Genomic DNA, 111,515 nt, shown 5'->3' with positions numbered 1-111,515 from the left:
GCCGCCCACGCCGACCACGTCGGTCGGCCAGTTCCAGTTCACCGTGCCGAACACCGACGGCTCGGCGACGCCGCAGAGCCTCACGCTCGACCTGACCGGCACGACGCAGTACGGCGGCAAGGACGGCGTGAACAACCTCGCGCAGGACGGCTACGCGAGCGGCACGCTGACGACCTACACGATCGGCGCCGACGGCAAGCTGACCGGCAACTACTCGAACGGCCAGACCGCCGTGCTCGGCCAGATCGCGCTCGCGAACTTCAACAACCCGAACGGGCTGGTGAATCTCGGCGGCAACCAGTATGCGGAAAGTTCCGCGTCGGGCGTGCCGCAGATCTCGGCGCCGGGCAGCACGAACCACGGCACGTTGCAGGGCAGCGCGCTGGAAAACTCGAACGTCGACCTCACGTCGCAGCTCGTCAACCTGATCACCGCGCAGCGCAACTACCAGGCGAACGCGCAGACGATCAAGACGCAGCAGACCGTCGACCAGACGCTCATCAACCTGTAAGCGCGGATAACGGGCAGCCATGGACCGACTGATCTACACGGCGATGACGGGTGCGTCGCAGTCGCTCGACCAGCAGGCGATCGTCGCGAACAACCTCGCGAACGCGTCGACGACGGGCTTTCGCGCGCAACTCGCGACCTATCGCGCGGTGCCGATGAATTTCGGCGACGGCAGCACGATCGACCCGACGACGACGCGCACCTACGTGCTCGCATCGACGCCCGGCGCCGACTACGCGCCGGGTCCGATCACGCGCACCGGCAACCCGCTCGACGTCGCCGTGCAGGGCGCCGGCTGGCTGGCTGTGCAGGCGGCCGACGGCAGCGAGGCGTACACGCGCGCCGGCAACCTGCACGTCGACCAGAACGGCCAGCTCGTCAACGCGAGCAACCTGCCGGTGGTCGGCAACGGCGGCCCGATCTCGGTGCCGCCGAACGCGGAAGTGACGATCGGCAAGGACGGCACGATTTCCGCGCTGATGCCGGGCGACCCGCCGACGGCGGTCGCGATCGTCGACCAGATGAAGCTCGTCAATCCCGATCCGACCACGCTCTCGCGCGGCAACGACGGGTTGTTCCGCACCGCCGACGGCAATCCGGCCGACGCCGACCCGAACGTGGTCGTCACGCCGAATTCGCTCGAAGGCAGCAACGTCAACCCGGTGAGCGCGATGGTCGCGATGATCGACAACGCGCGCGCGTTCCAGCTTCAGTCGAAGCTGATCCAGACGGCCGACCAGAACGAGCAGTCGGCGAACCAGCTGCTCAATTTCAGCTGAGCGCCCGCGCCAGCCCACGCAGGAGACCTTACAAGTGAACCGTTCGCTCTACATTGCCGCCACCGGCATGAATGCGCAGCAGGCGCAGATGGACGTGATTTCGAACAACCTCGCGAACACCAGCACGAACGGCTTCAAGGCGTCGCGCGCGGTGTTCGAGGATCTGCTGTACCAGACCATCCGCCAGCCCGGCGCGAACTCGACGCAGCAGACCGAGCTGCCGTCGGGCCTGCAGCTCGGCACCGGCGTACAGCAGGTCGCGACCGAGCGCCTGTACACGCAGGGCGGCCTCACGCAGACCGGCAACTCGAAGGACGTCGCGATCAACGGCGCGGGCTTCTTCCAGGTGGTGATGCCGGACGGCACGAACGCGTACACGCGCGACGGCTCGTTCCAGACCAACGCGCAGGGCCAGCTCGTCACGTCGAGCGGCTACCAGATCCTGCCGGCGATCACGATCCCGCAGAACGCGACGTCGCTGACGATCGGCAAGGACGGCGTCGTGACGATCACGCAGGCGGGCTCGACCAATTCGGTGCAGATCGGCTCGCTGCAGGTCGCGACCTTCATCAACCCGGCCGGTCTTGAAGCGCGCGGCGAGAACCTGTTCTCCGAGACGACGTCGTCGGGTGCGCCGAACGTGTCGCAGCCGGGCCTGAACGGCGCGGGCACGCTCAGCCAGAACTATGTCGAAGCGTCGAACGTGAACGTCGTGCAGGAGCTCGTCAACATGATCCAGACGCAGCGTGCCTACGAGATCAACAGCAAGGCCGTGACGACGTCCGACCAGATGCTGCAGACCGTCACGCAGATGAAGAGCTAACCGGAACACCCGTCGTCGCCATGAAGCAGGTTCGCCTCCTCCCGTCAGCCACCGTCCGCGCCGCATGCGCGGTCGCGGTGGCGGCGCTCGCCGCCGGTTGCGCGCAGATTCCGCGCGATCCGATCATCCAGCAGCCGATGACGGCGCAGCCGCCGGCGCCGATGTCGATGCAGGCGCCCGGCTCGATCTACAACCCCGGCTATGCGGGGCGGCCGCTCTTCGAGGATCAGCGGCCGCGCAACGTCGGCGACATCCTGACGATCATGATCGCGGAGAACATCAACGCGACCAAGTCGTCGGGCGCGAACACGAACCGGCAGGGCAACACCGACTTCAACGTGCCGACGGCCGGCTTCCTCGGCGGGCTGTTCGCGAAGGCGAACCTGTCGGCGACCGGCAACAACAAGTTCGCGGCGACCGGCGGCGCGAGCGCGGCGAACACGTTCAACGGCACGATCACGGTGACCGTCACCGGCGTGCTGCCGAACGGCAACCTCGTGGTCAGCGGCGAGAAGCAGATGCTGATCAACCAGGGCAACGAATTCGTGCGCTTCTCGGGCGTCGTCAACCCGAACACGATCTCGGGCGCGAACTCCGTCTACTCGACGCAAGTTGCCGACGCGAAGATCGAATACTCGGCGAAGGGCTACATCAACGAAGCCGAGACGATGGGCTGGCTGCAGCGCTTCTTCCTCAACATCGCGCCGTGGTGATGACGATGCAGAAGACGCTTCTCGACCATCTGTCGGCCCGTGCGCATGCCGCCGTGCGGCTCGCCGTCGCGTTCGCGGCGGTGGCTTGCATGTTCGGTGCGGCTCCGGCGCACGCGGAACGGCTGAAGGATCTCGTGCAGATCCAGGGCGTGCGCGACAACCCGCTGATCGGCTATGGCCTCGTCGTCGGCCTCGACGGCACGGGCGACCAGACGATGCAGACCCCGTTCACGACGCAGACGCTCGCGAACATGCTCGCGAACCTCGGCATCTCGATCAACAACGGGTCGGCCAACGGCGGCGCGTCGCAGCTGAGCAACATGCAGCTGAAGAACGTCGCGGCCGTGATGGTGACCGGCACGCTGCCGCCGTTCGCGCGGCCGGGCGAGGCGCTCGACGTCACCGTGTCGTCGCTCGGCAACGCGAAGAGCCTGCGCGGCGGCACGCTGCTGCTGACGCCGCTGAAAGGCGCGGACGGCCAGGTCTATGCGCTCGCGCAGGGCAACATGGCGGTCGGCGGTGCCGGCGCCAGCGCGAACGGCAGCCGCGTGCAGGTGAACCAGCTCTCGGCCGGCCGGATCGTCGGCGGCGCGATCGTCGAGCGCGGCGTGCCGAACGCGATCGCGCAGATGAACGGCGTGCTGCAACTGCAACTGAACGACATGGACTACGGCACCGCGCAGCGGATCGTGTCCGCGGTCAACTCGAGCTTCGGCCCGGGCACCGCGACGGCGCTCGACGGCCGCACGATCCAGCTCGCCGCGCCGGCCGACTCGGCGCAGCAGGTCGCGTTCATGGCGCGGCTGCAGAACCTCGACGTCAGCCCGGACAAGGCCGCGGCGAAGGTGATCCTGAACGCGCGCACCGGCTCGATCGTGATGAACCAGATGGTCACGCTGCAGAGCTGCGCGGTCGCGCACGGCAACCTGTCGGTCGTCGTCAACACGCAGCCGGTCGTGTCGCAGCCGGGGCCGTTCTCGAACGGGCAGACGGTGGTGGCGCAGCAGTCGCAGATCCAGCTCAAGCAGGACAACGGCGCGCTGAAGATGGTGACGGCCGGCGCGAATCTCGCCGACGTCGTGAAGGCGCTGAACACGCTCGGCGCAACGCCCGCGGACCTGATGTCGATCCTGCAGGCGATGAAGGCCGCCGGCGCGCTGCGCGCCGACCTGGAGATCATCTAAATGGCAGCCAGTCTCCCGAACGCGAACGACCTCACGCAGCGCTTTGCGCTCGACGTGCAGGGTTTCGACGCCTTGCGCGCGCAGGCGAAGCAGTCGCCGCAGGCCGGCGCGAAGGCGGTCGCCGGCCAGTTCGACGCGATGTTCACGCAGATGATGCTCAAGAGCATGCGCGACGCATCGCCCGACGGCGGGCTGTTCGATTCGCATACGTCGAAGATGTACACGTCGATGCTCGACCAGCAGCTCGCACAGCAGATGTCGACGCGCGGGATCGGCGTGGCCGACGCGCTGATGAAGCAGCTGCTGCGCAATGCGGGGCAGGGCGCGGGCAGCGAAACGGCGGCCGACGTCGGCGCGGCCGGCCTGGGCGCGGACGGCTTTGGCGCGTCCGGTAACGAAGGCGGTCTCGCCGCGATGAACGCGATGGCGAAGGCCTACGCGAACTCGGCCAACAACGGCGGGCTCGCCGGCACGCGCGGCTACTCGGCCGGCAGCGCGCTGACGCCGCCGGTGAAGGGCGCGAGCGGCGTGCAGGACGCCGACGCGTTCGTCGACCGGCTCGCGGGCCCCGCGCAGGCGGCCAGCGCGTCGACCGGCATCCCGGCGCGCTTCATCGTCGGCCAGGCCGCGCTCGAATCGGGCTGGGGCAAGCGCGAGATCCGCGCGACCGACGGCTCGACGAGCTACAACGTGTTCGGCATCAAGGCGACCAAGGGCTGGACCGGCCGCACGGTGTCGGCGCTGACGACGGAATACGTGAACGGCACGCCGCGCCGCGTGGTCGCGAAATTCCGCGCGTACGATTCGTACGAGCACGCGATGACCGATTACGCGAACCTGCTGAAGAACAATCCGCGCTACTCGGGCGTGCTGAGCGCGAGCCGCAGTGTCGAAGGGTTCGCGCACGGGATGCAGAAGGCCGGCTACGCGACCGACCCGAATTACGCGAAAAAGCTGATCTCGATCATGCAGCAGATCGGCTGACGGCCCCGTCGGCTACCGCTGTCGACTCCCCTCTGGACCGCGCCCGGCAGCCCGCCGCGCGCGGTTTCAACGTTTGCGCGAAAAAAATCCCCAATTCGATCTAAACTTTCGGTCAGCACTGCCGCTAAGTGTGAGAGACCTGCGACCGGGCCCCCGTTCTGGCCCGGTTTTATTGCGCACCGGTTGCCCGGGCGCCCATGACAAGAAAGACCGGCTAGCCATGAATATCGAAACGTCGACGGACCCCAGCCTGGATGCAGGCCACTCCGGGCCCGACTATGCCCGCCGCAATCCGCTGGAAATCGGTGTGCAGCTGCGCAACCTCGTCAATCGCGGCGATTTCCTGACCGTCCAGTATCCGGGCGGCCAGCTCGTCACGCGCCTGCTCGAGGTGGATGTCGGTGCGCGGACGTTTACGTTCGATTGGGGTGCGCTGTCGGAGCAGAACGCCAGCATCCTCGGCGCGTCGCACTGCACGTTCGCGGCCGCGCCGGAGGGCGTGCGCGTCGAATTCTCCACGGGCACGCCGCGCGAGTCGCGCTTCGAGGGGCTGCCCGCGTTCGTCGCCGATTTCCCCGACGTGCTGATGTGCATCCAGCGCCGCGAATATTTCCGCGTCGATGCGCCGATCGTCGATCCGTTCCTGTGCCGCGGCAAGCTGCCGGACGGCGAGAGCTTCCTGTTCGAGGTGCACAACCTGTCGCTCGGCGGCGTGGGGCTGCGCACGGCCGACGAACGCGTCGAGGCGCTCGAGGTCGGCACGCTGCTGCCCGACGTCGAACTCGAGCTGACCGGCCACGGCAAGCTGTCGCTCGACCTGCAGCTCGTGTCGCAGCGTTCGACGCAGATGCCGAACGGGTCGCGGCGCTACCAGCTCGGCTTCCGCTACATGTCGCTGCCGGGCAGCGCGGAGAACACGCTGCAGCGGCTGATCACGCAGCTCGAAATGAAGCGCCGCTCGCTCGCGCGGGCCTGACGCGCAACCGGCGGTCGGCCCCGCCCGGGGCGGCCCGCGGGGCGTTTGCGGCACCATCGGCCGCACGCCTGAACCGGCGACGCGCGAGTGCGCGTCGCGCGTGCATTTTTTCCTCAATTTTCTGAATTCGCGGCCGTTATACCGGGAGTCACGCAACCCGGCGGCCGCAGCGCGGCCGGCTCATCAGGATCGCGCATGTCCAACACACTCATGAACCTCGGCGTCAGCGGCCTGAATGCCGCGCTCTGGGGCCTCACGACGACCGGCCAGAACATCAGCAACGCGGCAACGCCCGGCTATTCGGTCGAACGCCCCGTCTATGCCGAGGCGAGCGGCCAGTACACGAGCAGCGGCTACATGCCGCAGGGCGTGAACACCGTCACCGTGCAGCGGCAGTACAGCCAGTACCTGAGCGACCAGCTGAACGGCGCGCAGACGCAGAGCGGCGCGCTGTCGACGTGGTATTCGCTCGTCACGCAGCTGAACAACTACGTCGGCAACCCGACGTCCGGCATCTCGACCGCGATCACGAACTACTTCACCGGGATGCAGAGCGTCGCGAACAGCGCGTCCGACTCGTCGGTGCGGCAGACCGCGATGAGCAACGCGCAGACGCTCGCGAACCAGATCACGGCGGCCGGCCAGCAGTACGACGCGCTGCGCCAGAGCGTGAACACGCAGCTGACGAACACCGTCACGCAGATCAACTCGTACACCGCGCAGATCGCGCAGCTGAACCAGCAGATCGCGTCCGCGAGCAGCCAGGGGCAGCCGCCGAACCAGCTGATGGACCAGCGCGACCTCGCGGTGTCGAACCTGTCGAACCTCGCCGGCGTGCAGGTCGTGCGCAACAGCGACGGCTACAGCGTGTTTCTCGCGGGCGGCACGCCGCTCGTCGTCGCGAACAAGAGCTACCAGCTCGGGACCGTCGCGTCGCCGTCCGATCCGAGCGAGCTGACCGTCGTGTCGCAGGGCATCGCCGGTGCGAACCCGCAGGGGCCGAACCAGGCGCTGTCCGACGCGTCGCTGTCGGGCGGCACGCTCGGCGGCCTGCTCGCGTTCCGCAGCCAGACGCTCGACCCGGCCCAGGCCCAGCTCGGCGCGATCGCGACCAGCTTCGCCGCGCAGGTCAACGCGCAGAACGCGCTCGGCATCGACCTGTCGGGCAACGTCGGCGGCAACCTGTTCACGACCGGCACCCCGATCACCTACGCGAATCAGGGCAATACCGGCAACGCGGCGCTGTCCGTGTCGTTCGCGAACCCGTCGCAGCCGACCGCGAGCGACTACACGCTGTCGTACGACGGTGCCAAGTACTCGCTGACCGACCGCGCGAGCGGCGCGGTGGTCGGCACGTCGACCTCGATGCCGGCGTCGATCGGCGGGCTGAACTTCTCGTTCTCGTCCGGCTCGATGAACGCCGGCGACAAGTTCACCGTGCAGCCGACGCGTGGCGCGCTGAACGGCTTCGGCCTCGCGACGTCGAACGGCTCGGCGATCGCGGCGGCGGCGCCGTACGTGCCGTCGGCCACCAAGACGAACACGGGCACCGGCACGATCGGCGGGCTGACGGTCACCAGCGCGACGGCCGCGGCCAACCCGCACAACTACACGATCACGATGGGCGGCACGACCGCCAGCCCGACCTACACGGTCACCGACAACACGGCCGTGCCGCCGACGACCACCGCCGCGCAGGCGTACCAGGCCGGCACGCCGATCACGCTGACGGCTGGCGTCACGGTCACGGTGTCGGGCACGCCGACGGCCGGCGACACGTTCACGGTCGCGCCGAACACGGGCGGCACGAACGACGGCAGCAACGCGCTCGCGCTGTCGAAGCTCGTCAGCGCGAAATCGTTCGGCAACGGCACGACCACGCTGACGGGTGCATATGCGAACTACGTGAACAACATCGGCAACACGACGAGCCAGCTGAAATCGTCGAGCGCCGCGCAGACCTCGCTGATCGGTCAGATCACCGAAGCGCAGCAGTCGGTGTCGGGCGTGAACCAGAACGAGGAAGCGGCCAACCTGATGCAGTACCAGCAGCTCTACCAGGCGAACGCGAAGGTCATCCAGACCGCTTCGACGCTGTTCCAGACCGTGCTCGGCCTGTTCAACTGATTTCGGGGATCAAAGCGATGCGGATTTCCACCACGCAGTTCTACCAGATGAACGTCGCTCAGATGAACGATCAGCAGGCGCAGCTCTCGCAGCTGTACCAGCAGATCTCGAGCGGCGTGAGCCTGTCGACGCCGGCCGACAACCCGCTCGGCGCGGCGCAGGCCGTGCAGCTGTCGATGACGTCGGCGACGCTGTCGCAGTATTCGGCGAACCAGAACACCGCGCTGTCGTCGCTGCAGGCGGAAGACCAGTCGCTCATCAGCGTCAACAACCTGCTGAACAGCATTCATACGGTCGTGATCAGCGCCGGCGACGGCTCGCTGTCCGACAGCGATCGCTCGGCACGGGCGACGCAGCTGCAGGGCTATCGCGACCAGCTGCTGACGCTCGCGAACTCGACGGACGGCGCGGGTAACTACCTGTTCGCGGGCTTCAAGACGGCCACGGCGCCGTTCTCGAACGCACCGGGCGGCGGCGTGACCTACAGCGGCGACGCGGGCTCGCGGCAAGTGCAGATCGCCGACACGCGCTCGATCGCGCAGGGCGACAACGGCGCGAGCGTGTTCCTGTCGGTGCCGATGCTCGGCAGCCAGCCGGTGCCGCTTGCCGGCGCGAGCAACACGGGCACGGGCACGATCGGCTCGGTGTCGATCACGAGCCCGTCGGCCGCGACCAACACGCACCAGTTCACGATCAACTTCGGCGGCACCGCGGCCGCGCCGACCTATACGGTGACCGACAATTCCCTTCCGCCGCCGGGCAACGTGACCGCCGCGCAGCCGTATTCGGCCGGCGCCGGGATCACGCTCGGCAACGGCCTGTCGGTGCCCGTGTCGGGCAGCCCGGCACCCGGCGATTCGTTCACGGTCACGCCGGCGCCTCAGGCCGGCACCGACGTGTTCGCGGCGCTCGACTCGATGATCGCCGCGCTGAAGGTGCCGGTCAGCAGCAACACGACCGCCGCCGCCGCGCTCCAGAACGCGATGACCACCGGCACGACGAAGCTGAACAACATGATGACGAACGTCCTCACCGTTCAGGCGTCGGTCGGCGGCCGCGAGCAGGAAATCAAGGCGATGCAGACGGTGAACCAGACCAATACGCTGCAGGTCACCAGCAACCTGTCCGACCTGACGAGCACCAACATGGTGTCGACGATCAGCCAGTTCCTGCAGATGCAGAACGCGCTGACGGGCTCGCAGAAGGCTTATGCGCAGCTGCAGAACCTGTCGCTGTTCCAGTACATCAATCCCTGATGCATGACGCGCCGGCTGCGATGTGAGCGCACGCTTACGTCGCGGCCGGCGTCAACCGCCGCCCGTGTCTTTCCATGCGCGGACGGTCGCCTCACCGGGCAGCGCGATCGTGCCCCGGTTCACGCCACGGCAAGCCGCGCGTCTCGCTTGCCGGCCCCGCTCGCCGGCCCGCGCATCAGTCCGCTTGCCAGCCCCATTTCCGCTCCGTAAACTCGCGCCAGATTCCAGACCGGCGCATCTTCCGCAGCCGGCGACCGACAGGAGCCCCTTTTCCCCATGTCCGATTCCTACTTCCCGCGCTGGCGGGTGCAATCGACCGGCGCGGCATCGCGCGTGGTCGGCCCCGACGAGCGCCTGGCGTGGCCGCAGATGGTCGCGATGGGCGTGCAGCACGTCGTCGCGATGTTCGGCTCGACCGTGCTCGCGCCGCTGCTGATGGGCTTCGACCCGAACCTGTGCATCTTCATGTCGGGTATCGGCACGCTGCTGTTCTTCGTGCTGGTCGGCGGCCGCGTGCCGAGCTACCTCGGCTCGAGCTTCGCGTTCATCGGCCTCGTGATCGCGGTGACCGGCTACGGCGGCAGCGGCCCGAACCCGAACATCCCGGTCGCGCTCGGCGGGATCGTTGCGTGCGGCGTCGTGTACGTCGCGCTTGGCGCGCTGGTGCAGGCGATCGGCACGCGCTGGATCGAGACGCTGATGCCGCCCGTCGTGACCGGCGCGGTGGTCGCGGTGATCGGGCTGAACCTGGCGCCGATCGCGGTCAAGGGCGTGTCCGGGTCGACCTTCGAATCGGTGATGGCGCTCGTCACGGTGCTGTGCGTCGGCGGCGTCGCGGTGTTCTCGCGCGGCATGGTGCAGCGCCTGCTGATCCTGGTCGGGCTGGTGATCGCCTATGCGATCTACGCGGTCGCGACCAACGGGATGGGGCTCGGCAAGCCGGTCGATTTCTCGATCGTCGGGCATGCGGCCTGGTTCGGCGTGCCGAGCTTCCGCGCGCCGGTGTTCGATCCGCACGCGATGCTGATGCTGGCGCCGATCGCGGTGATCCTGGTCGCCGAGAACCTCGGCCACATCAAGGCGGTCAGCGCGATGACGGGCACCAGCCTCGATCGCTACGTGGGCCGCGCGTTCATCGGCGACGGGCTCGCGACGATCGTGTCGGGCAGCGTCGGCGGCACGGGCGTGACGACCTACGCGGAGAACATCGGCGTGATGGCCGTCACGCGGATCTACTCGACGCTGGTGTTCGCGGTCGCCGCGCTGATCGCGATCGTGCTCGGCTTCTCGCCGAAGTTCGGTGCGGTGATCCAGACGATTCCGGGCCCGGTGCTCGGCGGCGTGTCGATCGTCGTGTTCGGGCTGATCGCGGTGACGGGCGCGCGGATCTGGGTCGTCAACAAGGTCGACTTCTCCGACAACCGCAACCTGATCGTCGCGGCCGTCACGCTGGTGCTCGGCGCCGGCGACTTCTCGCTGAAGATCGGCGGCTTCGGGCTCGGCGGGATCGGTACCGCGACGTTCGGCGCGATCATCCTGTACGCGATCCTGCGCAAGGAAAAGGAACCGGGCCCGGTGGTCTGAACCGCCGGCGGGCGGTGCCTTGCCGCCCGCGTCATCTTCCGCGTCGAACGTCGATGCGCTACGCGCCGACATTCGACTGCGTTTGCAGCCACGCGCAGAACTGCGCGACGAGCGGATCGTCCGCCGGCGCGCGCGGCGCGATCCACCAGTAGCTGCGCGTCGCGATGCGCGGCCCCTCCAGCGGCATCACCAGCCGGCCGCTCGCGAGCTCGTCGTCGATCAGCGGCAACGGGCCGAGCGCGACGCCAAGGCCGTCGACGGCCGCCTGCAGCGCCAGGTAGAAGTGGTCGAACGACTGCCGCTTGCGCCCCTTCATCGTCACGCCGGCCGCCGCGAACCAGTCGCGCCAGCCTTCCGGCCGCGTATCCGAATGCAGCAGCACGTGGCGCGCGAGATCGTCCGCGCGGGCGATCGGCGCGCGCTTGAGCAGCGCGGGGCTGCAGACCGGAATCACGCTTTCGTCGAGGAAGTGGCCGCTCGTGCAGTTCGGCCAGTGGCCGGGGCCGCGGCGGATCGCGACATCGAAGCCGTCGAGCGCGTCGAGCGGCGCGTTCGACGTCGACAGCTTCAGCTCGACGTTCGGCACGTCGCGCTGGAACCGCGACAGGCGCGGCAGCAGCCATTTCATCGCGAAGGTCGGCAGCGCATTGATGCGCAGCACGCGTGCCGCGCCCGTGTTGCGCAGCTGCTCGGTCGCGAGCGCGATGCTGTCGAACGCCGCGCGCACGGTGTCCAGGTAGCGGCGGCCTTCGTCGGTGAGCTTCACGCGCTTGCCGTAGCGGTGGAACACCGGCTTGCCGAGCCAGGCCTCGAACCCGGCGATTTGCCGGCTGATGGCACCGTGAGTCACATGCAGCTCGTCGCCTGCGGCGCTGAAGCTTTCATGTCGTGCCGCGGCTTCAAAGGCCCGAAGCGCGGAAAAGGGCGGGAGATCGCGTGCCATGCTTGTGATTCTAGATCACAAGGGCGCGCCGATAAAATCGTTTTGCCGGCATTCCGAACGGCGGTAACCTCGGGTCACCGTTTGATAAGGAACCCCATGCAATCCGCTTCTCCGCCTGCCGCCACGCCGCCGGCCGCGTCACCCCGCAGCGTCGGCCTTGCCGAGCTGTTCACCGGTTTCCTGTCGCTTGGCCTCATGTCGTTCGGCGGCGCGCTGCCGTTCGCGCGGCGCACCATCGTCGAAGAGCGCAAGTGGCTCTCCGCCGACGAATTCACCGATCTGCTCGGGCTGTGCCAGTTCCTGCCGGGCGGTAACGTGATCAACCTGTCGGTGGCCGTCGGCATGCGCTTTCGCGGCGTCGCCGGCGCGTTCGCCGGCATTCTCGGGCTGATTGCCGGCCCGACGCTCGTCGTCGTCGCGCTCGGCGTGCTGTACGCGAAGACGCAGAACGATCCGCACGTGCAGCACCTGTTCGCGGGGCTCGCCGCGGCGGCGGCCGGGCTGCTCGTCGCGATGGCCGTGAAAGTCGCGAAGCCGCTGCGGCACGCGCGCGCGGCGGCCGGCATCGCGGCGCTCGCGTTCGTCGCGATCGCGGTGCTGCGCATCCCGCTGCTGACCGCGATGCTCGTGCTGACGCCCGTCAGCATCTGGCTCGCGTCGCGCCGCCGCGACGCGGACACGCCGCAACCAGTGCCGGCCGCGGCGCGCGATACGCAGCAAGGAGGCCGGCCATGAACGACACGCTGATCGCCATCGCGACGATCTTCAGCCAGTTGTCGCTGCTCGCATTCGGCGGCGGCAACACGATCCTGCCGGAGATGCAGCGGCAGGTCGTCGATGTCCATCACTGGATGAGCGCGCACGAGTTCACCGCGCTGTTCGCGCTGGCCCAGGCGGCGCCCGGGCCGAACATGATGATCGTGTCGCTGGTCGGCTGGCACGTGGCCGGCTGGAGCGGGCTGCTGGTCGCATCGCTCGCGAAGTTCGGGCCGTCGTCGATCGTCACCGTGCTCGCGCTGCACGCGTGGGAGCGCTTTCGCGACCGGCCGTGGCGCCGCTACGTGCAGCAGGGGATGATGCCCGTCACGGCCGGGCTCGTTGCGGCGAGCGCGGTGCTGATCTCCGAGGCGTCGAACCGCACGGCGATCCAGTGGGGCATCACGGCCGCGTGCGCGGTGCTCGCGTGGCGCACGCGCATCCATCCGCTGTGGCTGCTCGCGGGCGGCGCGCTGATCGGGCTCACGGGCGTCGGGCAGTGAGCTGTCCGTCACGCCGCCGGCCGTTGCCGGTGGCGGTCGCCCGCTACTGCGACGCCGGCCGGTCGCTGTTCACGATCCCGAGCAGCCGGCCGCGCTCGCTGCCGACGTCGTCCGTCGTAGCCGGCCAGTCGACCACATAACCGGCCTCGAGCGCATCGCGCATGATCGTGCCGTAGTCGGCCTTCGCGACCCTGCCGCCGCGCAACGCGTCGGCCACCTCGTGCTTCAGCTTCGGCGTGAACGACGGATAGGCGGCCACCAGCGCCGCGTACTGGCGCGCGTCGATCTCGCCCGATTCGCGGTTGAACGCCCAGACGGCCACCAGCACGATCGCGGCGAACGGGATCACGGTGAAGCGCAGGAAGAACTTCGCGAGGGTCATTCGAAGGCTCGGTGAGGAGGCGCGGGGCGGCGGCCGGGGTGCAACCGGGTTCAGGCTGCCCGGTATACTCGGCCGGTCCCGCGGCGGCGAAACCTGCGCTGCGGGCACGTTCCGGCCGGCGGCGATACGCGGCGGGAATCCGCACCCCGACGGCGATCATTATATTGGCGCGCGGCACACGGCGATGCCCGGCCGCGCAGCGCCGGCGGCGTTCGCGCCGGCCGGCAGGACTGAATTTCGCACCGCCCGCCGCGCGCGGCCGGGCGGCGCGCACCACGGGAGGCTCGATGGATCTCGACGGCGCCAGCCGCAATCTCACTGTCGCCGCGTTGCTGACGCTGTCCGGCGGCTACCTCGACGCGTACACGTATGTCGGCCACGGCCACGTGTTCGCGAACACGATGACCGGCAACGTCGCGCTGCTCGGCATCAACCTGTCGGCCGGCGAATGGGCCGCGGCGCTGCATCACGTGCCGCCGCTCGTCGGCTTCGTGATCGCGGTGTTCGTCGCGCACCTGCTCGGCCTCGCCGCGCAGCGCGGCTGGATGAAGCACACGGCGTTCACGAGCCTGCTCGTCGAGATCGCCTTTCTCGCCGTCGCGGCGAGCGGCCTCGTCGGCGCGTCGAGCGCATGGCTGATTCCGGGCATTTCGTTCGTCGCGACGCTGCAGACGCTGTCGTTCACCCACCTCGAGGAGCTGTCGTACACGTCGGTGATGACCACCGGCAACCTGCGCCGCGCCGCGCAGAAGCTGTTCGTCGGGCTGATCCCGCGCTACGACGCGGGCGCGCTGCACGACTCGGCGCTGCTCGCGACGATCAGCTTCTGCTTCCTGGCCGGCGCGGTGGTCGGCGGCCTCGTCACGCGGCTCGTGCCGGAGGTCGCGCTGTGGGGCGCCGTGCTGCTGCTCGTCGGCGCGTTCGCGGAAATCGTGCGGCGTGCGTGGCGCCGACACACGGCCGACGGCGGGCCGGCGGCGGCGTGACCGCGCATCCCGCGGGCGCACCCCTGCGTGTGCCCCGAGCGTGCGTCCTTTCCGCGGCATCTGCCGCGCGATCCTTACAGACCTGACGTACCGCAAGCCGCGCGAGCGGCCGCTGCCGTGCGGCGTCCGCCGCCCGCCGGGCAAGCCTTGCGCGCGCGGCGTTGTGCGCGGGCGACAGTTCCGCCGTTACCGCGCATTTCAATTTCTTTCAGCGATGGCACTCGTCATATGATTCAGCCCACATCGCGCGCGCCAAGAACGTGAGCGATCGCCACCCGGCTGCGCACGCGGCCGGCCATGAATGGAGACACCTACAAATAGGAAAGCTCATGAAGCAGACCACCCGACTCGCAGCCATCGCAGGGGGCGCCGCACTCGCATTTGCCAGCCAGTACGCGGCAGCACAAAGCTCGGTCACGCTCTGGGGCGTCGCCGACGCCAGCATCCGCTACCTGACCAACGCCAACGCCAAGAACGACGGCCTGCTGTCGATGGCCAACGGCGCGATCACGAACAGCCGCTTCGGCATCTACGGCACGGAAGACCTCGGCGGCGGCCTGAAGGCCGTGTTCAACCTCGAGAGCGGCGTGAACCTGCAGAACGGCGGATTCGCCGACAGCGGCCGCCTGTTCAACCGCGCGGCGTACGTCGGCCTGCAGAGCCCGTACGGCACGGTGACCCTCGGCCGCCAGAAGACGCCGCTGTTCGACCTGCTGTCGGACACCTACGATCCGCTGACGGTCGGTAACTACCTCGAAAACGCATGGCTGCCGGTCGCACTCGGCGGCGGCCTGTATGCGGACAACCAGATCAAGTACACGGGCAAGTTCGACGGGCTGACCGCGAAGGCGATGTACTCGACCGGTACCAACTACGAATCGACCGGCGCCGGCGGCTTCTCGGGCCAGATCCCGGGTTCGCTCGGCAAGGGCAATGCGTGGGGCGTGTCGCTGTCGTACGTGATGGGTCCGCTCAGCATCGCGGCCGGCGCGCAGCAGAACAGCGACAACTCGGCACGCAAGCAGACGATCTATCACGCGAACGTCGTGTACGCGTTCAGCAAGGCGAAGATCTACGCGGGCTACCTGCGCTCGAAGGACGACACCGGCTTCGTCGACAGCCTGCTCGCGCAGCAGTCGATTCCGGTCGCGAAGGGTACGGGCCGGATCGACGACGGTCCGTTCGCGGGCGTGAGCTGGCAGGTCAGCGCGCCGCTGACGCTGACGGGCGCGTTCTACTACGACCACATGCGCAATGCGATGACCACGAACGGCACGCTCGCGAGCGGCAACCGCTATGCGATCGTCGGCATCGCCGAGTACGCGCTCAGCAAGCGCACGGAAGTCTACGGCACCGTCGACTTCAACAAGACGAACGGCGCGGCGAACGTCGAGCTGCCGGGCCGCAGCAACCAGACCGGCATCGCGATCGGCCTGCGCAATATCTTCTGACGAACGTCGGAACGCATGTGCCGGCAGTCGTCCGGCATGCATCGAAGGGGCGCCGCGAGGCGCCTCTTTTTTTTCGTCACGCGACCTTCATACGCGCGCACGACTATTCGGCAAATGCTTCATCACGAGACCCCCGCGCCGTAAGGGATCCGTCGGCAATCCAGAACATACTTTTACAGTGCGCGCGAAGGCTTTCCGCTACGCTGCGTGCATCGCCCGTTGCGTGCCGCCAGGCGCGCGCGTGCGTCGTTCCGGTCGCGCTCGGCGAGTGCGGCCGGCCAGGTGCGTAACTTGTGTATCCGGTGATGACAATCGCGGTCCGCCGGTTTTTTTCGTGGGACGATGCGCTCACGATTTTCTTGAAAGGGGATGACGATGGGTATCCTGAACACCGTGGGTGAAATCGCTGGCGCAGTCGCAGCTGTCGAAGGCGCGGAAAAGCTGGATCCGGATGCGGGCCTGCTGACCAAGGCGGCCGCCGCCGTCGCCGGCTTCAAGGGTGCGGAGGCGATCGAAGGCTTGCTCGAGAAGAAGGAAGAGCAGCCGCAGCAGGCAGACGACACGCAGGCGACGGACGGCAGCGACACGTCGCAGGCATGAGCATGGCGGCTGGTCCGGCCGTGGGCGCGCCCTTCGCGCGCCCGGGCGGACCGGTGCCGCGCAGCCGGCAGGTCGGGCATGCGGTCGATCGGTGACGCATGGCACACCCGGTAGCCGGTTTGACCGGCGAGAGGCAATGTCTCTCGCCGTTTTTTATTGGGCGCGCGCATGGCTGCACCGTGCGCCGCAAGAATTCCGGAATCTTGCTATCGTGCCTTCATCCGAACTGCGATGAGGGAATGCGATGGATTTCGACTACGACCTGTTCGTCATCGGGGCCGGCTCGGGCGGCGTGCGGCTCGCGCGCATGTCCGCGTCATACGGCGCGCGTGTCGGCATAGCGGAAGAAGAGCAGATCGGCGGCACCTGCGTGCTGCGCGGCTGCATTCCGAAGAAGCTGCTCGTCTACGCATCGCACTACCCGCACGAAGCTGAGGACGCGAAGGGTTTCGGCTGGACCTTCGGCGCCGGCACGCTCGACTGGCCCGCGCTGATCGCCGCGAAGGATCGCGAGATCAACCGGCTGAGTGACATCTACATCAACCTGCTGCGGCAATCGGGCGTCGAGATGCACGCGGGGCGCGCGACGTTCGTCGATGCGCACACGGTCGCGATCGGCGATCGCACGATCCGCGCACGCCACATCGCGATCGCGACCGGCTCGCGCCCGTCGCTGCCGGCGCGGCCCGGCATCGAGCATGCGATCTCGTCGCGCGAGGCGCTGTCGCTTGCCGCGCTGCCCAAACGCATCGCGGTGGTCGGCGGCGGCTATATCGCGGTCGAGTTCGCAGGCATCTTCAACGGCTTCGGCAGCCACGTCGACCTGTTCTATCGCGGCGAGAAGATCCTGCGCGGCTTCGACGACGACGTGCGTCAGTTCCTGACCGACGAGATGACGAAGCAGGGTGTCGCGATCCACGCGCGCTCGGTGGTCGAGTCGATCGAGCGCGCGGACGACGGCACGTTGACCGTGCGCGTCGGCGATGCGCGGCACGGGCCGTACGACGAAGTGCTTTATGCGACCGGCCGCGTGCCGAACGTCGACGGGCTCGGGCTCGAACAGGCCGGCGTGATGCTCGACGCGCGCGGCGCGATCGCCGTCGATGCGTATTCGGCGACGTCGGTGCCGTCGATCCATGCGATCGGCGACGTCACGTCGCGGCCGCAGCTCACGCCGGTGGCGACGCGCGACGGCGGGCTGCTCGCCCGCACGCTGTTTGGCGGATCGCGCGTCGCGGCCGATCACGAATGGGTGCCGTCGGCGGTGTTCAGCCAGCCCGAAGTCGCGACGGTCGGCCTCACCGAGTCGACCGCGCGCGACCTGTACGACGGTGACGTCGACATCTACCGCACGTCGTTCAAGGCGCTGCGTCATACGCTGTCGGGCCGCGACGAGCGTACGCTGATGAAGCTGGTCGTCGCGCGCGACAGCCAGCGCGTGGTCGGCGCGCACATGGTCGGCCGCGATGCGGGCGAGATCATCCAGGGCATCGCGATCGCGATTCGCGCGGGTGCGACGAAGGCGCAGTTCGACGACACGATCGGCATCCATCCGACTGCTGCCGAGGAGTTCGTGACGATGCGGCAGAAGGTGGCCGACTAGCGGGAGCTGGCACGCGCGTGCCTGCGCGCGCGTGCGTCGAATGTGCGCCGGATTGCCGGATCGGGAATGGGCCGACGAGCGATTTGTCGGCGTAGCAAAGCCCGATTATTTCCGATGATTGTTTTCAATATATTGGCAATGCGGGGAGATGCCGAAAGCGATATATCTCAATATTGTCGGGCCAGCGATCGATGCGCCGCCGCAAAAAAAGATAATCAAGGTGCTCGGTTCAGATGCTGGAGAATCATTGCCCGGCAAGGGTTTGGGGCGGATTCGACGGCGCCGTTCACATCAGCAAGAAAATCGTCAATTTTTATCAAGACACCTCGTCTCGATAAACAGGCTTGATATGATCGCGAAAAATCATATTCGGGGCCGATCATGCGCGATCAACAGCGCAGTTACCAGAATCAACAAGTAACGCACGCACGCGAGCCCGTCGCGTATCGCGTTGCCCATCCGCATCGACTTCGTGTTGCAACACGTCCGTTGCACGCACCCGCCCATTACCTACCGCGATCGCCTGCCTGGCGATGAATGCGTACGCGTGCATCGCACCGATGCTTGCACGCATGTTCGTACCGTAGCCGATTCGACTGCCGGTTCGTCCGCGAGCCGGCGTGCCCGCACCGGGCCATCTTTCCATGCAAGGAGACCAGCAGTGAACATTCAGACACGACGTACCGTCCTCATGGCGGCTGCGGTCGTCGCAGCGCTGTCCGGCTGCGCGACCGAATCGTCGCGCACGCTTGACGTGCCGGCCGTCAGCAGCGCGCAGAAGCCGTATGCGGGCAAGCCCGTCGCGATCGCGGTCGGCAAGTTCGACAACCGCTCGAGCTACATGCGCGGCATCTTCTCGGACGGCATCGACCGCCTCGGCGGGCAGGCGAAGACGATCCTCGTCACGCGCCTTCAACAGAGCCGCCGCTTCAACGTGCTCGATCGCGAGAACCTCGACGAGATCAAGCAGGAAGCGGGCTTCATGAAGAAGGCGCAGGCCGTGAAGGGCGCGAACTACGTGGTCACGGGCGACGTGACCGAGTTCGGCCGCAAGGACGTCGGCGATCACCAACTGTTCGGCATTCTCGGCCGTGGCAAGACGCAGGTCGCGTACGCGAAGGTCAACCTGAACATCGTCGACACGACGACGTCGGAAGTCGTCGCATCGAGCCAGGGCGCGGGCGAGTTCAGCCTGTCGAACCGCGAAGTGATCGGCTTCGGCGGCACCGCCGGCTACGACTCGACGCTGAACGGCAAGGTGCTCGATCTCGCGATCCAGGAAGCCGTGAACCATCTCACCGAGCAGGTTGACGCCGGCGCACTGAAGACCGCGCCGTAAACGCCGCGCGCGCCGGGGCCGGCGCCGCAGGCGATCGAATCACCATGACATCAAAAGAGAAGAGACCATGAAACGGGGTAACTGGCTGCCGGCGACGGCCGCCGCATTGCTGCTCGCGGGCTGCGCGAGCTCGACGCCGCCGCTGTATCAGTGGACCGGCTATCAGCCGCAGGTGTACGAGTACTTCAAGGGGCAGAAGTCGCCGCAGGAGCAGATCGACGCGCTCGAAAAGGCGCTGCAGGAGATCCGCGGGAAGGGCCATACGCCGCCGCCGGGATTCCATGCGCATCTGGGGATGCTGTACGCGAGCGTCGGCAGCGAACAGCAGGCTGAACAGGAACTGCAGGCCGAGAAGCAGCTGTTCCCGGAATCCTCGACCTACATGGATTTCCTGCTGAAGAAGAAAACCGGCGCGCCGAAAGCGGCGGATCCGAAGGCCGCCGTGCAGAAGGGTGCCGGCCAGACGATCGCCGGCCAGAAAAATGCCGATCCGACCACCGCCAAACAGTGACGCGCCCGCCATGTTCAAGTCTCTCTCATTCAAGCTGATGTCCGTGCTGTCGCTCGTCGCGCTGCTGAGCGCGTGCGCGCAGCCGGTGAAACGCCCCGACTACACGGCATTCAAGAAGAGCCAGCCGCGCTCGATCCTCGTGCTGCCGCCGGTCAACGAAACCTCCGAGGTCGGCGCGACCTACGGGATGCTGTCGCAGATGACGCTGCCGCTCGCCGAGTCCGGCTATTACGTGGTGCCGGTCGCGGTGATGGACGAAACCTTCAAGCAGAACGGCCTGACCAATGCAGCCGAGATCCAGGAGACGCCGCCCGCGAAGCTGCGCGAGATCTTCGGCGCGGACGCCGCGCTGTACACGAAGGTGTCGCAGTACGGCACCGTGTACCGGATCATCGCGAGCGCGACGGTCGTGTCCGCGTCGACCAAGCTCGTCGACCTGCGCACCGGCGACGTGCTGTGGCAGGGCCACGCCAGCGCCGCGAGCGACGAAGGCGGCAACAGCGGCGGCGGCGGCCTGATCGGCATGCTCGTGGTGGCGGCGGTCAAGCAGATCGCGAACACGCTGATGGACCAGAGCCACGACGTCGCCGCGTTCACGAGCGGGCGGCTGCTGACGGCAGGGCCGCCGACCGGCCTGCTGTACGGCCCGCACTCGCCGAAGTACGGCACCGACTGACGGGCAACGCTTGACGGACGCCGCTGCGCGCCGTTGAAGCAAAAAAAGGCCGCGCGGATGCGCGGCCTTTTGCGTGGGTGGCGGGCCGGAAAAGCGGCGCGTACGCCGCCGCTCAATGCACGCCGAATGCGTCGAGCAGCCGGTACCAGCTCATCGCGAGCACCAGCGCCGGCGTGCGCAATGCCTCGCCGCCCGGGAAGTCGCGATGGCGGATCTTGTCGAACAGGTCGAAGCGGCTCGCCTGTCCGTTGATCGCTTCGGCGATCAGCTTGCCCGCGAGCGCGGTCGTGTTCACGCCGTGCCCCGAGAACCCCTGCGCGAAGTACATCGTCGGCGCGATGCGGCCGAAGTGCGGTGCGCGATTCATCGTGATGTCGACGAAGCCGCCCCAGGCGTAGTCGACCTTCACGTCCGCGAGCTGCGGGAACGTCTTCAGCATGTCCGCGCGCATCGCCGCCGCGAGATCGCGCGGCTCCCGTGTCGAATAGCTGACCTTGCCGCCCCACACGAGCCGCGTGTCGGGTGCCGGCCGGAAATAGTCGAGCACGAAGCGGCTGTCGCAGATCGCCGCGCGCGCGGGCATCAGCGCGGCGGCGCGCGCGTCGCCGAGCGGCTCGGTCGCGATCACGTAGGTGCCGACCGGCATGATCTTCTTCGACAGTGCGGGCGCGAGCGTGCCGACGAAGGTGTTGCATGCGAGCACGACGAAGCGCGCGCGCACGTTGCCGCCGCTCGTCTCGACGACATGGCCGCCCGCGACGTCGCGCACGCGTGTCACGCAGCTGTCCTCGTGGATCCGCACGCCCGCATCGGTCGCCGCGCGGGCGAGGCCGAGCGTGTAGTTGAGCGGATGGAGGTGGCCGCTGTCCGGGTCGTACAGGCCGCCGCAATAGCGCTCGGACTGCACGTAGTCGCCGAGTTCGTCGTCTTCGACGAAGTGGAAGCGGTCGTAGCCGAAGCGCTTCGCGGCTTCGTCGCGCCAGCGTTTCAGCGCGTCGGCGTCGCGCTCGGTGTTCGCGGCGGTCAGGTAGCCGGGCACCAGCGCGCAGTCGATGTCGTGCTGCGCGATCCGCGATTTCACGAGCGCCAGCGTTTCGAGCCCCATGTCCCAGATGCGCTTCACGTCGCCTTCCGGCATGAATTGCCCGAACGTGTCGATGTCGCACGCGAACCCGCCGATCAGCTGGCCGCCGTTGCGGCCGCTTGCCGCCCATCCGACCCGCGACGCCTCGAGCACGGTCACCGAATGGCCGCGCTCGGCGAGGTTGAGCGCGGCGGACAGGCCCGTGAGGCCCGCGCCGATCACGCACACGTCGGCATCGATCGTGCCGGCGAGCGGCGCGTGGCGGGTCGTATCGTTGGCAGTCGCCGCGTAGTAGGACGCGACGTGCGGCTGGTTGGCGAATGTCTGCATGATCAGGAGAACGGTGAAGTTGGGCTCAGAACAGCTCGCGCACGCGGTGGTACAGCATCCCGAGTTCGAGCGCGGGTTGCCGCCATGCGTCGCCGCCGGGGAAGCGCCGGTGACGCATGCGCGCGAACAGGTCGAATGCGCGCGTGTCGCCCGCGATCGCGCCGGCGACCGCGCGCCCGGCGATGCCGGTGAGCGCGACGCCATGACCGCTGAAACCCTGGACGTAGAAGAAGTTCGGATCGAGTGCGCCGAAATCCGGCGCGCGGTTGCGCGTGACGTCGACGAAGCCGCCCCACGCGTGGTCGACGCGCACGTCGCCGAGCTGCGGGAACACGCCGGCCATGCGCCGCCGGATCGTTTCGGCGAGCGTGGCGGGCGACGCGCCGGCCGAATTCGCGCGGCCGCCGAACAGCATCCGGTGGTCGGCCGACAGCCGGAAGTAATCGAGGAAGAAGTTGTTGTCGCACACGGCTTCGCGCTGCGCGATCAGCGCGTCGGCGCGCGCCTGGCCGAGCGGCTCGGTCGCGATGATGTACGACGCGATCGGCGCGATGCGCGCGGCTGTCGCGGCCGGCAGCACGCCGCCGGGGCCCGCGTTGCAGCACGACACGACGAACCGGCAGCGCACGTCGCCCGACGGCGTGCGCACGACGGGCCGCGCACCGCGCACGACGTCGAGCGCGGGCGTATGCGCATACAGCGCGACACCCTCGCGCCGGGCGGCCTCGGCGAGGCCGAGGCAGTACTTGAGCGGATGCAGGTGGCCCGACAGCGGATCGTAGACCCCCGCGAGATAGCGCGTCGACGCGATGCGCGCGCGGATCTCGCCGGTGTCCAGCCATGAAAGCGACGGATGGCCCCAGCGCCGGGTCGCGGCATCCATCCACGCGTGGAGGTCGTCGATGCGGCGGGGTTTCGTCGCGACCGTCAGGTAGCCGCGCGTGAAGTCGCAGTCGATCCCGTAGCGCGCGATACGTTCGGCGATCAGCGTGACGCCGTCGAGCGACAGCGACCACGCGGCGCGCGCGCCGTCGGCGCCGAGCTGACGCTCGATCTCCTCGTCCTTCGCGAAGCCGGTGATCGCCTGGCCGCCGTTGCGGCCCGACGCGCCCCAGCCGGGACGGTGCGCGTCGATCACCGCGACGGACAGCCCGCGTGCGCGGCAGTCGAGCGCCGTCGACAGGCCCGCGAAGCCGGCGCCGATCACGCAGACGTCGACGTCGATCGTCCCGTCGAGCGCGGGATCGTCCACGGCGGGGCGCACAGCCGTCGCTTCGTAGTACGAGTCGCGCGCGAGCGCATCGGCGCGGCGGGTGAAAGACTGCGTCATGAAAACGACTCCCTCGTTGCGGCCGGCGGCGGCGTGTGGCGCACCGTCATCCGGCCGGTAAAAACGGCGCGGGACGCCGTGCGCGCGGCACGGCGTCCCGCGCGGGCTGCGTCAGAACGAATAGATGAACTGCGTCGCGAGCAGGTCGTTGGACTTGCCGTACGATCCGTCGTTGCGCAGGAACACCTTGTTGTTCGCCCAGTCGTGGCGGTATTCGACCTTCACGGTGATTTGCTGGGTCGGGTAGAACAGCAGGTCGAGCGCGACATCCTGGCGCACGGCCCCCTTGCACTCGAAGCCCAGGCCGCCACCGGCCTTCGACATCGCGAGGCAGTCCGCGTCGACGCCGAAGCCGTTGCTCGGATCCATCCCGTTGCCGTTTAGCGCGATGCCGCCACCGCCGCCGCCGTTCTTCGAGTTGGCGAGCAGGTCGTAGCGCAGCGTCACGCCCATGCGGCCGACCACCGGCGCGTTGAACTTGCGGTGCGCGAGCAGCGACAGGCCGTACCACTGCGCGAGCCCGCCGTTGAACGCCGCATGCTGCTGACGGCCGTAGTCGACTTCCGCGTTGTACTGAATATCGGCGAGCGTGTAGGTCGCGTCGAGCTCGCCGAAGAAGAACGAACCGTATGCGCTCGGTGCCGCCCCGCCCGGGCCGTAGTGCACGACGCCGTTCGCATCGATCGCGCTCGAGAGCGTCTGGCGGCCGATGTTGAACGAACCGCCGAGATCGAGTGCGCTCGACCACGTGTAGTCCGCGCGCGCGGTGAAGGTCGGCACCCTGTTGCTGGTGGTGATCGGATCGCCGAGCGCGTTGGTGCCCGTCGTCGTGACCGAACCGTACGTGCGGTACTGCTCGTTGCCGAGGAAGAACTTCCACGCCCAGTTGCCCTTCGTGTAGTTCGCGCCGATCCCGACGTAGCTGCCCGGATCCGAGAAATCGTACAGCAGGTTGTGCGTGAGCGTGAGCATCTGGTTCGACTGCTGCACCTCGTAGCCGCCGAAGCTCGGGATCAGGCCGGCGACCAGCGTCGTTTCGGCGGTGATCGGCACGTTGATGACCGCGGTGTTCAGCAGGTTGTCGGTGATCGAGCCGCGCGAGTTCTGCAGCAGCGTGATGCCGTTGCCGCGGTTCGGCATCAGCGTGATTTCCGCCGACGGCGCCATCGGGCCGACACCGAAGGTCTTCTTGATGTCGAGGTACAGATCGCCGAACGTGCTGTTGAAGTAGTTGTACGCGTTCTCGTGGTTCGCGAACAGGAACGACGACGTGCCGGCCGCGCGGTTGTACATGTAGGTCGGGTCGATGTAGCCCGTTACCGACAGGCCGGCGAGCGGGCCCGTGTTGGCCGCGTCCGTCAGCGAGTCGACCTTCAGCTGCTGGTTCGCGATCTGCTGCTTCATTTCGCTGACCTCGTCGTTGGTCAGCGCGGCCTGCGCACGGCCGTAATCCGGCGAGCCCGGATCGGCGGCCACGATGACGGCCTTGCCGCCGCCGGCCGTACCGGCGCCCGCGCCGGACGTCGCGACTGCCGTGCTGCCCGGCTTCGCGGCGAGCTGCGCCTGCATCGCCTTCATCTGTTTCTGCAGCGCCGCGACCTGCGCCTGCAGCGCCTTGATCTCGGCGGATGTGGAACCGGCCAGCGCGATGCCCGGCAACGCGCCGGCCACCAGCAGGCAGATCAGTTTCTTCTTCATTGCGGATTCTCCTTGTCGTGCGCCTGTCAAATCGGGATCGAATCGCGCGCCCCCCCTGGGGCAGCGCGTCTTGCTTGTCTGCAGTGCTTGTTATCCTTGAAGCGGGAGGCGGGGCGTCACGCCACCGCGAACGCCGCCTTCATGTCGGCGATGCGGCGCCGTTCGCGCGCGATCATCATCCGGTTCACGACGATCACGCCGATCGTCACCGCCGTGATGAACAGCGTCGCCAGTGCGTTCATCTCCGGGTTCAGCCCCAGCCGCACGCGCGAGAACACCACCAGCGGCAGCGTCGTCGAGCCCGGCCCCGACAGGAACGCCGACAGCACCAGGTCGTCGATCGACAGCGTGAACGACAGCAGCCACCCCGACAGCAACGCCTGCGAGATCAGCGGCAGCGTCACCACGAAGAACACCTTCAGCGGTGTCGCGCCGAGATCCAGCGCGGCCTCTTCCAGCGACTTGTTCATCTCCTTCACGCGCGACTGCACGATGATCGCCACGTACGACACGCACAGCATCACGTGGCCGATCCAGATCGTCAGCATCCCGCGCCCCTTCGGCCAGCCGAACATCTGCTCCAGCGCAACGAACAGCAACAGCAGCGAGATGCCCTGGATCACTTCCGGAATCACCAGCGGCGCGTTGATCATCCCCGTGTACAGCGTGAAACCCTTGAAGCGGCCGAAGCGCGCGAGCACGAAGCCCGCCCATGTGCCGATCACGACCGACGCCGTGGCCGTCAAGAGACCGATCTTCAGCGACAGCCACGCGGCGGTCAGCAGCTCGTCGTCGTCCAGCAGCGCCGAGTACCACTTCAGCGAGAAGCCCGACCACACCGTCACCAGCTTCGACTCGTTGAACGAGTACACGACCAGGCTGATGATCGGGATGTACAGGAACAGGAAGCCGAAGGCGAGAACGCCCGTCGACAGCGGTTTGCTCGGCTTGATCATTTCGCATCCTCCAGTTCCTTGACCTGGTAGTACTGGAACAGCGCCATCGGCACCAGCAGCAGCATCACCATCGCGACCGTCACCGCGGACGCCATCGGCCAGTCCATGTTGTTGAAGAATTCATCCCACATCACGCGGCCGATCATCAGCGTGTCGGCGCCGCCGAGCAGTTCCGGAATCACGTACTCGCCCACCGCCGGGATGAACACCAGCAGGCTGCCGGCGATGATCCCGTTCTTCGACAGCGGCAGCGTGATCCGCGTGAACGCGACCCACGGCTTGGCGCCCAGGTCGTACGCGGCTTCGAGCAGCGTGAGGTCCATCTTCACGAGGTGCGCGTACAGCGGCATCACCATGAACGGCAGGTACGAATAGACCATCCCGATGTAGACGCCCGCGTCGCTGTGATAGAGGCGCAGCGGCGTGTGGATGATGCCGAGCGCGATCAGCGTATGGTTCAGCAGGCCGTCATCCTTCAGGATGCCGATCCATGCGTACACGCGGATCAGGAACGACGTCCAGAACGGCAGCATCACGGCCATCATCAGCACGTTGCGGCGGTTCGGTTCCGAGCGTGCGATGTAGTACGCCATCGGATAGCCGATCAGCAGGCACAGCACCGTCGACACGGCGGCCATCTTCAGCGAGCTGAGGTAGGTCGCGATGTACAGGTCGTCCTGCAGCAGGAACGCGTAGTGCGACATCTGCAGCGCGAAATGCACGACGCCGTCCTTGATCTCGACGAGCGATGTGTACGGCGGGATGCCCATCACCTGGTCGGCGAAGCTGATCTTCAGCACCAGCACGAACGGCAGCGCGAAGAACACGGCAAGCCACACGAACGGCACGCCGATCGCGACGCTGCGGCCCGACGGCAGGAAGCGCTGCAGCATCGCGAAGCGGCCCGGGCGGGCGCGGCCGGCGCCGGTGCTTGCTGCGCCGGACGATACCGGCGCGGACGGAGTGGAAGCGGAGGTTCTCATCGTGGCGTCCTCACTGCGTCAGCACGACGCCGCTGGCCGGCGACCACGACACGAACACGTCGTCGTTCCACGCCGGTGCGTTGTCGTTCATCAAGTGCGAGCTCGACAGGTTCGACACGACCGTCTTGCCGCTGGGCAGGCGCACGTGATACAGCGAGTAGCTGCCCATGTACGCGATGTCGGTCACGACGCCGCGCGCCCAGTTGTGTTTCGAGCCCGGCTTCTCACGTGACACGTGAATGCGTTCCGGGCGCACCGAGATGCCGACGGGCATGCCGAGCGGGCCCGTGACGCCGTGGCTCACATACATGCGCGCCTCGAGGTCGTCGCTTTCGACGAAGATGTGATCGGGCTCGTCTTCGACCACGCGCCCTTCGAACAGGTTGGTCGAGCCGATGAATTCGGCCGAGAAGCGGCTGTTCGGGAACTCGTACACCTCGCCCGGCGCGCCGATCTGCACGATCTTGCCTTCGCTCATCACCGCGAGGCGGCTGGCCATCGTCATCGCCTCTTCCTGGTCGTGCGTGACCATCACGCAGGTCACGTCGACCTTCTCGATGATGTTCACGAGTTCGAGCTGGGTCTTCTGGCGGATCTTCTTGTCGAGCGCGGACATCGGCTCGTCGAGCAGCAGGAGCTTCGGGCGCTTGACCAGCGAACGGGCGAGCGCGACACGCTGCTGCTGGCCGCCGGAGAGTTGATGCGGCTTGCGCTGTGCGTACTTGCTCATCTGCACGAGCGCGAGCGCGTCGGCCACGCGCTCCTTGATCTCGTTCTTCGGCGTGCCTTCCTGCTTCAGGCCGAATGCGACGTTCGATTCGACCGTCATGTGCGGGAACAGCGCGTACGACTGGAACATCATGTTCACCGGGCGGCGGTACGGCGGCAGCGATGCGAGGTCCTCGCCGTCGACGAAGATCTTGCCGGAGGTGGCCGTCTCGAGCCCGGCGAGCATGCGCAGCAACGTCGACTTGCCGCAGCCCGAGCTGCCGAGCAGCGCGAACAGCTCGTTTTTCGCGATCGTCAAGTTCACGTTGTCGACAGCCGTGCTGTCGCCGAATTTTTTCACGACGTTTTCGATGCGGACGAAGGCGTCGTTTTGCGTACGGGCCGCGGGGGCCGGTTGGGTCTGTCGTGCAGCAGCGGAAGAGGGTATCGATTGCATGGGATTCACCATTCGTTCTTCACGGATTGCAGGCGTGAGCGTCCCCGCGCGAGGCGCATGACGCGACTCACGGGCGACGGCTCGTGCCGGATGGAACAGTGCGCGCGGCGCGCGCGGGCGGACGGAGGTCCGCGGATCTCAGGCGGGCAGGCGTCCAGCGATGCCTGCGCCGCCGGAATGCAGGGCGATCAGTGGCCGGTCTTCAGTTGGGCCCACAGGCGGTTTTCGAGGCGCAGGATGTCGGCCGGCATCGGCTTCATCAGCACCATCTTCTTCAGCACGTCTTCAGGCGGGTAGACGGTCGGGTCCTGCGCGACGGCCGGCGTGACGAACTGGTGCGCGGCCTTGTTCGCGGTCGGGTAGAACACCGTGTTGGTGATCGCCGCGTTGACCTTCGGATCGGACACGTAGTTGATCCACTTCAGTGCGGCCTCGGGGTGCGGTGCATCCTTCGGGATCACCATCACGTCGAACCACAGCAGGCCGCCTTCCTTCGGGTTCGAGAACTTGATGTCGTACGAACGCTTCGCTTCGGACGAGCGACGGTGCGCGATGCCGACGTCGCCCGACCAGCCGACCACGACGCACACGTCGTTGTTCGCGAGGTCGTTGATGTAGCCGGACGAGTTGAACTGGGTGATGTACGGGCGGACTTTCTTCAGGACTTCGAAGGCAGCCTGGTAATCGCCGGGGTTCTTGCTGTTCGGATCCTTGCCCATGTATTGCAGCGTGGCGGCGAACACGTCGACGGCCTGGTCGAGGAACGATACGCCGCAGCCTTTCAGCTTTTCCATGTTGGCCGGGTCGAACACCAGCGCCCAGCTGTCGACCGGCGCCTTGTCGCCGAGTGCCTTCTTCACCGCCTGCGCGTTGTAGCCGATGCCGTCCGTGCCGTAGGCCCAGGGCACGCCGTACTGGTTGCCCGGATCGGCATCCGAGATCATCTTCATCAGCAGCGGGTCGAGGTTCGCGAGGTTCGGCAGCTTCGACTTGTCGAGCTTCTGATACACGCCGGCCTGGATCTGCTTGGCCATGTAGTTCGACGTCGGCACGACGATGTCGTAGCCCGAACTGCCGGCAAGCAGCTTCGCCTGAAGCGTGTCGTCGCTGTCGTAGTTGTCGTACTTGACGTGGATGCCCGTCTGTTTCTGGAAGTTCGGGATCGTGTCCGGTGCGATGTAGTCGGACCAGTTGTAGACGTTCAGCTCATCGGCGGCATGCGCCGATGGGCTGGCGACCGACGTGAACGCTGCCGCGGCGGCAAGGGCGGCAACAGAACAGGCTTGGCGAAGAAAGCAGGCACGCATGGTGGAATTCCCCTGGTAATGGCGGCGTGCGGCGCCCGCCGCACGCCTATAGGCAAAACCGTTACGAAATACCCAGTTGCTGGGCGGTTGCATCGACTGCTTTTTTCGCCTTCGATACGAGTTCATCAATTTCCGGACGCGAGATCACGAGCGGCGGCGACAGCAGCATCCGGTCGCCGGTCGCGCGCATGATCAGGTTGCCGTTGAAGCAGAAGTCGCGGCAGATCGTGCCGACGTCGCCGCCGTTCGCGAAGCGGCGGCGTTCGGCCGGCGCTTCGGCGAGCTGCAGGCTCGCGACGAGGCCGTGGCCATGCACCTCGCCGACGATCGGGTGACGCGCGAAGGTTTCGCGCATCAGGGCCTGGAAGTACGGGCCCGTGTCGTTCTTCACGCGTTCGACGATCCCTTCGTCGCGCAGCAGCTTCAGGTTTGCGACCGCGACGGCCGCCGCGACCGGGTGGCCCGAGTACGTGAGGCCGTGGTTGAATTCGCCGTTGTCGATGATCGGCCGCGCCACGCGTTCGTGAATGCCGACGGCACCCATCGGCACGTAGCCCGACGTGAGGCCCTTCGCCATCGTGATCAGGTCCGGCTCGAAGCCGAAATGCTGGTGTGCGAACCATTCGCCGGTACGGCCGAAGCCGCCGATCACTTCGTCGGCCACGAGCAGGATGTCGTACTTGCGGCAGATCCGCTGGATTTCCGGCCAGTAAGTCGACGGCGGGAAGATCACGCCGCCCGCGCCCTGGAAGGGCTCGCCGATGAACGCCGCGACGTTCTCCGCGCCGAGTTCGAGGATCTTCGCTTCGAGCTGCTGCGCGCGGGCCAGGCCGAACGCTTCCGGCGTTTCCCCGGCCGCCGCTTCACCGAAGAAATACGGCTGGTCGATGTGGACGATGTTCTCGACCTTCGACGGCATCTGCTCGTGCATGTAGCCCATCCCGCCGAGCGTGCCGCCGGCGATCGTCGAGCCGTGATAGCCGTTCTTGCGCGAGATCACGTATTTCTTCTGCGGCTGGCCCTGCACGCGCCAGTACTGGTGCACGAGGCGCAGCACGGTGTCGTTGCCTTCCGAGCCGCTGTTGCAGTAGAAGAAGTGGTTGAAGCCCTTCGGCGTGACTTCCGCGAGCATTGCGGAAAGCTCGATCACCGGCGGGTGCGTGGTCTTGAAGAACGTGTTGTAGAACGGCAGTTCCTGGATCTGGCGATACGCGGCGTCGGCGAGTTCCTTGCGGCCGTAGCCGACGTTCACGCACCACAGGCCGGCCATCCCGTCGATCACCTTGTTGCCGTCCGAGTCCCACAGGTAGACACCGTCGGCCTTCACGATCACGCGGCTGCCCGCGCGGTTCAGCGCGCCCATGTCGGAGAACGGGTGGATGTGATGCGCGGCGTCGAGCGCGCGGTATTCGGCGGTCGTGCGCGCCTGCGTCGCGCGCGGCGCAGCGGCCGTGGCGCTCGGTGCGGCCGGCTGGACCCAGGCAGATTCGTTGCGGTAAGTCATGTTTCCTCCGTGATTCCGTATTCGGTCGGGTGCACGCTCAGACGTGCAGCAGCAGATGGCGGCGTTCCCACGAGCTGATCACGCGGAAGAACGCTTCGTATTCGGTTTCCTTCAGCGCGAAATACGCCTTCAGGAACTTGTGGCCGAGGATCTCGCCGAGCGGCTCGCACGCGGCCATCAGCGTCAGCCCTTCCTCGAGGTTGCGCGGCAGCTGGTACGGCAGATCGTAGCCGTCGCTGACGAGCGGCTCGGTCGGCTCCAGGCGCTGCGTCATGCCGAGATAGCCGGCTGCGAGCGTCGCGGCGAGCGCGAGGTACGGGTTGCAGTCGACGCCCGGAATGCGGTTCTCGATGCGGCGTGCCGACGGGCCCGAGTGCGGAATGCGGAAGCCGACCGTGCGGTTGTCGTAGCCCCACTGCACGTTGATCGGCGCGGCCATGAAGCGCGACAGGCGGCGGTACGAGTTGATGTACGGCGCGAAGATCGGCATCAGTGCCGGCGTGTACTTCTGCAGCCCCGCGAGGAAGTTGTAGAACATCGACGTCGCGCCGCCCGTTTCCGGCGACGTGAACAGGTTCTGGCCCGTTTCCTCGTCGACGATGCTCTGGTGCACGTGCATCGCCGAACCCGGCTCGTCTTCCATCGGCTTGGCCATGAACGTCGCGTACATGTTGTGGCGCAGCGCGGCCTCGCGCACCGTGCGCTTGAACAGGAACACCTGGTCGGCCAGCGACAGCGCGTCGCCGTGCATGAAGTTGATCTCCATCTGCGCGGCGCCGACTTCGTGGATCAGCGTGTCGATGTCGAGGTTCTGCGCTTCGCAGTACTCGTAGATGTCCTCGAACAGCGGGTCGAACTCGTTGACGGCCTCGATCGAATACGACTGGCGGCCCGTTTCGGGGCGGCCCGTACGGCCGACCGGCGGACGCAGCGGCAGGTCGGGGTCCTTGTTCATGTCGACCAGGTAGAACTCGAGTTCCGGTGCCACCACGGGCTTCCAGCCCTTTGCCTTGTACAGGTCGAGCACGCGGCGCAGCACGTAGCGCGGCGAGATCTCGACCGGCGAGCCGTCGAAGTGCACGCAGTCGTGGATCACCTGCGCGGTCGGGTCGATGGCCCACGGGATCAGGCGGATCGTCGACGCGTCGGGCACGCACACCATGTCGGGGTCGGTTACGCCGGTCAGCGAGCCGTCTTCCGGATATTCGCCGGTAACGGTCTGCACCATCACGGCCTGCGGCAGCCGCATCGATTCGCCGGACGTGAACTTGTTGCGCGGCGTGATCTTGCCGCGCGCGATGCCGGCCATGTCGGGAATGATCGCTTCGACTTCAGTGATCCGGTGCTGCTTCAGAAAATCTTCGATGTCTTGCATGTCTGTTCTCGTTGGTTTGGGTCGGCGCGCTCAGGCGAGCGCGGCGGCGGCCATGGCGCGCGTGCGGGCACTGCGGCGGGCGCGGCAGGCATCGCCGAAGGCGCGGAAGATCGCGCTCGACAGCGGGTCCTGCGCATGGCGCCATTCCGGATGCCACTGCACGGCGAGGGCGAAGGCCGGTGCATCGACGACGCTCACGGCTTCGATCAGCCCGTCCGGCGCGACGGCCTCGACGGCGAGGCCGGAGCCGAGCTGTGCGATGCCCTGCTTGTGCAGCGAGTTCACGTGCACTTCGTCGCGGCCGCCGGCGAGCGTGTGCAGCTTGCCGCCGGGCGTCAGGCGCACGACGTGCGCGGGGCCGTACTGCGTGTCCATCGGCGCGTCGTCGTCCTCGCGGTGATCGGCGAAGCCCTGCACGTCATGCACGCGCTGGTGCAGCGTGCCGCCGCAGACGACGTTCAGCTCCTGGAAGCCGCGGCAGACGGCCAGCACGGGCACGCCCGCGGCGATCGCCGCGCGCAGGAGCGGCAGCGTGGTCGCGTCGCGGGCCGGGTCGTGCTTCGTGCCGGGCGCGCTCGGTTCGCCGCCGTACAGGTGCGGCTCGACGTTCGAGTAGCTGCCGGTAAACAGCAGGCCGTCGACCGCGTCGAGTACGTCGTCGACCGACTGGCGCTCGCCGAGCGCGGGCAGCACCATCGCGAACGCTTGCGCGCCGTCGACGATCGCGGCGACGTATTTGTCGCCGACCGTATGCGACGCGTGTGCGCCGATTTGCGTGTGGTCGGCGGTGATGCCGACGAGGGGTTTCCTTCTTTCCATGACGTCAATCAGTTATCCGTAGGGTTGTTGCGGATGTCTTGCCGGATGTGGCGAAACGCCGGCGTGCAACAGCCCCGCAGCCTTGCGCGAGACGCAGGGCCGCTGGTGAATGGGCGCAACGGGATGGCGTGGCGATCCGCGCTGCGCGCGACGATCAGGCCATCGTTCGTTTCATTGCGAGTCGCGACGCGGCAACGAATGCGCGAACGCGTTCCGTCACCGCACGAAGGATGCGGTTGGCGAATCGGCAGACGAAACGAACGACGTAAAGAAAGGAGAGGCGCTACGGCAGCAGCGACGCCACTTCGTCGGTATCGACGGCGACGAATGCGCGTGCGGATACGGCGTTGTGACGCCGAACGGAACGACGGGACAGGATGGTGTAGATCGACAGATGAAGCAGGCGAGGACTATGCCAGCCGCAACTGCCGTCGTCGGAAGCGGACGCCGCGCTGCGCAAACTTCGCACATCGCCTCGATCCCACCTCACCAGAGGGCCACGGACTCTCACGATTACACTCGACTGGGTTGTTGAAAGTATTGAACACCTGACCGTTTCGACGCGCTGGGCGTTTAAAATAATCAAGGCGCCGGTTACGCGTTATTTACATTGATGGGCATCAATTTTTGCGCTGCGATAACGTTTTTTGCTGCCTATGAATGCTTGATGACGCTAACCTGAGAGCCAGCATATACGAGCCAAAAACGGCGTCAAATGTTTTTTAACGGTGCTGCATCAGGGCTTTCCCGAGCAGTGCGAACAAAAGATTCGCAAACGGAATAATCGACAGGGTGTTCATTATTTCGAACGCCTTTCAGGGTTTTCCCCGCTGATGCACGGCATAAAGTGATTAGAATATTCAACGGCTGTCCACTGCGTCGTTTCACTTTGTCATCGCACTTATCGTGTCCGAAACCGAATCGATGTCCACCGAAGTCGCCGAGCGCCTGCGTTTCGTGCGCAACAAGCATGGCCTGTCGCAGCGTGAACTCGCGAAGCGGGCCGGCGTGACCAACGGCACGATCTCGCTGATCGAACAGGGCCGCGTGAGCCCGTCGGTCGGCTCGCTGAAGAAGCTGCTCGAATGCATCCCGATGAGTCTCGCGGAGTTCTTCACGTTCGAGCTCGTCGAATCGCGCTCGGTCGTGTCGCGCCGCGACGAGATGCCGAACCTCGGCAACGACACGCTCGCGTTTCATCTGGTCGGCGCGAGCATGAAGGACCGCAACATGTGCATCCTGCGCGAGATCTACCAGCCGCAGGCCGACACGGGGCCCGAGATGCTCGTGCACGCGGGGCACGAGGGCGGTGTCGTCGTGTCGGGCCGGCTCGAGCTGACCGTCGACGGCGCGACGTGGCTGCTCGACCCCGGAGACGGCTACTACTTCGAAAGCCGTTTGCCGCACCGTTTTCGCAATCCCAGCGCGGACCTGATCTGCGAGGTCGTCTCGGCCAATTCGCCGGCGACCTTCTGACCTTCCCACCGCGCGTCACTGCATTCGCTGCCGGCCGCCTGCGCTTCACGCGCAGCGGCGTGTCGCATCGCGAATGCCAAAAAACTGAGGCATCCTGATGAACAAGTTGACTTTGGCTGACTGGCAGGACAAGGCGGCGTCGCTCAAGATCGAAGGGCGCGCATTCATCGACGGCGCGTCGTGCGACGCGCATGACGGCAAGACGTTCGACTGCGTGAGCCCGATCGACGGCCGCGTGCTCGCGAAGGTCGCCGATTGCGGCGAAGCCGACGTGAATGCGGCCGTCGCGGCCGCGCGCCGCGCGTTCGACGCAGGCGTGTGGGCCGGGCTGAACCCGCGTGCGCGCAAGGCCGTGCTGCTGCGCTGGGCCGCGCTGATGCGCGAGCATCTCGACGAGCTGTCGCTGCTCGAGACGCTCGACGCCGGCAAGCCGATCGGCGACACGACGACGGTCGACGTGCCGGGCGCCGCGTACTGCGTCGAATGGTTTGCGGAGGCGATCGACAAGGTCGGCGGCGAAGTCGCGCCGGCCGATCATCATCTCGTCGGTCTCGTCACGCGCGAGCCGGTCGGCGTGGTGGCCGCCGTCGTGCCGTGGAATTTCCCGATCCTGATGGCCGCGTGGAAATTCGGCCCCGCGCTCGCGGCCGGCAACAGCGTCGTGCTGAAGCCGTCGGAGAAATCGCCGCTGACCGCGATCCGCGTCGCGCAGCTTGCATACGAGGCCGGCATTCCGGCCGGCGTGTTCAACGTCGTGCCGGGCGCGGGCGAGCCCGGCAAGCTGCTCGCGCTGCACCGCGACGTCGACTGCATCGCGTTTACGGGCTCGACGGCGGTCGGCAAGCTGATCATGCAGTACGCCGCGCAGTCGAACCTGAAGCGCGCGTGGCTCGAACTCGGCGGCAAGTCGCCGAACATCGTGCTGCCCGATTGTCCCGATCTCGACCGCGCGGCGCAGGCTGCCGCCGGCGCGATCTTCTACAACATGGGCGAGATGTGCACGGCAGGTTCGCGGCTGCTCGTGCACCGCGACATCAAGGATGCGTTCATCGAGAAGCTCGTCGCGGCCGCGCGCGCATACGTGCCCGGCAATCCGCTCGATCCGTCGGTGTCGATGGGCGCGATCGTCGACGGCATCCAGCTCGAGCGCGTGCTCGGCTATATCGAGGCCGGACGCAGCGAAGGCAGGCTCGTCACTGGCGGTGCGCGCGTGAAGGAGGAAACGGGCGGCTTCTACGTGGAGCCGACGGTGTTCGAGGTGAAGCCGGATGCGAAGATCGCACGCGAGGAGATCTTCGGGCCCGTGCTGTCGGTGATCGTGTTCGACGACGTCGACGAGGCCGTGCGGATCGCGAACGATACCGAATACGGGCTGGCCGCGGCCGTGTGGACGTCGAACCTGACGACCGCGCACGACGTGTCGCGCCGGCTGCGTGCGGGCACCGTGTGGGTGAACTGCTACGACGAGGGCGGCGACATGAACTTCCCGTTCGGCGGTTACAAGCAGTCGGGCAACGGCCGCGACAAGTCGCTGCACGCGCTCGAGAAGTACACCGAGTTGAAGTCGACGCTGATCCGGCTGCGCTGACGCGATACCGGGTGCGGGCGCACTGCTATATCAGGCGGTGCGCCCGCGGCGTGCGTGCGTCAAGCGGAGCGCAGCGCGGGGTGGAAGCCGGCGGCTTCGATGATCGACTGCACGCGCTCGGCGCCTTGCGCCGATTCGACCTTGACGATCTTCGCCGCGACGTCGATGTCGAGCTTCGCGGCGGGGTCGGCGGCGGTTACCGCGCGCGTGATTGCATTGGCACAGCCGCCGCAAGTCATGTCCTGGACTTCGAATTCCATCGTGTTCTCCTGAGTTGACGATTGACAAGCATCGACAGCATGAAGCTTGCCACGGTGGGAAGGTCAAGCGTACGCGTGTCGCCGGAAATCGGTGTCGCGGTTTCGGTCTGGCGACAGCATGTTGTAAAGATGAAGTCTGATGAATGTCGATCAGGCCTTTGACGTCATTCGGAACTTGTCCTGATTGACGGCGAAGCGTTTCGGGCGGAGCCGGGTGGATGCCTTGCCGGGCAACGCGCGACGGCAATCCATGAAGCACGATCACCATGTTGCGAGTAAGGGTACGCGAGGTGAAAATGCGAATCGCTCTTAGTATCAATCCTCTTCGATATTTCAATTCGTTACCTACATGAACCGTTTCGCTTTCGGCTTCGCGCTGGCCCTGCTGGGCGCGTCGGCAACGTCCGCATTCGCGGCCGACGATGTCGTCAACCTGACCCTGAAGGACCACAAGTTTTCGCCGGACGGCGTAACGATCCCGGCAGGGAAGAAGGTGAAGTTCGTCGTGAAGAACCTCGACGCGACGCCTGCCGAATTCGAGAGCGACGACTTCAAGGCGGAGAAGGTCGTGCCCGCCGGCAAGTCGGTGGAAATCCTGGTCGGGCCGCTGAAGGCCGGCACGTACGAATTCCACGACGAGTATCACGAAGCGCAGTCGAAGACGCACCTGACCGTCAAGTAAGCCTATATCGCCATGTTGTCTACTGCCCTGATCGTCTTTCGTGAAGTGCTCGAGGCCGCGCTGGTGGTGTCGATCGTGATGGCCGCCACGAAGGGCGTGCCGCGGCGCGGCTGGTGGGTCGGCGGCGGTCTGGTTGGCGGCGTGATCGGCGCCGGCCTGATCGCGGCGTTCGCCGACGTGATTTCGCAGTGGGCGTCCGGCATGGGGCAGGAGGTCTTCAACGCGGGCGTGATGTTCGTCGCGACGCTGATGCTCGCATGGCACAGCATCTGGATGAGCCGGCACGGTCGCGAGATGGCGATGCAGATGACAGCGGTCGGACGTGCCGTCGCGGCCGGCAGCAAGCCGCTGACGGGGCTGGCGATCGTGGTCGGCGTCGCGGTGCTGCGCGAAGGCTCCGAAGCCGTGCTGTTCCTGTACGGCATCGCGGCGGGCGATCCGGGGCAGACGCCGCAGATGATCGTCGGCGGGCTGCTCGGCGTGCTGGGCGGCGCAGGGCTCGGCTACGGGATGTATGCGGGCCTGCTGCAGATTCCGCTGAAGCGCCTGTTCTCCGTTACCAACTGGCTGATCGTGCTGCTCGCGGCGGGGATGGCCAGCCAGTGTGTGGGCTTCCTGCTCGCGGCCGGCCTCGTGCCGTCGTGGGGCGATGCGATCTGGGATACGTCGTGGCTGCTCAAGGAAACCAGCATCGTCGGCAAGGCGCTGCATACGCTGATCGGCTATACCGCGCGCCCGGCGGGCATCCAGATCGTCGCGTACCTCGCGACGCTGGCCGCGATCGTCGGGCTGTCACGGCTCGTCGGCCGGCTGCAGCCGGCAGTGCGGCCGCCACGGCCCGCGGCCTGAGTTGTCCGGGTTCGAATAAAAAAGGGGCGTCCACGACGCCCCTTTTTTCATGTGCGGTGTACGGCCGACCCGTGCGCGGCGTCGGCGACAACGCGCCGGCTGCGCGCGCCGCGCCCGGTCAGCTGTGGCTGTCGATCCAGGCGCGGGCCCATTCGAGCCCCGCGTCGCGCGCGTCGTCCTCGGTGTCGAACACGCCGAGCACGCCGGATGCCTCGACCAGCTTGTTGTTCTGCGTGATCGTGCCGCTCCCGGCAAAGCGCTCGGGCTGCAGGATCTCGTCCTGCTGCAGGATCGCGTGGCCCCAGATCTGGTAGCCGTGGTAGGTTTGCGCTTCCATTATCGAGTCACCTCCGCGGAGCGGCCGTGCGTGCCGACCTGCAGCACGTTGCCGTCCGGTGTGTATTGCCGCGGGATGTTGGAGTAACTGGGCGCGTGCTGCGCATCGGGCGCGGCCGGCTGCATCACCGTCAGGCGGCCCGGTGCGGGCTGCGCGACGGGGCGCGGAGCGGCCGGTGCCTCGGCCGCGGCGGCGGGCGGACGATGCGAACCGGCTTTCACGGCCTGCGCGACGCGGCGCTTGTGCGGCTTCACCGCGGCTTTCGGTGTGGCATTCGCGTGCTTCTCCGCGCTCTTGCCGGCGCGCGCATCGGCGCCGGTGTGCGCGGTCGGGGTACGGGCATCCGGCATACGGGCTTCCGGCGCATGGGCTGCCGGCTTCCGTGCCTCGGGCGGGTTCCAGACCTCGACGTAATGCTCGGCGGCCCAGCCCGTCGACGCGAACGTCAGCGCCAGCAAACCGCATCCAATCAGTCTTACCATTGTCTCTCCGTCATATTCCTTGCGGCCCGCGTTCGGCCGGCGGTGCATGCGCATTCGGGGCAGCGGCTCAGGAGAACACCTCGAGCCCGTGCTTCTCGACGATCTGGAGCATCCGGGCCGCGATGCCGCTCGGCCGCTTGTCGCCCTGTTCCCATTGGCGGATCGTCGACGCCGTCGTGTTCAGGTAGAGCGCGAACACGCTCTGGCTGACGTTGACGGATTTGCGGATGCGGGCGATCGCTTCCGGATCGAACTGCGGGGCGGCCTCGATGCAGAGATCGTCGTATTCGCGCATCGTCTTCTTGTCGATCAGCTTGGCGCGATAGAGGCCCGACGCGGCGCTGTGGATCGCCTCCGTCGCATCGCTCTTGAATCGACTCTTAGCCATTGCAAATCTCCACAAGCTCTTTCAGTGCGATCAGCGTCGCGATCTCGGTGTCGCTGCGGCGCCCGATATCCGCGGCGAGCTTTCTGAAGGCGCGCAGCTCGCGTTCGTCGATGTCGTCCCGATCGCGTTTCGCGAACAGGAACACCCACGCCCGCCCGACCTTGCTCAGCACGATGCCGCGCTGCCGATTGCCGTCCAGGCGCTTTTTCCAGACGTTGCCGCCGAGCTCGATGCCCTGGCCGCGCGCCAGTTCCTGCGCAGCGCGGCAGAGTTCGGCATCGGCGATACCTGATTTTCTCGCTGCCTTGTGAAACCACTTCGTCTTGAAGACGCGTCGTACGGAAGCAGGCATGTCGGGCCGGTCGAGTTAGCACAGGATTATATACCACTACGTGGTAGCTATTTCGACCTGGCCGAATGGCCTGCTTCACGCCGGTACGCGCCCGGGACGGCCCGGCAGAGGCCATCCCTGCGGCCAGCATTACTCCACCGTCACCGACTTCGCGAGGTTCCGCGGCTTGTCGACGTCGGTGCCGCGTGCGCACGCGGTGTGATACGCGAGCATCTGCAGCGGCACGACGTGCAGGATCGGCGACAGTTGCCCGTAGTGCTCCGGCATCCGGATCACGTGCAGGCCGTCGTCGTTGACGATCTGCGTGTCGGCATCGGCGAACACGTACAGCTCGCCGCCGCGCGCACGCACTTCCTGCATGTTCGACTTCAGCTTCTCGAGCAGCGTGTCGTTCGGCGCGACCGTGACGACCGGCATCGCTTCCGTGACGAGCGCGAGCGGCCCGTGCTTCAGTTCGCCGGCCGGATAGGCCTCGGCGTGGATGTACGAGATTTCCTTCAGCTTCAGCGCGCCTTCGAGCGCGATCGGGTAGTGCAGCCCGCGGCCGAGGAACAGCGCGTTTTCCTTGCGCGCGAATTCCTCCGACCACGCGATGATCTGCGGCTCCAGCGCGAGTACGCTGTTCAGCGCGGCCGGCAGGTGGCGCAACTGCTTCAGGAATTCGGCTTCCTGGGCGGCGTCGACATGCCCGCGCAGCTTGCCGAGCGTGGCCGCCAGTACGAACAGCGCGACGAGCTGCGTCGTGAACGCCTTCGTCGACGCGACGCCGATCTCGGTACCCGCGTGCGTCAGGAACTGCATTTCGGTGAGGCGCACCATCGCGCTCGTCGCGACGTTGCAGACGGCCAGCGTGTGCGCGTGACCGAGCGACTGCGCGTGCTTGAGCGCCGCGAGCGTATCGGCCGTCTCGCCCGACTGCGAGATCACCAGCACGAGCTGGCGCGGGTTCGGCACCGATTCGCGGTAGCGGTATTCGCTCGCGATCTCGACCTGCGTCGGGATCTTCGCGATCGATTCGAGCCAGTACTTCGCGGTCAGGCCCGAGTAGTAGCTCGTACCGCACGCGAGGATCAGCAGGCTGTCGATTTCCGCGAACGCGGCGGGCGCGGCGTCGCCGAACAGCGTCGCGTCGAACGCGTCCGTCTGCGGCACAGTGTCGCTGATCGCGCGCGGCTGCTCGAAGATTTCCTTCTGCATGAAGTGGCGATACGGCCCGAGTTCGACCGCGCCGCCGTATGCGCTGACCACGCGGATCTCGCGCTGCACGATGGCGCCGTGGCGGTCGACGATCTTCACGCCGTCGAGCGACAGCTCGCACACGTCGCCTTCCTCGAGGAACGTGAAGTGGTCGGTGCTGCCCGCGAGCGCAAGTGCGTCGGATGCGAGGAAGTTCTCGCCGTCGCCGTGGCCGACCACGAGCGGCGAACCCTGGCGCGCGCCGACGACGGTGTGCGGCTGGTCCTTGTGGATCACGGCGATCGCATACGCGCCGTGCAGCTGCGCCACCGCTTCGCGCACCGCGTCGAACAGGTTGCCGCGATACAGGCTGTGCACGAGGTGGGCGATCACTTCGGTGTCGGTCTGCGACACGAACTCGTAGCCCTTCGCGCGCAGCACTTCGCGCAGCGATTCGAAGTTCTCGATGATGCCGTTGTGGACGAGCGCGAGCGCGTCCGACGAGAAGATCGGGTGCGCGTTGTGCGTGACGGGCGCGCCGTGCGTTGCCCAGCGCGTGTGCGCGACGCCCGTCGTGCCTTCGAGGTGCGACTCGCGCACCTGCGTGTCGAGGTCGGCGACGCGTGCGACGCTGCGCGCGCGCTTCGGTGCGTCCGGCTCGAGCACGGCGACGCCGCACGAGTCGTAGCCACGGTATTCGAGGCGCCGCAAACCTTCGATCAGCACCGGAACGATATTACGCTGCGCAACTGCGCCGACAATGCCGCACATGAAATCTACCTTCTATATGGAAGCGGGCGCCGTATGGCACCCGCATGATGTTAAGTTTTCTTCTTGACCGGGCGGACGTAGCCGCTCTTCGCGGTCTGGGTCTTCTCGTTCAACGCGAGCAGGCCGTCGGCCACGTCCTTCCAGATCGTCGTGCCGGCGGCGATCGTCACGCCGCGGCCGACGCGCACCGGCGCGACGAGCTGCGTGTCGGAGCCGACGAACACGTCGTCCTCGATCACGGTGCGGAACTTGTTCGCGCCGTCGTAGTTGCAGGTGATCGTGCCCGCGCCGATGTTCACGCGCGCGCCGATGTCGGCGTCGCCGATGTACGTGAGGTGGTTCGCCTTCGAGCCGTGGCCGATCACCGCGTTCTTCACCTCGACGAAGTTGCCGACGTGCGCTTCGTCCGCAAGCTGCGCGCCGGGGCGCAGCCGCGCGTACGGGCCGATCACGGTGTGCGCGCCGAGCTCGGCGCCGTCGATGTGCGTGAACGCGTCGATGCGCGTGCCTGCGCCGACCGACGCGTTGCGGATCACGCAGTTCGCGCCGATCGTCACGTTGTCGGCGAGCGTCACGTTGCCTTCGAACACGCAGTTCACGTCGATCGATACGTCGCGGCCGCAGCGCAGCGTGCCGCGCACGTCGACGCGCGCCGGATCGGCGAGCGTGACGCCGTCGACGAGCAGTGCATCGGCGATGTTGCGCTGGTGGATGCGCTCGAGCTCGGCGAGCTGCGCCTTGCTGTTCACGCCGAGCGTTTCCCATTCCTCGTCGGGCTGCGCGGTGACGACCTCGAAACCGGCCTCGATCGCGAGTTCGACGACGTCGGTCAGGTAGTACTCGCCCTGCGCGTTCTCGTTCTTCAGCGCGCCGAGCCACATCGACAGCTGGGCCGTGGGCGTGACGATGATGCCGGTGTTGATCTCGGCGATCTTCAGCTCGTCCGGCGACGCGTCCTTCTGCTCGACGATGCGCGTGACGAAACCGGACGCGTCGCGCACGATGCGGCCGTAACCGGTCGGATCGTCGAGCGTGACGGTCAGAATCCCGTAGCGGCCTTCGCGCGCGGCGTCGACGAGGCGCTGCAGCGTCGATTCGCGGGTGAGCGGCACGTCGCCGTACAGCACGAGCGTCGGTTGCGCGGGATCGAGGAGCGGCAATGCCTGGCGCACCGCGTGGCCGGTGCCGAGTTGCTCGGCCTGCACCGCGAACTGAACGTCGGGCGCGGCGACGGCGGCCTGGACCTGCTCGGCGCCATGACCGACGACGACGACGAGCCGGGACGGCTGCAGCGTGCGCGCGGTGTCGATGACGTGGGAGAGGAGCGGCCTGCCGGCCAGGGGATGAAGCACTTTCGGCAGCGCGGAACGCATGCGCTTGCCGGTGCCTGCCGCCAAAATCACGATATTCATGGCGCCAGCTTGTCAGAAGAGTTCGAAGCCGTCCATTTTAGCATGCAGCCTCCACCGTTCCGGGCCTGCTGAGGCGTGGCTGCAACGCCGGAACGGGCGGCTGGCGCGCCGTTCCGGCCGGGGTTCCGGCCCCGCTTACAGGTCGTCGAACTGGACGATCGAGATCGGCCGGGCGCCACCCGGTGCCGCGGTGTCGTCGCCCGACGCGCACGGTTCCTCGTCGAACGCGATGTCCCCCTGCGGATCGGCAACGCCGGTCGCGCGCAGCGACTGGAACGGGTACAGCGTCGTGTCCATCAGGTGCGACGGCACGACTTTCGCGAGCGCGTTGAACATGTTCTCGACGCGGCCCGGGAAGCGCTTGTCCCAGTCGCGGATCAGCGCCTTCATTTCCGCGCGCTTCAGGTTCGGCTGGCTGCCGCACAGGTTGCACGGGATGATCGGGAATTCGCGCAGTTCCGCGTATTTCTCGAGATCGGTTTCCTTCACGTACGCGAGCGGGCGGATCACGATGTTCTTGCCGTCGTCCGACTGCAGCTTCGGCGGCATCCCCTTCAGCTTGCCGCCGTAGAACATGTTGAGCAGCAGCGTCTGCACGATGTCGTCGCGGTGGTGGCCGAGCGCGATCTTGGTCGCGCCGAGCTCGCCGGCCACGCGGTACAGGATCCCGCGGCGCAGCCGCGAGCACAGCGAGCAGGTCGTCTTGCCTTCGGGCACGAGCCGCTTGACGATGCTGTAGGTGTCCTGGTTCTCGATGTGGAACGGCACGCCGACCTGCTTCAGGTATTCCGGCAGCACGTGCTCGGGGAAGCCTGGCTGCTTCTGGTCGAGGTTCACCGCGACGATGTCGAAATCGATCGGCGCGCGCTCGCGCAGGCGCAGCAGCACGTCGAGCATCGCATAGCTGTCCTTGCCGCCCGACAGGCACACCATCACCTTGTCGCCTTGCTCGATCATGTTGAAGTCGCCGATCGCCTGGCCGACCTGGCGCACGATCCGCTTGAACAGCTTGTTGTTCTCGTACGCGTCCTTCTGTTCGCGGCGCGTCAGCACCGGGCGGCCGGCCGGGGCGGCGGTCGCGTCGAGGGTGGCGGCATCGGCCGCCGTGTCATTCATGTGGGGGGCGTTCATGCGCGCTCCTCGTCCTTGATGCGAAAGACTTCGACGCCGACGGCGTCGCAGTCCGGATAAGCGTCCGGTTTCTCGGTACAGACGCGTACCGCGCGCACGGCATCGTGCGACAGCAGGCGCGCGGCGATCGCGTCGCACAGCGTTTCCTGCAGGTGGATGTGGCCGCGCGCCAGGCATTGCGTGACGCTCTGCTTCATCAGATCGTAGTCGACGATTTCATGCAGCCGGTCGTCGACGGGGGTGGACAGCGCGAGCGGCACGAACAGGTCGACATTGATGACGACGCGCTGCTCGCCGCGCTTCTCGTGTTCGAAGGCACCGATGTTGATGTGCACTTCGTAGTCGCGCAGGTAGAGCCTGCGGCAGTCCGCGAGGCGGGGGTGCAGGAGAGCGGAAAACATGGTCGTCCCAGTCAAATTGGCGTGCGCACACGCAAAGCGGCGCGGGCGGCGGCAGTCAGGCCGCGCGATCCGCGCAGTTCATTCATTCGGGCCGGCGGCGGGCGGCACGAGGTGCTCGCCGCCGTCGACGGTCAGCGTCGCGCCCGTGACGCCGGGCGCGCTCGCGAGATAGCACGCGGCCGCCGCGATGTCGTCCGCGTGCGGCGCGTGGCCGCGCACGAGCGCCGCGACCCGCACCTTCGGCGCGAGTGCCAGCGCCAGCGCGGACGTCGCGCGGTTCAGCGCGGCCTGCATCAGCGCGTGCGACATCTGCGCCGGCGCTGGGTGAAACAGTGCCTGATCGAGCACGTGGATCGCGCAGGCGCGCAGCGCTTCATGCTCGCGCGCGGCGTCGGGCGTCGCATCGGCGAGCGCGCGGGCCAGCGCGAGCGGCGCCGTCACGTTGCGCGCGAGTGCGCCGGCGAGCGACGCGCCGTCCACCGTGTGCGCGTCGTCGGCGCCCGCGCTGGCGCTCACGAACACCGCGCACGCGGGCCGGCCGAGCGCTGCGCCGCACGCGGCGACGAGTCCGGCGGCGTCGGCTTCCAGGGCCAGATCGGCGTCGAGCACGACCACGCGGCGGCCGAGCGCCGCGACTTCGGCGACGAGTGTGTCGGCGGCCGCGCGCGGCGTGCCGTGGCTGCGCTGCAGCGCGACGTCCCAGCCGTGCCGGGCGAATCCCGTCGCGAGCGCACGACCGATCGATGCGGCATCGGCCGCGCTGCCCAGGGCACCTGTGACGAGCGCCACGCGCTGGGTCGACGTATCGGCTGAAACGGTCATTTACAATGCCGGGATGAACCCGAAAGCTCACGAACCCGCTAGTTTACCTGCTCCCGGCCCTGACGCGCTCGCGCAGTCCGAAACCCTTGCCGCGCAACTGCGCGACGAGATCGCGGCGGCCGGCGGCTGGCTGCCGTTCGACCGCTTCATGGAGCGCGCGCTGTATGCGCCCGGCATCGGCTATTACAGCGGCGGCGCGCGCAAGTTCGGGCGCCGCGCCGACGACGGCAGCGACTTCGTCACCGCGCCCGAGCTGTCGCCGTTGTTCGCGCAGACGCTCGCGCAGCCGGTCGCGGAAGCGCTCGCGGCGAGCGGCACGCGTAGCGTGATGGAATTCGGCGCCGGCACGGGCAAGCTCGCGGCCGGGCTGCTCGCGGCGCTCGACGCGCTGGAGGCCGGGCTCGACGAATACCTGATCGTCGATCTCTCGGGCGAGCTGCGCGAACGGCAGCGCGACACGATCGCGGCCGCCGCCCCGGCGCTCGCCGCGAAGGTGCGCTGGCTCGACGCGCTGCCCGAGCGGTTCGACGGCGTCGTGGTCGGCAACGAGGTGCTCGATGCGATGCCGGTGCGCCTGTTCGCGAAGGCGGGCGGCGCATGGCAGGAGCGCGGCGTCGCGCTCGGCGCGCAGCAGACGTTCGTGTTCGAGGACCGGCCTGCCGCACCGGCCGGCCTGCCGCCGGTGCTCGCGGGTCTGGACGATGCGGCCGACGGCTATGTGACCGAGACGCACGAAGCCGCGCTGGCGTTCACGCGCACCGTCTGCACGATGCTCGGGCGCGGCGCGGTGCTGCTGGTCGACTACGGCTTTCCCGCACACGAGTACTACCACCCGCAGCGCGACCGCGGCACGCTGATGTGCCACTACCGCCACCATGCGCACGACGATCCGTTCCTGTACCCGGGGCTGCAGGACATCACCGCGCACGTCGAATTCACCGGCATCTACGACGCGGCCGTCGCCACCGGCGCCGACCTGCTCGGCTACACGTCGCAGGCGCGCTTCCTGCTGAACGCGGGCATCACCGATGCGCTGGCTGCGATCGATCCGTCGGACATCCACGCGTTTCTGCCGGCCGCGAACGCGGTGCAGAAGCTGATCTCCGAAGCCGAGATGGGCGAGCTGTTCAAGGTGATCGCATTCTCGCGCGGCATCGACGGCACGCTCGACGCGTTCGCGCGCGGCGACCGTTCGCACGCGCTCTGACGGGAGCGGGCATGCTGCGCTGGCTGATGACGACGTTCGTCGCGGTGATGATCCTGACGCGCTGCTGGCCGTGGCTCGGCAAGCTCGGCATCGGGCGGATGCCGGGCGACGTCACGCTGACGCTCGGCGGGCGGCGCTACCCGTTCCCGTTCATGTCGACGCTGGTGCTGACGATGCTGCTGTCGATGGTGGCGCGGCTGCTCTGAGCCGCGCCTGAATGGCGGCGCGTTACAGCTCGATTTCGCCGAGGATCCGGTGCGCGAGCGCCTTCGCCTCGTCGAATGCTTCTTCCTCGCTGGGGCTCGTCGAGTGGACGTCGTAGCGCGTGTTCTCGGTGTCGTCCCCGTCGTCCCGCGCGAGGATCACGTAACCCTGGAACTGCCCGTTGCCCGCATGCTGGGTATGCGCCTTGGCCGTGTAGATGCCCTTCGTGAACGTGTTGGTGTCCATCGTGCTCTCCCGCAAAAGGACACTTCATCGTAGCACTGCGGCGCAGCATGTACAGCGCCGCTTATCGGTGACCGAACGGTGTCCGGTCACCGTCCCTCCCATCATCGTTCGATCAGTGCGATGACCTCGTCGAGCGTCGGCGCGTGCGCGCCCGTGTGCCGGCACGCCGCGGCGCCCGCCGCCAGCGCGAACACGAGATGCTCGCGCCACGATCGCTGCGGCGCGGCCATCAGGCTGAACAGCATGCCGCCGATCGACGCGTCGCCCGCGCCGACGGTGTCGGCCACCTCGACGCGCGGCGGGCTGGCTTCATGCACGTCGCCGTCCGCGTAGAGCGTCGCCGCCTGCGCGCCGCGCGTGACGAGCACGGCTGCGCGCGGGTTCAGCGCGCGTACCGCAGCGATCGCGTCGGGGCCGTCGCCGCCGAACAGGTGCCGCAGGTCCTCGTCGGATACCTTGATCAGGTCGGCGAGGGTGGCCATTTTCTCCAGCGTCGGCCGGTACGCGGCTGTCATCAGGTTCCGGACGTTCGGGTCGAAGCTGATCTTCACGCCGCACGCGTGCAGGTCGGCCGCGAGCGCGGCCAGCGTACCGGCGAGCGGTTCGCGCACGAGGCTGATGCAGCCGAAATGCGCCCATTTCACGTGATCGGTCCAGCCGGCCGGCAGCCGCGCCGGATCGAACGCGAGGTCGGCGCTCGCTTCGCCGATGAAGAAGTACGCGGGAGGGCGGGTCTCGTGGACGATCGCGAGCAGCGGCGGCCGCGCGACGCGCTGCAGGAAGCGCAGGTCGAGCCCGGCCGCTTCGCTCGTGCGCCACAGCACGTCGGAGAAGCAGTCTTCGCCGATCGAGCCCGCGAGCGCGCTCGACACGCCGAGCCGCGCGACCGCGCGCGCGACGTTCCAGCCGGCGCCGCCCGGCACCGACGTCCATTGCGCATCGCCCGCGCGCACCATGTCGGTCAGGATGTCGCCCGCCGACACGAAAGCCGGAAACGTGCCGCCACTCATTGCGTCGGCTCGCTGCGCTGGGCGCGCGCGAGGGTCGCGAGCACGTCGTAGCACGCGCCCATCGTGTGATAGTCGGTCTTGCCGGCCGGGCTTTTCTCGTCGCTGTACTTGCGGTTGTCGCAGGTGAGGATGCGGTACCACGCACCGTAGCGGTGATCGACGAAGTGCGCCCAGCTATAGCGCCAGATCTCGTCGTACCAGTCCCAGAAGCGCTCGCTGCCGGTGCGTGCGCCGAGCATCGCGGCCGCCGCGAACGTTTCCGCCTGCACCCAGAAATACTTGTTGTGGTCGCAGATCGTGAAGTCGGGGCCGAAGCCGTAGTACAGGCCGCCGTGATCGGCGTCCCACGCGTGCGTGAGCGCGGCGTCGAACAACTCGGCCGCGCGCGGCACGAGCCAGTCGAGCGGGCGGTGCCGCTCGAGGATCAGCAGCAGCTTCGCCCATTCGGTCTGGTGCCCGGGCTGGAAGCCCCACGGACGGAAGATGTTCGAGCTGTCTTCCTTGTTGTAGTCCCAGTCGACCGACCAGTCCGCATGGTAGTGCTCCCACACGAGCCCGCCCGACAGCGCGGCCTGGCGCTGCGTGACGTGGGACGCGAGCTTTTCCGCGCGATCGAGGTACGTGAGGTGGCCGGTCGCTTCGTACGCGGCGAGCAGCGCCTCCGTCATGTGCATGTTGGCGTTCTGGCCGCGGTACGACGACACGATCCAGTTCGGCGTCGCGTCGTCCGCATAGAGGCCCGCGGCCGCATCCCAGAAGCGGTGCTCGGCCAGTTCGTAGGTCGCCGCGATCAGCGGGCGCGCCTCGTCGATGCCGGCCATCGTCGCGTGCGCGGCCGCGAGCAGCACGAACGCGAGCCCGTAGCAGTGGCGCGTGCCGTCGAGCGTCGAGCGCTTCGCGCCGTCGCGCCAGTCGAGTTCCCAGTCGTAGCCCTGCAGCTCGTCGTCCCAGTGCGCGTCGCGCAGGAAGCGCAGCCCGTGGCGCGCGTATTCCAGGTGACGCGGATCGCCGAAATGCCGGTACGCCATCGCATAGTTGAAGACGAACCGGCAGCTGCTGACGAGGTGGCGCGACGTGCGGTTGTAGATGCTGCCGTCGTCGCGGAAGTAGTGGTAGAAGCCGCCCGTCGGGTCGAACGCGTTCGTGGCGTAGAAGCGCAGCGTGTCCTCGATGTGCGACAACAGGAACGACGGATCGCGGAAACTCGCGACGAACGGCGCGGCTTGCGTGTGGGCGGCCGGCGCGGCCGTGCAGGGTTGGACCGGGGGCATGTTCATGATGATTCGGTGACCGTGGCGGTATCGAGTGCCGGGGAGCCGGCGGGCTGGCTGCTGGCCCGCACGATCAGCTCGACGGGCAGGGAAATCTCGGTGCGCTCGGGCGCTTCCGCGAGCAGCAGCTCGACGCCGCGGCGACCGAGCGCCTCCTTGTCGACCGCGAGCGTCGTGAGCGGCGGGCTCGCGTGCGCGGCAGCCGGGATGTTGTCGAAGCCGACGATCGCGATGTCGTCGGGAATCCGCAGCCCGCGCGCGGTGCAGACGCGCTGCGCGGCGAGCGCGGCCGCGTCGTTGTACGCGAAGACGGCTTCCGGGCGCGGGCCCGGTGCGTCGAGCAACTGCTCCATCGCGCGCGCGGCGCCGGTGTCGGGATCGAGCCCCGCATCGATCGTCACTTCGTACGCGGGATCGAACAGCCGCCCGGCCTCGAAGAACGCGCGCCGGTAGCCGATCGCGCGCTGCGCGATGCTGTAGTGCGCGGGCGAGCCGCCGATGAACGCGATCCGCGTGCGGCCGGTGGCGAGCAGGTGGCGCATCGCGAGCGCCGCGCCCGTCGCGTTGTCGATATTCACCGAGCGCAGCCCGGGCGCCCACAGGTCGATCAGCACGAGCGGCCGGCCGGTCGCGGCGAGCGCCTCGATCGTCTCCGGCTCGATGAAGCCGGCCACCGCGATCGCGTCGGGCGCGTGCGGGCGCATCTGGCGCAGCACGTCGTCGTTCGGCCCGACCGTGAGCAGCGTCGGCACGATGCCGCGCTCGCGGCACGCGTCCTCGACGCCGTGCAGCACGTGCGAGAAGAACGGGCTGGCCGGAAAGCGGTTGTGCTGGCGGTGCAGCAGGAAGGTGAGCCGGCGGATGCGCGGCCGCAGTTGCGCGGGATCGTAGCCGAGCCGCTGCGCGATCTCGACGATGCGCGCACGCGTGGCTTCGGACAGGCCCGGCTGGTTTTTCAGCGCGCGGGAGACGGTGCCGATCGAGACCTCTGCCGCCCGCGCCACATCGCGAATGGTGGTACCCATCGTTCGGGGTCCGGTTTGTTTAGGGTGAAAACGATTGTATAGTAAAACGTATCGCGGAATTCGGGCCGGATAGCCGGGGAATACCCGCAAATTCCGCGTTTTTAAGCGCTAATCTGCGAAAACGCCGTTACTAAAAATACTAAACAAAACGCGAAAAAGGCAAGGTGAGCGTGCGTGTGCCCGGCGAGCGAGGAAGGGGCGGCAAGCGGGCTGGCTTCACGCGTCCGCGCGAGCCGTGCCCGGCTGCCTCCGCGGGCCGCCGAGAGGCCGGTGTGCAACTAACGGTCTGTCTGCCTGACGGGCGAATGCGCGCCACCGCCGCATCGGGCGCGGCCGTGTCCGCGAACGGTGGCCGCTGCCGTTCAGCGTATTGCCACTGCCGGCGGTTCGCCGCGATGGCGCAGCGCGGCGCGGCCCGCATCGAGGTCGACGACCGCGAGCCCGTCCGGTTGCTGTTTCGCGCGCCGCTTCGCGAGCGCCGCGACCGACGCGATCTCGTCGCTGCCGTAGCGCTTCGCGCCGTGCGCGCCGGCCGGCACACCGACCGCGCCGATCGCCATCGTCACAAAGCCGAAGAATGCCGGGTTGCCGTGGCGGTCCTCGCCGCGCAGCCCGCCCGCCTGCCGGTCGGCCTGCGTGTAGAAGAGCTGCGCGCCGTCGTTGAAGCGCGCGATCGCGTCGGTGGCGCGTTCGCGCCAGTCGGCGCGCTGGAACAGCACGAGGAAATCGTCGCCGCCGACGTGCCCGAGAAAGTCGCGCTGCGGGTCGCACACGCCGGCCAGCACGGTCGCCGCGAACTTCAGCACCTCGTCGCCCTGCCAGTAGCCGTACTGATCGTTGAATGGCTTGAACTGGTTCAGGTCGACGTAGCACGCATGAAAGCCTGCGTCGCGCTGGAGCAGGCGGTCGATGTGCGCGCTGATCGGGATGTTGCCGGGCAGGAACGTCAGCGGATTCGCGTAGCGCGCGGCCTCGATGCGCATCTCGGTCACCGCGCGCACGAGGCTCTCGCCGGTGCCGAGCCCGACGTAGCGGCCGTGTTCGGTGATCACGAAGCCGTCCGCGAGATAGCGCTGGTCGTGGCTCGCGAGCAGCATCGCGAGTTGCTCGAACGTCGTTGCGTTGTCGATCATCAGCGGTGCGTCGTTCGCGAACTGCAGGCACGGCTTCTTCCCGAACACCTCGCGGTGATACGGCAGCGCGAAGCGGTCGATGAAGCCGCGGCGATTCACGAGCGCGACGGGCCGCCCGCGTTCGACGAGTGCGACCGCGTGCAGGTCGGGCATCCGGTTGAACAGGTCGAGCACGTCGTTGCTGGTCGCGTCGCGCGGCAGCGCCGGCGCCGGCACCAGCATCTTCCCGGCGATCGTGCCGGCCGGCCGCACCGAGCGCGTCGCGCCGGGAAACACCGCGATGTGCGGCGCGCGGATCGCATCGCGCGCGGCCGGCGCGACGACCCGCGACGGCTGCGCATTCGGCCGGCCGAGCAGGAAGCCCTGCACGCAGCAGATGCCCATGTCGCGCACGACGATCAGGTCGCTTTCGTTCTCGATGCCTTCCGCGATCAGTTGCGCGCCGCTCGCCTGCGCGAAGTGCTGCATCGCCTTCACGGCCTCGAACTTCAGCGGGTCGCGCGCGATGTCGTGGATGAAGAAGCGGTCGATCTTCACGACGTCCGGATGCAGGCGCAGCCACAGGTTCATGCTCGCGTTCGCGGTGCCGTAGTCGTCGAGCGCGAACTGGATGCCGGCGTCGCGCAGCGAGGCGACGGCCGGCCCGATGTGGGCGACATCGGGAATCGCATTCTGTTCGGTCAGCTCGATCACGATGCGCTCGGCGCCGATCCGCGCGCGGACGAGGAGCTGGCGTGCGCGCTCGCGTTCGCTGGCGAGCTTGAGGATCGTCCCGGCGCTGAAGTTGAGGAACAGCTTGCCGTCGCAGCCGAGCGCCGCGAACGCGTCGAGGCAGGTGAGCGCGGCCGCCTGTTCGAGCGCGATGGTCTCGCCTTCGCGCGCGGCCTGCGCGAACAGCGCGGCGGGCGGCTCGAGGTCGGTGCCGCGCGGGCCGCGTATCAGGCCCTCATATCCGACGACCGTCCCCGACCCGAGATCGACGATCGGCTGGAAGACGGCGGCGAGCGCGCGATCCGCGATCAGGCGCGTGATGCTGGCGGCAGCGGAGTCGGAGTGGGGCGCGGGCATGGGCGAGGGCAGCCGAATCGACGGGACGCCCGACTTAACGGCACCGCGCGCGGAGAATTGAATGAAGATTTCGTGACGCGATGGGCGTTGCTGGTGCATTGCGCCGGGGGCGCATTGGGAGGGGCGGTACGGCGGTACGGCGGGAAGGAGGGAAGGAGGGAAGGAGGGAAGGAGGGAAGGAGGGAAGGAGGGAAGGAGGGAAGGAGGGAAGGAGGGAAGGAGGCGGAACGCCGGGACGGCACCGCCCGGCGCCCGTCCCGCCGCCCTGTTCGTCAGCGCTTGCCCGCGCTCAGCGCGCCGGGCGCCGACGTCGCGTCGCCCTCGTCGTGCTCGCCGCTCATGTCGCGCGCGCCCCAGCGCTGCGCGAGCGCCGCGCATGCCATCAGCTGGATCTGGTGGAACAGCATCAGCGGCAGCACGATCGCGCCGACCGCGTTCGCCGAGAAGATCACCTTCGCCATCGGCACACCGGCGGCGAGGCTCTTCTTCGATCCGCAGAAGATGATCGTGATCTGGTCGGCGCGGTTGAAGCCGAGCCGCTTGCTGACGAACGCGGTCAGCAACAGCGCGATCGCGAGCAGCACGAGGTTGACGACGAGCAGGCCGCCGAGCGCGCGCGGCGGGATCTGGTGCCACAGGCCCTCGTTGACGGCCTCGCTGAACGCGACGTAGACGACCAGCAGGATCGAGCCCTGGTCGACGAAGCGCAGCACGCCGCGGTTCCGGTCGATCCAGCCGCCGATCACGGGCCGCAGCAACTGGCCGGCGATGAAGGGCACGAGCAGCTGCATCACGATGCTGCCGACGGTGCTCCACGGCGACGCGGCGGCCGCCGACTGCGACGTGATCATCAACCCGACGAGCGCCGGCGTGACGAAAATCCCCAGCAGGCTCGACGCGGATGCCGCGCACACGGCGGCCGGCACGTTGCCCTTCGCGATCGACGTGAACGCGATCGACGACTGGACCGTCGACGGCAGCGTGCACAGGAACAGCACGCCCGCATACAGCGTCGGCGTGACGAGCGGCTGCAGCACGGGTTTCAGCGCGAGGCCGAGCAGCGGGAACAGCGCGAACGTACTGAGCAGCACGACCGCATGCAGCCGCCAGTGGGTCGCGCCCGCGACGACGGCCTCGCGCGACAGCTTCGCGCCGTGCAGGAAGAACAGCAGGCCGACGGCGATGTTGGTCGCCCAGTTGAACGCGTGGGCGGCCGGGCCGCGGCACGGCAGCAGGCTCGCGAGCACGACGGTGCCGACGAGCGCGAGCGTGAAGTTGTCGGGAAGAAAACGGGGACGGGCCATCGGGAACTCGATTCGGAAACGACGGAGGCGCGCGTCGCGCGCGCGGATGGCGCCATTGTCCCGGTTGGCGATTCACTACACAAATTCATTGTGGGAATCGATTGATGAATCAATGTCATGCGGCAGCGCTCACGATACCGGCCCGGCCACGCGCAAAACGGCAGAAGAATGTTCTGCCCCGGTCGCCCGTCGAAGTGAAAAAACCTAGCAGTAACATGGTGTTACACCGATGCCGGCGACATAACACTTTTGGGCTCGACACGCTTTCGGCCTGCTCATAAATTACTGCTGAAAGCCTTGGGCCGGCCGAAAGGAGCCGACGGCGGGCGTGGACAGGCACTGAACGATGACGGAACGGGTGAAACGGAAGATCGGACGATGGGTGGCAGGCGTGCTCGGCGCGCTGCTGATGCCGCTCGCGCTCGCGCAGCCGCCCCACGGCGGTCATGGGTTCGGTGGCCACGGCTTCGGCGGCGGCGGCATGCGCGCGTACGGTCAGCCGGCCGGCGGTTCCCCCGTCTGGCGCCGCGTCGCGCCCCCTGCCGGTGCACACGGCGGTGGCGTGAACGGTTACGGCTCCCGCTGGGGGCTGCGGCCGACGCCGTCGTACGGCCATTACGCCGCGCAAAGCCCGTATCGCCCGATCAGCGCTGACGCGCGCCAGATGCCGCGCCCGCCGGGCGGCGGCAACGTGCCGCTGCGCGCCGGTTCGATCCGCGCCGACGTCGCGCGCTACAACGAAGAGCGCGGCGGCCGTCCGATGCCGCCGCCCCGCTCGCAGGAAGAGCCTGCGCACTCGCCGTTTTTCTCCCCGTTCTACCGAAACTGAGCGCCCGCGCGCTCGTCCCTCCGCCGGCTGATGCGAATTCGCCACAGTCGCGCGCAGATTTCCGCTGATTTTCCCGTCGCATTGCGCTATCTTTCGCGCCCGGCTCGCGTGTGCCACGCCGCCGCCCCGCCGCGCGACCGCGTTCATGCGGGGCCGCCGACGGGTGCCGGGCCATGTATCAATTCCGCGAAGTTAATGCTGCCGCTATACCAGCAATAAGTGTGCGCAATTTTGACCGGACGAATGATCCGTAAAGATGGCTGCGCCCCATACGACGCAAGCACTCGGCTCCAAAAAACAACGCTCGCGCCACTTATCGACTATTCGACAAAATCTGGAGATCCAATGAAAGCATTCGCTCGCCGTGCGTCGCGCACGTCCGTCAAGCTGATCGCCGCGGCCGCCTGCGTGGCGGCCACCGCGCCCGTCCATGCACAGTCGAGCGTGTCGCTCTACGGTCAGGTCGACGAATGGGTCGGCGCAACCAAGTTCCCGGGCGGCGACCGCGCGTGGAACGTGAGCGGCGGCGGGATGTCGACGTCGTACTGGGGCTTGCACGGCGCCGAGGATCTCGGCAACGGCTACAAGGCGATCTTCACGCTGGAAAGCTTCTTCCGCGCGCAGAACGGCCAGTTCGGCCGCTTCCAGGGCGACACGTTCTTCGCACGCAATGCATACGTCGGCATCGATTCGCCGTACGGCACGGTGACGGCCGGGCGCCTGACGACGCACCTGTTCCTGTCGACGATCCTGTTCAACCCGTTCTACGACTCGTACACCTTCTCGCCGATGGTGTACCACGTGTTCCTCGGCCTCGGCACGTTCCCGACCTACCCGAGCGACCAGGGTGCCGTCGGTGATTCGGGCTGGAACAACGCGCTGTCGTACACGTCGCCGTCGTTCGGTGGCCTGAATTTCGGCGCGATGTACGCGCTCGGCAACCAGGCCGGCGACAACGGCTCGAAGAAGTGGAGCGCGCAGTTCAACTATGCGAACGGCCCGTTCGCGGCGACCGCGGTCTACCAGTACGTAAACTTCAACAACGGCCCGCGTGACCTGAGCGCGCTGGTGGCCGGCATGAAGAGCCAGGGCATCGCGCAAGTCGGCGCGACCTACGACCTGAAGTACGTGAAGCTGTTCGGTCAGTACATGTATACGAAGAATGACCAGGTCGCGGGCAGCTGGCACGTGAATACCGCGCAGGGCGGCGTGTCGGTGCCGCTCGGCGTGGGCAACGCGATGGCGTCGTACGCGTACTCGCGCGATTCGGGCGGCCTCGACCAGACGCGCCAGACCTGGGCCGTCGGCTACGACTATCCGCTGTCCAAGCGCACGGACGTCTACGCTGCGTACATGAACGATCACATCAGCGGCCTGTCGACCGGCAACACGTTCGGCGCCGGCATCCGCGCGAAGTTCTGACGCGCACGCACGACCGGTGCGCCGGACGCGCGCGAAAAGTGCGTCCAGACTGCATGTTTTTTACGCCAGAACGGCGCCGCCACTCGCGGCGCCGTTTTGCCTTTGTTGACCTTTCTGTTTCCTCGCCTTTGTTACCCTATCTCGTAATTGGACCATTCCCCCGTCATTACGAGCTAGTTCGATGGATACCCTCGTCAGCATGAATGTGTTTCGCTACGTCGTCGAAGTGGGCAGCTTCGTCGGCGCGGCCGAACGCATGCAGATGTCGGCTGCGATGGCGAGCAAGCACGTGATGCATCTCGAGCAGCAGCTCGGTGCGCGGCTGCTGCATCGCACGACACGACGCGTCGCCCCTACCGAGGCGGGACGCGAATACTATGAGCGCCTCGTGCAGGCGCTGTCTGAACTCGACGAAGCCGGGCAGGCCGTCGGTGCCGCGAGCGTGGTGCCGCAAGGCAGGCTGCGCGTCACGTCGCTGTCCGCGTTCGGGCTGCGGCACGTGATGCAGGCCGTCACCGATTATGCGGGTCGGTTCCCGGACGTGACCGTCGACATGACGCTGTCCGATCGCGTGGTCGACCTGATCGAGGAAGGCTACGACGTCGCGGTGCGCGCGGCGCCGAACGGATTGAAATCGTCGTCGCTGGTCGCGCGGCAGATCGCGACCGCGCACATCCTGCTGGTCGCGTCGCCCGAGTATCTCGAGAAGCACGGCACGCCCGCGACGATCTCCGATCTCGCGCACCACAACTACCTGCGGCGCGACTCGAATTCGACGATGCTCGACTCGCTGGTGATCGACGCGGCCGCCGCGTCGCGCGTGAACCTCAACGGCAACCTGATCGTGAATCATCTCGAAGGGCTGCGTGCGGCCGTGCTCGCGGGCGCGGGCATCGCGCTGCTCGGCACCGAGGTGGTCGGCGACGACATCGAGTCCGGTCGGCTCGTGCCGGTGCTGCTCGACGCGGTGCCGCCGCACGAGGCGCCGATCTATGCGGTCTACGCGAGCCGTCGTCACGTATCCGCGAAGGTGCGTTCGTTCGTCGATTTCCTGGCGGCGCGCTTCGAAGGGCAGTCGCTGTGCCCGTCGATCGAATCGCGCCTGCGCGTGCTGCCGATTACACGGATGAAGCGCGTGGTCTGAGCCGTCTTTCCCGCTGCGGCGGAGCAATAAAAAAAGCGCGAACCGCTGCGGTTCGCGCTTTTTGTTTTGTCCGACGGTATGTGTGCCGGCGGCGGCCGTCATGGCCGCCGCATTCGTCAGCGCGGGATGCCGAGCCGCGCCTTCGCGTCGTCGTACTCGCGCTTCAGGCGCTCGACGAGCGCGCCCACGCTCGGCAGGTCGTCCATCAGGCCGACGCCCTGGCCGGCACCCCAGATGTCCTTCCACGCCTTCGTCTTGTCGCCGCCGAAATTCATCTTGGTCTTGTCGGATTCCGGCAGCGCCTCCGGATCGAGGCCGGCCTTCTCGATGCTCTCGCGGATGTAGTTGCCGTGCACGCCCGTGAAGAGGTTCGTGTAGATGATGTCCGACGATTTCGCGTTCACGATCGCGTGCTTGTAGTCGTCGATCGCGTGCGCTTCCTGCGTCGCGATGAAGCGCGTGCCCATGTACGCGAAGTCGGCGCCCATCGCCTGCGCGGCGAGGATCGAGCCGCCGTTCGCGATCGCGCCGGACAGCACGATCGGGCCGTCGAAGATCTTGCGGACTTCGCCGACGAGCGCGAACGGCGACGTCGTGCCCGCGTGGCCGCCGGCACCGGCCGCGACGAGGATCAACCCGTCGACACCGGCTTCGAGCGCCTTCTGCGCGTGACGCAGGTTGATCACGTCGTGCAGCACGATGCCGCCGTAGCTGTGCACCGCGTCGACGATCTCGCGTGCCGGCGCGCGCAGGCTCGTGATGAAGATCGGCACCTTGTGCTCGACGCACACGCGCACGTCGTGCTCGAGCCGCGCATTCGACTGGTGGACGATCTGGTTGACCGCGATCGGGCCGATCACCGCGTCGGGATTTTTTGCCTTGTGGTCGGCGAGCTCGGACTGGATCTGCGTGAGCCACTCGTCGAGCAGTTCGGCCGGACGCGCGTTGAGCGCGGGGAACGAACCGACGATGCCCGCCTTGCATTGCGCGAGCACGAGTTCGGGGTAGCTGACGATGAACATCGGCGACGCGATGACGGGCAGCGTCAGGTTCTGCAGGACGGTGGGCAATGCCATGTGATGTCTCCAGTCTCCAGGGGCGGTCGCGCGGTCGCGCCGACGCCATGCTTTACGGTCGAACGGTGATTCGAGTGTAGCTGCGAAACGAGGTCGCTCTTATTAACACGAACGATCGTGCGATTCTACGCGAGCTTAACAAAATGCGCGGTGTGCCGGCAATCGAGTGAGTGTTCTCTTTCTAGGGATTCTGGCTGTTGCCCCGCTGTGTAGATGCGCAAGCGCTCCTAAAATAAACGCCATAACAAACCAACGAGAAACAAACCATGTCGTTTGAGGCGTTTGCACCGTTTCGCGTGACGGTGCAGGACACCGACATCTTCGGTGTCAAAGGAGGCGCGGGTCCGCCGCTCCTGTTGCTGCACGGACATCCGCAAACCCACATGATCTGGCATCGCATTGCCGCGACGCTCGCGAATCATTTCACGGTGATCGCCACCGACCTGCGCGGTTACGGCGCGTCGGGCAAGCCGCCGAGCGACGCGCAGCATGCGCCGTATTCGAAACGTGCGATGGCCGCCGATCAGGTCGCCGTGATGCGGCATTTCGGCTTCGAGCACTTCCACGTGTGCGCGCACGATCGCGGCGCGCGGGTCGCGCACCGGCTCGCGCTCGATCATCCGGACGCCGTCGAGCGGATGATGCTGCTCGACATCGCGCCGACGCTCGCGATGTACGAGAAAACCGATCGCGCGTTCGCGACTGCGTATTTCCACTGGTTCTTCCTGATCCAGCCGGAGCCGCTGCCGGAGACGCTGGTCGGCGCGCATACCGATGCGTATATCGAGCGCGTGATGGGCAACCGGTCCGCCGGGCTTGCCCCGTTCGCGCCCGAGGCGCTCGCCGCGTACCGGGCCGCGCTCGCGCAGCCGGGCGCCGTGCATGCGATGTGCGAGGACTACCGCGCGTCCGCGACGATCGATCTCGAGCACGACCGTGCGGATCTCGAGCGCGGCAACAAGGTCGCGTGCCCGCTGCGCGTGCTGTGGGGCGAGAACGGGATTGTCGGCCGCTGCTTCGATCCGCTCGATGAATGGCGTCGCGTCGCACGCGACGTCAGCGGCCGCGCGCTCGAGTGCGGACACTACATTCCGGAAGAGGCGCCCGTCGCGCTGATCGACGAACTGCTCGCGTTCTTCGAGGCGCGCGACGCGGCGGCCTGACGGCACGCGGGCGGCGCGCGTACCGGCTGCTCAGCGGTGCGCGCTGTCGTCCTCGACGAGCGGCGGCAGCCGGCGCGGCACCGGCGTCGATTTGACGATCGCCGTGCTCGTCTCTGCGCGCTCCGTCACTTTCGACAGGATGTCGTCGAGGTGCTCGATCGTGCGCAGGTAGAGCCGGCAGATGAAGCAGTCGTCGCCGGTCACCTTGTCGCACTCCACGAATTCGGGAATCCGCCGCAGCATCTCTTCGACGAGATGCAACTGGCCCGGCAGCGGCTTCACGCGGACGATCGCCTGCAGCGTGTAGCCGAGCGCGCGCGGGTCGAGCTCGACGGTGAACGCGGCGATCACCCCTTGCGCCTCGAGCCGACGCACGCGGTCGGCGGTCGCGGGCGCCGACAGCCCGATCTGCCGGGCGAGTTCGCTGGTTGCGATGCGCGCGTCGTCGGCCAGCGCCGCGAGGATCGCGCGGTCGGTCGCGTCGAGCGACGCGATGGCGGGCGGGGAAAGGCGTTTCGGCATGATCGCTTTGCTTTCGAAGGTGAATCGGTCGATTCACTTCAGTTTAGACGTGGTTGCCGCGAAAGCAAGTTTCTAGAATCGAAGTCATCCACTCTTCTGAACGGAGTTCACGATGGCTTCGAATGAAATTCGCCGCGGCGCCGCCGAGATGGTCGTCGCGATGATGATGTCCGGCACGATCGGCTGGCTCGTGATGTCGTCGCAGCAGCCGCTGACGAACGTCGTGTTCTTCCGCTGCCTGTTCGGTGCCGCGACGCTCGCGATCGTCTGCGCGGCGTTCGGCTTCCTGCGCCGCGCGCTGTTCTCGCCGCGGATGCTCGCGCTTGCGACGCTCGGCAGCGTCGCGATCGTCGCGAACTGGCTGCTGCTGTTCGCCGCCTATTCGCGCGCATCGATCTCGATGGCGACCGCCGTCTACAACACGCAGCCGTTCATGCTCGTCGCGCTCGGCGCGATCGTGTTCCGCGAGCGGATCACCGCGTCGACGGTCGCGTGGCTCGCGCTCGCATTCGTCGGGCTCGTCGCCGTGGTGCGTGTCGAGCCGGCCGTGCTCGCGGTGCCGGGCGAATATCTGGAAGGTGTCGCGCTGTCGCTCGGTGCGGCCTTTCTGTATGCGATCTCGTCGATCGTCACGAAGCACCTGAAGGGCACGCCGCCGCACCTGCTCGCGCTGCTGCAAGCCGGCCTCGGTGTCCTGCTGCTCGCGCCGTTCGCGCACTTCGGCACGTTGCCGGCGACCGCCGGGCAGTGGCTCGATCTCGTCGTGCTCGGCGTCGTGAACACAGGTCTGATGTATGTGCTGCTGTACGGCGCGATCCAGAAGTTGCCGACCGCGATGACCGGTGCGCTGTCGTTCGTCTATCCGGTCGTCGCGATCGTCGTCGATCACGTTGCGTTCGGGCAGACGCTCGCGTGGACGCAGGTGGTCGGCGCGCTGCTGATCCTGCTCGCGGCGGCCGGCGTGAATCTCGGCTGGCGAATCGTGCCCGCGCGTCGCGCGGCGGTCGGCAACTGAAACGGTCGTGCGGTTCGGCGCCGCTGCGGGGCAGCGCAGCGGTTCGTCGAATGCGTGTTTCAGGAACGCGTATTGCGAGCGAAAGCCGTGCGCGCATGCGCGTGGAAGACGCTGTAAGAAGTTGTAGGGAAACACCCGATGCGATGCGGTCGCGTCGCTCGTATGATGCGGGCTGTGACGTTGATCACGTTCACAGGATTCCAATCTCATGCCGTTCGCCCGTCAGGCTGAACGGCTTTTTTTTATGCGCCGCTTCTCGCCAGCAGACGCCGCCGCGCATCGAGCCGCGCGAGTAACGCGCGCCTCGCGTCGTCGTCCGATGCACGCCACCCCTTGATCTCGTCGCGCGTGCGCAGGCAACCCGCGCACCAGTCGGTGCGCGGATCGATCCGGCATACGTCGGTGCACGGCGACGCGACCGTGCCGACCGTCACCATCACCGGCACGTCGCTCATGCGGGCTCCCGCAGCGCGACGTCCGCGACCGGCGCGCCCGTCAGCGACACGAGTTCGTTCGGCGACAGGTTGAACACCGCGTGCGGATGGCCGGCGGCCGCCCACAGGCTGTCGAGCTCGAGCAGGTCGGCGTCGATCAGCGTGACGGGGTCGACGAGATGACCGATCGGGCAGACGCCGCCGATCGCATAGCCGGTGTTGTCGCGCACGAACTTCGCGTCCGCGCGGCCGACCGCGCCGACCTGCGCGGCGACCTTCTTCTCGTCGACGCGATTGACGCCGCTCGCGACCACGAGCACCGGCGCGCCGTCCGACTGGCGGCGAAACAGGATCGACTTCGCGATCTGCGCGACCGAGCAGCCGAGCCCGGCCGCGGCCTCGGCCGACGTCTTGCCGGTTTCGGCGAGCATCACGATGCCTTTCGCATGGCCGCGTTCGCGCAGCAGCAGCGCGACGCGTCGCGCGGAATCGGGGAGGGAATCGAATGAAGCGGGTGTCGTCATCTTGAGGAATCCATCGAATACCGGGGTCATACGCAGTTCGCGGCGTCGGCCGCGCTCTGCGCCTTGGCGAGCAGTGCGCGACCGGCGCGCGACACGTTCGCGCGGCCGATCGCGTTCGAGATGAAGTCGCCGGCGGCGACGACCTGCGCGAGATCGATGCCGGTGTCGATACCGAGGCCCTGCATCAGGTACAGCACGTCCTCGGTCGCGACGTTGCCGGTCGCGCCCTTCGCGTACGGGCAGCCGCCGAGGCCCGCGACCGACGCGTGGAAGATCTCGATCCCTTCGAACAGTGCCGCGTAGATGTTCGCGAGTGCCTGGCCGTAGGTGTCGTGGAAGTGGCCCGACAGGCGTTCGCGCGGGAACACGCGCGTGACGGCCGAGAGCACTTCGCGCGTGCGCTTCGGCGTGCCGACGCCGATCGTGTCGGCGATGTCGATCTCGTCGCAGCCGAGCGCCGCGAAGCGCTCGACGACGTCGACGACCGATGCGACCGGCACTTCGCCCTGGTACGGGCAGCCGAGCGTGCACGACACGCTGCCGCGCAGCCGCAGGCCCGCATCCTTCGCCGCCTTCGCGACGGGCTCGAAGCGCGCGATGCTCTCCGCGATGCTGCAGTTGATGTTCCGCTGCGAGAACGCCTCGCTTGCCGCGCCGAAGATCACGACTTCGTCGGCGCGCGCGGCGACCGCATTCTCGAACCCCTTCAGGTTCGGCGTGAGTACCGAGTACACGGTGCCCGCGCGGCGCTCGATGCCGGCCATCACGTCGGCGCCGTCGGCCATCTGCGGCACCCATTTCGGCGACACGAACGACGCGGCCTCGATGTTGCGGAAGCCGGCGTGCGACAGCCGGTCGACGAGCGCGATCTTCACGTCGGTCGGCACGAAGGTCTTCTCGTTCTGCAGCCCGTCGCGCGGGCCGACTTCGACGATCTTGACGGCGGTGGGGAACGTCATGGTTGTCTCCTGGTTTGCTTGTAGGTTCAGTAGCCGCGTGCGTAGTCGACGATGCCGCCGATGCGCTCGCCGCGCTCGAGCGCGCGGATCTTGCCGGCGATCTGCGCGATGGCTTCATCGCGCAGCGTCTCGGCCGAGCTGTGCGGCGTGATCGTGATGCGCGGCGTATGCCAGAACGGATGGTCTTCCGGCAGCGGCTCGCAATGGAATACGTCGAGCGTTGCGGCGGCTACCTGGCCGCTCGAGAGCGCGTCGAGCAGGTCGGCCTCGACGAGATGCGCGCCGCGCGCGACGTTGACGACATACGCGCCGGGCGCGAGCCGTGCGAACGTGCGCGACGACAGGATGCCGTCGGTGTCGGGCGTGCTCGGCAGCAGGTTGACGAGCACCTTCGCGCCGTCGATGCACGCATCGAATGCGCCGTCGCCGGCGAAGGTCGCGACGCCGTCGAGCTGCTTCGCGCTGCGGCTGTATCCGCGCACGGGCAGGCCGAGCGCGGCGAGCGCGAGCGCGACCTGCGCGCCGAGCACGCCGAGGCCGAGCACGGCGACGGTGAAGCTTGCGCGCGCATGCGGTTCGAGCGGCTGCCAGCGGCGCTCGCGCTGCAACGCTTCGTATTCGTCGAAGCGGCGCAGGTAACGCAGCACCGCGTGCGTCGCGTATTCGACCATCTGTTGCGCCATGCCCGAATCTTCCAGCCGCACGAGCGGCACGTGCGGCGGCAGCGTGCCCGGATGCGCGTGCTCGAGCGCGAGCAGCGCATCGACGCCGGCACCGAGGTTGAAGATCGCGCGCAGGCCGTCGCGCGGGGCGAAGAATTCGCGCGGCGCGCGCCAGACGAGTGCGTAGTCGGCGGCGGCCGTGTCGCCCGGCTGCCACGCGCGCAGTTCGGCTTCCGGCAGCGCATGCGCGATCTCGTCGCGCCACGCGCCGGCTTCCTGGTGCGGAGAATGGAACAGGATTTTCATTGGATGACGGCGCGCGCGCCGGCGAGGCGCGTCACGGGAACGGCGAGAAGAGCCGGGCGCAGCGCGCCGGCGGGCGTAGCGGACATCGGACGTCTCCTGACGACCGGGCGCCCGGCGCGTCGACGCCTGGCCCCGGTTCCGTGTGAAGCTGACGGGAAGCCCACATTCTACGGTTTCGCGGCGCATCGCGCGCCGGTGCGCGGGGCGGGCGACCGGCGTGGGTGGCCGCATCGGGGCGCGTCCCCGGATGGTCGACCCCGGGGCGCCGTCCGACGGATGGCCGGCCCACGCACAAGCAAAGCACAAAATATTGGTTCGGCCGCCGGGGACGCCGCGCCACAATCGAATCCCGTCTTCAAGCAAGCGAGGGCAATCATGCGCGCATGCAGCAAATCGGCGTGGCCGCCGCGGCTCGTGACCGTTCCGGGCCTGCACGGCAGCGAGGGCGCTCACTGGCAGACCTGGCTCGAACGGCAGTTCCCGCGCTCGCTGCGCGTCGAGCAGGACGACTGGGACGCGCCCGATCTCGCGCGCTGGGCGCAATCGGTGCGCGCATTGCTCGACCGCGAACGCGGCCCGTTCGTGCTGGCCGCGCACAGCTTCGGCTGCCTCGCGGCCGCGCATGCGCTCGCGCAGTGGCCGCATACGGGCGATGTCGCGGGCGTGCTGCTCGTCGCGCCCGCCAGTCCGAAGAAATTCACGTTTGCCGGGCCGTTCGACGCGCGCCGGCTCGCGGTGCCGTCGATCGTGATCGGCAGCGAGACCGATCCGTGGATGCCGCTCGGCGACGCGCGCACGCTCGCGCAGCACTTGGGCAGCGCGTTCGTGAACCTCGGCGATGCCGGGCACATCAACACGGCGGCCGGCTTCGGGCCGTGGCCGCGCGCGAAGTACTTCATCGACACGCTCGTCCACTGCGCGGCACCGCTGCGCTTTCGCGATGCGGACGACGGCTTCGAAGCCGCGCTCGTCGACCGCGCGCTCGCGCACGCGGTCTGACGGGCCGGGCGGGCGGCGCGCGCGGCACGGCAGGTGCCGTGCCACGACGCGCCGTCGCGCTTACGTCGCGGAGACGGGCCGCACCGCGGCCGGATCCGAATAGCTCGGACGGCCGTTCTCGACGTGGCCCGCGAAGCGGCGCGAGAAGGTGCCCGCCGCGCCGTCGCTCACCGTCACGTCATACCATTGGTGGCTCGACGCGAGTGCCCACTGTTCGACGCGCTCGTCGCCGCCATGCAGCGTCACCTGCCGCGACGGCGCGCCGTACGCGTTGTCGGTCAGCGTCAGCGTGACGTGGGCCCCGCCGTGGTTGCGCAGCTTCAGGTACAGGTTCCCGTTCGCGACGTCGTAGCCGGCCTTCACTTCCGGCTGCGCGGGGTTGCGATGCGGCGTGGCCGGGGCCGATACGTTGCCCGAGAACACGCGCACGAAGCCGTTCGGCCCGTACACCGCGAACGTGTATGCCCCGTTTGTCACCGTCAGGTCGAAGTCCGCATGCAGTACGCGGCGCGCGCCGACCGTGTAGCGCCACGGGCCGTCGGTGCGGTTCGTCGCATACACGTGAAAGTGCGCGCCCTGGTTGCCGCGGTTCGCGAACTCGATGCGCAGCCGGGTCCCGCCATCAATGCTCGCGTTCACGTGCAGCTCGTACGGCAACGCACGTGCCGGCCGCACGCCGGGCTCCTGCGGGTCGATCGGCGACGGCGTCGCGGGCACGGTCGGCGCGGGCTGCGACGTGCATTGCTGGTCGGCGATCGAGCGGTACTGGCTCGTGTCGGGCAGCGGCGGGAACGACGCGTCGGACGAGCGGAAGTCGAATGCGGCGGTGAGGTCGCCGCACACGGTGCGGCGCCACGGCGTGATGTTCGGTTCGTCGATGCCGAAGCGCTCGCCGATGAAGCGGATCACCGACGTGTGGTCGAACACCTGCGAGCACACGAAGCCGCCCTTCGTCCACGGCGACACGACCGTCATCGGCACGCGCGGCCCGAGGCCGTACGGCAGGCCGTCGGCCGTGTAGCTGCCGCCGCGGCCGGGGTTCACGACCGTGTGCAGCTCGCCGTCGGTCGTCACGGTCGACGCGCCCTGCGCGGCCGACGTCGGCGGCTGCGGCGGCACGATGTGGTCGAAGAAGCCGTCGTTCTCGTCGTACATGATGAACAGCACGGTCTTGCGCCATACGTCCGGGTTCGACGTGAGCGCGTCGAGGATCTGCGACGTGTAGTTCGCGCCGTACGCGGGCGTGTATTTCGGATGCTCGGAGAACGCCGCCGGCGGGCACAGCCACGACACCTGCGGCAGCCGGTCGTTGATCACGTCGTCCTTCAGGTTGTCGAGCGTGCGCACTGTCTGCGCGCGCTGGTACAGCGACGAACCGGGCTTCGCGTTGATGAAATTCGCGAAGTTCTGCAGCACGTTCGTGCCGTAGTTGCCGTTGTACGGATCGCTGCCCGTCGTGCCCTGCTGGTAGATCTGCCACGACACGCCGCGTGCTTCGAGACGCTCGGGAAAGGTCGTCCACGACAGCAGCTGGTAGGCGGGCGGCCCGTCGCCGTCGACATAGTCGCTGTTGTCGAGCAGCGGGCCGCCGAACTTGCCGGTCGGGTCGACGGTGCCCGTCATCAGGTACGAGCGGTTCGGGTGCGTCGGTCCCGGCAGCGAGCAGAAGTAGTTGTCGCACACGGTGAACGCATCGGCGAGCGCGTAGTGGAACGGGATGTCCTCGCGCACGTGATAGCCCATCGTCATGTCGGTCTTGTTCGCGGGCCACTGGTCGTAGCGGCCGCCGTCGATCGCCGCGTGCGTCTTGTACCACGAGTGGTCGAGGTCGCCGACGCACTGCGCGCTCGTCGTCAGCGTGTTCAGCCGGAACGGCAGCACCGGCTTGCCCGGGTCGGCCTTCGACGGCTGGTACCACACCGGCTTGCCGTTCGGCAGCGGGATCGGGAAGCGGTCGTTGTAGCCGCGCACGCCGCGCAGGTGTCCGAAGTAATGATCGAACGAGCGGTTTTCCTGCATGAACACGACGATGTGCTCGACATCGCGGATCGTGCCGGTGCCGCGCGCGGCGGGAATCGCGAGCGCGCGGCGGATCGATTCGGGGAAGGTGTTGAGCGCGACGGCGGCGCCCGCGGATTGTGCGACGGTATGCAGGAAACGGCGGCGGCTCGATGACGTCATGTTATTTCACCTCGGTTCTGCTGCGGTCGGGGGACGGAAGCGGAGGGATCAGCCGGGCGACGACGCGGCGGCGCTCGACGCGGCCGCGTTCGGTGCGTTCGCCGCGGGCTTCGCGTCGTCGTCGTCATCGGGCGGGTAGTGCACGACGGGCGGCGCGAGCGGCGCGGCATCGGACGCGGCGGCGTTCGCGGCCGCATCGTTGTTGAACGCGCTGGCGGAGCCGGCCGATGCGCCGGCCTGCTGCGACGCGTCGGCCGCGTGTGCGTCGTGCGGCGCGTCGTCGCTGCAGGCGGCGACGAAAGCGGCGGCACAAAGAACGACGACGACGGAAACGCGACGCATGACTTCTCTCCTGGCAGGCTGATCGGGAAACGTTTTCGAGTATGCCGGTGCGATGCGACGTTTCGGTGAATCGTTTGCGACCGGCGCGTGATCGCTGAATGCTTTCGATATCCTGACCAGTCACTTGCACGCGGGCGCGCAATATTTCCCGGCGGGCGATGCGAGCCGGGCACTTTTACCCGGGCGCGCGATGTGATGCACGAGAGCGTCCATGGCGTTCGGGCCGCTCGTGACGACTGCGTGCAGCCGATCGCGTGGCGTCAGCGCCGCGGCGTGCGCCGCCGCACCTCGCTGCGCAGCCAGTCGAGCCAGGTGCGGATCGCCGCTTCGTGCGGATGGCCGGGGCGCCACACCACATAGTGCGCATATACGTCGGTCACGCGCACCGTCGATATGCGCACGAGCGTGCCGTCCGCGAGTTCGGGCTCGATCAGCGAGCGGCGCGCGAGTGCGACGCCGCGCCCTTTCAGCGTCGCGTCGATCAGCGCATTCGCATCGGTGAAGCGCGGCGCGCGCGCGGATTCGGTGAGATCGAGCCGCGCGGCCTGGAGCCACGGTTCCCACGGCTGCGCGGGATGGCGCAGCAGCGTCGCGCGCACGAGATCGGCCGGCGCACGCGGGGCGATGCCGTCGCGATTGCGGTATGCGGGGCTCGCGACCGGAAAGATCGTCTCGTTCATCAGCTTCTCGGCGACGACGCCAGGCCACGTACCGGGCCCGTAGCGCAGCGCGACGTCGATGCGGTCGCGCTTGCGTAGCGGCGCGAGCGCCACGTCGGGGTGCAGTGCGATCGCGATGTGCGGATGCGCGGCCGTGAAGCGCGGCAGGCGCGGCGTGAGCCAGCGCTCGGCGACGCTCGGCAGCACGCTGACGTTCAGCGTGACGTCGCAGGTGCGCGGGCGGCTGCGCACGGCGAGTGCCGGCTCGAACGCGCGCTCGAGCACGCTGAGGCCCTGGCGCACCTGCAGCGCGAGCGCGTGCGCGGCGTGCGTCGGCGTCGCGCCGTTGCGCTCGCGCGTGAAGAGCGGATAGCCGAGCTGCGCCTCGAGCGCGCGGATGTGCTGGCTGACGGCGCCTTGCGTGAGCGCGAGCTCGTCGGCCGCGCGCGTGAAGCTCTGCAGCCGCACGGCGGTTTCGAACGCGCGCAGCGTCTGCAGCGGAGGAAGGTGGATGCGTCGCATGCGGGTATTAGTAACACTAATGTCCGAGCACGACAATTCATCGTTTGCGGCGGGCAGGCACGCGTTCCTACACTCGGTTCCGTCTTCCACAGCCCCGTCGGGCCACACCACCATGAACGCATATCGTCTCTACCTTTCGCCGGGCGCCTGCTCGCTTGCCGCCCACATCGCGCTGGAGGAAACCGGCGCGCCGTTCGACGTCGGGATCGTCTCCGTGCAGAAGCAGCAGAACCTCGACGCGCGCTATCTCGCGATCAACGCGAAGGCGCGCGTCCCGGTGCTCGCGATTCCGGGCGAGCAGCACGTGCTGACCGAAACGCCGGCGATCCTCACGTATCTCGCGCGTCGTTATCCCGATGCGCAATTGCTGCCGCTCGGCGATCTGCTGCGCGAGGCGCGGTGTCACGAATGGCTCGCCTGGCTGGTCGGCTGGGTGCATGGCGTGGGCTACGGCGCGCTGTGGCGGCCGGGCCGCTTCATCGGCGATCCGGCCCTGCACGGCGAGGTCAGCGCGCACGGGCGAGGCACGATCGAAGCCGCGAACGAAACGATCGAAGCCGCGCTTGCCGACGGCCGCACGTGGGCCGAACCGGGCGCGCATTCGATCGTCGATCCGTTCCTGTTCGTGCTGTATCGCTGGGGCGTCGCGATCGGGCTCGACATGACGCGGTATCCCGCATGGACCGCCCATGCGCAGCGTGAGGCCGAACGGCCGGCCGCGCGACGTGCGCTGGCGCGCGAAGCAGCCTGACTGAGGTGCGGGCGTCGTGGCGGTCGCCGCGATGCACGCATGCAACGCGCGGCCGCTAGCGCACGGCGAACAGCGGATAGGTTGCGGCCGCGACCAGCGCGGCCGCGAGCCACACCACGCTCCACGAACTCGCCGCGAGCAGCGGCGGAATCGCGAGCGGCGTCGCGAACAGCCCGAGGTAGACGATCGTGTTCGCCATCCCGAGCGCGGTGCCGGCGTGGTTCGCGCCAGCGAGGGTCGCGAGCTCCGTGTACGCGACGCCGTGCCATGCCGACACGCAGATGCCGGCGAACACGAGAATCGCGACGATCGCGGCAAGCGGCACGTGCGGGCTGCCGGCCGTTGCTGCGGCGAGCAGCGCGAACGACCCGGCCGCGACGAACACTGAACCGCGCAGATACGCGCGCCGGTTGCCGTGCCGGTCGGTATGACGGCCGCTCCACACGCGCATCACCATCGCGCCGAGCTGCAGTACGACCATCGCTGCGCTGATGCCGGCAAGGCCAAGCCGGCCGAAGTCGTGCAGGAACACCGTCGCGAACGTGAGCACCGCGAACTGCGGCGCGCACAGCAGGCCGATGCCGAGCACGATGCGCCACACCGGGCCGCTCGCGAGCGGGTTGCGTGCATGCCGCGCGGATTGCTGCCGCTCGACGGGGCGATGCGCGGCGACGTGCATCGTGGCCGGTGCGGGCGGCGGCTCGTGCAGCCAGCGCCAGGTCAGCCCGGCCGATGCCGCGCACAGCAGCATCAGTGTGCCGAATACCGCGGCAAAGCCCAGGTGCGACGCGAGCGACGGCAACAGCGCGGCGCCGACGCCGCCGCCGAGCGGCACGGCCGTCTGGCGGATGCTCATCGCGAGCCCGCGTTCGCGCTCGCCGAACCAGCGCATCACCGCGCGTCCGCTCGATCCGTTCACGCTGCCGCCAAGCAGGCCGACGCAGCACATCGCCACGACGACCCGCATCAGCGGCGGCACGCCGTGCGCGGTGGGGACGATCGTGCACACCATCAGCGCGAACATCGCGGCCGTCGCGACGAGCCCGGCGAGCAGCACGCGGCGGTCGCCGAAGCGGTCGGCGGCCATCCCCCACGGCAGCTCGGACAGCGCGACGCCGAAGCCGAGCGCGCCGAGCACGAGGCCGAGTGCGCCATTGTCGAGGTGATAGGCCGTGCGCATCCACACGGCCGTGGTCGGAATGCCGGCCGCCGCGGCCGAAAAGCTCATGTTCGCGGCGACGCCGGCGGCCAGTACGCGCCAGCGATGGGCCGGGCCACGCGCGTCGCGGGCGGGCGAAGAGGGGGAAGCGGTGTACGAGGTATCCATGACGGCAGGCCCGGTTTGGAAATTGACATCGACAGTCTGGCGACCTACATTCATCCTGAAAATCGGAAAGTTCTTGATGAATCGTTCGATAAAACAGGATGATTGATATGTCCGGACAAGACATTCCACGCGGCGACGGCGAGTCGTTCGCGCCGGCCGATGCCGCGCTGGCTCGGCCCAACTTCGACGTGGCGGCGCTGCGCAGCCTCGTCGCGGGTGTGGATCTCGGCAGTTTTGCGAAGGCGGCCGACCGGGTCGCGCGCTCGTCGTCGGCGGTGAGCGCGCAGATCCGCAAGCTCGAGGAGCAGGCCGGCACGCCGCTGTTCGTGAAATCCGGGCGCGGGCTTGCGCTGACCGACGCCGGCGACGCGATGCTGCGCTATGCGCGGCGGATGATCGAGCTGAACGACGAGGCGGCCGCGGCCGTGCGCGGCATGAATCTCGATGGCTGGGTGCGCGTCGGGCTGCAGGAAGATTTCGGCGAGGCGATTTTGCCCGACGTGCTCGGGCGGTTCGCGCGCGCGCATCCGAAGGTGCGGATCGAGGCGCGCGTGGCGCGCAATGCCGATTTGCTCGACCGGCTCGACGCGAACCAGCTCGATCTCGCGCTGGTGTGGGGCGATCCGGCGTCGGCGGCGCTCGTGTCGCGGCCGGGTATCGACAGCGAAGCGATCGCGCAGGTGCCGATGCAGTGGGTCGGGGCGGCGGGCGGCTTCGGCATGCCGGGCGGCGGCGCGGAGGAGGGCGTGGAAGGTGACGCGGTCGAAACGGGTGGCCGTTCGGTGCGCGCGCCGGGCGAGCCGCTGCCGCTCGTCGTGTTCGACCGGCCGTGCCGGTTCTTCGGTGCGGCGACCGGCGCGCTCGACCGTGCGGGCGTGCCGTGGCGCGTCGCATTCACGACGCCGAGTCTTGCCGGGCTATGGGCCGCGGCGGCGGCAGGCCTCGGGCTGACGGTGCGCTCGCACTACGGGCTGCCCGCGTCGGTGCGCGTGCTCGACGCGGCTTCGCGCGGGCTGCCGGCACTGCCGAGCCTGCCGCTGATCCTGCTGCGGCGCACGTCGTCGGCGACGCCGACCGTCGATCGGCTCGCGCGGATCGTGAAGCAGGCGGTGCGGGATGCGACGGAGGGGGCAGGGGCGGCGCTGGCGGCGTGACGAAACGCTCGATTGTCGCCGCGGGTTGCGGTTCTCCAGTCCCTCTGCCGATCGGTCGAATGGATCGATCGGGAGAACCTGACTACAGTGATGATCACTTGAAACGGAGGTCATCATGCAAAACGCAAATACGCCGGGCGCCAGTGCGGTCGATCCGGCTCAAAGGGCAGATGCCGCGATCCGGGGTGACGGGGCGTCGGCCGATCGACCGGTGCCTGCCAATCCGCCCGTTCGGTTTGGTGTCCTGCAAGGGCAGGCGTGGATCGCGGACGACTTCGATGCCCCGTTGCCCGATTGTCTGCTGGACGCTTTTGAAGGGCGCTGATGCGGCTGTTGCTCGATACGCACATCTTTTTGTGGATCGTGACCAATGACCCCAGGCTCAGCGCACGGGCGCGCAGACTGATCTCGGCCGCCGACGAACGTTTCGTCAGCAGCGCGAGTATCTGGGAGGCTGCCATCAAGGCCGGCCTGGGGAAGCTCGATATCGACGTCGGCAAGCTGATCCGCGCGATCGGCTCAAGCGGGATTCGCGAGCTACCGGTTCGGGCCGTGCATGGGGCTGCGGTTCGTGATTTGCCGCACCATCATCGTGATCCATTCGATCGCTTGCTGGTCGCGCAGGCCCGGCTCGAGCCGCTCCAGCTCGTGACGGCCGATGCACAACTTGCCCGGTACGACCTGTCTCTCGTTCTGACAGTTTGAAGCAATCTGTCGGGGCGAAAGCCATCGGTCGCCTGGGCCTCATGTGGCGTCGCGGGTTCATGCCGCCGCGGCATCCGGCTCGATTTCGCTCAGTTCCGCACAGATGGCGGCCAGCCGCTCCCTCAACCCTTCACTCGCCGGCACGAACGGCAGCCGCAACCCGTCCTCGCACCATCCTTGCGCGGCCAGCACGGCCTTCACCGGCGCCGGGTTCGGCTCCGCGAACAGCGCCGCGACGAGCGGCTGCAGCGCGACCGACAGGCGCCGCGCATCGGCGAGCCGGCCGTCGCGCAGCAGCGCATGGATACGCACATGCCATTCGGGCAGCACGTGCGCGCTGCTCGCGATCGCGCCGTGCGCACCGGCGCACATCGCCGCGAAGTTCTGGTTGTCGTCGCCGGACAGGATCGCGAGTGGCGTGTCGTGCACGAGCCGGCTCATCCGGTCGAGCGTACCGCCGCATTCCTTGATGCCCGCGACGCGCGGGTCGCGCGCAAGTGCCTGGAGCGTGTCCAGTTCGACGTTCACGCCGGTGCGGTACGGGATGTTGTAGACGAGCACCGGCAGGTCGGCCGCGTCGACGATCGCCTCGACGTGACGGCGGATGCCGTCCTGCGTCGGCCGTACGTAGACGGGTGGCGTGACGAGCAGCCCGTCGGGCCGCAATGCCGCGAGTTCGCGCGCGCGGGCGGCCGCGAAATGCGTCGCGCTCGCGGTCAGCCCGACGACGATCGGCAGCCCGGGTGCCGCGTCGCGCAGCGTCGCGAACACCGCGTCCTGTTCGCGCGCGTCGAGCAGCACGCCTTCACCGGTCGTCGCGCCCGCGACGAAGCCCGCGATGCCCGCGACCGCATAGCGGCGTGCGAGTCGCGCGAGCGCGGCATGGTCGACTTCGCCGTGGTGGAACGGCGTGATGATCGGCAGCCAGATACCTTCGAAACGTGTGTTCATGCAAAGCCTCATGGTGGAAACGGAGTGGGAAGGAACCGTTCCGCCGGCGGAGAGCCGGAGCGAGGCGTGCGAGCAAGGAGAAAGAAACGACCTGCGGGCATCCCGTCCGGCATTCGCCTGACGGGACGCGACGTCCCCGTCAGTCGAGGAGTCGTTTTTTCAGTTTCAGCCCGGCCGCGCGCGCACCTGCCGCAACGGCGGCGAGGATCGGAAGCGAGCGCAGGGCAGCGGACATGGAGGAACCGTGAGTGGGCTGAGCGGCGATCTTAACACCGGATCCGATCCGCGCGCGAGCGTCCGCCGCCGTTTAGCAGGATTCGAGATTTGCTTTCCACGACTGATTGGAAAGAGCGCCGCGCCCGGCCGCTAGAATGCCCGCTTACGTTTCGATGACAGCGCGTACGCGTGCCGTCACGCACATTCACCACCACTGGAAACGGGGCATATCACGATGGCAAGCATGAAGGGGATCGGCCGCTGGCTGCACACGGGCGCGGCGGCGGCGCTGGTCGTGGCGGCGACGGCCGCGCACGCGGATACGTCGATCCTGAACGTGTCGTACGACGTGACGCGCGAACTGTACAAGGACATCAACGCGGGCTTTGCCGCAGCCTACAAGCAGAAGACCGGCGAGACGATCGCGATCAAGCAGTCGCACGGCGCGTCGAGCGCGCAGGCGCTGTCGGTGCTGCAGGGGCTGCAGGCCGATGTCGTGACGATGAACCAGCCGAACGACATCGACCTGCTCGCCGAGCGCGGCCAGCTGCTGCCGAAGGACTGGCGTGCACGTTTCCCGGACAACAGCTCGCCGTACTCGACCACGATGGTGTTCCTGGTGCGCAAGGGCAACCCGAAGGCGATCAAGGACTGGAGCGATCTCGCGAAGCCGGGTGTCCAGGTGATCATCGCGAACCCGAAGACGTCGGGCAACGGCCGCTATGCGTATCTCGCCGCGTGGGGCTTCCAGAAACAGAAGGGCGCGACCGACCAGCAGGCGATCGACTTCGAGAAGGCGATCTTCCGCAACGTGCCGGTGCTCGACTCCGGCGGCCGGGGCGCGACGACGACGTTCACGCAGCGCGGCATCGGCGACGTGCTGGTCACGTTCGAGAACGAAGTCGCGCTGATGGACACCGGCGCATCGGGTGCCCAGTTCGACGCCGTGTATCCGTCGGCGAGCATCCTCGCGGAACCGCCCGTCGCCGTCGTCGACAAGGTCGTCGACAAGAAGGGCACGCGCAAGGTCGCGCAGGCGTATCTCGACTACCTGTACACGCCGGAAGCGCAGGAGATCATCGCGCAGCACCATCTGCGCCCGCGCGATGCGAACGTGCTGAAGAAGCATGCGGCCGAATTCAAGCCGCTGAAGACATTCAGCGTCGAGCAGGTCTTCGGCAGCTGGGCGAACGCGCAGAAGACGCACTTCGCGGACGGCGGCACGTTCGACCAGGTGATCGTCGACCGGAAGTGAGCGCCGCGCGCACCGCGCGCTTGTCCGCACGCTGACGACGCAGCCGGCCGCTTCCGCGGCCGGCTTTTTTTTGTGCCGCTCGGCCGGCGGCGCGGCGGATTTCCATTCCGAACCGGCACGCATACCCGGCCGTCGCCGCGCGTGCTACGCTCATCGCCTTCCTGCTTACGGCGCCGCGCGATGAATGTCGATTCGTCCTCCCCAGCCTCCCGCGGCCGTGGCCGCAAGATCTGGTCGGGCACGCGCCCGGTCATCGCGTACGGGATGCCGCCGCTCGGCTGGCGCGACCTCTATCACCGCGCGCTGACGGTGAGCTGGCCCGTATTCTTCCTGTCGCTCGCGGTGCTGTTCCTGCTGCTCAACGGCGGCTTCGCGACGCTCTACATGCTTGGCCACGCGCCGATCGCGAACCAGTCGCCGGCCGGATTCGGCGGCGCATTCTTCTTCAGCGTCGAGACACTCGCGACCGTCGGCTATGGCGACATGCATCCGCAGACCGTCTATGCGCACCTGGTCGCGACGTTCGAGATCTTCGTCGGGATGTCGGGCATCGCGATGGCCACGGGGCTCGTGTTCGCGCGGTTTTCGCGACCGCAGGCGAAGATCCTGTTCGCGCGCTACGCGATCGTCCGGCCGCTGAACGGCCGGATGACGCTGATGGTGCGCGCCGCGAATGCGCGCCAGAACGTGATTGCCGAGGCGCAGGCGAAACTGCGGCTGATGCGTGTCGAAGGCACGCACGAGGGCTACACGCTGCGCAAGATCCATGACCTGCCGCTCGTGCGCAGCGAGCATCCGATTTTCCTGCTCGGCTGGAACCTGATGCACGTGATCGACGAATCGAGCGCGCTGTTCGGCGAGACGCCCGAATCGCTCGCCGCGCGCGACGCGTCGTTGCTGATCACGATCGAAGGCTCGGACGAGACGACCGCGCAGGTGATGCAGGCGCGTCACTCCTGGGAGCACGGCGAGATCCGCTGGCGTCACCGCTATGTCGACCTGATGCACGACGAAGACGGCATCACGCACATCGACTACACGCATTTTCATGAAGTGGTGCCCGTCGATACCGATACCGACGAGCGCGGCTCGCCGGGCGCGGTGGTCAATGCCGGCGCCGCGGCGTCGGGCCCGACCGCGTAGACGCGCTCGCGGCCGGCTGGCAGTGCCGCCCGCGCGTTACACGTCTACGCGTCACGCATGCAGCAGGCGCGCCGCTTCGCGCTGTTCGATCGCGACCGCGCGGCGGAAGGCGTCGCGGTCCTCGGCGCGCGAGACGTAGTCGCCGAGCACGCCTTCGTGCGGCAGCAGATGCGCGTCGAATGCGATCTTCAGCGTGCTGGCGAGCAGCAGGTCGGCCGCGGTGAAGCGGTCGCCGACGAGCCACGGACTATGGGCGAGCGCTTGCGCGAGTGCGCGCTGCACGCGTGTGATGTTGCCCCAGCCGAACGCGACCGGATTGCCCGACGCGCCGGTGAATTTTTCGGCCATCGCCGGTTCGAGGCAGGTCGGCGTAAAGAACATCCATTGAAGGAAGCGGCCGCGCAGCGGATCGTCGGGCGCGACGCCAAGCCCGGCGCCCGGGCAGCGGTCGGCAAGATAGAGCAGCACGGCCCCCGATTCGGCGAACGGCACGCTGCCGTCGTCGAGCGCGGGCAGCTTGGCCATCGGGTTGACCTGCACGAACGCGTCGCTGCCCTGTTCGTGCGAGCGCAGGTCGATCGGCACGAGTTCGTACACCACGCCGAGTTCTTCAAGCATCCACAATGCCCGGAATGCCCGGGTCTTCGGCCAGTAGTAGAGCTTCATCGTGCCTCCGCGTTTGGGTGCAGCTGTCGGTCCGGTGGATGCTCAAGCGTACCCGAGCGCCAGCGGTTCGGACAGGGGCGCCCGGCTAGGGGCGGTCATATGAGTGAGATGGCCGGATACGCTGTGTGTCGAGCGTGAATCGGGCAGAAAACCGGGCAAAGCCTGATGCCATAGGGGTGCCAATATGTAACTAGTTATTAGTTAACTAGTTATTAATGTGATGAGGTGTCGGTGTAAGCCGGCCAGACTCGCACCGCACCGCGGCGCTTGCAGCGCCCGCGCGCACGGCAACACCCGCATCCGGCCTCGATTGCCGACGCATCGCGAAACAGGGAAATCATGGGAGACAACTCACGCATGGCAAACGACGACCGCACCACGATCATCCCGAGAAGAACGCCGGAATCGGCGGCGATGGTGGCCGAGGTCAGGCGGGCGATGGCGATCGCCGCGCGGATCAACCGCCTGACATTCGATGATGCCGCCGAAGTTCGCAAATTATTTGGAGAACTGATCGGCACGCCGGTGGACGACGGCTTTGTATTGATCCCGCCGTTCCATGCGACGGGCGGCACCGGCATGAAGCTGGGGCGCAACGTGTTCGTCAATCAGAACTGCACGTTCTACGATCTCGGCGGGCTCGAGATCGGTGACGACGTGATGATCGGGCCGAACGTCAGCCTGATCACGTCGGGCCATCCCGTCGAACCTTCGAAGCGGCGCGACTTCGTCGTCGCGAAGCCGATCGTGATCGAACGGAATGTGTGGATCGGCGCCGGCGCGACGATCATCGGCGGTGTGACGGTGGGCGAGAACTCGGTGGTCGCGGCCGGGGCCGTCGTCACGCGCGATGTTCCGCCGAATGTGCTGGTCGGCGGCAATCCGGCGGCGATCATCCGGTCGATTGCCGGGTAACGCGACGCGCGAGTGCGTGCCCGTTCGATGCAGCCTGGCTGGATGAATGTGGATAACCGACCCCGAGGCGACTCGAAACGCTGTGCATTTGAGTGGTGAGGGTGCCGCCGAGGCAGTCTGGACGGGGCTTTGCGGCGAATGCTCGATAGCCGTCGACGGATGCGCGGGCCGCTTCTGCAGATGTTCCGATGAAGGTCGCGCCGCGCGATCGGTTGTGGATATCCCCACACCGAAACGACTCGGCGCCCTGTGCATTTCACAGGTGAGGGTCACCGGATGATACGGAATGCATGAAGCAGGTTGTGGACAACTCGCCTGCGAAACGAGGCGAAATGCTGTGGAATTCAACGGTGAGGGGCGGCGCCCGATCGGGCGACGCGCCTGTCCTGGCGCGGTTTTCCGGTCTTTGCCGTGGTTCGGCGCGCCGCGCATTCTAGCCGAACGCGCGCATGCGTGGCGGAACCGCGCGTGCGCCGCGATGCGGATATGTGGTTCCGGCTGCCGCCCGAAGGGCCGTGCATTTTAACGGTGAGCGCGTGCGCGTGGTCCGCAACGCGCAGATTTCTCTGCGCCCGCGGCGTTCGCAAGTGACTCGACACGCTGCGCAACGCAAAGGTGAGCGTGAACACGCGATCGGTGGTCAGCGCGTCAGGATGCGATCATTCGGCCACCGGCGCCGTCTGAAGCGTCGTGTATCTCAGGCTCGCACGCGAGCATGTGAACCAGGGCAACACGAGCGCCCATGTGGATATCCGGGCGCCGAAACGACTCGCGACACTGTGCATTTGGACGGTGAGTGTCGGTGCCTGATCGGCCGACGAGCCGCTTCCTGCATCGATTGCCGGCCGGCGACACCTTCCGCGGCGCACATCCGCTGTTGCATCGGCGGATGCCCGTCCTTGTGGATATCCTGCGCCCCGGATCACTCGAAGGGCTGTGGTTTTCAATGGTGAGGGTGCCGGCGTGACCGGTCGGCAATGCCGGATCGGGCGTGGATAACCGCCGTTGCAGACACTCGAAGCCCTGTGTATTTCAACGGTGAGCGTGCGCCCGCGATTATGCAGCGTGCGTGTTCCGGCGAGCCTGCCCGACCGATAAATTCTCTCGCGACCCAGTGAATTGCCACGGTGAACGCGAGTCCGCGATTATCCTGCATGCGCGTTCCGGCGCACCTGTCCGGCCGACAAACCCACTCTCGACCCCAGTGAATTTCCACGGTGAATGCGGGCAGGCGATTGAGCGGCATGCACGTTCCAGCGTGCCTGTCCGGCCGACAAACCCACTCTCGACCCAGTGAATTTCCACGGTGAATACTGGCAGGCGATTGAGCGGCATGCGCGTCCCGGCGTACCTGTCCGGCCGACAAACTCACTCTCGACCCAGTGCATTTCCACTGTGAATACTGGCAGGCGATTGAGATGCGTGCGCGTTCCGGCGTACCTGTCCGGCCGACAAACCCACTCTCGACCCCGAGTATTCGAACGGTGAAGGCGAGCCCCGGATCGACGCAATACGCCGTCATCGATGTGGATATCCGCAGTTGAAACTCACTCGTCGCGCTGTGAATTTCAACGGTGAGCGTCGGCATTCGAGCGTGCCCGATGCCGATAACGGTGTGGACATCCCGGCCTCCACGCCACTCGAAACGCTGTGCAATCGAACGGTGAGCGCGTGAGCACGGTCGGCCGAGGGCCACGTCATTGTGGACATCCCGACCCGCCGACCAATCGGAACGCTGTGCATTCCAATGGTGAGGGTCGCCGCCTCCATCCGCTGAAACCCTTGTCACACGGGGCGCGAGCGTCAGCCGCCACCTGTACTGGCCGCCGGCGGGCAGTCGCGAGCTTTCCCGGAAAACGGCCCGCCCGCTCCGGCACGTCGCTCATCCCGCCCGGCCGCCGTGCGCGAAAACTCACTCAAATCCCGGCAAAAAGCTGCGCAGTTTTTCTCACTGAGGGCCCGCCCGAGCAAGATGAGAAAAAACATTCTCGGCTGCGCGCGAAAAAATAGAGCCATTCGCTGCCGCCAGTCACGCGTCGTCCGACGCCCTGCCGCGCAGCCCAGAACAGCACAGCACAATCAGGAGACTTCCCGCCATGACCGCCCGCCTGCCTGTCGACGGCTCGCCTGCCCTGTCCGACTACCGCCTGACCGACAACCTGACCGCGACGCGCGGCCGGATCTTCCTGACCGGTACGCAGGCGCTGGTCCGCCTGCTGCTGATGCAGCGCACGGTCGATACCGAACAGGGGCTCAACACGGCCGGCTTCGTCAGCGGCTATCGCGGTTCGCCGCTCGGCATGGTGGACCAGCAGTTGTGGAAGGCGAAGAAGCTGCTCGACGCCGGCGGCGTGCGCTTCCTGCCCGCGATCAACGAGGAACTCGGCGGCACGGCCGTGCTCGGCACGCAGCGCGTCGAGGCCGATCCAGAGCGCACGGTCGAGGGCGTGTATGCGATGTGGTACGGCAAGGGCCCGGGCGTCGATCGCGCGGGCGACGCGCTGAAGCACGGCAACGCGTACGGTTCGTCGCCGCATGGCGGCGTGCTCGTCGTCGCGGGCGACGACCACGGTTGCGTGTCGTCGTCGATGCCGCACCAGAGCGACTTCGCGATGATCGCGTGGCACATGCCGGTCGTGAACCCGGCGAACATCGCCGACATGCTCGAATTCGGCCTGTACGGCTGGGCGCTGTCGCGCTACTCGGGCGCGTGGGTCGGCTTCAAGGCGATTTCGGAGACGGTCGAATCGGGCTCGACCGTCGACCTCGACGCGCTGCAGACGCACTGGCCGGCACCGGAAGGCTTCACGCCGCCGACGGGCGGCCTGCACAACCGCTGGCCCGACCTGCCGAGCCTCACGATCGAGGCGCGCCTCGCCGCGAAGCTCGACGCGGTGCGCCATTTCGCGCGCACCAGCAGCATCGACAAGTGGATCGCCCCGAGCGCGCAGGCGAACGTCGGCATCGTGACCTGCGGCAAGGCGCACCTCGACCTGATGGAAGCGCTGCGCCGTCTCGACCTGACGGTGGCTGACCTCGACGCGGCCGGCGTGCGGATCTACAAGGTCGGCCTGTCGTATCCGCTCGAAATGACGCGCCTCGAAACCTTCGTCGACGGGCTTTCCGAAGTGCTCGTGATCGAGGAGAAGGGCCCCGTCATCGAGCAGCAGATCAAGGACTACCTGTACAACCGCGCGGAAGGCGCGCGTCCGCGCGTGCTCGGCAAGCACGACGCCGCCGGCGCCTGCCTGCTGTCCGAGCTCGGCGAGCTGCGCCCGTCGCGCATCCTGCCCGTGTTCGCCGACTGGCTCGCGCGCCACAAGCCGGCGCTCGACCGCCGCGAGCGCGTGGTCGACCTGGTCGCGCCGCAGATCCTGTCGAACGAGGCGGACGCGGTGAAGCGCACGCCGTACTTCTGCTCGGGCTGCCCGCACAACACGTCGACGAAGGTGCCGGAAGGCTCGATCGCGCAGGCCGGCATCGGCTGCCACTTCATGGCGTCGTGGATGGAGCGCGACACGACCGGGCTGATCCAGATGGGCGGCGAGGGCGTCGACTGGGCCGCGCACGCGATGTTCACCAACACGAAGCACGTGTTCCAGAACCTCGGCGACGGCACCTACTTCCACTCGGGCATCCTCGCGATTCGCCAGGCCGTGGCCGCGAAAGCGAACATCACGTACAAGATCCTCTACAACGACGCGGTTGCGATGACGGGCGGCCAGCCGGTCGACGGCAGCATCTCGGTGCCGCAGATCGCGCGGCAGGTCGAGGCGGAAGGCGTGTCGCGCTTCGTCGTCGTGTCCGACGAACCGGAGAAGTACGACGGCCATCACGGCCAGTTCCCGACGGGCACGACGTTCCATCACCGCAGCGAACTCGACACCGTGCAGCGCGAGCTGCGCGAGACGCCGGGCGTCACCGTGCTGATCTACGACCAGACCTGTGCGGCCGAGAAGCGCCGCCGCCGCAAGAAGGGCGAATTCCCCGACCCGGACAAGCGCCTGTTCATCAACGACGCGGTGTGCGAAGGCTGCGGCGATTGCGGCGTGCAGTCGAACTGCCTGTCGGTCGAGCCGCTGGAGACGCCGCTCGGCCGCAAGCGCCGCATCGACCAGTCGTCGTGCAACAAGGACTATTCGTGCGTGAACGGCTTCTGCCCGAGCTTCGTGACGGTCGAAGGCGCGGCGCTGAAGAAGGCCGCCGGTGCCGCATTCGATGAAGCCGCGCTCGCCGTGCGCGTCGATGCGCTGCCGGTGCCGGCGACGCATCTCGACGCGGCGCCGTTCGACATGCTCGTGACGGGTGTCGGCGGCACGGGCGTCGTGACGGTCGGCGCGCTGATCAGCATGGCCGCGCACCTCGAAGGCAAGAGCGCGTCGGTGCTCGACTTCATGGGCTTCGCGCAGAAGGGCGGCTCGGTGCTGTCGTTCGTGCGGATCGCGTCGAGCGACCGGTGGCTGAACCAGGTGCGCATCGACACGCAGCAGGCCGACGTGCTGCTCGCGTGCGACATGGTCGTCGGTGCGAGCGCCGAGGCGCTGCAGACGGTGCGTCACGAGCGTTCGCGGATCGTCGTCAACACGCACCGGATCCCGAACGCGTCGTTCGTGCAGAACCCCGACGCGAACCTGCATGCGGATGCGCTGCTCGAGAAGATGCACCATGCGGCCGGCGACGGCTACCTGTCGAGCTGCGACGCGCAGGCGCTCGCCGCGAAGTTCCTCGGCGATTCGATCGGCGCGAACATCCTGATGCTCGGCTACGCGTGGCAGCTCGGCCTCGTGCCGGTGTCGCTCGCCGCGATGATGCGCGCGATCGAGCTGAACAACGTCGCGGTGCCGATGAACAAGCTTGCGTTCTCGATCGGCCGGATGGCGGCCGGCGACGCGGCGGGCCTCGATGCGTTGTGGAACGCGCGCCACACGGTGGCCGCGCATGCCGCGCCGGAGACGCTCGCCGAACTGATCGCCGATCGCGAAGCGCGCCTCGATGCGTACGGCGGCGCACGCTATGTCGAGCGCTACCGTGCGCTCGTGAGCGCGGCGCGCGCGAAGGGCGACGATGCGCTCACGCGTGCGGTCGCGACGACGTTCTACCGGCTGCTCGCGGTGAAGGACGAATACGAAGTCGCGCGGCTGTACACGGACGATGCGTTCCGCACGGCGCTCGAGGCGCAGTTCGAAGGCGTGCCGGGGCAGGCCTATCGCGTGAAGTTCAACCTTGCGCCGCCGACGGTCGCGAAGGCCGGCAGCGACGGCAGCGCGCCGAAGAAGCGCGTGTTCGGCCAGTGGATGTGGCCGGTGTTCGGCATGCTGGCGCGCGTGCGCAGCCTGCGCGGCACGTGGCTCGATCCGTTCGGCCGCACCGTCGAGCGGAAGATGGAGCGCGCGCTCGCCGACGATTACGAGACGACGCTCGCGCGTGCGTTCACGGTCACGACGGCCGGCAATGCGGCGCAGGTCGCGCAACTGGCCGACCTGCACGCACGCGTGCGCGGCTTCGGCTACGTGAAGGTGCGCAACCTGGCCGGCGTGAAGCGCGCGGAACGCGAGCTCGCGCTGCAGCTCGGCATCGAAGCGGCGACGAGCGCGGCCGTGCAGCATGCGCTCGACGAGATGAAGGGCGCGGGGATGCTGAAGGGGATTCCGGTCGTCGTCGCGAAGTAACGCGAACGCGGGTGGATGTGAAAACGGCGACGCTTATGCGTCGCCGTTTTTTATTGGGCGGCTGCTGCGTTCAGGCAGCGGCCGGCCTTTCAGAGAATGCCTTTCTTGCGCGTCGACAGCGCGGTCTCCGACAGGTCGATCTCGCGGAGCAGCTTCGTCAGCGTCTCGTCGGAAATCTTGCTGTCGCTGCGCAGCCGGTACAGCGCGGAGCGTTCCGCGCGTACGGCCGCGATCCGCATCTGCAGTTCCATCGTTTCGGCCTGCTTCGCTTCCGCGCGCGGCGTGGGGCCGTCCTCGGCGAGCGTCGCGAGGCGGCGGCGGTACTGGTCCATCACGCGTGCGGAGATATCCGCGCAGCGCGCGGCGCCCGATTCGTCGAGATCGGTCGAGATCGCGTCGTGCGACGAGTCGATCGCGCGGATCGCGGCCTGCGCGGCGGCCGCGCGCGCGGCGCGCTCCTCGTCGCCGAGCGGGCTGCGCGACGAACGCACGCCGCGCAGCAGCAGCGGCAGGCCGACCACCGCGACGACGAGCGAGCCGAGGATCACGGCCGACGCGACGAAGATCGCCGTGTCGCGGCCCGGCAGCGGCACGCCGTCGGACAGCGCGACCGGAATCGACAGCACGCCGGCGAGCGTGACCGCGCCGCGCACGCCGCCGACCGTCATCACCGCGATCGTGCGCACGCCGGCCATCGTGCCCGCGAGGCCCTGGCGCGCGGCGCGACGGCTCGCGAACCAGCGCAGCAGCCAGACCCACAGGAAGCGGATCGCATACAGCGCGAGCATCATCGCGCAGACGTTGAAGATCATCCGGCCGACGAGCGCGTCGCTCGTGTGGTGCGCGTCGACGAGCGTGCGGCCGATGATGTGCGGCAGCTGCAGCCCGAGCATGATGAACACCATGCCGTTGAACACGAACTCGATCATTGCCCACGTGCTTTCGGCGCGCACCCGCGACGCGACGGTGCTTTTGCGCGAGAAGCTCGTGTAATTCATCATCATCCCGGCCGACACGGCCGCCAGCACGCCCGACAGGTCGAGGTGCTCGGCGAACAGGTAGGCCGCGAACGGCACGAGCAGCGTCATCACGATGCCGGGGGCCGGATCGCCTTCCTGCTCGGCGTTCAGGAAGCGCGTCGACAGCGCGCTGAACGCCCAAGACACGATCGCGCCCGTCGCGAGCCCGCCCGCGGCGACGATCACGAACGTGACCGACGCTTCGCGCAGCGAGAACATGCCCGTCAGCGCGGCCGCGATCGCGAATTTCAGCGCGACGAGGCCCGACGCGTCGTTCATCAGCGCCTCGCCTTCGAGGATGTGCATCAGCTGCGGCGGAATCCGGCCCTTGCCGGCGATGCCCGACAGCGCGACCGCGTCGGTCGGCGACAGCACGGCCGCAAGCGCGAACGCGATCGGCAGCGGCAACTCGGGTATCAGCCAGTGCGCGAAGTAGCCCACTGCGAGTACCGTCATGAACACGAGCCCGAACGCGAGCATCAGGATCGCGCGGCGCTGCAGGTACAGCTCGCGCTTCGGAATCCGCCAGCCGTCCGCGAACAGCAGCGGCGGAATGAACAGCAGCATGAAGATTTCGGGATCGAACGCGACGTGCAGGTTCAGCTTCGGCCACGCGAGCATCGCGCCGAATGCGATCTGCATCAGCGGCAACGGCAGTTGGAACGGCAGGATGCGCGTGACGGCGCCGGACAGCGCGACGGTCAGCAGCAGGATGAGGACGGTGAAGACGATTTCCATCGATACGGCGAATACGGGGAATGAAACGATCGTACGGAGTGTAGCGTGCTGGCGTGACGGATGCGTTCGAGCGGCCGGTGCGCGCGCACCGAAATGGTGCGCGCGACATGCGCCACGGTGGTGCGGCAGCACGGCGCGAGCCGCGCGGCGCACGGGTTGCCGGCACCTTGCACGGAGCTTGCTTGATGTGGGGCAGCCGCCCGGCGACGACCGGGCAACCGAGGGTCCAACCATGACATTGCACGCGCCGTTCGCTTCGTCGGACGCCGCGTTCGAAGGCACTACCAGGAGGAAGGCATGACGATCGTGCAACAGGAGCGTCCGGCCGCCGCGTCGCCGTACCGGTTCGAGCGGGAGGTGAGTTCCGGCCTCGAACGTCTGGCGACGCAGCACCGCGACCTGACGCTCACGACCGTGTTCCAGCCGATTTTCAGCCTGTCGCACCAGCGTGCGGTGGGCTACGAGGCGCTGCTGCGCGCGCACGACGCACTCGACCGTGCGGTGTCGCCGCTCGACGTGTTCGGCGAAGCCGCGCGCCAGGGCGAATTGCTGCAGCTCGACCGGCTCGCGCAGGCGCTGCATCTCGAGAACTTCGCGCTGCTCGGCGCCGAGCGCGAGTGGCTGTTTCTCAACGTGCATCCGGGCGTGCTCACCGACCCGTTCCAGGCGGCCGCGCTGCTGGCGAACCTGAAGCGGCTCGGCATGCCGCCGCGCCGCATCGTGCTCGAAGTGCTCGAACAGCGCGCGGAAGACGTCGAGCGGCTCGCCGAGGCCGTGCGCGAATTCCGCACGCACGGCTTCCTGATCGCGCTCGACGATTTCGGCGCGGGACACTCGAACCTCGAGCGGATCTGGCAACTGAACCCGGACATCGTGAAGCTCGACCGGATCATGCTGTCGCACGCGGCGCACCGCACGGGGCTCACCGCGATCCTGCACGGGCTCGTGACGCTGCTGCACGAGGCCGGCAAGCTGGTGCTCGTCGAGGGCATCGAGACCGAGCACGAGGCGCAGATCGCGCTGTCGTGCGAGGCCGATTTCGTGCAGGGCTACTATTTCGGCCGGCCGGCGCCGGGGCTGCCCGACAGCGCGGCCGCGACGGGCTGCATCGGCGAGCTGACCGAGCGCTTTCGGCAGCAGACCGAAGTGCGCGAGCGGCGCGATGCGCAGCGGCTCGCGCCGTACCTGCGCGCGTTCGAACGCGCGGCCGAGCGCCTTGCGGCCGGCGAGCCGCTCGACGAGGTGTGCTGGAACTTCCTCGCGCTCGACGCGGCCGCGCGCTGTTTCCTGCTCGACGCGCACGGCCGCCAGTCGGGCCGCAACGTCGTGCTGCGCGCCGACCGCGCGCTCGCCGAGGCGCGCTTCTCGCCGCTGGCGGACGCGCAGGGCGCGAACTGGCTGCGCCGGCCGTATTTCCGCTCGGCGATCGCCGAGCCGGGGCGCGTGCAGGTCACGCGGCCGTACCTGTCGATCAACGAGGCGCAGCCGTGCGTGACGCTGTCGGTGGCCGTGCGCGTCGGCGATGCGCAGCGCGTGCTGTGCGGCGATATCGACTGGGGCGACGACGAAGCGGACGCCGGCTAGCGCCGCGCGCACCGCAGGCGGTGAGCAGGGCGGACGGGGCGGGCCGTCGCGGGGCGGCTCCGTTGCGTTCGCCGTGCGCTTCCTCGACAATGGCCCGACCGCGGCCATCGTGACCGCGAGCGCGCCGTCCCGGGGGCCACCATGGCGGCGAATAACAAGGAAAACACAATGAAAAGACCGATTTCGCTGACCATTCTCGCGTGGATCATCATCGTGACCAACGCGATCACGTGCATCTATACGCCATTCACGATCGGCATGCCGACCACCCAGGCGCTGCTGTCGCACTACCTGCTGCCCGTCTGGGCGACGCTCGGCATCAGCGTGATCCTCGAAGTCGTGAACGTCGTGGTCGGCATCGCGATCCTCAAGGGCCGCGAATGGTCGCGCAAGACCTACATCGCGATTTCCGCGTTCAGCTTCGCGTTCTCGTTCATCAACATGCCGGCGTCGATGTACGCGGTGCTGATTCCGGGTGTCCTGCTGTTCGCGCTGTTCGTCTACCTGATGTTCCGGCGCCCCGCGACCGCGTATTTCCAGGCGAACGCATGAGCTTCGCGCGCAACGCGCTCGCGATCGTGCTGTTCACGATCGCGGGGATGTGCGTGATCACCGCGCAGATGATGGCGTTCCTGAAGCTCGGCCATACGGGGGCGATGCTCGCGTTCGTTACCGTGCTGTTCGGGTTGTCGGCCGTGCTCCTGGCTGTGGGCGCGTTCGCCGGCGCGTTCCGGCCGCGCGCGCGCGGCGCGGGCATCGCGCTCCTCGTCGCGACCGCGACCACTGCGCTCGGGATGCTCGGCTGGGCTACGGTGCTGTTGGCGCCCGGGATCGTCGACGTGATGCAGCAGCAGGGCGTGGAGATGACCGTGCGGATGTTCCGGTTCGCGCCGGGCACCGTGGTGACCGGCCTGTCCGCGCTCGTCGGCGTGTGGCTCGCGCGCCGCGGATGACGGTGCGACTGGCGCAGCGCGGCTGACGCCGCGGCGGCCGTCACGCTGGCGTCCGTCACGCGGCTCGGCTAGGATGCGCGAATTGTCCAGACGATTCGCAGGCCGCCCATGAACCGAAACGCCGCCTCTTCCGTTCTCCTCGAAGTGATCGCCACGACCGTCGGCGATGCGAAGGCCGCCGCCCGCGCGGGCGCCGATCGCCTCGAACTCGTGACCGCGATCACCGAAGGCGGGCTGACGCCGAGCGTCGGCCTGATCGAAGCCGTCGTGGCCGCCGTGCCGATTCCCGTCAACGTGATCGTGCGACCGCACAGCCGGTCGTTCGTCTATGACGCCGACGACCTGCGCGTGATCGAACGCGACGTGCGTGCAGCCGTCGCGGCCGGGGCGAACGGCGTCGTGTTCGGCGCGCTCGACGCGCGCGGTGACATCGATCTCGACGCCCTGGCCCGCATCGCGGCCGCGGCGGACGGCCGCGCGCTGACGTTCCACCGCGCGTTCGACGTGTCGCGCGACCTCAACGCCGCATTCGACGCGCTGCTGCGCGTGCCGGCCGTCACGTCGGTGCTGACGTCGGGCGGCCATCCGTCGGTGCTCGACGCGGTCGCGACGATCACGCGGCTGGTGCGGCAGGCGGCCGGCTCGACCTGCACGGTGCTGGCCGGCTCGGGGCTCACGATCGACGCGGTCGGCGATTTCGTCCGCGCCACCGGCGTGCGCGCGGTGCATTTCGGCTCGGGCGTACGGCCGCGCGGCGAGGTGCTGGCACCGGTCGATCAACCGCTCGTCGAGCGCGTGCGCGCGGCGATCGACGGTGCGGCGGCACACGTGTGACGCACACGGCGCACGGTAGCGGCCGCTGCCGTACGCGCCGATACGACACACCGGTACGCCATCCGGAGGGGCGGGCCACATGACGGGGGCGTCACACGCCACGCAGGACGGCACGGACGACGGCGTGCCGGGCTGGGACGCGCTCGACGGCGCGCGCGTCTATCCGATGCAGCCGCGCGCCGGCGAGTATGCGGTCGACGGGCTCGACGGCGTGCGCTGGCGGATCGAGAAGACCGTGATCCGCGACGCACAGGGCAACGCGGTGCCGACGATCGGATGATGCACGGCGGCGTGCGGGCGCCCCGTCACGTATTGCGTACGAACCAGGTCCGCTTTGCCGTGCCCAGCAGCGCGCGATAGACCACCCACGACACGACGAACGTCGCGGGCGCCGACAGCGACGCGGCGAACCCCGTTGCCTGGTTCAGCGCGAGTCCAACGAACGCGCCGGCGAACCACGCGGTTAGCCCGCCCGGGTTGAAGGTCGGCACATGGGCGTCGCGGCATTCGACGTCGTCGCCGACGAGCTGCCCATACCGGTCGGACAGGATGTGCGCGAGCGCGACGCCGACCCATGCGACGACGAAGATGCCCTGGTACGCGAGTGCCTGCAGGATCCGCGAGAAGATGTCCGCCATCATCAGCGCATAGACGACCGCGCCGACCACGAGCGCCCACACGAACTTCGGCGCGCGCACGCCGGCCACCTTCAGGAAAAACGCCTGCATGTTGACGGTCGCGAGATAGTAGTTCGCGGTGTTGATGCGCGATTGCGTGACCCACACGAACAGCAATCCCCACCCCCCCATCAGTTTCAGCAGCGCGAGCACGACCGATACTTCGGAGAGCGTACCGAGCCCCGGAATCGTGCTGACGAGATAAATGCCGGCTGCGCCGTTGACGAGAAACGTGACGAGGTAGAACGGCATCCCGAAGTTGAAGCGGCCGTGATAACCGGCGTCTTCCTTGCGGCCGAAGCGCGCGTAGTCGAACGTGAACATCATCAGCACCCACACGCCCATGTAGTAGACGAAGCAGTGCCACCAGCCGCCGGCCGGCACGGCGCCCGTCGGGCCGAAATCGAGCCAGGCCGTGTTGTAGCCGTATTCGGCCGTCGCGAGCCCGACCGCCGCGAGCAGCCCGAGCAGGTAGAACGGCAGCAGCACGCCGTTGAACTTGTCGAGCCAGTGCTGCACGCTGCCGAACACGAGCGGCACGCTGTAGCAGACGACGATCAGCGCGGCCCATTTGTAGTCGAGCGCCGGAAACTGGTGATGCGCGGCAACCGCGATCACCGAGCCTTCGAACACCGCGTAGTAGATCGCCGTCGCGAAGAAGATCAGTGTCGCGAGCGCCGCGCCGGCACTGCCGAACAGCACGCGCGAGAACAGCGCGACCGAGAGTCCCGTGCGGATCGCATAGCGGCTGATGATCGTGTTGACGAGGCCGTACGACACGACCGACAGCGCCATCCCGATCAGCGCGTTGCGCGCGCCGTAGGTGAGCGCGAGCGTGGCGCCCACGACGATGTAGAACACCGCGCTGCACACGGCCCACCACGCCATCGTCAGCGAAAAGGGCGGCATGCGCGCGTGGTCGGGAACGGCGAGCGTCGACAGGTCGAGATCCTCGTCGGGGCGGGCCTGAGCCAGGTTGGCCATGATCGTGCTCCTTGATGAGCGGAAACTGCGAACGACGTCTCGGCCGCGGCACATGCGATCCGCAGGGTTGCCCCGACGTCGGGCGGGCAACCGGTTCGGCAGGTACGGAAACAGCGCGCAAGCGTCCCCGCCGCGCGGCGCACAGCCGCGCGGGCGGGACACGACAGCGGAAAAGAAACGAGGGGGCTCAGGCGCCCGGCACGCGCGCCGGGCGCCCGGTGCTCAGTCTCGCAGCACGGCGCGTAGCAGCGTGAGGCGTCGCTGGTACTCGCGGCGCGCGGCGAGTGCGTCGGCCATCGTGACGCGCACGAAGCGCGCCCGGTGGTTGGGCTGCATCTGGCCGATCAGGTCCATGTCGGCGCTGATGACCGTGCCGATCGTCGCGTAGCCGCCGCCCGACACCGCGTCGCGGTGCAGGATGATCGGCTCGAGCCCGGCCGGCACCTGGATCGAGCCGATCGGGTAGCACGCGTCGACGATGTTCGACGGATCGGCGCCCGCGCCGAACGGCTGCTCGCGTGGCCGGAACTGCAGCGCGCGGCCGTTCTTGTAGCGGTAGCCGATGCGGTCGGCTTCGGGCGCGACCGTCCATTCGTCGTCGAAGAAGGTGCGCGCCGATTCGTCGGTAAGCCGGTAGTGGTACAGGCCCGTCAGTACGCGCAACTCGACCTGGTTGTCGAGCGGCCGGCTCACGGCCGCCGGCAGCTCGCGCCCTTCGCGGTGCGTGCCGACGGGGGCGCCGATCGGCAGACGGTCGCCCTTCTGCAGGCGCCGGCCCGCATGGCCGCCGATCGCGCCGAGCGTGTAGGTCGAGCGGCTGCCGAGCACGACCGGCACGTCGATGCCGCCCGCGACGGCGAGATACGCGCGTGCGCCCGCCTTCACGTAATTGAACGACAGCACGCTGCCCGCGCGGATCCGCAGCGCGACGTTGCAGCGCTGGCCGACGCCGTCGATCTTCGGCGTCATCTCGGCACCGGTGACGGAGATCAGCGCATCCGTATGAAACAGCAGTTCGGGGCCGAGCAGCGTGAACTCGAGCACGGCCGCTTCTTCGGGATTGCCGACCAGCAGGTTCGCCGCGCGCGACGCGTACTGGTCGAGCGAGCCCGACGGCGGAATGCCGACGTGGTAGTAGCCTTGCCGGCCCATGTCCTGGACCGACGTCGCGAGGCCGGGTTTCACGACCTCGATCAGGTTGTGCGCGTCAGTTTGCATGCAGCACCTCGACGAGAGAGCGGTTGTATGCGTCGGGATCGCGCAGGAAAGCGTCGAGCGAGAATTTCACCGGGCGCACGCGCAGGGAGAAGGTGCCGGCCTCGACGTCGGCCACCGCGGCGTCGTAGGTCGCGCGATCGATCGGCTGGAATTTCACGATGTCGCCGGGCCGGAAGAACACCATGAAGTCGCGCAGGTAGTCGAGCCGCTGCGCGGGGTCGAAGATCGGCGCCGGCGTCACGCCGAACATCTGGTAGCCGCCCGCGCCGCGCACCGAGTAGATGCAGCCGAAACAGCCGCCGTGGCCGACCGTCAGCTTTGGCGTGTCGGTGCGCGGCCGCAGGTACTTCGGCACTTCGAGCTGGCGTTCGCGCTCGACCATCTGGTACATGAACGGCAGGCCCGCGACGAAGCCGACCATCGACACGAACCACGGCGAACCCGAGTGCGCGGCGATGAATTCATCGACGTCGCGCTTGCCGTTGATGCGCGCCGCGTATTCGAGATCCGTCGACGACGGATCCTGGTGGCGTTCGCGAAATCGCATCAGCGTCTCGTGCGTCCACGGGTCGTTGTAGAGCACCGGCACTTCGACGATGCGCGTGTCGAGTTCGAGCGGCGCGTCGCCGACTTCGGCCTCGATCGTCTTCAACAGCGCGACGAGCGCATCGGGCTCGATCACGTCCGGGTCGTAGCGCACCTGGTAGGACGCATTCGCCGGACAGATCTCGGTGATGCCCGGCACCGCGCGGCGCTGCAGTTCGCGCGTGATCGCCGTGCCCTTGAAGAACGCATCGAGCGACATCGATTCGCTGATTTCGACGAACACGAACTCGTCGCCGCCGAACGTATAACGGGTCGTCACATCGCCTCCCCGACGCGCACGGCGTCTGTGTTCTCGGCTGCGTGTTGTTGCGCGGCGGCCGTCGCAGCCTCACGCCATCGCGGCATCCACGCTTCGAGGAAATTCGTGTGATAGCGCCCGGCGCGCACGTCGTCGTCCGCGAGCAGCGCGACGTGCAGCGGCGCGGTCGTTTTCAGGCCGCCGACGTGCAGCTCGCCCAACGCGCGGGCCAGGCGCCGCAGCGCGGCCGCACGGCTCTCGTCGTGCACGATCAGCTTCGCGAGCAGCGAATCGTAGAACGGCGGCACGACGTAGCCCGGATAGAGCAGCGAATCGACGCGCACGCCGGGGCCGGTCGGCCACACCAGTTCGTCGATCCGGCCGGGGTTCGGGCGGAAATCCTGCAGCGGGTCTTCTGCGTTGATCCGGCATTCGAGCGCCGCGCCGCGCATCGCGATGTCCTGCTGCGCGAAGCGCAGCGGCTCGCCGTCGGCGATGCGCAGCGTCTCGCGCACGAGATCGACGCCGGTGATCGCCTCGGTCACCGGATGTTCGACCTGGATGCGCGTGTTCATCTCGATGAAGTAGAACTCGCCGCGCGCGTCGTCGAACAGGTATTCGAGCGTGCCCGCGCTGCGATAGCCGACCTCCTGCGCGAGTCGCGTGGCCGACGCGCACAGCGCGTCGCGCTGCGCGGGCGTGAGCGAAGGCGACGGTGCTTCCTCGAGGATTTTCTGGCGCCGCCGCTGCAGCGAGCATTCGCGCTCGAACAGGTGGATCACGTTGCGGCCGTCGCCGAGCACCTGCACTTCGATGTGGCGCGCCCGCGCGATGAAGCGTTCGAGGTACACGCCACCGTCGCCGAACGCGGCCTGCGCCTCGCGCTGCGCGAGCGGCAGCTCGGCGTCGAGCTGCGCGGCGTCGTGCGCGACGCGGATGCCGCGCCCGCCGCCGCCGGCGGCCGCCTTGATCATGATCGGGTAGCCGATGCGCGCGGCGACTTCCCGCGCCTCGTCGAGCGATTGCACGACGCCGTCGCTGCCGGGCACGGTCGGCACGTTGGCGCGCCGCGCGGTTTCGCGTGCGCGTGCCTTGTCGCCCATCGTCGCGATCACCCGCGAGTCCGGACCGACGAAGATGAGGCCGGCCGCTTCCACCTGCGCGGCGAAAGCCGCGTTCTCGGACAGGAAGCCGTAGCCGGGATGGATCGCGTCCGCGCCGCACTGCCTCGCGGCGTCGAGGATCGCGGCGGGATTCAGGTAGCTTTTCGCCGCGTGCGACGAGCCGATGTGAACGGCTTCATCTGCCATGCGTGCGGCGAGGCTGTCGCGGTCCGCGTCGCTGACCACGGCGACCGCGCGCATGCCGAGTTCGCGCGCGGCGCGGATCACGCGTACCGCGATCTCGCCGCGGTTCGCGACCAGCACGGTCCGGATCCGCGACGGGCGGTAGAACGTGTCGGGAGAGGTTTCCGGTTTCATCGCGTCACCCCTCGATCCGCATCAGCACCTGGCCCGCGTCGACCGGCTCGCCGTCCTCGACGAGCAGCTCGACCACGCGCCCTGCGGCATCGGCTTCGATCTCGGTGAACTGCTTCATCACCTCGACGAGGCCGACCACCGCGCCGGCGGCGACCGTCGCGTCGACCGCGACGTAGTAGTCCGCATCGGGCGACGGGCGCCGGTAGAAGGTGCCCGGCAGCGGGCTGACGATTTCGTGCAATGCCATCGTGTGTCTCCTTGAATCAGTGATGGGCGGCGAGCGGTTGCGGCCCGGCGGTCCGGATGCCTTCACGGATCAGCGCGTGGCGCGTGTCGCGCACGAGGTCGAGCGCGCCCGGCGTGTCGCTGTGGATGCAGACCGAATCGAAATCGATGTCGATGTCGTCGCCGTCGATCGTCCGCACCTTGCCGTCGATGCAGGCGCGCAGCACCTTGTCGGCGACCTGGCGCGGATCGAGGCGGCCGACGCGGCGCGTGAACACGATCGAGCCGCTGCGGTCGTAGTCGCGATCGGCGTAGAACTCGCGGATCACCGGCTGCCCGTATTCGACGGCGACGCGGTACGTGACCGACGCCTCCATGCAGTACAGCCACAGGCCCGGATCGACGCGCTGCAGCGTTTCGATCAGCAGCCGCGAGAACGCCTCGTTGGCCGCCGCGTGCATGTAGAGCGCGCCGTGCGGCTTCACGTGCTGCAGGCTGACGCCGTTCAGGCGCGCGAACTCGCGCAGCGCACCGAGCTGGTACAGGATGTCGTTGACGAGCGCCTGCGGCGTTTCGGCGATCGTGCGGCGGCCGAAGCCGACGAGATCGCGAAAGCCCGGGTGCGCGCCGATGCCGACGCCGGCGTCACGCGCGAGCTGCACCGTGCGCGCCATGATGTTCGGATCGCCGGCGTGAAAGCCGGTGGCGATGTTTGCCGAGCTGATGAGCGGCATGATCTGCTCGTCGACGCCGTCGCCGATCGTCCACGGGCCGAAGCCTTCTCCCATGTCGGAGTTCAGGTCGACGCTGTGCTTCCTCATACGGTGTGCTCCTCCAGGTTCTCCGGTTCGCGTGCGTCGTGGCGCATGCCGAAACCGTGTTGAACGCAGGTTAGCCGCGTGGGGTGCGTCAAAAAAGTTCTATTTTTATATGCGACCGTATCGATTTTTTCGATATCGAGGAAATCGGCCACCAAGCACCGCCGGAGCAGGGATGGCAGGGTTTCCACGAGGTCGGGTTCATGGGTGCGGCACGGTTGTTATGATGTTTATCGCGTGCCCATCTGTTTTCTCATCGACCATGGCCCTGACCCTCAGACAGCTCAAGTATTTCGTCGCGACCGCCGAGCTCGGCCAGATCTCGCAGGCCGCGATCCAGCTCACGATTTCGCAGTCGGCCGTGACGAGCGCGATCAAGGAACTGGAGGACAGCCTCGGCACGCAGCTCTTTCTGCGCACGCCGTCGGGCGTGACGCTCACCGACACGGGGCGGCGCTTCCTGAATCACGCGTACACGATCCTGTCGTCGGTCGACGAGGCGATGCGGATCCCGAACCTCGAAAGCACGCTGACCGGCACGCTCGCGATCGCCGCGAGCTACACGGTGCTCGGCTACTTCCTGCCGCATCACGTGCTGCGGCTGAACACGCTGTACCCGCGGCTGACGATCCACCTGCACGAGCTGAACCGCGAGTCGATCGAGGAAGGGCTGATCGCGGGCCGCTACGACATGGCCGTGCTGCTCACGTCGAACGTGTCGAATCCGGCACTCGTGCTGGAGCCGGTGATCCACTCGGTGCGGCGGCTGTGGGTCGGCGCGCATCACCCGTTGCTCAGGCACGAGAGCGTCACGTTCGCGGAAGTCGCGCGCGAGCCATTCGTGATGCTGACGGTCGATGAGGCCGGGCAGACGGCGCTGCGCTACTGGAACGAGACGCCGTACCGGCCGAACGTGATCCTGCGCACGTCGTCGGTCGAGGCGGTACGCAGCATGGTGGCGAACGGCAGCGGCGTCGCGATCCTGTCCGACATGGTGTACCGGCCGTGGTCGCTCGAAGGGCGTCGGATCGAGACGATCGTGCTGCGCGACCCGGTGCCGCCGATGAGCGTCGGTCTCGCCTGGCGCAAGGACATCGAGTTGAGCCCCGCGATGCACGCGGTGCGCGACTATTTCCGGCACACGTTCATGGAGCCGCGTGCGTTGGGTGGTGCGGGCTGAGTGCGCGGCGCACGCGTAAAAAAAGCCGGGACGTATCCCGGCTTTTTCATGCGGCGGACGAATCCGCCGTGCGTTGCGCTTACGCGTTCGCCGACATCGCGTCCGCGTCACTCGAACGGATGCCGAGGCGCTCGAACAGCGCGCGATCCTTCTGCGACTGCGGGTTGCTCGTCGTCAGCAGCTGGTCGCCGTAGAACATCGAGTTTGCGCCGGCGAGGAAGCACATTGCCTGCAGCCCGTCGTCGAGCTGCTCGCGGCCGGCCGACAGGCGCACGACGGCCTTCGGCATCGTGATCCGCGCAACCGCGATCGTGCGCACGAATTCGAACGGGTCGAGCGGCGCGGTGCCTTCGAGCGGCGTGCCTTCGATCGCGACGAGGTTGTTGATCGGCACCGAATCCGGATACGGGTTCAGGTTCGCGAGCTGCGAGATCAGGCCCGCGCGTTCGCGGCGCGATTCGCCCATGCCGATGATGCCGCCGCAGCACACGTTGATGCCCGCGTCACGTACGCGGTCGAGCGTGTCGAGGCGATCCTGGTAGGTGCGCGTCGAGATCACCTGGCCGTAGAACTCCGGCGACGTGTCGAGGTTGTGGTTGTAGTAGTCGAGGCCCGCGTTCGCGAGTTCCTGCGCCTGCTCGTCTTCCAGCATGCCGAGCGTCATGCAGGTCTCGAGGCCGAGTTCCTTCACGCCGCGCACCATCTCGGTCAGCGCCGGCATGTGGCGCTCCTTCGGGTTGCGCCACGCGGCGCCCATGCAGAAGCGGCTCGCGCCGTTCGCCTTCGCCGCGCGCGCGGCATCGAGCACCGCGTCGACGTCCATCAGCTTCTCGGCCTTCAGGCCCGTGTCGTGGTGCGACGACTGCGAGCAGTAGCCGCAATCTTCCTCGCAGCCGCCCGTCTTGATCGACAGCAGCGTCGACAGCTGCACCGCGTTCGCATCGAAGTGTTCGCGGTGCACCTGCTGCGCGCGGAAGATCAGGTCGTTGAACGGCAGCTCGAACAGCGCGACGACGTCGGCGACGCGCCAGCGCTGCGAGACCGGAGCGGCCACGGGAATCGCGTCGGGTTGCACGTTGGCGGCGGTCTGGGCTTGGGTCATATCGTTTTCCTGTCCTGGTCGGGGATGAGGGATCGGGGGATCAGTTTCTGTTGGGTCAATGCTGCGCGGTGCGCAGCGTCTCGACGAGCGCGGCGATGTCGAGCATCGCCGCGGCGGATTCGGGGGCGGCCGGGCTCAGGTGCGGAATACGGCCGAGCAGCGGCGCGCCGTGTTCGCGGGCGAGCCAGTCGCGCATCGTCGCGATGTTCTCGTCGGGGAACGACATGGCCGGGTCGACGTGGTTCGCAACCCAGCCGGCGAGCTTGAGGCCGCGTGCGGCGATCGCGTCGGCGGTGAGCAGCGCGTGGTTGATGCAGCCGAGCTGCACGCCGACCACGAGCACGACCGGCACGCCGAGCGCGACCGCGAGATCGGCCATGTCCTGCGTGTCGTTCATCGGCACGCGAAAGCCGCCGGCGCCTTCGACGACGACGATATCCGCGCGCGTCAGCGCTTCGCGATGGCATGCGACGATCGTGTCGATGTCGAGCGTCACGCCTTCCTGCGCGGCGACGATATGCGGCGCGGCCGGTGCCTTCAGCAGGAACGGCGTGCGCAGTTCGGGCGGCAATACGACGTTCGCGGCTGCGTCGAGCTGGTCGGCATCCTCGTTGCGCCACACGCCGTCGCGTTCATACGCACCGGCCGCGACGGGCTTCAATGCGGCCGCGCGCAGGCCGTGCCGCGCGAAGCCGTGCAGCATCGCGGCCGATACGAAGGTCTTGCCGATTTCGGTGTCGGTGCCGGTGACGAACAGCGAGAGCGGAGCGGTCATGCTGCAGTCTCCCGCCGGGCCGCCCCAAGGGAGGCTGCGCTCCCCTCGGGGGGCAGCGAACGCAGTGAGCGTGGGGGCTGTTCCGTCTCCTGCGGAGCCGCGTCAACGGAGGCAGCAGCCGCGTCGCTGGCTTCGATCAGTGCGGCTTCGAGCCGCGCGAGATCGTCGAACGAATGCGCGGCCGACAGCGACACGCGCAGCCGCGACGTGCCGACGGGCACCGTCGGCGGCCGGATCGCGGGCACCCACAGGCCGTGCGCGTCGAGCGCGCGCATCGCCGCGAGCGTCGCGTCGTTGCTGCCGATCACGAGCGGCTGCACGGCCGTGTGCGAATCGACCGGCTGCCAGCGCGTGTTGCGCAGCAGCGCGCGCGTGCGTTCGATCAGCGCGGCGAGATGCGCGCGGCGCGCGTCGCCTTCGTCGCCCGCGATCACCTTCAGGCTGGCCGATACCGCGTGCGCGACGGCCGGCGGCGCAGCCGTCGTGAAGATGTAGCTGCGCGCGCGCTGGATCATCCATTCGATCACGGTCTCGTGCGCGATCACGAATGCACCCGCGACGCCGGCGGCCTTGCCGAGCGTGCCGACGTACACGAGATGCGGCGAACGCAGCGCGGCGGCGGCGAGCGCGCCGCGGCCCTGCGGGCCGAGCACGCCGAAGCCGTGCGCATCGTCGACGACGAGCCATGCGCCGTGGCGTTCGGCCAGCGCGACGAGTTCGGCCAGCGGCGCGAGGTCGCCGTCCATGCTGAACACGGTGTCGCTGACGATCAGCTTCGTTTCGGCATCGGATGCGTCGAGCAGCGCGGCGAGCGCGGCCGTGTCCGCATGCGGATAGACCTGGACGTTCGCGCGCGACAGCCGCATGCCGTCGATCAGCGACGCGTGGTTCAGCGCGTCGGAGAAGATCGTCGCGCCCTTGCCGGTGAGCGCCGTCATCGCGGCGAGGTTCGCCATGTAGCCGGTGCTGAAGTACAGCGCGCGCGGCGCGTCGGAGAAGCTGCCCGAGAAGGCCGCGAGTTCTTCTTCGAGCGTCGCGTGCGCACGCGAATGGCCGCCGAGCAGGTGCGAGCCGCCGCTGCCGGAGCCGTAGCGCTGCGCGCCTTCGGCGAACGCGGCGACGAGCGCCGGATGCGCGGCGAGGCCGAGATAGTCGTTGCTTGCGAAGCCGACGATCTCGCGACCGTCGACGGTCATGCGCGCATCGCACGCGGTGTCGGCGGTGCGGCGCACGCGGCGCAGGCCTTGCGCGTCGAGATCGGCGAGGCCGCGTTGCAGGGTATCGAGCAGAGGGTTGGTCATCGTGCGACTTCCTCCAGCGTTGCATCGAGCGTGTCGCGCGTGCTTTGCGCGAGCCATGCGATGTCGTCGTCGGTCATCACGTACGGCGGCATCAGGTACACGGTCGTGCCGATCGGGCGCAGCAGCATCTCGCGTTCCAGTGCGCGTTCGAAGAAGCGACGCGAGAAGCCGCGCGCCGCGTCGCCGTCGAGCGCAACGTCGAATGCGAACAGCGTGCCGCGCTCGCGCAGGTGGCGTACCTGCGGGTGTGCGTCGAGCGGCGCGAGCGCCGCGCGCATCGTCGCCGACTTGCGGGCATTGGCCGCGAGCACGTCGTCGCGTGCGAACAGGTCGAGCGTCGCGACCGCCGCGCGGCACGCGAGCGGGTTGCCGGTGTACGAATGCGAGTGCAGGAAGCCGCGCGTCGTGTCGTCGTCGTAGAACGCCGCGAACACGTCGTCGCGCGTGAGCACGAGCGATAGCGGCAGGTAGCCGCCGCTGATGCCCTTCGACAGGCACAGGAAATCGGGCCAGACACCGGCCTGCTCGCACGCGAAGAAGGTGCCGGTGCGGCCGCAGCCGACCGCGATCTCGTCGGCGATCAGGTGCACGCCGAATTCGTCGCACAGCGCGCGCAGCCCGCGTACATACGACGGATCGTGCATCGCCATGCCGGCCGCGCACTGTACGAGCGGCTCGACGATCAGCGCGGCGATCCGGTCGCCGCGTTCGACGAACAGGCGCCGCACGTCGGCAAGCGCGCGGCCTGCGACGTCGGCGGCCGTTTCGCCCGGCAGCGCGCCGCGCGCGTCAGGTGACGCGACGACGTGAGCATGGCGGATCAGCGGGTCGTACGCGTCCTTGAACAGCGCGACGTCGGTCACGCCGAGCGCGCCGATCGTCTCGCCGTGATAGCTGTTCGCTACGCAGACGAATTCCTGCTTGTTCGCGCGGCCGCGGTTGCGCCACGCGTGGAAGCTCATCTTCAGCGCGATCTCGACCGCCGACGCGCCGTCCGACGCGAAGAACGCATGGCCGAGCGTGCGCGCGGTGAGCACGTGCAGCCGCTCCGCGAGCTCGATCGCCGGCTCGTGCGTGCAGCCGGCGAGCATCGCGTGCTCGAGCGTGTCGAGCTGGTTCTTCAGCGCGGCGTTGATGTCCGGGTTCGCATGGCCGAACAGGTTGACCCACCACGAGCTGATCGCATCGAAGTAGCGGCGGCCGTCACGGTCGTACAGCCACAGGCCCGCGCCGCGCGCGACGGGGATGAGCGGCAGGCGCTCGTGATGCTTCATCTGGGTGCAGGGGTGCCAGACCGCGCGCAGGCTGCGCGCGACCCAGTCGTCGGTGGCTGGCGTACTCAAGGCGGCTCCGGGGGATAAAACGGCCGCGCGGCATCGACGGGATGCCGCGCGGCGAGACACGAATCGCGCTGAGATTAGCGTGTTCCGCGACCCGTTGCACTACCGGTTACAAACGCCGCAAAGCCTTGCCGGACGGGAGTTCGGCGCAGATCGGGGCGGCTCGGAACGGTACGGTTCAGATATCCCGAAATGAGCGCAGATGACGACGTTCGAGTGAGACCCCCCAACCGAAAAAAATCGTGGGGCGGGCGGCGCGGCGGGGGGAGAAATCGGGGAGCGAAGGGGGAAAAGGCGGCGCGGGACGATGTGGCCCCCACGTGATCGGAAAGAAAGAATGCAAGCGGGCGAGGACGGGCACCCGGGGCATGGCGCGGCCAGACGGCGTGTTCACGCCGGCATGCGGTGCGTGCCACGGTCCGCGACGTCGGCCGCGAACGCTGCATGCGGCGCGGCTGCGAAGAAACGAAAAAGGGGGAGGGAAAACGAAAAACGGCGGCGAAGGCCGCCGTTCGTCAACGCGAAGCCAGCGCCGGCGTATCGGTGCCGCGTGCGTCGCTGTCGTCGTTGTCGGCTGTCTGCGTCGTGTTCCACACGACCCGGTCGTTGACCGCATACAGCCGGCAAGCGCCCGCATCTTGCTTCGCGCAGTTGTCGAGCGCGAGCGCCATCGGGTCGTCGCCGCCTTCGGCCCACGACCATGCACCTTCCGACGACACCGCGAACGCGCGGCTCGGATGCTGGTTCAGGAAGCGGCGATAGCCTTCGCGGCCGGCTTCGTCGACAAACGGCACCGCATTGACCGCGTCGATCGACGCATAGCCGCTCGCCTTCGGCTCGTGCGGGTTCGCGACTGCGTAGCGCACCGAGGTCGGCAGGTTCAGCTGCGCGAGGAACGCGTTGACGGCCGGCCACCACACGGGCACGCCGTCGCGATCGACGATCAGCCGGTGCGCGTCGTCCTTGTAGCGGCCGAAATCGATGAACCGGGCCTGCGTGCCGTGCGATACGTACGCGTCGTGCATCTGCGCGACGAGCCCGGGCGTCCATACCGAATCGTTGTCGCCGTACAGCCACAGCGACCGCACGGCCGTGCGCGCGCCGTACTGGTCGAACGCGTCGACGAGGTTTTTCTGCCAGCCGTCGCAGAGGTCCTGGCGTAGCCCGCCGGAGAAGTTGATGATGCCGCGCACGCCCGGTGCGGCTTCGGTGCCGTACGCGACCGATACGAGGCCGCCGTGCGACGTGCCGGCGACGACGATGCGCGACGCATCGACATACGACTGGCGCGACATGTAGCGCACCGTCGCGTCGACGTCGGCCGCCTGCACGAGGCCGTTCTTGCCGACGTTGCAGCCTTCCTGCTGGTACGTGCCGCCCGAGCCTGCGAAGCCCTGGCGATTCGGTGCGATCACCGCATAGCCGCGGCGCACGAATTCGCGCGCGAACGCGAGCGGCCGGCTGCGCGGCTGCTGATGGAGATCGCCGGTGTTCTTGCCGTGGTTGAAGACGACGAGCGGGAACGGGCCGGGGCCGTTCGGCTTGAAGAGCGTTGCCTCGAGCGTAACGGTGCCCGATGCGTCGGCCGGAATGCGGAGGATCTGTTCGTTCAGGTCGGCGGCGACCTGCGGCAGGTTCGAATCGCTGTAGTCGAAGCGTTCGGCGTGGGCAAGTGACCCGCTGACGCCGGTACCCGTGCCCGTATTGGCGTTCGGCAGCGTACCGGCCTGAGCGGCCGACAGCGCACATGCCGCCATCCATCCCACCAATACTTTGCTGAACGCCATTCGTAAGCCCTGCCATGCAACATGACCAATTCGAGGTCATCGTAGCCCGACAAATTCGGGTTGTGCAATGCGGGAATTACCCGGCGTCTGACACAGCAACTATTTGTCAACGTTCACTTACTTCTCCGTCGACGTAGCGCCAGAAACCGTGCTCGTCGCGCTCGAAACGGCTCGTCTCGTGGAGCCGGTAAGCGCGCCCGCCGACCTTGTAGCGAGCCACGAATTCGACCTCCGCGTGCCGTTCGTCGAGCGGCGCATGGCGTTTGACCGCGAGGCCGAGCCAGCGCGGCGCGTCGGGTGCTTCGGGGTCGGTGTCGAGATCGGGCGGGCAGGTGCGCGCGGCCCACGTCGCGCGCAGGTAGTCGGTCGCGCCGAGCACGTACGCGCTATACCGCGAGCGCATCAACTCGAGCGCGGTCGGCGCGGCTTCGCCGCCGTCGATGAAGCGGCCGCAGCAGGCCGCATAACGGGGCGCCGGCGCTTTGCCGGCGGGAGCGGGGGACGCGCCGCCGCACGGGCACGCGTCAGGTCGGTTCAAAATCATGCGAAACAGGAATTAACGACGCAAGGTTGTCGGCTGCCTACCAGCTCAGCTCGATACCGTCGTACTGGAAGAAACGGCCGTTTGCCTGCGACACGTCCGCGCCGGATTCGGCGATCACGCGGCGCATGCCGGTCACGCTGGTTTCCGGATCGATCGCGGCCTGCGCGCCGCCCATGTCGGTGCGCACCCAGCCGGGGTGGAGCGAAATGCACGCGGCGTGGCGCGTTTGCAGCGACGCGATGCGCAGCGCGTCGTTCAGCGCGGCCTTGCTCGCGCGGTACAGCCAGCCGGTCGTGCCGGTCGCCTCGGCGATGCTGCCCATCCGGCTCGACACGACGGCCAGCACGCCGCGCGCGTCCTCGACGAGCGGCAGCACGATCGGCAGCAACTGCATCGGTCCGCGCACGTTCGTATGCATCACCGCGTCGAAATCCTCGGCGGTGATCGTCTCGACGCCCTCGGTGCGCGGCCCGTACACGCCCGACACCAGCACGGCCGCATCGAGCCGCTCGCCGTCGAGCTTCCAGCCGAGCGCCGCGATCTGCTCGGGCTGCGTGATGTCGAGCGCATGGGCCTGCGCGCCGAGCGCGCGCAGCGCGTCGAGCGAGGCGTCGTCGCGCGCGGTGGCGATCACGTTCCAGCCGTCGCGCCGGTATTGGCGGACGAATTCGCGGCCGAGGCCGCGCGATGCTCCGACGATCAATGCGGTTTTCATGCCCGTCGCTCCTGTGCTTGGCGCCGCCTTGGCGGCGGCGCCGGGATCAGATCCGTTCGATGGGGCGCGCGGCTGCGCGCCGGCGCCGCTGCCGTCGCGCAGCCAGCGGCGTTACTTCGCGTCGTCGCACGGCTTCAGCGTGGCGGCGACAGCCTGTGCGACGCCTTCGAGCCGCGCGGCGTCTGCCGCGATCATGTCGTTGGCCGGTGCATGCTCGCCGCCGGCGGTGAGTGCGGCCACGCAGCGCGTGTAGGTCTCGCCGAGCGCTTCGAAGTTCGACACGGCCATCCCGAGGTTGCGCATCCGGCCGTCGTGCACGCCGTACACGAGCCCGTGCACGGTGAGCGACTGGCCGCGCGCCCACGCATCGTTGACGATCGTCGTGCGGCACACGTTGACGACCTGCTCGATCGCGTTCAGCTCGATCAGGCGGCGATAGCGCGCTTCGCCCACCGGCCATTCGTCGAGCAGCGCCGCGTGGCGCTCGCGCACGTCCTGCACGTGATGCAGCCAGTTGTCGGCGAGGCCGACACGGCGGTTGAGCAGGGCGGCGTTCACGCCCGAGCAGCCGTAGTGGCCGACGACCATGATGTGCTTCACGCGCAGGATGTCGACCGCGAACTGGATCACGGACAGGCAGTTCAGGTCGCTGTGCACGACCACGTTCGCGATATTGCGGTGGACGAACACTTCGCCCGGCGGCAGGCCGATGATCTCGTTCGCGGGCACGCGCGAATCCGAGCAGCCGATCCACAGATATTCCGGCGCCTGCTGGTCGGCGAGACGCGCGAAGAATTGCGGGTCGTCTTCGAGCTTGTGCTTGACCCAGGCGTCGTTGTTGTCGAACAGGTGTGAAAGCGGATTGTCTTGGGTGTTCATCGGTGTGGATTCCGTTGACGGAAATCGGGTCGCAATCGGTGCGGTGTCGTGGGCGTCAGGCGGCGCGCTGCGCGTCGCCTGTACCATCATTCTGGTCCGTCGCGCCGAAGCGCGTGGGGTAGCGCATGCAAAAGCGCAGCGCGGTGTCGTACGGATAAAAGTCGGGCAATTCGCCCTGTATCAGCTTGTCCTTGCTGGCCTGCCACAGCGCGGGATCGAAAAAGTCCGCGTGATGCTTCATGAAGACGTCGCGCACGCGCGGGTCGCCGAGCAGGAAAGGCCCGTAGGTCTCCGGAAAGATGTCGTGCGGGCCGACGGTATACCACGGTTCGCCGGACATCTCGTCTTCCTCGTTGCGCGGCGGCGGCACGCGGCGCACGTTGCAGTCGGTCAGGTACTCGATCTCGTCGTAGTCGTAGAACACGACGCGGCCGTGGCGCGTGACGCCGAAGTTCTTGTACAGCATGTCGCCCGGGAAGATGTTCGCCTTCATCAGCTCCTTCACCGCGTTGCCGTATTCCTTCACGCCGTGCTCGACGTCGGTATCGGAGCCGTTCTGCAGGTACAGGTTGAGCGGCGTCATCCGGCGCTCGATGTACAGGTGCTCGATCACGAGATTGCCGTCCTCGTATTCGAGCAGCGACGGCACTTCCTTTTCCAGCTCGCGCACGAGCGCGTGGTCGAGCCGCGCGATCGGCAGCGCGACGCTCGAATACTCGAGCGTGTCGGCCATCCGCCCGAGGCGGTCGTGGCGCTTCACGAGCTGGTACTTCTCCATGATCTGCGCGCGCGTCGTCTCCTTCGGCGGCGGGAAGTGATCCTTGATGATCTTGAACACGTACGGGAACGACGGCAGCGTGAACACGAGCATCACGAGGCCCTTGATCCCGGGCGCGATGATGAAGCGGTCGCTCGAGTGCGACAGGTGGTGCAGCAGGTCGCGATAGAACAGGTTCTTGCCCTGCTTCTGCAGGCCGACCGACGTGTAGATCTCCGCCTTCGGCTTGCCGGGCATGATCGTGCAAAGGAAGTCGACGTACGCGGACGGCACGCCCATGTCGACGAGGAAGTACGAGTGCGAGAAGCCGAAGATGATCATCAGCTGGTCGCGCCGCAGCAGCACGGTGTCGAGCGAGAGCACGCCCGGGCGCACGTGGCGGATCGGCACCGCGAACGGCAGCACGCGGTCGGCGTTGATGATGCGGCCGACGATGTATGCGCTCTTGTTGCGGAAGAACAGCGACGACAGCACGTGGATCTGGAAATTCGGCGCTTCGTCGAAGTGGCCGAATTCGTCGTGGATCGCCTGCATCACGCACGCGATGTCGCGCGGGAGATCGTCGAATTCCGGCTCGAGCTGGAAGTTCGTGACGATCCGCTCGAGCGTGGTCGCGAGCCCGTCGGTGCCCGGATAGTACGCGCGGTAGGTCGGTTTCGCGGCCGGCTCGTCGTTCTCCAGATACTCGGTCGAGATCGCCGGGCGCACGAAGATGAAATCGTTGCTGAAGTACGAGCGGTGCAGGATCTTGCAGCACACCGAATTGAAGAAGGTCTCCGCGCACTCGGGCTGGCGGTGCGACGTAAGCAGGCCGATGTAGTGCAGCTTGATCTGCTGCCACACTTCGTCGTCGATGTTTTCCGCGTCGTATTCGTCTTCCAGCACCTCGACGCATTCCTTCACGCGATCGTCGTACGACGTGATCCGCTCGCGCGCGAGCCGCTGCAGCCCGTGCCAGTCGCCATGCTCGTACAGCGTCTTCGCTTCGACGGCCGCCTCGCGGAAGATCCGGTAGTGGCGGTCGAAGTTTTCGAGCATCGTCTGCGCGACGTCGAAACCGATCTGCGAAGACAGCAGTTTGGGGAAGTGATTCATCGCGTGCAGGCTCGTTCGGGAGGGGCTGTAAGCACTCGCCATTTTAGCGCCCAAGCGGGCGGTTCAAGGACTTCGCGGCGTTGCGCGGCCGGCCGGCTGGCGGCGGGTTATCCGCCGTTGGGTGCCGTTCGGTGCATCTTCGCGTAAAGATACGGGTACGGAACCGATTCTGGCACGAACTTTTTTTGACGGGGCGCTGGCCGCCGGGCACGCGTTCCTCGGGACGGCGATAGAATCGACGGAACGCCCGCCACGGCCTGCCGCCGGCGCGCATTCGCACCGATAACGACGAGACGCCCCACCGATGAACGCACTGGAACACCAACTCGACTATCCCTTCGCCGACACGCTGCCTGCCGCGGGCGACACGTTCGAGGTCGCGCCCGGCGTGCGCTGGCTGCGCATGCCGCTGCCGTTCTCGCTCGATCACATCAACCTCTGGCTGCTGCGCGACGAGATCGACGGGCAGGCCGGCTGGACGATCGTCGATTGCGGGATCTCGTCGGATGCGATCCGCACGCACTGGGAGCAGATCTTCGACACGCATCTCGACGGCCTGCCCGTGCTGCGCGTGCTCGTCACGCACTGCCACCCCGATCACTTCGGCCTCGCGAACTGGCTGTGCGAAGGCGGCGACAAGGGCCGCTGGAACGTGCGGTTGTGGATGACGCTCGGCGAGTACATGTTCGGCTGCCTGATGGCGGCCGGCAACGGCTCGAACGCGGGCGGCGCGGCCGCGGCCGATCACTTCGCGCGCCACGGGCTGACCGATCCGGCCGCGCTCGACAAGCTGCGCAACCGCCGCAGCTACTACGCGGATCTCGTGCCGGCCGTGCCGCCGCGCTACCGGCGCCTGCGTGAAGGCGACGCGGTGACGATCGGCGCGCGTACGTGGCATGTCGTGACCGGCTTCGGCCATTCGCCTGAACATTGCGCGCTGCACAGCGAAGCGGACGGCGTGCTGATCTCCGGCGACATGGTGCTGCCGCGCATCTCGACGAACGTGTCGGTATTCGACCTCGAACCGGAAGCAAACCCGCTCGCGCTGTACCTGCAGTCGCTCGGCCGCTACGAGACGATGGCGCCCGACACGCTGGTGCTGCCGTCGCACGGCAAGCCGTTCCGCGGCGTGCGCACGCGCATCACGCAACTGCGCGAACACCACGACGCGCGCCTGGCCGAAGTACGCGTCGCATGCGCGGAAAAGCCGATGAGCGCGGCCGACATCGTGCCGATCATGTTCCGCCGCCGCGAGCTCGACATCCACCAGATGACGTTCGCGCTCGGCGAGGCGCTCGCGCACCTGAACCTGCTGTGGCTCGCGAGCGAACTCGTGCGCGAGCAGGGCGACGACGGCGTGCTGCGGTTCCGCACCGCCGGCTGACACCGCTGCGTGCTCCTCACACGACGGGTTCGTAGCGCCACCCGTCGCGATGCCATTGCATCGTGTGCGTCGGGTCGAGCGCCGCGAGAAACGCGGTGTCGTGCGACGCGACCACGATCGCACCGGGGAAGCCGGCCAGCGCGGCTTCGATCGCACGCACCGATTCGAGATCGAGGTGGTTGGTCGGCTCGTCGAGCAGCAGCAGTTGCGCGGGCGTGCCGCGCCACAACGCGCACGCGAGCGCGGCCTTCAGCCGTTCGCCGCCGCTCAGCTGCCGCGCGGGTTGCGTCGCACGCGTCGCGTCGAGCTGCAGCAGCGCAAGCCGGCTGCGCAGGTCGCCTTCGGCGAGCGGCGTATCGAGCAGCCCCAGTTGCTCGACGATCGAACGATCGGGATCGAGCAGCGCGAGCCGCTGGTCGAGATACGCGGCACTTACGTGCGTCGTGCATGCGCCTGAACGCGGCGAAAGCTCGCCCGCGAGCATTCGCAGCAACGTCGATTTGCCGCAGCCGTTCGGGCCGGTCAGCGCGATGCGCACGGCGCCGCTCGCCGACCACGTGATCGCATCGGCATCGCCCGTGATGCGCCACGGCAGTTGCGCGGTTTCGAGCGTGAACAGCTGGCGGCGCGCGCTGACCTCGGTGCCCGGCAGCGACACGAGCACGGGCGCATCGGCTTCGACGCGCGCGGCCGCTTCCTGCACGCGTTCGTCGAGCGTCGCCTTGAATTCATTCTGATGGCGCCGGACGTGCCCCATGATGCTGCGCGCCGCGCCCTTGCGGCTCTGTTTTGCCATCGACGACAGGTTGGCCGTCTTCGCCTCGCGCAGCGACGCAGCCGCGTGGCGCTGGATCGTGTCGTGCTCCTGTTCGAGCCTGCGCCTGACGCGTCCGCGTTCGGCACGCGCGTTGTCGAGCGCCGACTGCGCGGCATCCTGTTCAGCGTCGCGCTGCGCGCGGTAGAGCGCGTAGTTGCCGCCGTACGAGCGCACGCCGTGCGGCGTCAGCTCGACGATGCGCTGCACGTCGGCAAGCAGCGCACGGTCGTGGCTCACGATGACGAGGCCGCCGCGCCAGCCGTCGAGTGCCGCACGCAGCCACGCGCGGCCGGGCGCGTCGAGATGGTTGGTCGGTTCGTCGAGCACGAGCAGGCCGGCGCCGGACAGCAACGCGCCGATCAGCGCGACCCGCGCGAGCTGCCCACCGCTCAGTGCCTGCGCGGGCGTGTCGGCGCGCACGTCGTGCAGGCCGGCCGCGTCGAGCGCGCTGCGCAGCCGCTCCGCGAGATCCCAGCGATCGCCGATCAGGTCGAAGTCGTGCGGTTCCGCGCGGCCGTCGGCGAGGCGCGCGAGCGCGCCGAGCGGCGCATCGAGCGCGGCGATCTGCGCGACGGTTCGCGGACCGGTCGCTACGTTGTCGTCGTCGTGCTGTTGCGCGACGTAGACGATTGACGTGTGCCGGTCGATCGTCCCCGCGCTCGGCGCGCAGCGGCCCGCGATCAGTTGCGCGAGCTGGCTCTTGCCGATGCCGTTGCGGCCGACGATGCCGGTCGGCGTGCGGTCGATGGAAAGGTCGAGCGAATCGAACAGCGTGAAGCCGTCGTCGAAGCGGAAGGAAACGTGATGAAGCGCGACGAGCGCGCCGGTGGGCGTGGCAGCAGCCATAAGCACCTCCGAAAATGCGTGAAGACCTTCGCGCGCGGCGTGCGTGGCACGGCGGCGAAAACATTTTGGGAAGGCTTAGTTGTTCACTTTGGCTGGCGTCCGGTATGAGGAATGAGCGCGCAGTGTAGCAAGCGCGGCGCGCGGGCCGCAAGCGACGGCCCGACGCACCGTCGCTTGCGTGCCACGCGCGAGGGTCGCGTTACTGCACGGCGACGGTCGTGAAGTTCTGCCGTCCGAACGGGCTCACGTGATAGCCGCTCACGTTCGTGCGCGTGAGCGCGGCCGCGGTCGGGTAGCCGAGCGGAATCCACAGCGCCTGGTCGTGGATGATCTTCTGCGCGGCTTCATACAGCTTCGCGCGCTTGGCCTGGTCGGCGGTCGACTTGCCGTCGGCGATCAGCTTGTCGAGCTGCGTGTCGCAGAAACGCGCGAAGTTGATGCCCGACTTCACCGCATTGCAGCTGAACAGCGGCGACAGGTAGTTGTCCGGATCGCCGTTGTCGCCGGCCCAGCCCATGAACAGCATGTCATGCTGGCCGAGCTTCGCCTGCTTGATCAGCTCGCCCCATTCGATCACCTTGACCTCGGCCTTCACGCCGATCTTCGCGAGGTCGGCCTGCAGCAGCTCCGCGCCGACCTTCGGGTTCGGGTTCAGCACGCTGCCGGTCGGGCGCGTCCAGATCGTCGTCGAGAAGCCGTTCGGGAAGCCCGCCTGCGCGAGCAGCTGCTTCGCCTTCGCGGGGTCGTACGCATACGGCGCGACGTCCTTCGCGTAGCTCCACGTGTTCGGCGGATACGGGTTGTTCGCGGCCGTGGCGGTGTTGTCGAACACGACCTTCAGGTAGGTCGCGCGATCGAACGCTAGGTTCAGCGCTTCACGCACCTTGTCGCTGTCGAGCGGCTTCTTCTGCGTGTTCAGCGCGACGAACGCGGTCATGAACGCGGGCGTCTGCACGACCTTCAGTGCGCTTTCGCCCTTCGCGGCGAGTACGTCCTGCGGCTTCGGCGACAGCGCGATCTGGCATTCGCCGGCCTTCACCTTCTGCAGGCGTACCGACGGGTCGGGCGTGATCGCGTAGATCAGCCGGTCGACCTTCGGCTTCGTGCCCCAGTACGTCGGGTTCACGTCGTAGCGGATCAGCGCGTCCTTCGTGTAGCTCTTCAGCACGAACGGGCCGGTGCCGACCGGCTTCGCGTTCAGGTCGGCCTGCTTGCCGGCCTTCAGCAGCTGGTCCGCGTATTCGGCCGAGTAGATCGACGCGAAGCCCATCGTCAGGATCGGTACGAAGGTCGCGTTCGGCTCGTTCAGCACGAACTTCACCGTGCTGTCGTCGACCTTCGTGACCGACTTCACGAGCTTCACGAGGCCCATCGACTGCGCGTGCGGGAAGCCGCTCGCGCCGGCCACCTTGTGCCACGGGTTCGAATCGTCGAGCATCCGCGAGAACGTGAACACGACGTCGTCCGCGTCGAGCGCGTGGCTCGGCTTGAAGGTGTCGGTGGTCTGGAACGCGACGTTCGGGCGCAGATGGAACGTGTACGTGAGGCCGTCGGCGCTCGCGTCCCATTTGTCGGCGAGCGCGGGCACGACTTTCTTCGCGGCTTCGTCGTACGACACGAGCGTGTTGAAGATCACGTCGGCCGATGCGTTGGTCGTGACGAGGGAGTTGTACTGCACGACGTCGAAGCCGTCCGGGCTCGATTCCGTGCACACGGTGAGCGGCTTGGCGGCGGCGAGGCCGGGGGCGGCGAGGGCGGCGGCGAGCGTGGCCGCGGCGAACAGCTTGACCTGCATAGGATCTCCCACGTGGCTTGTGTTTTTTGCTGGGTGACGGGATGCGGGCGCGGCCCGGAATCGGACAGGGCCGGCGCGGCTGGCGAATAGCATACCGTCAAAGCGCGCGACGCGTGAAAAAAGGCGCCTGAACGCGGTGAATTGACCGAAAAACGACTGCGTTCGCGACGGAACGGGTGTTGGGGCGGCAGGGGCGGAGGAGGTCGCGGGCCGAGGAGAGCTGGCGCCGGGGATGCTGGGCAGCGGTGCGTCGGGGACGGCGCGGGAGCGGTGCGGGCGTGCCGCGAATCGAAGCAGTGAAGCGGCCAGGCGTCGGTGTGGTGATGTGGTGATGTGGTGATGTGGTGATGTGGTGATGCGGAGAGGCGGAGAGGCGGAGAGACGGAGAGACGGAGAGACGGAGAGACGGAGAGACGGAGAGACGGAGAGACGGAGAGACGGAGAGACGGAGAGACGGAG

General features: G+C 67.8%; 105 protein-coding genes (1 of these 105 running past the window's edge). 46 read left to right on the top strand and 59 right to left on the bottom strand.

All coding sequences use genetic code 11. The features are described 5' to 3' along the window. From flgE to BCO18175_RS26240, 10 genes are all read left to right on the top strand, one after another. Positions 1–511, top strand: the 3' portion of a protein-coding gene (flgE, locus tag BCO18175_RS26285) for a flagellar hook protein FlgE (RefSeq protein ID WP_174985468.1). Its footprint begins 731 nt before the window's first position; 511 of the gene's 1,242 nt are visible here — the last part of the coding sequence; its start codon lies beyond the left edge, outside the window; its stop codon occupies positions 509–511. Positions 512–530: 19 nt separating this feature from the next. Next, on the top strand, positions 531–1,289 hold the full coding sequence (gene flgF, locus BCO18175_RS26280; RefSeq protein WP_174985466.1) for a flagellar basal-body rod protein FlgF: 759 nt from the start codon (positions 531–533) through the stop codon (positions 1,287–1,289). A 34-nt stretch (positions 1,290–1,323) separates the two neighbouring features. Then, positions 1,324–2,112 (top strand): flagellar basal-body rod protein FlgG, encoded by a 789-nt coding sequence (flgG, locus tag BCO18175_RS26275; RefSeq protein WP_174974445.1) that lies wholly within the window; start codon positions 1,324–1,326, stop codon positions 2,110–2,112. A 20-nt stretch (positions 2,113–2,132) separates the two neighbouring features. Continuing rightward, on the top strand, positions 2,133–2,825 hold the full coding sequence (gene flgH, locus BCO18175_RS26270; protein WP_174985464.1) for a flagellar basal body L-ring protein FlgH: 693 nt from the start codon (positions 2,133–2,135) through the stop codon (positions 2,823–2,825). Positions 2,826–2,830: 5 nt separating this feature from the next. Further along, the gene (locus BCO18175_RS26265) at positions 2,831–4,009 is read left to right on the top strand and encodes a flagellar basal body P-ring protein FlgI (protein ID WP_438820513.1); all 1,179 of its coding nucleotides are present in this window, start codon (positions 2,831–2,833) and stop codon (positions 4,007–4,009) included. Further along, on the top strand, positions 4,010–4,993 hold the full coding sequence (gene flgJ, locus BCO18175_RS26260; RefSeq protein WP_174974449.1) for a flagellar assembly peptidoglycan hydrolase FlgJ: 984 nt from the start codon (positions 4,010–4,012) through the stop codon (positions 4,991–4,993). A 220-nt stretch (positions 4,994–5,213) separates the two neighbouring features. After that, positions 5,214–5,969 carry a flagellar brake protein gene (locus BCO18175_RS26255; RefSeq protein ID WP_174985460.1) on the top strand — a complete coding sequence of 252 codons (756 nt, stop codon included), beginning with the start codon at positions 5,214–5,216 and terminating at the stop codon, positions 5,967–5,969. A gap of 195 nt (positions 5,970–6,164) precedes the next feature. Then, positions 6,165–8,096: a flagellar hook-associated protein FlgK gene (gene flgK, locus BCO18175_RS26250; protein ID WP_174985458.1), complete on the top strand. Its 1,932-nt coding sequence runs from the start codon at positions 6,165–6,167 to the stop codon at positions 8,094–8,096. Between the two features lie 17 nt (positions 8,097–8,113). Further along, entirely contained in the window at positions 8,114–9,352 is a 1,239-nt protein-coding gene (gene flgL, locus BCO18175_RS26245; protein WP_174985456.1) for a flagellar hook-associated protein FlgL, read from the top strand. Between the two features lie 276 nt (positions 9,353–9,628). Then, positions 9,629–10,936, top strand: a complete 1,308-nt coding sequence (locus BCO18175_RS26240; protein WP_174918185.1) for a solute carrier family 23 protein — start codon at positions 9,629–9,631, stop codon at positions 10,934–10,936. A gap of 58 nt (positions 10,937–10,994) precedes the next feature. Here BCO18175_RS26240 and BCO18175_RS26235 read toward each other — a convergent pair whose 3' ends face one another. After that, positions 10,995–11,879, bottom strand: coding sequence for a transcriptional regulator GcvA (locus tag BCO18175_RS26235; protein ID WP_174974457.1), 885 nt, complete (start codon positions 11,877–11,879; stop codon positions 10,995–10,997). Between the two features lie 96 nt (positions 11,880–11,975). Between BCO18175_RS26235 and BCO18175_RS26230 the strand changes: the two genes are divergently transcribed. Next, complete coding sequence (locus BCO18175_RS26230) at positions 11,976–12,614, top strand: chromate transporter (RefSeq protein WP_174985454.1); 639 nt, start codon at positions 11,976–11,978, stop codon at positions 12,612–12,614. Beyond that, positions 12,611–13,138: a chromate transporter gene (locus BCO18175_RS26225; RefSeq protein WP_174985452.1), complete on the top strand. Its 528-nt coding sequence runs from the start codon at positions 12,611–12,613 to the stop codon at positions 13,136–13,138. The genes BCO18175_RS26230 and BCO18175_RS26225 overlap by 4 nt, the downstream gene beginning before the upstream one ends. A 43-nt stretch (positions 13,139–13,181) precedes the next feature. Here BCO18175_RS26225 and BCO18175_RS26220 read toward each other — a convergent pair whose 3' ends face one another. Beyond that, positions 13,182–13,520, bottom strand: a complete 339-nt coding sequence (locus BCO18175_RS26220) for a hypothetical protein (protein WP_174918181.1) — start codon at positions 13,518–13,520, stop codon at positions 13,182–13,184. Between the two features lie 287 nt (positions 13,521–13,807). Between BCO18175_RS26220 and BCO18175_RS26215 the strand changes: the two genes are divergently transcribed. From BCO18175_RS26215 to BCO18175_RS26185, 7 genes are all read left to right on the top strand, one after another. Then, positions 13,808–14,506, top strand: coding sequence for a YoaK family protein (locus tag BCO18175_RS26215; protein WP_174985450.1), 699 nt, complete (start codon positions 13,808–13,810; stop codon positions 14,504–14,506). 329 nt (positions 14,507–14,835) lie between these two features. Next, positions 14,836–15,957 (top strand): porin, encoded by a 1,122-nt coding sequence (locus BCO18175_RS26210; RefSeq protein WP_174918179.1) that lies wholly within the window; start codon positions 14,836–14,838, stop codon positions 15,955–15,957. 375 nt (positions 15,958–16,332) lie between these two features. Continuing rightward, positions 16,333–16,557: a hypothetical protein gene (locus BCO18175_RS26205; RefSeq protein ID WP_059523072.1), complete on the top strand. Its 225-nt coding sequence runs from the start codon at positions 16,333–16,335 to the stop codon at positions 16,555–16,557. Positions 16,558–16,801: 244 nt separating this feature from the next. Further along, positions 16,802–18,160, top strand: coding sequence for a glutathione-disulfide reductase (gor, locus tag BCO18175_RS26200; RefSeq protein ID WP_174974463.1), 1,359 nt, complete (start codon positions 16,802–16,804; stop codon positions 18,158–18,160). A gap of 667 nt (positions 18,161–18,827) precedes the next feature. Further along, positions 18,828–19,499 (top strand): CsgG/HfaB family protein, encoded by a 672-nt coding sequence (locus tag BCO18175_RS26195; RefSeq protein ID WP_217483929.1) that lies wholly within the window; start codon positions 18,828–18,830, stop codon positions 19,497–19,499. A 67-nt stretch (positions 19,500–19,566) separates the two neighbouring features. Continuing rightward, positions 19,567–20,010, top strand: coding sequence for a DUF4810 domain-containing protein (locus BCO18175_RS26190; RefSeq protein ID WP_174963245.1), 444 nt, complete (start codon positions 19,567–19,569; stop codon positions 20,008–20,010). Between the two features lie 10 nt (positions 20,011–20,020). After that, positions 20,021–20,686 (top strand): DUF799 domain-containing protein, encoded by a 666-nt coding sequence (locus BCO18175_RS26185; RefSeq protein ID WP_174963246.1) that lies wholly within the window; start codon positions 20,021–20,023, stop codon positions 20,684–20,686. 112 nt (positions 20,687–20,798) lie between these two features. On the opposite strand, the gene BCO18175_RS26180 is transcribed toward BCO18175_RS26185, so the two are convergent. From BCO18175_RS26180 to BCO18175_RS40655, 11 genes are all read right to left on the bottom strand, one after another. Next, the gene (locus BCO18175_RS26180) at positions 20,799–22,100 is read right to left on the bottom strand and encodes an NAD(P)/FAD-dependent oxidoreductase (RefSeq protein ID WP_174985446.1); all 1,302 of its coding nucleotides are present in this window, start codon (positions 22,098–22,100) and stop codon (positions 20,799–20,801) included. A 25-nt stretch (positions 22,101–22,125) separates the two neighbouring features. After that, positions 22,126–23,430: an NAD(P)/FAD-dependent oxidoreductase gene (locus BCO18175_RS26175; RefSeq protein WP_174985444.1), complete on the bottom strand. Its 1,305-nt coding sequence runs from the start codon at positions 23,428–23,430 to the stop codon at positions 22,126–22,128. Positions 23,431–23,541: 111 nt separating this feature from the next. Beyond that, positions 23,542–25,128 (bottom strand): DUF3138 family protein, encoded by a 1,587-nt coding sequence (locus BCO18175_RS26170; RefSeq protein ID WP_174985442.1) that lies wholly within the window; start codon positions 25,126–25,128, stop codon positions 23,542–23,544. 116 nt (positions 25,129–25,244) lie between these two features. After that, positions 25,245–26,084 carry an ABC transporter permease subunit gene (locus tag BCO18175_RS26165; RefSeq protein ID WP_174985440.1) on the bottom strand — a complete coding sequence of 280 codons (840 nt, stop codon included), beginning with the start codon at positions 26,082–26,084 and terminating at the stop codon, positions 25,245–25,247. Next, the gene (locus tag BCO18175_RS26160) at positions 26,081–27,067 is read right to left on the bottom strand and encodes an ABC transporter permease subunit (RefSeq protein WP_174979498.1); all 987 of its coding nucleotides are present in this window, start codon (positions 27,065–27,067) and stop codon (positions 26,081–26,083) included. Before BCO18175_RS26160 ends, BCO18175_RS26165 begins: the two co-directional genes overlap by 4 nt. Positions 27,068–27,077: 10 nt before the next feature. Beyond that, complete coding sequence (locus BCO18175_RS26155; RefSeq protein WP_039355329.1) at positions 27,078–28,232, bottom strand: ABC transporter ATP-binding protein; 1,155 nt, start codon at positions 28,230–28,232, stop codon at positions 27,078–27,080. Positions 28,233–28,420: 188 nt separating this feature from the next. After that, entirely contained in the window at positions 28,421–29,539 is a 1,119-nt protein-coding gene (locus tag BCO18175_RS26150; RefSeq protein WP_174985438.1) for a polyamine ABC transporter substrate-binding protein, read from the bottom strand. Between the two features lie 61 nt (positions 29,540–29,600). Next, positions 29,601–31,043 (bottom strand): aspartate aminotransferase family protein, encoded by a 1,443-nt coding sequence (locus tag BCO18175_RS26145; protein ID WP_089441192.1) that lies wholly within the window; start codon positions 31,041–31,043, stop codon positions 29,601–29,603. 37 nt (positions 31,044–31,080) lie between these two features. Next, on the bottom strand, positions 31,081–32,418 hold the full coding sequence (locus tag BCO18175_RS26140; RefSeq protein ID WP_174985436.1) for a glutamine synthetase family protein: 1,338 nt from the start codon (positions 32,416–32,418) through the stop codon (positions 31,081–31,083). 30 nt (positions 32,419–32,448) lie between these two features. Beyond that, positions 32,449–33,237 (bottom strand): gamma-glutamyl-gamma-aminobutyrate hydrolase family protein, encoded by a 789-nt coding sequence (locus tag BCO18175_RS26135; RefSeq protein WP_174985434.1) that lies wholly within the window; start codon positions 33,235–33,237, stop codon positions 32,449–32,451. Positions 33,238–33,520: 283 nt separating this feature from the next. Then, a complete protein-coding gene (locus BCO18175_RS40655; RefSeq protein WP_043184603.1) occupies positions 33,521–33,706 on the bottom strand; it encodes a hypothetical protein in 186 nt (61 codons plus the stop codon). 455 nt (positions 33,707–34,161) lie between these two features. Here BCO18175_RS40655 and BCO18175_RS26130 point away from each other — a divergent pair, with 455 nt between their 5' ends. After that, a complete protein-coding gene (locus tag BCO18175_RS26130; RefSeq protein WP_089426670.1) occupies positions 34,162–34,713 on the top strand; it encodes a cupin domain-containing protein in 552 nt (183 codons plus the stop codon). A gap of 97 nt (positions 34,714–34,810) precedes the next feature. Beyond that, positions 34,811–36,301, top strand: a complete 1,491-nt coding sequence (locus BCO18175_RS26125) for an aldehyde dehydrogenase (RefSeq protein ID WP_174985432.1) — start codon at positions 34,811–34,813, stop codon at positions 36,299–36,301. Positions 36,302–36,360: 59 nt separating this feature from the next. Here the strand turns inward: BCO18175_RS26125 and BCO18175_RS26120 are convergent, their stop codons facing one another. Next, on the bottom strand, positions 36,361–36,561 hold the full coding sequence (locus BCO18175_RS26120) for a heavy-metal-associated domain-containing protein (RefSeq protein WP_059695248.1): 201 nt from the start codon (positions 36,559–36,561) through the stop codon (positions 36,361–36,363). A 349-nt stretch (positions 36,562–36,910) separates the two neighbouring features. Between BCO18175_RS26120 and BCO18175_RS26115 the strand changes: the two genes are divergently transcribed. After that, the gene (locus BCO18175_RS26115) at positions 36,911–37,243 is read left to right on the top strand and encodes a cupredoxin domain-containing protein (RefSeq protein WP_011353437.1); all 333 of its coding nucleotides are present in this window, start codon (positions 36,911–36,913) and stop codon (positions 37,241–37,243) included. Between the two features lie 12 nt (positions 37,244–37,255). Further along, on the top strand, positions 37,256–38,092 hold the full coding sequence (locus BCO18175_RS26110; RefSeq protein WP_174985430.1) for an FTR1 family iron permease: 837 nt from the start codon (positions 37,256–37,258) through the stop codon (positions 38,090–38,092). A gap of 118 nt (positions 38,093–38,210) precedes the next feature. Here the strand turns inward: BCO18175_RS26110 and BCO18175_RS26105 are convergent, their stop codons facing one another. From BCO18175_RS26105 to BCO18175_RS26065, 9 genes are all read right to left on the bottom strand, one after another. Next, on the bottom strand, positions 38,211–38,429 hold the full coding sequence (locus BCO18175_RS26105) for a hypothetical protein (RefSeq protein ID WP_174917149.1): 219 nt from the start codon (positions 38,427–38,429) through the stop codon (positions 38,211–38,213). Then, positions 38,429–38,911 carry a hypothetical protein gene (locus tag BCO18175_RS26100; protein ID WP_174985428.1) on the bottom strand — a complete coding sequence of 161 codons (483 nt, stop codon included), beginning with the start codon at positions 38,909–38,911 and terminating at the stop codon, positions 38,429–38,431. Before BCO18175_RS26100 ends, BCO18175_RS26105 begins: the two co-directional genes overlap by 1 nt. A gap of 67 nt (positions 38,912–38,978) precedes the next feature. Beyond that, on the bottom strand, positions 38,979–39,299 hold the full coding sequence (locus BCO18175_RS26095; protein WP_011353433.1) for a helix-turn-helix domain-containing protein: 321 nt from the start codon (positions 39,297–39,299) through the stop codon (positions 38,979–38,981). Then, positions 39,292–39,651, bottom strand: a complete 360-nt coding sequence (locus tag BCO18175_RS26090) for a type II toxin-antitoxin system RelE/ParE family toxin (protein WP_174985426.1) — start codon at positions 39,649–39,651, stop codon at positions 39,292–39,294. The genes BCO18175_RS26095 and BCO18175_RS26090 overlap by 8 nt, the downstream gene beginning before the upstream one ends. Positions 39,652–39,780: 129 nt before the next feature. Next, positions 39,781–41,598 carry a glutamine--fructose-6-phosphate transaminase (isomerizing) gene (glmS, locus tag BCO18175_RS26085; RefSeq protein WP_174985424.1) on the bottom strand — a complete coding sequence of 606 codons (1,818 nt, stop codon included), beginning with the start codon at positions 41,596–41,598 and terminating at the stop codon, positions 39,781–39,783. 50 nt (positions 41,599–41,648) lie between these two features. Further along, complete coding sequence (gene glmU, locus BCO18175_RS26080) at positions 41,649–43,010, bottom strand: bifunctional UDP-N-acetylglucosamine diphosphorylase/glucosamine-1-phosphate N-acetyltransferase GlmU (protein ID WP_174974428.1); 1,362 nt, start codon at positions 43,008–43,010, stop codon at positions 41,649–41,651. A gap of 135 nt (positions 43,011–43,145) precedes the next feature. Further along, complete coding sequence (gene ttcA / locus BCO18175_RS26075) at positions 43,146–44,141, bottom strand: tRNA 2-thiocytidine(32) synthetase TtcA (RefSeq protein ID WP_174985421.1); 996 nt, start codon at positions 44,139–44,141, stop codon at positions 43,146–43,148. Further along, entirely contained in the window at positions 44,138–44,542 is a 405-nt protein-coding gene (locus BCO18175_RS26070) for a dihydroneopterin aldolase (RefSeq protein ID WP_174985419.1), read from the bottom strand. Before BCO18175_RS26070 ends, ttcA begins: the two co-directional genes overlap by 4 nt. A 78-nt stretch (positions 44,543–44,620) precedes the next feature. Beyond that, complete coding sequence (locus BCO18175_RS26065) at positions 44,621–45,364, bottom strand: SDR family oxidoreductase (RefSeq protein WP_174985417.1); 744 nt, start codon at positions 45,362–45,364, stop codon at positions 44,621–44,623. Between the two features lie 13 nt (positions 45,365–45,377). On the opposite strand from BCO18175_RS26065, the gene BCO18175_RS26060 reads away from it, so the two are divergent. Together BCO18175_RS26060 and BCO18175_RS26055 are read left to right on the top strand one after the other, a co-directional pair. Continuing rightward, positions 45,378–46,571, top strand: a complete 1,194-nt coding sequence (locus BCO18175_RS26060) for a class I SAM-dependent methyltransferase (RefSeq protein ID WP_174985414.1) — start codon at positions 45,378–45,380, stop codon at positions 46,569–46,571. Between the two features lie 11 nt (positions 46,572–46,582). Next, positions 46,583–46,777: a DUF2905 domain-containing protein gene (locus BCO18175_RS26055; protein ID WP_011353425.1), complete on the top strand. Its 195-nt coding sequence runs from the start codon at positions 46,583–46,585 to the stop codon at positions 46,775–46,777. A gap of 22 nt (positions 46,778–46,799) precedes the next feature. On the opposite strand, the gene BCO18175_RS26050 is transcribed toward BCO18175_RS26055, so the two are convergent. The 6 genes from BCO18175_RS26050 to BCO18175_RS26025 all read right to left on the bottom strand — a co-directional run bounded on the left by BCO18175_RS26050 (position 46,800) and on the right by BCO18175_RS26025 (position 53,832). Continuing rightward, complete coding sequence (locus BCO18175_RS26050; protein WP_011353424.1) at positions 46,800–47,021, bottom strand: hypothetical protein; 222 nt, start codon at positions 47,019–47,021, stop codon at positions 46,800–46,802. A 101-nt stretch (positions 47,022–47,122) separates the two neighbouring features. Further along, a complete protein-coding gene (locus tag BCO18175_RS26045; protein ID WP_174985412.1) occupies positions 47,123–48,031 on the bottom strand; it encodes a carbohydrate kinase family protein in 909 nt (302 codons plus the stop codon). Further along, positions 48,028–49,308, bottom strand: a complete 1,281-nt coding sequence (locus BCO18175_RS26040) for an AGE family epimerase/isomerase (RefSeq protein ID WP_122946425.1) — start codon at positions 49,306–49,308, stop codon at positions 48,028–48,030. The genes BCO18175_RS26045 and BCO18175_RS26040 overlap by 4 nt, the downstream gene beginning before the upstream one ends. After that, the gene (locus BCO18175_RS26035) at positions 49,305–50,327 is read right to left on the bottom strand and encodes a LacI family DNA-binding transcriptional regulator (RefSeq protein WP_046544274.1); all 1,023 of its coding nucleotides are present in this window, start codon (positions 50,325–50,327) and stop codon (positions 49,305–49,307) included. The genes BCO18175_RS26040 and BCO18175_RS26035 overlap by 4 nt, the downstream gene beginning before the upstream one ends. Positions 50,328–50,689: 362 nt before the next feature. Next, complete coding sequence (locus tag BCO18175_RS26030; RefSeq protein WP_174985410.1) at positions 50,690–52,528, bottom strand: EAL domain-containing protein; 1,839 nt, start codon at positions 52,526–52,528, stop codon at positions 50,690–50,692. 272 nt (positions 52,529–52,800) lie between these two features. After that, on the bottom strand, positions 52,801–53,832 hold the full coding sequence (locus tag BCO18175_RS26025; protein WP_011353419.1) for a bile acid:sodium symporter family protein: 1,032 nt from the start codon (positions 53,830–53,832) through the stop codon (positions 52,801–52,803). Between the two features lie 346 nt (positions 53,833–54,178). On the opposite strand from BCO18175_RS26025, the gene BCO18175_RS26020 reads away from it, so the two are divergent. The 3 genes from BCO18175_RS26020 to BCO18175_RS26010 all read left to right on the top strand — a co-directional run bounded on the left by BCO18175_RS26020 (position 54,179) and on the right by BCO18175_RS26010 (position 57,227). Beyond that, a complete protein-coding gene (locus BCO18175_RS26020) occupies positions 54,179–54,661 on the top strand; it encodes a peptide-binding protein (protein ID WP_174985408.1) in 483 nt (160 codons plus the stop codon). 345 nt (positions 54,662–55,006) lie between these two features. Then, the gene (locus tag BCO18175_RS26015) at positions 55,007–56,083 is read left to right on the top strand and encodes a porin (protein ID WP_011353417.1); all 1,077 of its coding nucleotides are present in this window, start codon (positions 55,007–55,009) and stop codon (positions 56,081–56,083) included. A gap of 181 nt (positions 56,084–56,264) precedes the next feature. Then, complete coding sequence (locus BCO18175_RS26010; protein WP_174985407.1) at positions 56,265–57,227, top strand: LysR family transcriptional regulator; 963 nt, start codon at positions 56,265–56,267, stop codon at positions 57,225–57,227. Positions 57,228–57,343: 116 nt separating this feature from the next. Here the strand turns inward: BCO18175_RS26010 and BCO18175_RS26005 are convergent, their stop codons facing one another. Next, positions 57,344–58,303, bottom strand: a complete 960-nt coding sequence (locus BCO18175_RS26005) for an NAD(P)H-dependent flavin oxidoreductase (protein ID WP_174985405.1) — start codon at positions 58,301–58,303, stop codon at positions 57,344–57,346. Positions 58,304–58,569: 266 nt separating this feature from the next. On the opposite strand from BCO18175_RS26005, the gene BCO18175_RS26000 reads away from it, so the two are divergent. Beyond that, positions 58,570–59,466 carry an alpha/beta fold hydrolase gene (locus tag BCO18175_RS26000; protein WP_174985403.1) on the top strand — a complete coding sequence of 299 codons (897 nt, stop codon included), beginning with the start codon at positions 58,570–58,572 and terminating at the stop codon, positions 59,464–59,466. Between the two features lie 30 nt (positions 59,467–59,496). Here BCO18175_RS26000 and BCO18175_RS25995 read toward each other — a convergent pair whose 3' ends face one another. Next, complete coding sequence (locus BCO18175_RS25995; protein ID WP_174985401.1) at positions 59,497–59,988, bottom strand: Lrp/AsnC family transcriptional regulator; 492 nt, start codon at positions 59,986–59,988, stop codon at positions 59,497–59,499. Positions 59,989–60,100: 112 nt separating this feature from the next. On the opposite strand from BCO18175_RS25995, the gene BCO18175_RS25990 reads away from it, so the two are divergent. Then, on the top strand, positions 60,101–61,003 hold the full coding sequence (locus BCO18175_RS25990; protein ID WP_174917164.1) for a DMT family transporter: 903 nt from the start codon (positions 60,101–60,103) through the stop codon (positions 61,001–61,003). Positions 61,004–61,245: 242 nt separating this feature from the next. Here BCO18175_RS25990 and BCO18175_RS25985 read toward each other — a convergent pair whose 3' ends face one another. The 4 genes from BCO18175_RS25985 to BCO18175_RS25970 are packed head-to-tail and all read right to left on the bottom strand — an operon-like array spanning position 61,246 to position 63,888. After that, entirely contained in the window at positions 61,246–61,458 is a 213-nt protein-coding gene (locus BCO18175_RS25985; protein ID WP_124473092.1) for a DUF1289 domain-containing protein, read from the bottom strand. Further along, positions 61,455–61,961, bottom strand: coding sequence for a YbaK/EbsC family protein (locus BCO18175_RS25980; RefSeq protein WP_174917165.1), 507 nt, complete (start codon positions 61,959–61,961; stop codon positions 61,455–61,457). The genes BCO18175_RS25985 and BCO18175_RS25980 overlap by 4 nt, the downstream gene beginning before the upstream one ends. 26 nt (positions 61,962–61,987) lie before the next feature. Continuing rightward, positions 61,988–62,920 carry a hydroxymethylglutaryl-CoA lyase gene (locus tag BCO18175_RS25975; RefSeq protein ID WP_174917166.1) on the bottom strand — a complete coding sequence of 311 codons (933 nt, stop codon included), beginning with the start codon at positions 62,918–62,920 and terminating at the stop codon, positions 61,988–61,990. Between the two features lie 26 nt (positions 62,921–62,946). Further along, entirely contained in the window at positions 62,947–63,888 is a 942-nt protein-coding gene (locus tag BCO18175_RS25970; protein ID WP_174985399.1) for a 2-hydroxyacid dehydrogenase, read from the bottom strand. A gap of 375 nt (positions 63,889–64,263) precedes the next feature. Here BCO18175_RS25970 and BCO18175_RS25965 point away from each other — a divergent pair, with 375 nt between their 5' ends. After that, positions 64,264–64,887, top strand: a complete 624-nt coding sequence (locus tag BCO18175_RS25965; RefSeq protein ID WP_174985398.1) for an RBBP9/YdeN family alpha/beta hydrolase — start codon at positions 64,264–64,266, stop codon at positions 64,885–64,887. Between the two features lie 60 nt (positions 64,888–64,947). Here BCO18175_RS25965 and BCO18175_RS25960 read toward each other — a convergent pair whose 3' ends face one another. The 3 genes from BCO18175_RS25960 to BCO18175_RS25950 form a co-directional block, all read right to left on the bottom strand. After that, positions 64,948–67,068, bottom strand: coding sequence for a phosphocholine-specific phospholipase C (locus tag BCO18175_RS25960; protein ID WP_174985395.1), 2,121 nt, complete (start codon positions 67,066–67,068; stop codon positions 64,948–64,950). A 48-nt stretch (positions 67,069–67,116) separates the two neighbouring features. Beyond that, the gene (locus BCO18175_RS25955) at positions 67,117–67,410 is read right to left on the bottom strand and encodes a hypothetical protein (protein ID WP_174985393.1); all 294 of its coding nucleotides are present in this window, start codon (positions 67,408–67,410) and stop codon (positions 67,117–67,119) included. A 260-nt stretch (positions 67,411–67,670) separates the two neighbouring features. Next, a complete protein-coding gene (locus BCO18175_RS25950) occupies positions 67,671–68,591 on the bottom strand; it encodes a LysR substrate-binding domain-containing protein (RefSeq protein ID WP_174985391.1) in 921 nt (306 codons plus the stop codon). Positions 68,592–68,703: 112 nt separating this feature from the next. Between BCO18175_RS25950 and BCO18175_RS25945 the strand changes: the two genes are divergently transcribed. Then, on the top strand, positions 68,704–69,342 hold the full coding sequence (locus BCO18175_RS25945; protein ID WP_174985389.1) for a glutathione S-transferase family protein: 639 nt from the start codon (positions 68,704–68,706) through the stop codon (positions 69,340–69,342). A gap of 55 nt (positions 69,343–69,397) precedes the next feature. Here BCO18175_RS25945 and BCO18175_RS25940 read toward each other — a convergent pair whose 3' ends face one another. Next, positions 69,398–70,669 carry an MFS transporter gene (locus tag BCO18175_RS25940; RefSeq protein WP_174985387.1) on the bottom strand — a complete coding sequence of 424 codons (1,272 nt, stop codon included), beginning with the start codon at positions 70,667–70,669 and terminating at the stop codon, positions 69,398–69,400. A gap of 107 nt (positions 70,670–70,776) precedes the next feature. On the opposite strand from BCO18175_RS25940, the gene BCO18175_RS25935 reads away from it, so the two are divergent. The 3 genes from BCO18175_RS25935 to BCO18175_RS25925 all read left to right on the top strand — a co-directional run bounded on the left by BCO18175_RS25935 (position 70,777) and on the right by BCO18175_RS25925 (position 72,528). Continuing rightward, entirely contained in the window at positions 70,777–71,823 is a 1,047-nt protein-coding gene (locus BCO18175_RS25935) for a LysR substrate-binding domain-containing protein (RefSeq protein WP_174985384.1), read from the top strand. Positions 71,824–71,938: 115 nt separating this feature from the next. Beyond that, on the top strand, positions 71,939–72,148 hold the full coding sequence (locus tag BCO18175_RS25930; protein WP_174985382.1) for a hypothetical protein: 210 nt from the start codon (positions 71,939–71,941) through the stop codon (positions 72,146–72,148). Beyond that, positions 72,148–72,528: a type II toxin-antitoxin system VapC family toxin gene (locus tag BCO18175_RS25925; RefSeq protein ID WP_174985380.1), complete on the top strand. Its 381-nt coding sequence runs from the start codon at positions 72,148–72,150 to the stop codon at positions 72,526–72,528. Before BCO18175_RS25930 ends, BCO18175_RS25925 begins: the two co-directional genes overlap by 1 nt. A gap of 57 nt (positions 72,529–72,585) precedes the next feature. On the opposite strand, the gene dapA is transcribed toward BCO18175_RS25925, so the two are convergent. After that, positions 72,586–73,479 (bottom strand): 4-hydroxy-tetrahydrodipicolinate synthase, encoded by an 894-nt coding sequence (gene dapA, locus BCO18175_RS25920; protein ID WP_174985378.1) that lies wholly within the window; start codon positions 73,477–73,479, stop codon positions 72,586–72,588. Positions 73,480–73,930: 451 nt separating this feature from the next. Here dapA and BCO18175_RS25915 point away from each other — a divergent pair, with 451 nt between their 5' ends. After that, a complete protein-coding gene (locus tag BCO18175_RS25915; protein WP_174924125.1) occupies positions 73,931–74,950 on the top strand; it encodes a sulfate ABC transporter substrate-binding protein in 1,020 nt (339 codons plus the stop codon). A gap of 180 nt (positions 74,951–75,130) precedes the next feature. After that, positions 75,131–76,093 (top strand): ion channel, encoded by a 963-nt coding sequence (locus BCO18175_RS25910; RefSeq protein WP_174985376.1) that lies wholly within the window; start codon positions 75,131–75,133, stop codon positions 76,091–76,093. Positions 76,094–76,144: 51 nt separating this feature from the next. Here the strand turns inward: BCO18175_RS25910 and BCO18175_RS25905 are convergent, their stop codons facing one another. Continuing rightward, a complete protein-coding gene (locus BCO18175_RS25905) occupies positions 76,145–76,759 on the bottom strand; it encodes a glutathione S-transferase family protein (protein WP_174985374.1) in 615 nt (204 codons plus the stop codon). Positions 76,760–77,116: 357 nt separating this feature from the next. Here BCO18175_RS25905 and BCO18175_RS25900 point away from each other — a divergent pair, with 357 nt between their 5' ends. Beyond that, on the top strand, positions 77,117–77,674 hold the full coding sequence (locus BCO18175_RS25900; protein ID WP_174985372.1) for a sugar O-acetyltransferase: 558 nt from the start codon (positions 77,117–77,119) through the stop codon (positions 77,672–77,674). Between the two features lie 2,096 nt (positions 77,675–79,770). Next, on the top strand, positions 79,771–83,343 hold the full coding sequence (locus BCO18175_RS25895) for an indolepyruvate ferredoxin oxidoreductase family protein (RefSeq protein WP_174985370.1): 3,573 nt from the start codon (positions 79,771–79,773) through the stop codon (positions 83,341–83,343). Positions 83,344–83,432: 89 nt separating this feature from the next. On the opposite strand, the gene BCO18175_RS25890 is transcribed toward BCO18175_RS25895, so the two are convergent. After that, positions 83,433–85,100 carry a Na+/H+ antiporter gene (locus BCO18175_RS25890; RefSeq protein WP_174985368.1) on the bottom strand — a complete coding sequence of 556 codons (1,668 nt, stop codon included), beginning with the start codon at positions 85,098–85,100 and terminating at the stop codon, positions 83,433–83,435. Positions 85,101–85,397: 297 nt separating this feature from the next. Between BCO18175_RS25890 and BCO18175_RS25885 the strand changes: the two genes are divergently transcribed. The 5 genes from BCO18175_RS25885 (at position 85,398) to BCO18175_RS40650 (ending at position 88,751) form a co-directional block, all read left to right on the top strand. Beyond that, on the top strand, positions 85,398–86,684 hold the full coding sequence (locus tag BCO18175_RS25885) for a sensor domain-containing phosphodiesterase (RefSeq protein ID WP_174917184.1): 1,287 nt from the start codon (positions 85,398–85,400) through the stop codon (positions 86,682–86,684). Positions 86,685–86,852: 168 nt separating this feature from the next. Continuing rightward, entirely contained in the window at positions 86,853–87,236 is a 384-nt protein-coding gene (locus BCO18175_RS25880; RefSeq protein ID WP_174985366.1) for a hypothetical protein, read from the top strand. Continuing rightward, entirely contained in the window at positions 87,233–87,637 is a 405-nt protein-coding gene (locus BCO18175_RS25875; protein ID WP_174985364.1) for a hypothetical protein, read from the top strand. Before BCO18175_RS25880 ends, BCO18175_RS25875 begins: the two co-directional genes overlap by 4 nt. A 108-nt stretch (positions 87,638–87,745) precedes the next feature. Next, positions 87,746–88,471: a copper homeostasis protein CutC gene (locus BCO18175_RS25870; protein ID WP_174985362.1), complete on the top strand. Its 726-nt coding sequence runs from the start codon at positions 87,746–87,748 to the stop codon at positions 88,469–88,471. A 79-nt stretch (positions 88,472–88,550) separates the two neighbouring features. Next, a complete protein-coding gene (locus BCO18175_RS40650; protein WP_254608171.1) occupies positions 88,551–88,751 on the top strand; it encodes a hypothetical protein in 201 nt (66 codons plus the stop codon). Between the two features lie 25 nt (positions 88,752–88,776). Here the strand turns inward: BCO18175_RS40650 and BCO18175_RS25860 are convergent, their stop codons facing one another. From BCO18175_RS25860 to BCO18175_RS25835, 6 genes are all read right to left on the bottom strand, one after another. Next, positions 88,777–90,132: a purine-cytosine permease family protein gene (locus tag BCO18175_RS25860; RefSeq protein WP_174985360.1), complete on the bottom strand. Its 1,356-nt coding sequence runs from the start codon at positions 90,130–90,132 to the stop codon at positions 88,777–88,779. A 222-nt stretch (positions 90,133–90,354) separates the two neighbouring features. Continuing rightward, positions 90,355–91,350 (bottom strand): biotin-dependent carboxyltransferase family protein, encoded by a 996-nt coding sequence (locus BCO18175_RS25855; RefSeq protein WP_174985358.1) that lies wholly within the window; start codon positions 91,348–91,350, stop codon positions 90,355–90,357. Continuing rightward, the gene (locus tag BCO18175_RS25850; RefSeq protein ID WP_174985356.1) at positions 91,340–92,215 is read right to left on the bottom strand and encodes a 5-oxoprolinase subunit B family protein; all 876 of its coding nucleotides are present in this window, start codon (positions 92,213–92,215) and stop codon (positions 91,340–91,342) included. Before BCO18175_RS25850 ends, BCO18175_RS25855 begins: the two co-directional genes overlap by 11 nt. Beyond that, complete coding sequence (locus BCO18175_RS25845; RefSeq protein ID WP_174985354.1) at positions 92,212–93,675, bottom strand: acetyl-CoA carboxylase biotin carboxylase subunit; 1,464 nt, start codon at positions 93,673–93,675, stop codon at positions 92,212–92,214. The genes BCO18175_RS25850 and BCO18175_RS25845 overlap by 4 nt, the downstream gene beginning before the upstream one ends. A 4-nt stretch (positions 93,676–93,679) precedes the next feature. Beyond that, positions 93,680–93,922 (bottom strand): acetyl-CoA carboxylase, encoded by a 243-nt coding sequence (locus BCO18175_RS25840; protein ID WP_089457021.1) that lies wholly within the window; start codon positions 93,920–93,922, stop codon positions 93,680–93,682. A 16-nt stretch (positions 93,923–93,938) separates the two neighbouring features. Further along, positions 93,939–94,721, bottom strand: coding sequence for a 5-oxoprolinase subunit PxpA (locus BCO18175_RS25835; RefSeq protein WP_089441145.1), 783 nt, complete (start codon positions 94,719–94,721; stop codon positions 93,939–93,941). A 259-nt stretch (positions 94,722–94,980) separates the two neighbouring features. Between BCO18175_RS25835 and BCO18175_RS25830 the strand changes: the two genes are divergently transcribed. Next, positions 94,981–95,898 carry a LysR family transcriptional regulator gene (locus tag BCO18175_RS25830; RefSeq protein WP_069249003.1) on the top strand — a complete coding sequence of 306 codons (918 nt, stop codon included), beginning with the start codon at positions 94,981–94,983 and terminating at the stop codon, positions 95,896–95,898. Between the two features lie 79 nt (positions 95,899–95,977). Here BCO18175_RS25830 and bioB read toward each other — a convergent pair whose 3' ends face one another. The 9 genes from bioB to aceK all read right to left on the bottom strand — a co-directional run bounded on the left by bioB (position 95,978) and on the right by aceK (position 106,214). Further along, complete coding sequence (bioB, locus tag BCO18175_RS25825; protein ID WP_174985352.1) at positions 95,978–97,000, bottom strand: biotin synthase BioB; 1,023 nt, start codon at positions 96,998–97,000, stop codon at positions 95,978–95,980. Positions 97,001–97,055: 55 nt separating this feature from the next. Beyond that, entirely contained in the window at positions 97,056–97,775 is a 720-nt protein-coding gene (bioD, locus tag BCO18175_RS25820; protein WP_174985350.1) for a dethiobiotin synthase, read from the bottom strand. Then, positions 97,772–99,076, bottom strand: coding sequence for an 8-amino-7-oxononanoate synthase (bioF, locus tag BCO18175_RS25815; RefSeq protein ID WP_174985349.1), 1,305 nt, complete (start codon positions 99,074–99,076; stop codon positions 97,772–97,774). The genes bioD and bioF overlap by 4 nt, the downstream gene beginning before the upstream one ends. Beyond that, positions 99,073–100,419 carry an adenosylmethionine--8-amino-7-oxononanoate transaminase gene (gene bioA, locus BCO18175_RS25810; RefSeq protein WP_174985347.1) on the bottom strand — a complete coding sequence of 449 codons (1,347 nt, stop codon included), beginning with the start codon at positions 100,417–100,419 and terminating at the stop codon, positions 99,073–99,075. Before bioA ends, bioF begins: the two co-directional genes overlap by 4 nt. Before the next feature lie 512 nt (positions 100,420–100,931). Continuing rightward, complete coding sequence (locus BCO18175_RS25805) at positions 100,932–102,203, bottom strand: dienelactone hydrolase family protein (protein ID WP_174985345.1); 1,272 nt, start codon at positions 102,201–102,203, stop codon at positions 100,932–100,934. A gap of 106 nt (positions 102,204–102,309) precedes the next feature. Next, positions 102,310–102,747: a YchJ family protein gene (locus BCO18175_RS25800; RefSeq protein WP_043187089.1), complete on the bottom strand. Its 438-nt coding sequence runs from the start codon at positions 102,745–102,747 to the stop codon at positions 102,310–102,312. A gap of 37 nt (positions 102,748–102,784) precedes the next feature. Further along, complete coding sequence (locus tag BCO18175_RS25795) at positions 102,785–103,462, bottom strand: SDR family oxidoreductase (protein ID WP_085042709.1); 678 nt, start codon at positions 103,460–103,462, stop codon at positions 102,785–102,787. A 111-nt stretch (positions 103,463–103,573) separates the two neighbouring features. Next, a complete protein-coding gene (gene can / locus BCO18175_RS25790) occupies positions 103,574–104,341 on the bottom strand; it encodes a carbonate dehydratase (protein WP_122946385.1) in 768 nt (255 codons plus the stop codon). Between the two features lie 55 nt (positions 104,342–104,396). Further along, positions 104,397–106,214 carry a bifunctional isocitrate dehydrogenase kinase/phosphatase gene (gene aceK, locus BCO18175_RS25785; RefSeq protein WP_174985343.1) on the bottom strand — a complete coding sequence of 606 codons (1,818 nt, stop codon included), beginning with the start codon at positions 106,212–106,214 and terminating at the stop codon, positions 104,397–104,399. A 304-nt stretch (positions 106,215–106,518) separates the two neighbouring features. Between aceK and BCO18175_RS25780 the strand changes: the two genes are divergently transcribed. Continuing rightward, complete coding sequence (locus BCO18175_RS25780; protein ID WP_174985341.1) at positions 106,519–107,598, top strand: MBL fold metallo-hydrolase; 1,080 nt, start codon at positions 106,519–106,521, stop codon at positions 107,596–107,598. Positions 107,599–107,614: 16 nt separating this feature from the next. On the opposite strand, the gene BCO18175_RS25775 is transcribed toward BCO18175_RS25780, so the two are convergent. Together BCO18175_RS25775 and BCO18175_RS25770 are read right to left on the bottom strand one after the other, a co-directional pair. Further along, on the bottom strand, positions 107,615–109,261 hold the full coding sequence (locus BCO18175_RS25775) for an ABC-F family ATP-binding cassette domain-containing protein (protein WP_174985339.1): 1,647 nt from the start codon (positions 109,259–109,261) through the stop codon (positions 107,615–107,617). Positions 109,262–109,460: 199 nt separating this feature from the next. Further along, positions 109,461–111,056: an ABC transporter substrate-binding protein gene (locus BCO18175_RS25770; protein ID WP_174973989.1), complete on the bottom strand. Its 1,596-nt coding sequence runs from the start codon at positions 111,054–111,056 to the stop codon at positions 109,461–109,463. Positions 111,057–111,515: the final 459 nt, after the last annotated feature.

Source organism: Burkholderia lata (assembly GCF_902499335.1).
Taxonomy (GTDB): Bacteria; Pseudomonadota; Gammaproteobacteria; order Burkholderiales; family Burkholderiaceae; genus Burkholderia; species Burkholderia lata_B.
The sequence above is the reverse complement of the archived record's forward strand: the minus strand, read 5'-3'. Positions and strand labels throughout refer to the sequence as shown.

Bases quoted from the DNA above. Each gene is read 5' to 3' on its own strand.
- flgF (WP_174985466.1), top strand. From the start codon at position 531: ATGGACCGACTGATCTACACGGCGATGACGGGTGCGTCGCAGTCGCTC.
- flgH (WP_174985464.1), top strand. From the start codon at position 2,133: ATGAAGCAGGTTCGCCTCCTCCCGTCAGCCACCGTCCGCGCCGCATGC.
- BCO18175_RS26265 (WP_438820513.1), top strand. From the start codon at position 2,831: ATGCAGAAGACGCTTCTCGACCATCTGTCGGCCCGTGCGCATGCCGCC.
- flgJ (WP_174974449.1), top strand. From the start codon at position 4,010: ATGGCAGCCAGTCTCCCGAACGCGAACGACCTCACGCAGCGCTTTGCG.
- BCO18175_RS26255 (WP_174985460.1), top strand. From the start codon at position 5,214: ATGAATATCGAAACGTCGACGGACCCCAGCCTGGATGCAGGCCACTCC.
- flgK (WP_174985458.1), top strand. From the start codon at position 6,165: ATGTCCAACACACTCATGAACCTCGGCGTCAGCGGCCTGAATGCCGCG.
- flgL (WP_174985456.1), top strand. From the start codon at position 8,114: ATGCGGATTTCCACCACGCAGTTCTACCAGATGAACGTCGCTCAGATG.
- BCO18175_RS26240 (WP_174918185.1), top strand. From the start codon at position 9,629: ATGTCCGATTCCTACTTCCCGCGCTGGCGGGTGCAATCGACCGGCGCG.
- BCO18175_RS26235 (WP_174974457.1), bottom strand. From the start codon at position 11,879: ATGGCACGCGATCTCCCGCCCTTTTCCGCGCTTCGGGCCTTTGAAGCC.
- BCO18175_RS26230 (WP_174985454.1), top strand. From the start codon at position 11,976: ATGCAATCCGCTTCTCCGCCTGCCGCCACGCCGCCGGCCGCGTCACCC.
- BCO18175_RS26225 (WP_174985452.1), top strand. From the start codon at position 12,611: ATGAACGACACGCTGATCGCCATCGCGACGATCTTCAGCCAGTTGTCG.
- BCO18175_RS26220 (WP_174918181.1), bottom strand. From the start codon at position 13,520: ATGACCCTCGCGAAGTTCTTCCTGCGCTTCACCGTGATCCCGTTCGCC.
- BCO18175_RS26215 (WP_174985450.1), top strand. From the start codon at position 13,808: ATGGATCTCGACGGCGCCAGCCGCAATCTCACTGTCGCCGCGTTGCTG.
- BCO18175_RS26210 (WP_174918179.1), top strand. From the start codon at position 14,836: ATGAAGCAGACCACCCGACTCGCAGCCATCGCAGGGGGCGCCGCACTC.
- BCO18175_RS26205 (WP_059523072.1), top strand. From the start codon at position 16,333: ATGGGTATCCTGAACACCGTGGGTGAAATCGCTGGCGCAGTCGCAGCT.
- gor (WP_174974463.1), top strand. From the start codon at position 16,802: ATGGATTTCGACTACGACCTGTTCGTCATCGGGGCCGGCTCGGGCGGC.
- BCO18175_RS26190 (WP_174963245.1), top strand. From the start codon at position 19,567: ATGAAACGGGGTAACTGGCTGCCGGCGACGGCCGCCGCATTGCTGCTC.
- BCO18175_RS26185 (WP_174963246.1), top strand. From the start codon at position 20,021: ATGTTCAAGTCTCTCTCATTCAAGCTGATGTCCGTGCTGTCGCTCGTC.
- BCO18175_RS26180 (WP_174985446.1), bottom strand. From the start codon at position 22,100: ATGCAGACATTCGCCAACCAGCCGCACGTCGCGTCCTACTACGCGGCG.
- BCO18175_RS26175 (WP_174985444.1), bottom strand. From the start codon at position 23,430: ATGACGCAGTCTTTCACCCGCCGCGCCGATGCGCTCGCGCGCGACTCG.
- BCO18175_RS26170 (WP_174985442.1), bottom strand. From the start codon at position 25,128: ATGAAGAAGAAACTGATCTGCCTGCTGGTGGCCGGCGCGTTGCCGGGC.
- BCO18175_RS26165 (WP_174985440.1), bottom strand. From the start codon at position 26,084: ATGATCAAGCCGAGCAAACCGCTGTCGACGGGCGTTCTCGCCTTCGGC.
- BCO18175_RS26160 (WP_174979498.1), bottom strand. From the start codon at position 27,067: ATGAGAACCTCCGCTTCCACTCCGTCCGCGCCGGTATCGTCCGGCGCA.
- BCO18175_RS26155 (WP_039355329.1), bottom strand. From the start codon at position 28,232: ATGCAATCGATACCCTCTTCCGCTGCTGCACGACAGACCCAACCGGCC.
- BCO18175_RS26150 (WP_174985438.1), bottom strand. From the start codon at position 29,539: ATGCGTGCCTGCTTTCTTCGCCAAGCCTGTTCTGTTGCCGCCCTTGCC.
- BCO18175_RS26145 (WP_089441192.1), bottom strand. From the start codon at position 31,043: ATGACTTACCGCAACGAATCTGCCTGGGTCCAGCCGGCCGCACCGAGC.
- BCO18175_RS26140 (WP_174985436.1), bottom strand. From the start codon at position 32,418: ATGCAAGACATCGAAGATTTTCTGAAGCAGCACCGGATCACTGAAGTC.
- BCO18175_RS26135 (WP_174985434.1), bottom strand. From the start codon at position 33,237: ATGGAAAGAAGGAAACCCCTCGTCGGCATCACCGCCGACCACACGCAA.
- BCO18175_RS26130 (WP_089426670.1), top strand. From the start codon at position 34,162: ATGTCCACCGAAGTCGCCGAGCGCCTGCGTTTCGTGCGCAACAAGCAT.
- BCO18175_RS26125 (WP_174985432.1), top strand. From the start codon at position 34,811: ATGAACAAGTTGACTTTGGCTGACTGGCAGGACAAGGCGGCGTCGCTC.
- BCO18175_RS26120 (WP_059695248.1), bottom strand. From the start codon at position 36,561: ATGGAATTCGAAGTCCAGGACATGACTTGCGGCGGCTGTGCCAATGCA.
- BCO18175_RS26115 (WP_011353437.1), top strand. From the start codon at position 36,911: ATGAACCGTTTCGCTTTCGGCTTCGCGCTGGCCCTGCTGGGCGCGTCG.
- BCO18175_RS26110 (WP_174985430.1), top strand. From the start codon at position 37,256: ATGTTGTCTACTGCCCTGATCGTCTTTCGTGAAGTGCTCGAGGCCGCG.
- BCO18175_RS26105 (WP_174917149.1), bottom strand. From the start codon at position 38,429: ATGGAAGCGCAAACCTACCACGGCTACCAGATCTGGGGCCACGCGATC.
- BCO18175_RS26100 (WP_174985428.1), bottom strand. From the start codon at position 38,911: ATGGTAAGACTGATTGGATGCGGTTTGCTGGCGCTGACGTTCGCGTCG.
- BCO18175_RS26095 (WP_011353433.1), bottom strand. From the start codon at position 39,299: ATGGCTAAGAGTCGATTCAAGAGCGATGCGACGGAGGCGATCCACAGC.
- BCO18175_RS26090 (WP_174985426.1), bottom strand. From the start codon at position 39,651: ATGCCTGCTTCCGTACGACGCGTCTTCAAGACGAAGTGGTTTCACAAG.
- glmS (WP_174985424.1), bottom strand. From the start codon at position 41,598: ATGTGCGGCATTGTCGGCGCAGTTGCGCAGCGTAATATCGTTCCGGTG.
- glmU (WP_174974428.1), bottom strand. From the start codon at position 43,010: ATGAATATCGTGATTTTGGCGGCAGGCACCGGCAAGCGCATGCGTTCC.
- ttcA (WP_174985421.1), bottom strand. From the start codon at position 44,141: ATGAACGCCCCCCACATGAATGACACGGCGGCCGATGCCGCCACCCTC.
- BCO18175_RS26070 (WP_174985419.1), bottom strand. From the start codon at position 44,542: ATGTTTTCCGCTCTCCTGCACCCCCGCCTCGCGGACTGCCGCAGGCTC.
- BCO18175_RS26065 (WP_174985417.1), bottom strand. From the start codon at position 45,364: ATGACCGTTTCAGCCGATACGTCGACCCAGCGCGTGGCGCTCGTCACA.
- BCO18175_RS26060 (WP_174985414.1), top strand. From the start codon at position 45,378: ATGAACCCGAAAGCTCACGAACCCGCTAGTTTACCTGCTCCCGGCCCT.
- BCO18175_RS26055 (WP_011353425.1), top strand. From the start codon at position 46,583: ATGCTGCGCTGGCTGATGACGACGTTCGTCGCGGTGATGATCCTGACG.
- BCO18175_RS26050 (WP_011353424.1), bottom strand. From the start codon at position 47,021: ATGGACACCAACACGTTCACGAAGGGCATCTACACGGCCAAGGCGCAT.
- BCO18175_RS26045 (WP_174985412.1), bottom strand. From the start codon at position 48,031: ATGAGTGGCGGCACGTTTCCGGCTTTCGTGTCGGCGGGCGACATCCTG.
- BCO18175_RS26040 (WP_122946425.1), bottom strand. From the start codon at position 49,308: ATGAACATGCCCCCGGTCCAACCCTGCACGGCCGCGCCGGCCGCCCAC.
- BCO18175_RS26035 (WP_046544274.1), bottom strand. From the start codon at position 50,327: ATGGGTACCACCATTCGCGATGTGGCGCGGGCGGCAGAGGTCTCGATC.
- BCO18175_RS26030 (WP_174985410.1), bottom strand. From the start codon at position 52,528: ATGCCCGCGCCCCACTCCGACTCCGCTGCCGCCAGCATCACGCGCCTG.
- BCO18175_RS26025 (WP_011353419.1), bottom strand. From the start codon at position 53,832: ATGGCCCGTCCCCGTTTTCTTCCCGACAACTTCACGCTCGCGCTCGTC.
- BCO18175_RS26020 (WP_174985408.1), top strand. From the start codon at position 54,179: ATGACGGAACGGGTGAAACGGAAGATCGGACGATGGGTGGCAGGCGTG.
- BCO18175_RS26015 (WP_011353417.1), top strand. From the start codon at position 55,007: ATGAAAGCATTCGCTCGCCGTGCGTCGCGCACGTCCGTCAAGCTGATC.
- BCO18175_RS26010 (WP_174985407.1), top strand. From the start codon at position 56,265: ATGGATACCCTCGTCAGCATGAATGTGTTTCGCTACGTCGTCGAAGTG.
- BCO18175_RS26005 (WP_174985405.1), bottom strand. From the start codon at position 58,303: ATGGCATTGCCCACCGTCCTGCAGAACCTGACGCTGCCCGTCATCGCG.
- BCO18175_RS26000 (WP_174985403.1), top strand. From the start codon at position 58,570: ATGTCGTTTGAGGCGTTTGCACCGTTTCGCGTGACGGTGCAGGACACC.
- BCO18175_RS25995 (WP_174985401.1), bottom strand. From the start codon at position 59,988: ATGCCGAAACGCCTTTCCCCGCCCGCCATCGCGTCGCTCGACGCGACC.
- BCO18175_RS25990 (WP_174917164.1), top strand. From the start codon at position 60,101: ATGGCTTCGAATGAAATTCGCCGCGGCGCCGCCGAGATGGTCGTCGCG.
- BCO18175_RS25985 (WP_124473092.1), bottom strand. From the start codon at position 61,458: ATGAGCGACGTGCCGGTGATGGTGACGGTCGGCACGGTCGCGTCGCCG.
- BCO18175_RS25980 (WP_174917165.1), bottom strand. From the start codon at position 61,961: ATGACGACACCCGCTTCATTCGATTCCCTCCCCGATTCCGCGCGACGC.
- BCO18175_RS25975 (WP_174917166.1), bottom strand. From the start codon at position 62,920: ATGACGTTCCCCACCGCCGTCAAGATCGTCGAAGTCGGCCCGCGCGAC.
- BCO18175_RS25970 (WP_174985399.1), bottom strand. From the start codon at position 63,888: ATGAAAATCCTGTTCCATTCTCCGCACCAGGAAGCCGGCGCGTGGCGC.
- BCO18175_RS25965 (WP_174985398.1), top strand. From the start codon at position 64,264: ATGCGCGCATGCAGCAAATCGGCGTGGCCGCCGCGGCTCGTGACCGTT.
- BCO18175_RS25960 (WP_174985395.1), bottom strand. From the start codon at position 67,068: ATGACGTCATCGAGCCGCCGCCGTTTCCTGCATACCGTCGCACAATCC.
- BCO18175_RS25955 (WP_174985393.1), bottom strand. From the start codon at position 67,410: ATGCGTCGCGTTTCCGTCGTCGTCGTTCTTTGTGCCGCCGCTTTCGTC.
- BCO18175_RS25950 (WP_174985391.1), bottom strand. From the start codon at position 68,591: ATGCGACGCATCCACCTTCCTCCGCTGCAGACGCTGCGCGCGTTCGAA.
- BCO18175_RS25945 (WP_174985389.1), top strand. From the start codon at position 68,704: ATGAACGCATATCGTCTCTACCTTTCGCCGGGCGCCTGCTCGCTTGCC.
- BCO18175_RS25940 (WP_174985387.1), bottom strand. From the start codon at position 70,669: ATGGATACCTCGTACACCGCTTCCCCCTCTTCGCCCGCCCGCGACGCG.
- BCO18175_RS25935 (WP_174985384.1), top strand. From the start codon at position 70,777: ATGTCCGGACAAGACATTCCACGCGGCGACGGCGAGTCGTTCGCGCCG.
- BCO18175_RS25930 (WP_174985382.1), top strand. From the start codon at position 71,939: ATGCAAAACGCAAATACGCCGGGCGCCAGTGCGGTCGATCCGGCTCAA.
- BCO18175_RS25925 (WP_174985380.1), top strand. From the start codon at position 72,148: ATGCGGCTGTTGCTCGATACGCACATCTTTTTGTGGATCGTGACCAAT.
- dapA (WP_174985378.1), bottom strand. From the start codon at position 73,479: ATGAACACACGTTTCGAAGGTATCTGGCTGCCGATCATCACGCCGTTC.
- BCO18175_RS25915 (WP_174924125.1), top strand. From the start codon at position 73,931: ATGGCAAGCATGAAGGGGATCGGCCGCTGGCTGCACACGGGCGCGGCG.
- BCO18175_RS25910 (WP_174985376.1), top strand. From the start codon at position 75,131: ATGAATGTCGATTCGTCCTCCCCAGCCTCCCGCGGCCGTGGCCGCAAG.
- BCO18175_RS25905 (WP_174985374.1), bottom strand. From the start codon at position 76,759: ATGAAGCTCTACTACTGGCCGAAGACCCGGGCATTCCGGGCATTGTGG.
- BCO18175_RS25900 (WP_174985372.1), top strand. From the start codon at position 77,117: ATGGCAAACGACGACCGCACCACGATCATCCCGAGAAGAACGCCGGAA.
- BCO18175_RS25895 (WP_174985370.1), top strand. From the start codon at position 79,771: ATGACCGCCCGCCTGCCTGTCGACGGCTCGCCTGCCCTGTCCGACTAC.
- BCO18175_RS25890 (WP_174985368.1), bottom strand. From the start codon at position 85,100: ATGGAAATCGTCTTCACCGTCCTCATCCTGCTGCTGACCGTCGCGCTG.
- BCO18175_RS25885 (WP_174917184.1), top strand. From the start codon at position 85,398: ATGACGATCGTGCAACAGGAGCGTCCGGCCGCCGCGTCGCCGTACCGG.
- BCO18175_RS25880 (WP_174985366.1), top strand. From the start codon at position 86,853: ATGAAAAGACCGATTTCGCTGACCATTCTCGCGTGGATCATCATCGTG.
- BCO18175_RS25875 (WP_174985364.1), top strand. From the start codon at position 87,233: ATGAGCTTCGCGCGCAACGCGCTCGCGATCGTGCTGTTCACGATCGCG.
- BCO18175_RS25870 (WP_174985362.1), top strand. From the start codon at position 87,746: ATGAACCGAAACGCCGCCTCTTCCGTTCTCCTCGAAGTGATCGCCACG.
- BCO18175_RS40650 (WP_254608171.1), top strand. From the start codon at position 88,551: ATGACGGGGGCGTCACACGCCACGCAGGACGGCACGGACGACGGCGTG.
- BCO18175_RS25860 (WP_174985360.1), bottom strand. From the start codon at position 90,132: ATGGCCAACCTGGCTCAGGCCCGCCCCGACGAGGATCTCGACCTGTCG.
- BCO18175_RS25855 (WP_174985358.1), bottom strand. From the start codon at position 91,350: ATGCAAACTGACGCGCACAACCTGATCGAGGTCGTGAAACCCGGCCTC.
- BCO18175_RS25845 (WP_174985354.1), bottom strand. From the start codon at position 93,675: ATGAAACCGGAAACCTCTCCCGACACGTTCTACCGCCCGTCGCGGATC.
- BCO18175_RS25840 (WP_089457021.1), bottom strand. From the start codon at position 93,922: ATGGCATTGCACGAAATCGTCAGCCCGCTGCCGGGCACCTTCTACCGG.
- BCO18175_RS25835 (WP_089441145.1), bottom strand. From the start codon at position 94,721: ATGAGGAAGCACAGCGTCGACCTGAACTCCGACATGGGAGAAGGCTTC.
- BCO18175_RS25830 (WP_069249003.1), top strand. From the start codon at position 94,981: ATGGCCCTGACCCTCAGACAGCTCAAGTATTTCGTCGCGACCGCCGAG.
- bioB (WP_174985352.1), bottom strand. From the start codon at position 97,000: ATGACCCAAGCCCAGACCGCCGCCAACGTGCAACCCGACGCGATTCCC.
- bioD (WP_174985350.1), bottom strand. From the start codon at position 97,775: ATGACCGCTCCGCTCTCGCTGTTCGTCACCGGCACCGACACCGAAATC.
- bioF (WP_174985349.1), bottom strand. From the start codon at position 99,076: ATGACCAACCCTCTGCTCGATACCCTGCAACGCGGCCTCGCCGATCTC.
- BCO18175_RS25805 (WP_174985345.1), bottom strand. From the start codon at position 102,203: ATGGCGTTCAGCAAAGTATTGGTGGGATGGATGGCGGCATGTGCGCTG.
- BCO18175_RS25800 (WP_043187089.1), bottom strand. From the start codon at position 102,747: ATGATTTTGAACCGACCTGACGCGTGCCCGTGCGGCGGCGCGTCCCCC.
- BCO18175_RS25795 (WP_085042709.1), bottom strand. From the start codon at position 103,462: ATGAAAACCGCATTGATCGTCGGAGCATCGCGCGGCCTCGGCCGCGAA.
- can (WP_122946385.1), bottom strand. From the start codon at position 104,341: ATGAACACCCAAGACAATCCGCTTTCACACCTGTTCGACAACAACGAC.
- aceK (WP_174985343.1), bottom strand. From the start codon at position 106,214: ATGAATCACTTCCCCAAACTGCTGTCTTCGCAGATCGGTTTCGACGTC.
- BCO18175_RS25780 (WP_174985341.1), top strand. From the start codon at position 106,519: ATGAACGCACTGGAACACCAACTCGACTATCCCTTCGCCGACACGCTG.
- BCO18175_RS25775 (WP_174985339.1), bottom strand. From the start codon at position 109,261: ATGGCTGCTGCCACGCCCACCGGCGCGCTCGTCGCGCTTCATCACGTT.
- BCO18175_RS25770 (WP_174973989.1), bottom strand. From the start codon at position 111,056: ATGCAGGTCAAGCTGTTCGCCGCGGCCACGCTCGCCGCCGCCCTCGCC.